97 protein-coding genes and 10 tRNA genes (1 of these 107 cut by a window edge) are annotated in these 114,508 nt (G+C 67.5%); 45 read left to right on the top strand and 62 right to left on the bottom strand.

The window, feature by feature from the left end:
* Positions 1 to 1,616: the 5' portion of a formylglycine-generating enzyme family protein gene (locus VGU65_RS06465; RefSeq protein WP_327473932.1), read on the bottom strand. Its footprint begins 322 nt before the window's first position; 1,616 of the gene's 1,938 nt are visible here — the first part of the coding sequence; its start codon is at positions 1,614 to 1,616; the stop codon falls past the left edge of the window.
* A 113-nt stretch (positions 1,617 to 1,729) separates the two neighbouring features.
* On the opposite strand from VGU65_RS06465, the gene VGU65_RS06460 reads away from it, so the two are divergent.
* Entirely contained in the window at positions 1,730 to 2,848 is a 1,119-nt protein-coding gene (locus tag VGU65_RS06460) for a ribonuclease D (protein ID WP_327473930.1), read from the top strand.
* 97 nt (positions 2,849 to 2,945) lie between these two features.
* Positions 2,946 to 3,021, top strand: a tRNA-Ala gene (locus VGU65_RS06455).
* A gap of 104 nt (positions 3,022 to 3,125) precedes the next feature.
* Here VGU65_RS06455 and VGU65_RS06450 read toward each other — a convergent pair.
* The 3 genes from VGU65_RS06450 to VGU65_RS06440 form a co-directional block, all read right to left on the bottom strand.
* Positions 3,126 to 3,812, bottom strand: coding sequence for a class I SAM-dependent methyltransferase (locus tag VGU65_RS06450; RefSeq protein WP_327473928.1), 687 nt, complete (start codon positions 3,810 to 3,812; stop codon positions 3,126 to 3,128).
* Between the two features lie 199 nt (positions 3,813 to 4,011).
* Complete coding sequence (locus VGU65_RS06445) at positions 4,012 to 4,179, bottom strand: hypothetical protein (RefSeq protein ID WP_327473926.1); 168 nt, start codon at positions 4,177 to 4,179, stop codon at positions 4,012 to 4,014.
* 76 nt (positions 4,180 to 4,255) lie between these two features.
* Complete coding sequence (locus VGU65_RS06440) at positions 4,256 to 5,872, bottom strand: alpha-glucosidase family protein (RefSeq protein ID WP_327473924.1); 1,617 nt, start codon at positions 5,870 to 5,872, stop codon at positions 4,256 to 4,258.
* A 441-nt stretch (positions 5,873 to 6,313) separates the two neighbouring features.
* On the opposite strand from VGU65_RS06440, the gene VGU65_RS06435 reads away from it, so the two are divergent.
* The 9 genes from VGU65_RS06435 (at position 6,314) to VGU65_RS06395 (ending at position 23,707) form a co-directional block, all read left to right on the top strand.
* Complete coding sequence (locus VGU65_RS06435) at positions 6,314 to 9,220, top strand: TonB-dependent receptor (protein ID WP_327473922.1); 2,907 nt, start codon at positions 6,314 to 6,316, stop codon at positions 9,218 to 9,220.
* Positions 9,221 to 9,311: 91 nt separating this feature from the next.
* On the top strand, positions 9,312 to 10,820 hold the full coding sequence (locus VGU65_RS06430; RefSeq protein WP_327473920.1) for a tryptophan halogenase family protein: 1,509 nt from the start codon (positions 9,312 to 9,314) through the stop codon (positions 10,818 to 10,820).
* 32 nt (positions 10,821 to 10,852) lie between these two features.
* Entirely contained in the window at positions 10,853 to 12,391 is a 1,539-nt protein-coding gene (locus VGU65_RS06425; protein WP_327473919.1) for an alpha-amylase family glycosyl hydrolase, read from the top strand.
* A gap of 226 nt (positions 12,392 to 12,617) precedes the next feature.
* Positions 12,618 to 14,945 (top strand): glycoside hydrolase family 31 protein, encoded by a 2,328-nt coding sequence (locus tag VGU65_RS06420; RefSeq protein WP_327473917.1) that lies wholly within the window; start codon positions 12,618 to 12,620, stop codon positions 14,943 to 14,945.
* A 95-nt stretch (positions 14,946 to 15,040) separates the two neighbouring features.
* A complete protein-coding gene (locus VGU65_RS06415; protein ID WP_327473915.1) occupies positions 15,041 to 17,053 on the top strand; it encodes a glycoside hydrolase family 13 protein in 2,013 nt (670 codons plus the stop codon).
* 227 nt (positions 17,054 to 17,280) lie between these two features.
* Positions 17,281 to 19,446, top strand: a complete 2,166-nt coding sequence (locus VGU65_RS06410) for a glucosidase family protein (RefSeq protein WP_327473913.1) — start codon at positions 17,281 to 17,283, stop codon at positions 19,444 to 19,446.
* A gap of 59 nt (positions 19,447 to 19,505) precedes the next feature.
* A complete protein-coding gene (locus tag VGU65_RS06405; protein WP_327473911.1) occupies positions 19,506 to 20,990 on the top strand; it encodes an MFS transporter in 1,485 nt (494 codons plus the stop codon).
* Between the two features lie 34 nt (positions 20,991 to 21,024).
* Entirely contained in the window at positions 21,025 to 22,707 is a 1,683-nt protein-coding gene (locus VGU65_RS06400; protein ID WP_327473909.1) for an alpha-amylase family glycosyl hydrolase, read from the top strand.
* Positions 22,708 to 22,810: 103 nt separating this feature from the next.
* Positions 22,811 to 23,707 carry an alpha/beta hydrolase gene (locus VGU65_RS06395; RefSeq protein ID WP_327473907.1) on the top strand — a complete coding sequence of 299 codons (897 nt, stop codon included), beginning with the start codon at positions 22,811 to 22,813 and terminating at the stop codon, positions 23,705 to 23,707.
* A gap of 52 nt (positions 23,708 to 23,759) precedes the next feature.
* On the opposite strand, the gene VGU65_RS06390 is transcribed toward VGU65_RS06395, so the two are convergent.
* Positions 23,760 to 24,791, bottom strand: a complete 1,032-nt coding sequence (locus VGU65_RS06390; protein WP_327473905.1) for a LacI family DNA-binding transcriptional regulator — start codon at positions 24,789 to 24,791, stop codon at positions 23,760 to 23,762.
* Positions 24,792 to 24,943: 152 nt separating this feature from the next.
* Between VGU65_RS06390 and VGU65_RS06385 the strand changes: the two genes are divergently transcribed.
* Positions 24,944 to 26,371: a sugar porter family MFS transporter gene (locus VGU65_RS06385; protein WP_327473903.1), complete on the top strand. Its 1,428-nt coding sequence runs from the start codon at positions 24,944 to 24,946 to the stop codon at positions 26,369 to 26,371.
* Between the two features lie 48 nt (positions 26,372 to 26,419).
* Here the strand turns inward: VGU65_RS06385 and VGU65_RS06380 are convergent, their stop codons facing one another.
* Together VGU65_RS06380 and glgX are read right to left on the bottom strand one after the other, a co-directional pair.
* Positions 26,420 to 27,655: a serine hydrolase domain-containing protein gene (locus VGU65_RS06380; RefSeq protein ID WP_327473902.1), complete on the bottom strand. Its 1,236-nt coding sequence runs from the start codon at positions 27,653 to 27,655 to the stop codon at positions 26,420 to 26,422.
* A 251-nt stretch (positions 27,656 to 27,906) separates the two neighbouring features.
* A complete protein-coding gene (gene glgX / locus VGU65_RS06375) occupies positions 27,907 to 30,027 on the bottom strand; it encodes a glycogen debranching protein GlgX (RefSeq protein WP_327473900.1) in 2,121 nt (706 codons plus the stop codon).
* Between the two features lie 440 nt (positions 30,028 to 30,467).
* Between glgX and VGU65_RS06370 the strand changes: the two genes are divergently transcribed.
* Both VGU65_RS06370 and VGU65_RS06365 read left to right on the top strand, forming a co-directional pair.
* Positions 30,468 to 31,886, top strand: coding sequence for an RAD55 family ATPase (locus VGU65_RS06370; protein ID WP_327473897.1), 1,419 nt, complete (start codon positions 30,468 to 30,470; stop codon positions 31,884 to 31,886).
* 1 nt (position 31,887) lies between these two features.
* Positions 31,888 to 32,250, top strand: a complete 363-nt coding sequence (locus VGU65_RS06365) for a response regulator transcription factor (RefSeq protein ID WP_327473895.1) — start codon at positions 31,888 to 31,890, stop codon at positions 32,248 to 32,250.
* A gap of 612 nt (positions 32,251 to 32,862) precedes the next feature.
* Here the strand turns inward: VGU65_RS06365 and VGU65_RS06360 are convergent.
* Positions 32,863 to 32,939, bottom strand: a tRNA-Arg gene (locus VGU65_RS06360).
* A 232-nt stretch (positions 32,940 to 33,171) separates the two neighbouring features.
* Between VGU65_RS06360 and amaB the strand changes: the two genes are divergently transcribed.
* From amaB to murB, 5 genes are all read left to right on the top strand, one after another.
* Positions 33,172 to 34,707, top strand: a complete 1,536-nt coding sequence (gene amaB, locus VGU65_RS06355; protein WP_327473894.1) for an L-piperidine-6-carboxylate dehydrogenase — start codon at positions 33,172 to 33,174, stop codon at positions 34,705 to 34,707.
* A gap of 161 nt (positions 34,708 to 34,868) precedes the next feature.
* Positions 34,869 to 35,171 (top strand): DUF4190 domain-containing protein, encoded by a 303-nt coding sequence (locus VGU65_RS06350; RefSeq protein ID WP_327473893.1) that lies wholly within the window; start codon positions 34,869 to 34,871, stop codon positions 35,169 to 35,171.
* A 1-nt stretch (position 35,172) separates the two neighbouring features.
* Positions 35,173 to 35,940, top strand: coding sequence for an SDR family NAD(P)-dependent oxidoreductase (locus tag VGU65_RS06345; protein WP_327473892.1), 768 nt, complete (start codon positions 35,173 to 35,175; stop codon positions 35,938 to 35,940).
* A gap of 3 nt (positions 35,941 to 35,943) precedes the next feature.
* Positions 35,944 to 36,981 (top strand): quinone-dependent dihydroorotate dehydrogenase, encoded by a 1,038-nt coding sequence (locus tag VGU65_RS06340; RefSeq protein ID WP_327473891.1) that lies wholly within the window; start codon positions 35,944 to 35,946, stop codon positions 36,979 to 36,981.
* Positions 36,982 to 36,991: 10 nt separating this feature from the next.
* Entirely contained in the window at positions 36,992 to 38,011 is a 1,020-nt protein-coding gene (gene murB, locus VGU65_RS06335) for a UDP-N-acetylmuramate dehydrogenase (RefSeq protein ID WP_327474106.1), read from the top strand.
* A 78-nt stretch (positions 38,012 to 38,089) separates the two neighbouring features.
* Here the strand turns inward: murB and VGU65_RS06330 are convergent, their stop codons facing one another.
* Together VGU65_RS06330 and VGU65_RS06325 are read right to left on the bottom strand one after the other, a co-directional pair.
* Positions 38,090 to 39,310, bottom strand: coding sequence for an MFS transporter (locus tag VGU65_RS06330; RefSeq protein WP_327473889.1), 1,221 nt, complete (start codon positions 39,308 to 39,310; stop codon positions 38,090 to 38,092).
* Positions 39,311 to 39,422: 112 nt separating this feature from the next.
* Entirely contained in the window at positions 39,423 to 39,851 is a 429-nt protein-coding gene (locus tag VGU65_RS06325) for a hypothetical protein (RefSeq protein ID WP_327473888.1), read from the bottom strand.
* Positions 39,852 to 39,857: 6 nt separating this feature from the next.
* Here VGU65_RS06325 and VGU65_RS06320 point away from each other — a divergent pair, with 6 nt between their 5' ends.
* Positions 39,858 to 42,242 carry a DUF3772 domain-containing protein gene (locus VGU65_RS06320; protein ID WP_327473887.1) on the top strand — a complete coding sequence of 795 codons (2,385 nt, stop codon included), beginning with the start codon at positions 39,858 to 39,860 and terminating at the stop codon, positions 42,240 to 42,242.
* A gap of 56 nt (positions 42,243 to 42,298) precedes the next feature.
* Entirely contained in the window at positions 42,299 to 42,715 is a 417-nt protein-coding gene (locus VGU65_RS06315; RefSeq protein WP_327473886.1) for a VOC family protein, read from the top strand.
* Positions 42,716 to 42,762: 47 nt separating this feature from the next.
* Here the strand turns inward: VGU65_RS06315 and VGU65_RS06310 are convergent, their stop codons facing one another.
* The 5 genes from VGU65_RS06310 to VGU65_RS06290 all read right to left on the bottom strand — a co-directional run bounded on the left by VGU65_RS06310 (position 42,763) and on the right by VGU65_RS06290 (position 48,168).
* Positions 42,763 to 43,173, bottom strand: coding sequence for a VOC family protein (locus VGU65_RS06310; RefSeq protein ID WP_327473885.1), 411 nt, complete (start codon positions 43,171 to 43,173; stop codon positions 42,763 to 42,765).
* A 27-nt stretch (positions 43,174 to 43,200) separates the two neighbouring features.
* On the bottom strand, positions 43,201 to 43,650 hold the full coding sequence (locus VGU65_RS06305) for a helix-turn-helix transcriptional regulator (protein ID WP_327473883.1): 450 nt from the start codon (positions 43,648 to 43,650) through the stop codon (positions 43,201 to 43,203).
* An 85-nt stretch (positions 43,651 to 43,735) separates the two neighbouring features.
* Positions 43,736 to 45,364: an alpha/beta hydrolase gene (locus VGU65_RS06300; protein WP_327473881.1), complete on the bottom strand. Its 1,629-nt coding sequence runs from the start codon at positions 45,362 to 45,364 to the stop codon at positions 43,736 to 43,738.
* Positions 45,365 to 45,413: 49 nt separating this feature from the next.
* Positions 45,414 to 47,096 (bottom strand): serine hydrolase, encoded by a 1,683-nt coding sequence (locus tag VGU65_RS06295; protein ID WP_327473879.1) that lies wholly within the window; start codon positions 47,094 to 47,096, stop codon positions 45,414 to 45,416.
* Positions 47,097 to 47,181: 85 nt separating this feature from the next.
* On the bottom strand, positions 47,182 to 48,168 hold the full coding sequence (locus VGU65_RS06290) for a TolB-like translocation protein (protein WP_327473877.1): 987 nt from the start codon (positions 48,166 to 48,168) through the stop codon (positions 47,182 to 47,184).
* A gap of 127 nt (positions 48,169 to 48,295) precedes the next feature.
* On the opposite strand from VGU65_RS06290, the gene VGU65_RS06285 reads away from it, so the two are divergent.
* The 4 genes from VGU65_RS06285 (at position 48,296) to msrA (ending at position 50,750) form a co-directional block, all read left to right on the top strand.
* Positions 48,296 to 49,123, top strand: coding sequence for a DUF72 domain-containing protein (locus VGU65_RS06285; RefSeq protein ID WP_327473876.1), 828 nt, complete (start codon positions 48,296 to 48,298; stop codon positions 49,121 to 49,123).
* 102 nt (positions 49,124 to 49,225) lie between these two features.
* Positions 49,226 to 49,612: a PRC-barrel domain-containing protein gene (locus VGU65_RS06280; RefSeq protein ID WP_327473875.1), complete on the top strand. Its 387-nt coding sequence runs from the start codon at positions 49,226 to 49,228 to the stop codon at positions 49,610 to 49,612.
* 76 nt (positions 49,613 to 49,688) lie between these two features.
* Positions 49,689 to 49,901: an RNA-binding S4 domain-containing protein gene (locus VGU65_RS06275; protein WP_327474104.1), complete on the top strand. Its 213-nt coding sequence runs from the start codon at positions 49,689 to 49,691 to the stop codon at positions 49,899 to 49,901.
* 144 nt (positions 49,902 to 50,045) lie between these two features.
* Positions 50,046 to 50,750: a peptide-methionine (S)-S-oxide reductase MsrA gene (gene msrA / locus VGU65_RS06270; RefSeq protein WP_327473874.1), complete on the top strand. Its 705-nt coding sequence runs from the start codon at positions 50,046 to 50,048 to the stop codon at positions 50,748 to 50,750.
* Between the two features lie 30 nt (positions 50,751 to 50,780).
* On the opposite strand, the gene VGU65_RS06265 is transcribed toward msrA, so the two are convergent.
* From VGU65_RS06265 to VGU65_RS06255, 3 genes are all read right to left on the bottom strand, one after another.
* A complete protein-coding gene (locus tag VGU65_RS06265; protein ID WP_327473873.1) occupies positions 50,781 to 53,525 on the bottom strand; it encodes a putative bifunctional diguanylate cyclase/phosphodiesterase in 2,745 nt (914 codons plus the stop codon).
* A 65-nt stretch (positions 53,526 to 53,590) separates the two neighbouring features.
* Positions 53,591 to 54,367, bottom strand: a complete 777-nt coding sequence (locus VGU65_RS06260; RefSeq protein WP_327473872.1) for an iron-containing redox enzyme family protein — start codon at positions 54,365 to 54,367, stop codon at positions 53,591 to 53,593.
* Positions 54,368 to 54,552: 185 nt separating this feature from the next.
* Entirely contained in the window at positions 54,553 to 56,091 is a 1,539-nt protein-coding gene (locus VGU65_RS06255; RefSeq protein ID WP_327473871.1) for an MFS transporter, read from the bottom strand.
* A gap of 104 nt (positions 56,092 to 56,195) precedes the next feature.
* Here VGU65_RS06255 and VGU65_RS06250 point away from each other — a divergent pair, with 104 nt between their 5' ends.
* From VGU65_RS06250 to VGU65_RS06240, 3 genes are all read left to right on the top strand, one after another.
* Positions 56,196 to 57,455, top strand: coding sequence for a multidrug effflux MFS transporter (locus VGU65_RS06250; protein ID WP_327473870.1), 1,260 nt, complete (start codon positions 56,196 to 56,198; stop codon positions 57,453 to 57,455).
* 296 nt (positions 57,456 to 57,751) lie between these two features.
* On the top strand, positions 57,752 to 58,882 hold the full coding sequence (locus VGU65_RS06245) for a carboxylate-amine ligase (RefSeq protein WP_327473868.1): 1,131 nt from the start codon (positions 57,752 to 57,754) through the stop codon (positions 58,880 to 58,882).
* On the top strand, positions 58,879 to 60,036 hold the full coding sequence (locus tag VGU65_RS06240; protein ID WP_327473866.1) for a hypothetical protein: 1,158 nt from the start codon (positions 58,879 to 58,881) through the stop codon (positions 60,034 to 60,036). The genes VGU65_RS06245 and VGU65_RS06240 overlap by 4 nt, the downstream gene beginning before the upstream one ends.
* 43 nt (positions 60,037 to 60,079) lie before the next feature.
* Here VGU65_RS06240 and VGU65_RS06235 read toward each other — a convergent pair whose 3' ends face one another.
* A complete protein-coding gene (locus VGU65_RS06235) occupies positions 60,080 to 60,508 on the bottom strand; it encodes a VOC family protein (RefSeq protein WP_327473865.1) in 429 nt (142 codons plus the stop codon).
* A gap of 133 nt (positions 60,509 to 60,641) precedes the next feature.
* A complete protein-coding gene (locus VGU65_RS06230) occupies positions 60,642 to 61,466 on the bottom strand; it encodes an N-acetylmuramoyl-L-alanine amidase (protein WP_414655800.1) in 825 nt (274 codons plus the stop codon).
* Between the two features lie 186 nt (positions 61,467 to 61,652).
* On the opposite strand from VGU65_RS06230, the gene VGU65_RS06225 reads away from it, so the two are divergent.
* From VGU65_RS06225 to VGU65_RS06215, 3 genes are all read left to right on the top strand, one after another.
* Positions 61,653 to 63,869: a penicillin acylase family protein gene (locus VGU65_RS06225; RefSeq protein ID WP_327473863.1), complete on the top strand. Its 2,217-nt coding sequence runs from the start codon at positions 61,653 to 61,655 to the stop codon at positions 63,867 to 63,869.
* A gap of 355 nt (positions 63,870 to 64,224) precedes the next feature.
* Entirely contained in the window at positions 64,225 to 64,884 is a 660-nt protein-coding gene (locus tag VGU65_RS06220) for a DsbA family oxidoreductase (RefSeq protein WP_327473861.1), read from the top strand.
* Positions 64,885 to 65,122: 238 nt separating this feature from the next.
* Positions 65,123 to 65,821, top strand: a complete 699-nt coding sequence (locus tag VGU65_RS06215; RefSeq protein ID WP_327473859.1) for an alpha/beta hydrolase-fold protein — start codon at positions 65,123 to 65,125, stop codon at positions 65,819 to 65,821.
* On the opposite strand, the gene VGU65_RS06210 is transcribed toward VGU65_RS06215, so the two are convergent.
* Both VGU65_RS06210 and VGU65_RS06205 read right to left on the bottom strand, forming a co-directional pair.
* On the bottom strand, positions 65,818 to 66,522 hold the full coding sequence (locus VGU65_RS06210) for a glutathione S-transferase N-terminal domain-containing protein (RefSeq protein ID WP_327473857.1): 705 nt from the start codon (positions 66,520 to 66,522) through the stop codon (positions 65,818 to 65,820). The genes VGU65_RS06215 and VGU65_RS06210 overlap by 4 nt on opposite strands.
* Before the next feature lie 297 nt (positions 66,523 to 66,819).
* Positions 66,820 to 66,981, bottom strand: a complete 162-nt coding sequence (locus tag VGU65_RS06205; RefSeq protein WP_327473855.1) for a hypothetical protein — start codon at positions 66,979 to 66,981, stop codon at positions 66,820 to 66,822.
* 210 nt (positions 66,982 to 67,191) lie between these two features.
* Between VGU65_RS06205 and VGU65_RS06200 the strand changes: the two genes are divergently transcribed.
* On the top strand, positions 67,192 to 67,974 hold the full coding sequence (locus VGU65_RS06200) for an enoyl-ACP reductase FabI (RefSeq protein WP_327473853.1): 783 nt from the start codon (positions 67,192 to 67,194) through the stop codon (positions 67,972 to 67,974).
* A 78-nt stretch (positions 67,975 to 68,052) separates the two neighbouring features.
* On the opposite strand, the gene VGU65_RS06195 is transcribed toward VGU65_RS06200, so the two are convergent.
* The 16 genes from VGU65_RS06195 to rlmE form a co-directional block, all read right to left on the bottom strand.
* The gene (locus tag VGU65_RS06195; protein WP_327473851.1) at positions 68,053 to 69,957 is read right to left on the bottom strand and encodes a SurA N-terminal domain-containing protein; all 1,905 of its coding nucleotides are present in this window, start codon (positions 69,955 to 69,957) and stop codon (positions 68,053 to 68,055) included.
* An 81-nt stretch (positions 69,958 to 70,038) separates the two neighbouring features.
* Positions 70,039 to 70,115 (bottom strand) — tRNA-Asp (locus tag VGU65_RS06190).
* Positions 70,116 to 70,122: 7 nt separating this feature from the next.
* Positions 70,123 to 70,197, bottom strand: a tRNA-Val gene (locus tag VGU65_RS06185).
* A gap of 21 nt (positions 70,198 to 70,218) precedes the next feature.
* The gene (hbs, locus tag VGU65_RS06180; RefSeq protein ID WP_091336270.1) at positions 70,219 to 70,491 is read right to left on the bottom strand and encodes a non-specific DNA-binding protein Hbs; all 273 of its coding nucleotides are present in this window, start codon (positions 70,489 to 70,491) and stop codon (positions 70,219 to 70,221) included.
* 326 nt (positions 70,492 to 70,817) lie between these two features.
* Positions 70,818 to 73,334, bottom strand: a complete 2,517-nt coding sequence (lon, locus tag VGU65_RS06175; protein ID WP_327473846.1) for an endopeptidase La — start codon at positions 73,332 to 73,334, stop codon at positions 70,818 to 70,820.
* Between the two features lie 293 nt (positions 73,335 to 73,627).
* Entirely contained in the window at positions 73,628 to 74,923 is a 1,296-nt protein-coding gene (gene clpX / locus VGU65_RS06170) for an ATP-dependent Clp protease ATP-binding subunit ClpX (protein ID WP_327473844.1), read from the bottom strand.
* A 115-nt stretch (positions 74,924 to 75,038) separates the two neighbouring features.
* Positions 75,039 to 75,668, bottom strand: coding sequence for an ATP-dependent Clp endopeptidase proteolytic subunit ClpP (gene clpP, locus VGU65_RS06165; RefSeq protein WP_245188233.1), 630 nt, complete (start codon positions 75,666 to 75,668; stop codon positions 75,039 to 75,041).
* A gap of 66 nt (positions 75,669 to 75,734) precedes the next feature.
* Positions 75,735 to 77,027 carry a trigger factor gene (gene tig / locus VGU65_RS06160; RefSeq protein ID WP_327473838.1) on the bottom strand — a complete coding sequence of 431 codons (1,293 nt, stop codon included), beginning with the start codon at positions 77,025 to 77,027 and terminating at the stop codon, positions 75,735 to 75,737.
* Between the two features lie 67 nt (positions 77,028 to 77,094).
* A tRNA-Leu gene (locus VGU65_RS06155) sits at positions 77,095 to 77,179 on the bottom strand.
* A 315-nt stretch (positions 77,180 to 77,494) separates the two neighbouring features.
* Positions 77,495 to 77,570 (bottom strand) — tRNA-Lys (locus VGU65_RS06150).
* A gap of 17 nt (positions 77,571 to 77,587) precedes the next feature.
* Positions 77,588 to 77,664, bottom strand: a tRNA-His gene (locus VGU65_RS06145).
* Between the two features lie 18 nt (positions 77,665 to 77,682).
* A tRNA-Arg gene (locus VGU65_RS06140) sits at positions 77,683 to 77,759 on the bottom strand.
* Positions 77,760 to 77,781: 22 nt separating this feature from the next.
* Positions 77,782 to 77,858 (bottom strand) — tRNA-Pro (locus VGU65_RS06135).
* Between the two features lie 166 nt (positions 77,859 to 78,024).
* A tRNA-Arg gene (locus VGU65_RS06130) sits at positions 78,025 to 78,101 on the bottom strand.
* Positions 78,102 to 78,298: 197 nt separating this feature from the next.
* Complete coding sequence (gene ftsH / locus VGU65_RS06125; RefSeq protein WP_327473836.1) at positions 78,299 to 80,242, bottom strand: ATP-dependent zinc metalloprotease FtsH; 1,944 nt, start codon at positions 80,240 to 80,242, stop codon at positions 78,299 to 78,301.
* A complete protein-coding gene (gene rlmE, locus VGU65_RS06120; protein WP_327473834.1) occupies positions 80,239 to 80,889 on the bottom strand; it encodes a 23S rRNA (uridine(2552)-2'-O)-methyltransferase RlmE in 651 nt (216 codons plus the stop codon). Before rlmE ends, ftsH begins: the two co-directional genes overlap by 4 nt.
* Before the next feature lie 81 nt (positions 80,890 to 80,970).
* Between rlmE and yhbY the strand changes: the two genes are divergently transcribed.
* Both yhbY and VGU65_RS06110 read left to right on the top strand, forming a co-directional pair.
* Complete coding sequence (gene yhbY / locus VGU65_RS06115; RefSeq protein ID WP_327473833.1) at positions 80,971 to 81,267, top strand: ribosome assembly RNA-binding protein YhbY; 297 nt, start codon at positions 80,971 to 80,973, stop codon at positions 81,265 to 81,267.
* Complete coding sequence (locus tag VGU65_RS06110; protein ID WP_327473832.1) at positions 81,267 to 81,659, top strand: Mth938-like domain-containing protein; 393 nt, start codon at positions 81,267 to 81,269, stop codon at positions 81,657 to 81,659. Before yhbY ends, VGU65_RS06110 begins: the two co-directional genes overlap by 1 nt.
* Positions 81,660 to 81,674: 15 nt before the next feature.
* Here VGU65_RS06110 and VGU65_RS06105 read toward each other — a convergent pair whose 3' ends face one another.
* From VGU65_RS06105 to surE, 4 genes are all read right to left on the bottom strand, one after another.
* Complete coding sequence (locus tag VGU65_RS06105) at positions 81,675 to 82,556, bottom strand: peptidoglycan DD-metalloendopeptidase family protein (RefSeq protein ID WP_327473831.1); 882 nt, start codon at positions 82,554 to 82,556, stop codon at positions 81,675 to 81,677.
* Positions 82,557 to 82,630: 74 nt separating this feature from the next.
* Positions 82,631 to 83,239 carry a YqaA family protein gene (locus tag VGU65_RS06100; RefSeq protein WP_327473830.1) on the bottom strand — a complete coding sequence of 203 codons (609 nt, stop codon included), beginning with the start codon at positions 83,237 to 83,239 and terminating at the stop codon, positions 82,631 to 82,633.
* Positions 83,240 to 83,272: 33 nt separating this feature from the next.
* On the bottom strand, positions 83,273 to 83,962 hold the full coding sequence (locus tag VGU65_RS06095) for a protein-L-isoaspartate(D-aspartate) O-methyltransferase (RefSeq protein ID WP_327473828.1): 690 nt from the start codon (positions 83,960 to 83,962) through the stop codon (positions 83,273 to 83,275).
* 10 nt (positions 83,963 to 83,972) lie between these two features.
* On the bottom strand, positions 83,973 to 84,752 hold the full coding sequence (surE, locus tag VGU65_RS06090) for a 5'/3'-nucleotidase SurE (RefSeq protein ID WP_327473827.1): 780 nt from the start codon (positions 84,750 to 84,752) through the stop codon (positions 83,973 to 83,975).
* A 145-nt stretch (positions 84,753 to 84,897) separates the two neighbouring features.
* Here surE and VGU65_RS06085 point away from each other — a divergent pair, with 145 nt between their 5' ends.
* Complete coding sequence (locus VGU65_RS06085; RefSeq protein ID WP_327473825.1) at positions 84,898 to 85,449, top strand: Smr/MutS family protein; 552 nt, start codon at positions 84,898 to 84,900, stop codon at positions 85,447 to 85,449.
* Between the two features lie 189 nt (positions 85,450 to 85,638).
* On the opposite strand, the gene truD is transcribed toward VGU65_RS06085, so the two are convergent.
* The 8 genes from truD to pyrG form a co-directional block, all read right to left on the bottom strand.
* Positions 85,639 to 86,646, bottom strand: coding sequence for a tRNA pseudouridine(13) synthase TruD (truD, locus tag VGU65_RS06080; protein ID WP_327473823.1), 1,008 nt, complete (start codon positions 86,644 to 86,646; stop codon positions 85,639 to 85,641).
* Positions 86,647 to 86,671: 25 nt separating this feature from the next.
* Positions 86,672 to 86,881 carry a hypothetical protein gene (locus tag VGU65_RS06075; RefSeq protein ID WP_327473821.1) on the bottom strand — a complete coding sequence of 70 codons (210 nt, stop codon included), beginning with the start codon at positions 86,879 to 86,881 and terminating at the stop codon, positions 86,672 to 86,674.
* A complete protein-coding gene (ispF, locus tag VGU65_RS06070; RefSeq protein ID WP_327473819.1) occupies positions 86,878 to 87,351 on the bottom strand; it encodes a 2-C-methyl-D-erythritol 2,4-cyclodiphosphate synthase in 474 nt (157 codons plus the stop codon). Before ispF ends, VGU65_RS06075 begins: the two co-directional genes overlap by 4 nt.
* A 163-nt stretch (positions 87,352 to 87,514) precedes the next feature.
* Positions 87,515 to 88,204: a 2-C-methyl-D-erythritol 4-phosphate cytidylyltransferase gene (gene ispD / locus VGU65_RS06065; protein WP_327473817.1), complete on the bottom strand. Its 690-nt coding sequence runs from the start codon at positions 88,202 to 88,204 to the stop codon at positions 87,515 to 87,517.
* A 1-nt stretch (position 88,205) separates the two neighbouring features.
* Positions 88,206 to 88,529 (bottom strand): cell division protein FtsB, encoded by a 324-nt coding sequence (gene ftsB / locus VGU65_RS06060; protein WP_327473815.1) that lies wholly within the window; start codon positions 88,527 to 88,529, stop codon positions 88,206 to 88,208.
* 18 nt (positions 88,530 to 88,547) lie between these two features.
* Complete coding sequence (gene eno, locus VGU65_RS06055; RefSeq protein ID WP_327473813.1) at positions 88,548 to 89,861, bottom strand: phosphopyruvate hydratase; 1,314 nt, start codon at positions 89,859 to 89,861, stop codon at positions 88,548 to 88,550.
* Positions 89,862 to 89,908: 47 nt separating this feature from the next.
* The gene (gene kdsA / locus VGU65_RS06050; protein WP_327473811.1) at positions 89,909 to 90,742 is read right to left on the bottom strand and encodes a 3-deoxy-8-phosphooctulonate synthase; all 834 of its coding nucleotides are present in this window, start codon (positions 90,740 to 90,742) and stop codon (positions 89,909 to 89,911) included.
* Positions 90,743 to 90,959: 217 nt separating this feature from the next.
* A complete protein-coding gene (gene pyrG / locus VGU65_RS06045; RefSeq protein ID WP_327473809.1) occupies positions 90,960 to 92,639 on the bottom strand; it encodes a CTP synthase in 1,680 nt (559 codons plus the stop codon).
* A gap of 147 nt (positions 92,640 to 92,786) precedes the next feature.
* Here pyrG and VGU65_RS06040 point away from each other — a divergent pair, with 147 nt between their 5' ends.
* From VGU65_RS06040 to VGU65_RS06025, 4 genes are all read left to right on the top strand, one after another.
* On the top strand, positions 92,787 to 94,586 hold the full coding sequence (locus VGU65_RS06040; protein ID WP_327473807.1) for an aminopeptidase P family protein: 1,800 nt from the start codon (positions 92,787 to 92,789) through the stop codon (positions 94,584 to 94,586).
* Between the two features lie 197 nt (positions 94,587 to 94,783).
* Positions 94,784 to 96,673 (top strand): DNA topoisomerase IV subunit B, encoded by a 1,890-nt coding sequence (gene parE / locus VGU65_RS06035; protein WP_327473806.1) that lies wholly within the window; start codon positions 94,784 to 94,786, stop codon positions 96,671 to 96,673.
* A gap of 4 nt (positions 96,674 to 96,677) precedes the next feature.
* Entirely contained in the window at positions 96,678 to 97,319 is a 642-nt protein-coding gene (locus tag VGU65_RS06030) for a methyltransferase domain-containing protein (protein WP_327473804.1), read from the top strand.
* A 69-nt stretch (positions 97,320 to 97,388) separates the two neighbouring features.
* Positions 97,389 to 97,916, top strand: coding sequence for a 3-hydroxyanthranilate 3,4-dioxygenase (locus tag VGU65_RS06025; RefSeq protein ID WP_327473802.1), 528 nt, complete (start codon positions 97,389 to 97,391; stop codon positions 97,914 to 97,916).
* Positions 97,917 to 97,977: 61 nt separating this feature from the next.
* Here the strand turns inward: VGU65_RS06025 and VGU65_RS06020 are convergent, their stop codons facing one another.
* On the bottom strand, positions 97,978 to 98,529 hold the full coding sequence (locus tag VGU65_RS06020; protein WP_327473800.1) for an NUDIX hydrolase: 552 nt from the start codon (positions 98,527 to 98,529) through the stop codon (positions 97,978 to 97,980).
* 167 nt (positions 98,530 to 98,696) lie between these two features.
* On the opposite strand from VGU65_RS06020, the gene VGU65_RS06015 reads away from it, so the two are divergent.
* Positions 98,697 to 100,181, top strand: a complete 1,485-nt coding sequence (locus VGU65_RS06015) for an amino acid permease (RefSeq protein ID WP_327473798.1) — start codon at positions 98,697 to 98,699, stop codon at positions 100,179 to 100,181.
* Between the two features lie 76 nt (positions 100,182 to 100,257).
* Positions 100,258 to 101,709 carry an amino acid permease gene (locus tag VGU65_RS06010; RefSeq protein ID WP_327473796.1) on the top strand — a complete coding sequence of 484 codons (1,452 nt, stop codon included), beginning with the start codon at positions 100,258 to 100,260 and terminating at the stop codon, positions 101,707 to 101,709.
* Between the two features lie 366 nt (positions 101,710 to 102,075).
* Here VGU65_RS06010 and VGU65_RS06005 read toward each other — a convergent pair whose 3' ends face one another.
* A complete protein-coding gene (locus tag VGU65_RS06005) occupies positions 102,076 to 102,411 on the bottom strand; it encodes a high-potential iron-sulfur protein (RefSeq protein ID WP_327473794.1) in 336 nt (111 codons plus the stop codon).
* A 161-nt stretch (positions 102,412 to 102,572) separates the two neighbouring features.
* Between VGU65_RS06005 and VGU65_RS06000 the strand changes: the two genes are divergently transcribed.
* From VGU65_RS06000 to VGU65_RS05985, 4 genes are all read left to right on the top strand, one after another.
* A complete protein-coding gene (locus VGU65_RS06000) occupies positions 102,573 to 103,217 on the top strand; it encodes a methylthioribulose 1-phosphate dehydratase (RefSeq protein ID WP_327473792.1) in 645 nt (214 codons plus the stop codon).
* A complete protein-coding gene (locus VGU65_RS05995) occupies positions 103,214 to 103,768 on the top strand; it encodes a 1,2-dihydroxy-3-keto-5-methylthiopentene dioxygenase (RefSeq protein WP_327473790.1) in 555 nt (184 codons plus the stop codon). The genes VGU65_RS06000 and VGU65_RS05995 overlap by 4 nt, the downstream gene beginning before the upstream one ends.
* A 111-nt stretch (positions 103,769 to 103,879) precedes the next feature.
* On the top strand, positions 103,880 to 104,566 hold the full coding sequence (gene mtnC / locus VGU65_RS05990) for an acireductone synthase (protein ID WP_327473788.1): 687 nt from the start codon (positions 103,880 to 103,882) through the stop codon (positions 104,564 to 104,566).
* An 8-nt stretch (positions 104,567 to 104,574) separates the two neighbouring features.
* Entirely contained in the window at positions 104,575 to 105,612 is a 1,038-nt protein-coding gene (locus tag VGU65_RS05985; RefSeq protein WP_327473786.1) for a C13 family peptidase, read from the top strand.
* Between the two features lie 3 nt (positions 105,613 to 105,615).
* Here the strand turns inward: VGU65_RS05985 and hisIE are convergent, their stop codons facing one another.
* The 10 genes from hisIE to VGU65_RS05935 all read right to left on the bottom strand — a co-directional run bounded on the left by hisIE (position 105,616) and on the right by VGU65_RS05935 (position 114,339).
* Positions 105,616 to 106,272: a bifunctional phosphoribosyl-AMP cyclohydrolase/phosphoribosyl-ATP diphosphatase HisIE gene (hisIE, locus tag VGU65_RS05980; RefSeq protein WP_327473784.1), complete on the bottom strand. Its 657-nt coding sequence runs from the start codon at positions 106,270 to 106,272 to the stop codon at positions 105,616 to 105,618.
* Positions 106,269 to 107,060: an imidazole glycerol phosphate synthase subunit HisF gene (gene hisF / locus VGU65_RS05975; protein WP_327473782.1), complete on the bottom strand. Its 792-nt coding sequence runs from the start codon at positions 107,058 to 107,060 to the stop codon at positions 106,269 to 106,271. Before hisF ends, hisIE begins: the two co-directional genes overlap by 4 nt.
* On the bottom strand, positions 107,054 to 107,821 hold the full coding sequence (locus tag VGU65_RS05970) for a 1-(5-phosphoribosyl)-5-[(5-phosphoribosylamino)methylideneamino]imidazole-4-carboxamide isomerase (protein WP_327473780.1): 768 nt from the start codon (positions 107,819 to 107,821) through the stop codon (positions 107,054 to 107,056). Before VGU65_RS05970 ends, hisF begins: the two co-directional genes overlap by 7 nt.
* Positions 107,818 to 108,423 carry an imidazole glycerol phosphate synthase subunit HisH gene (hisH, locus tag VGU65_RS05965; protein WP_327473778.1) on the bottom strand — a complete coding sequence of 202 codons (606 nt, stop codon included), beginning with the start codon at positions 108,421 to 108,423 and terminating at the stop codon, positions 107,818 to 107,820. The genes VGU65_RS05970 and hisH overlap by 4 nt, the downstream gene beginning before the upstream one ends.
* A 59-nt stretch (positions 108,424 to 108,482) precedes the next feature.
* Complete coding sequence (gene hisB, locus VGU65_RS05960; protein WP_327473776.1) at positions 108,483 to 109,544, bottom strand: bifunctional histidinol-phosphatase/imidazoleglycerol-phosphate dehydratase HisB; 1,062 nt, start codon at positions 109,542 to 109,544, stop codon at positions 108,483 to 108,485.
* Positions 109,541 to 110,635: a histidinol-phosphate transaminase gene (gene hisC / locus VGU65_RS05955; RefSeq protein ID WP_327473775.1), complete on the bottom strand. Its 1,095-nt coding sequence runs from the start codon at positions 110,633 to 110,635 to the stop codon at positions 109,541 to 109,543. Before hisC ends, hisB begins: the two co-directional genes overlap by 4 nt.
* On the bottom strand, positions 110,632 to 111,957 hold the full coding sequence (gene hisD / locus VGU65_RS05950) for a histidinol dehydrogenase (RefSeq protein WP_327473774.1): 1,326 nt from the start codon (positions 111,955 to 111,957) through the stop codon (positions 110,632 to 110,634). The genes hisC and hisD overlap by 4 nt, the downstream gene beginning before the upstream one ends.
* Positions 111,954 to 112,820: an ATP phosphoribosyltransferase gene (gene hisG, locus VGU65_RS05945; RefSeq protein WP_327474100.1), complete on the bottom strand. Its 867-nt coding sequence runs from the start codon at positions 112,818 to 112,820 to the stop codon at positions 111,954 to 111,956. Before hisG ends, hisD begins: the two co-directional genes overlap by 4 nt.
* Before the next feature lie 26 nt (positions 112,821 to 112,846).
* Positions 112,847 to 113,179 carry a YerC/YecD family TrpR-related protein gene (locus VGU65_RS05940; protein ID WP_327473772.1) on the bottom strand — a complete coding sequence of 111 codons (333 nt, stop codon included), beginning with the start codon at positions 113,177 to 113,179 and terminating at the stop codon, positions 112,847 to 112,849.
* 383 nt (positions 113,180 to 113,562) lie between these two features.
* Positions 113,563 to 114,339 (bottom strand): DUF418 domain-containing protein, encoded by a 777-nt coding sequence (locus VGU65_RS05935; RefSeq protein WP_327473770.1) that lies wholly within the window; start codon positions 114,337 to 114,339, stop codon positions 113,563 to 113,565.
* Positions 114,340 to 114,508 lie beyond the last annotated feature (169 nt).

Below are 114,508 nucleotides of genomic sequence, written 5' to 3'. Positions count from 1 at the left end.
CCGCTGGGCGAGCGGTCACTGCCGCCGGTGAGGTTCTCGACCTTGCGGGTGGGCGCCTGCGAGCCCCACCAGTAGCGGGTCTGGGTGCCGCCACGCAGGGCGTATTCGAATTCGGCCTCGCTCGGCAGGCGGTAACGCTTGCCGGTGCGCTGGCTGAGCCAGTCGGCATAGGCGCCGGCGTCGCGCCAGGAGACATTGACCACCGGCAGGTCGTCCTGCGCCGGATGCCCGGCGTAGTCGTCCTGCCAGGTGGCGCGGGAATCGTCGCGCAGCGCGCCGCTGCGCTCGTCGTACACGCTGGCGCCGCCGAGCTTGACCGAGTCTGGCTGGTAGCCGCTGGCACGCACGAATTCGCGGAACTGGCCCACGGTGACCGCGCTGCGGGCCATGGCGTAGCCCTTGGCGATGGTCACCTGGTGGCGCGGCGTTTCGGCATCGCCATGGTCGCCCTCGGCATCGGCCGCCCCCATCTGGAAGCTGCCGGTGGGAATGACCACCATCGCCGGCGCCTGGCCCGGCAGGTCGACGAAGCGGTCGCGGAACACCTGCCCGGGCTTGTAGCTGGCGTACAGGCGGGCGTTGGTGAGCTGCTGCTGGAATTCGTCGATGCCCTTCAGCCCCGGCTGCAATGCCTGCGCCTGCCCGGCCAACCGCTGCGCCAGGTCGAGGTTGCCGGCGTCCAGCGCCGAACGGGCCTGGGCCAGCAGGCCGCCGGCGCGCTGCTGGCGGATGCCCTCGACGCGGTTGTGCACGTCGGCGAGTTGCTGCGAGCCGGGATGGATCGTGGCCGCTTCGGCGAGCGCCTTGTCGGCGGCGGCGAAATCATTCTGCGCCACGGCCGCCAGCGCCCGGTCCAGCACGGCCCGCTGCACCTGGAAGATGCCCTGCTCGGCCATCGCGTTCGGGGGGTCGAGCACCTGCACCTGGCGGTACAAGTCCAGCGCACTGGCGCCCTGCGGCTGGTCGGCCTTGCCCTGCTGCAGCAGCGCGGCAGCCTGCGCCAGCATCGGCCGGACCTTGGCCAGGGTCTTGAGGTCCTGCTCCAGTTGCGCCACGTCGGCGCTGCTGTTGGGCAGGCCGCGCAGGTCGTCGAGCAGTTCCTGCGCCGAGTCGGCATCGCCCACGGCGATGTCCTGGCCGATCAGCGCCACCATCTGCGCACGTACCTGGTTGAGGCCCTCGGCCGCGGCGCGGCTGTCGGGCTTGTCGTGCAGCGCCTTGGCGTAGAGCTGGGCGGCACCGTCCGTACCGGCCAACCGCCCTGCCTGCAAGGCCTTGCCGGCGCGTGCCAGCAACGCCTGGATCTCGGGCGTATCCGCGCTCAGTTGCTCGGGCAGGTTGGGATTGCCCTTGCTCCTCCGCGCGGCGATCACGGCCGCCGGCGCCAGCGTGAGCGGCGGCCCGGCATCCAGCTCGGAACTCTGCGCAGACTGCGCCGGCTGCCTGCCCGGGGCATTGGCGTAGCCGATCGGGGAAGCCGGCCGCGGCGCCAGTTCCGCCGGGTTGACGTGGAACACCCGCGGAAAGAAATGGTAAACCAGCGCCGCACCGAGCACGATCACGCCAAGTGCGCCACCCATGGCACGCTGACGGCGGACGGTTTCGGTGCTCGGCATGGTGGACTCTTGGATGGGCTGCTATCGTGCGCCGCTCACCATATGGCAGCGCCGATGACAGGGCAATGCGCAACGCGCCGCCCCACCGCGCCAGGTCCGTTCGAGGAAGTTCCATGTCCGTACCCGACGCGGCGTCAGCCGCATGGATCGATCGTCGCGACGCGCTGGAAGCGTGGCTGGACACGCTGCCGGCCGAGGCCGCACTGGGCATGGACACCGAGTTCATGCGGCGCAGCACCTTTTACCCGCAACTGGCGCTGCTGCAGCTGGGCTGGAACGGCCGCTACGCCCTGGTCGACCCGCTGGCCTTCGACATCGGCGACGCGCTGCGTCCACGCCTGGCCAGCGGCCCCACCATCACCGTGATGCACAGCGCCGGCGAGGACCTGGAGGCGCTGGCGCCGCTCCTGCCCGACGGGCCGGGCACGTTGTTCGACACCCAGATCGCCGCGGCCTTCGTCGGCATGGGCCTGGGCCTGAGCTATCGCGCGCTGGTGGCCGAAATGGTGGGAGCGGAGGTGGACAAGGGCGAAACCCGCTCGGACTGGCTGCAGCGTCCCCTCACCGACTCGCAGCGGCTCTATGCGACGCTCGATGTGGTGCATCTGGAACCGTTGCACGCGCAGCTCGTGGCGCGCCTGGCCGAGCGCGGGCGTATCGCCTGGCATGCCGAGGACTGCGAGCGGCTCAAGCGTCGGGCCAACGCGCACCATGGCGATCCGCAGCCCCAGCGCGGCTTCCGCGCCGCCGCCGACTGGCCGCGCGCGCAACAGGCGCTGCTGCGCCGGCTGTTGCTGTGGCGCGATCACAGCGCGCGCACCCTTGACCGTCCGCGCTCGTGGCTGCTTGAGGATGCGCTGGCGCTCAGCCTCGCGCAGAGCCCGCCCTCCAGCCTGGCCGAGCTGGAACGGCGCTGCCGCGGCCAGCGCGCCCTGCGCTCCCCCCAGCGTGCGGATTTGTTCGACCTGCTCGCGTCCGGCCCCGATCCGCAGGAAGTAGCAACCACCGCCGCGATCGCCGCACCCGTGTCCGGCCCGGCCAAAAAGGCGCTGGCCGCGATGAAGGACAGCGTCGACCGCCTCGCCGCCGACCTCGACCTGCCACCAGGCCTGCTGTGCCCTCGCAAGGTGCTGGAGGAGTACGTGAGCACGGGCGAGTGGCCGGAATTTCTCGAGGGTTGGCGGCGCGAGGTACTGCACCAGCGATTGGCGACCCTGCTGCCGGACGGCTGAAACGATCCTGGCAAACCGCGACGTAATTTCCTTGGACTAATGGCAGCCGGCCCCTTGGCGAAGGCAGCGCGACGCTGCTAACATTCGCGGCTCGCGTGGGGCGGTAGCTCAGCTGGGAGAGCGTCGCGTTCGCAATGCGAAGGTCGGGAGTTCGATCCTCCTCCGCTCCACCAAACCTCCAGCATCAAAAGGCCGGTACGTCGCGTACCGGCCTTTTCTTTTTGCTGCCATGCCGGCCCGACCGGCGACACCACGGGCCTCGCCGCATCGACCGCACTTAACGCTGCACTTGGCTGCCGTAAATGTAGAAGTCACAGAACGAGCCGGTCCGGGTGTCGCCGGCATAGGGGTAGCGGTTGGGAACATGGGCCAGCAGGCGCCACTGCGGCCTGTGCTCGTCTATCCAGCGGGAAAACATCCGGTGCCTGACGTGCTGGGCGGCATCGTCCGGTTCGCCATCGTAGTTGGACGAATAGATGACGACGAAGCGCGTCGACGAATCGAAGAGGCGCCGCATGTAGGCGTCAAAGACGTGGTCTTCGACCAGATGGAAGATCACGTCCAAGGACAGGGTCAGCGGAGCGGTTTCGCCTGCATATTCGGAAACCAGCTTGAACCGCTTGGTGGCATCGCCGGAAAACATCTTCCTGCACCGCTCGACGGCCTTCGGACTTACGTCGAACCCGAGGTAGCGCGGATAGTTCGCCAGCCCGAGCTGGTAGCCGTCGCCGCTGCCGTATTCGATGACCGCCTCCACGCCGTTGGAGAGGACGAAACCGTTCACCACCTCCGCCTTGAACTCCGCCAGTCGATTGCGGGAGCCATCACCCGAGGTGCCGCCGGCCTTGTACCGGCTCACCCAATAGTCGGTGGAGCCGGAAAACGGCCTGGCTGGCCTGATGCCCCGCCACAGCCGGGTGGCCACTGGGCCGATGAGCGGCATGCCCTTGATGATCTGCTTCATTGGGTTTCCGACTTGCGTCCGGACGGGAAACGCGACGGTGTCACAACGCCGGCGAATACGGGATCAATGGAGCGAAAAAAAAACTTTGCAAATCATTGAGCTTTTTCTTGCGAGTGACCGAGCCGCGCCGCCGCCACCTCCAAATCGGTCGGCGGACGTGCGCAAACATCGGTCTTGCAAAAAAATAAAGAGGACAACCTCAGCGATGTTCGATGCCTTCTTCGTGCTTGGCATCCCCGTTGGCCTCCTTGGCGTCGCGGGTCTCCTGTGCGTTGCGCTCTTCCTGCAGCCGGTGATCGAGCTTCGCGACGTCCTTGTCGTTGCGGTCACCGGTACCGTGCTTGCGTTGGGCGGGCGGCTTGGGCATGGGGCGGACTCCTTAAGGGAGCCACGACCGTACGACCGGCCGATTCACCAGCGCGTGATGCCGGCGAGCGAAGCCCTCATGCCTGGCGCGCGAACAGCACACCGTGTCCCGGCAGGCGCAGCCGGCCGCCGTCGAAGGCACCCTGGGCGAGGCCGTGTCCGTCGACCGGCCACCACTGTCCATCCAATGAAAGTTCGGCCTGCACTGCATTGCCGTCCAGATTGAAGGCGATCAGCAGCGTCTCGCCGGCGTGGCAACGAAGGAAAGCGAGCACAGGCTCGGGCGTGTCCAAAAAGCGAATGTCGCCCCAGCGCAATGCGGACTGGCCGCGGCGCCACTGCATGATGCGGCGGAAGCCCTGCAGCACCGAGACCGGGTCGGCTTCCTGCCGCGCCACGGCGAGCGTGCGATGCTCGGGTGGCACCGGCAGCCAGGGCACGCTGACGCTGAACCCGCCATGCTCGCCGCCGCTCCACGGCATCGGCGTACGGCAACCGTCGCGGCCCTTGAACTGCGGCCAGAATGCGATGCCGTAAGGATCCTTGAGCGCCTCGTAAGGAACATCGACCTCGGTCAGACCCAGCTCCTCGCCCTGGTAGACGCATACCGAGCCGCGCAGCGAACAGACCAACGCAGTGAACAGGTTGGCCAGCGCCGGCGAGGGCCGTTCGCCGCCCCAGCGGCTGAGCACCCGCTGGACGTCGTGGTTGGAGATCGCCCAGCACGGCCAGCCTTCGCGCATCTGCGCCTCCAGCTGCTCGACCGTGCCGCGGATGTGTGCGGCGCTGAAATCGTCGGTAAGCAATTCGAAGCTGTAGCCCATGTGCAGGCGGCCGGCCTGGGTGTACTCGGCCGTGGTCGCCAGCGAGTCCTCCGAGGAGATCTCGCCAAGCGCCACGGTGCCGGGAAAGCGGTCCAGCAGCGCACGCAATTCGGCGAGGAAGGCCAGATTCTCCGGCTGGGTGTTGTTGTACCAGTGGTACTGGAAGGCGTACGGGTTGTCCGGGCTGAAGCCCCGGCCCGTGCGCTGCGCTTTGGGCTTGGGCGGGTTGTCGCGCAGCTGCGCGTCGTGAAAGCAGAAGTTGATCGCGTCCAGGCGCAGGCCATCGACGCCTCGCTCCAGCCAGAAGCGCACGCAGTCCAGTATCGCCGCGCGGACTTCGGGATGGTGGAAGTTGAGGTCCGGCTGCGAGGCCAGGAAGTTGTGCAGGTAGTACTGCCCTCGCCGCGGTTCCCACTGCCAGGCGCCGCCGCCGAAGATCGACAGCCAGTTGTTGGGAGGGGTGCCGTCCTCCTTCGCATCCGCCCAGACGTACCAGTCGGCCTTGGCGTTGTCGCGGCTCTGCCGGCTTTCCTGGAACCAGGCGTGTTCGATCGAGGTGTGGCTGAGCACCTGGTCGATCATCACGCGCAGCCCCAGGCCATGTGCCTTGGCCAGCAGCCGGTCGAAATCCTCCAGGGTGCCGAACAGCGGGTCGACGTCGCAGTAGTCGGCGATGTCGTAGCCGTAGTCGGCCATCGGCGACCTGAAGAACGGCGAGATCCAGATCGCATCCACACCGAGGCTCGCCACGTAGTCGAGCTTCTCGATGATGCCCGGCAGGTCGCCCACGCCATCGCCGTCGGTATCCAGAAAACTACGCGGATAGATCTGGTAGGTGACGGCGCCGCGCCACCAAGGTGCATCGGTCATTCTTTTTTTTCTCGCAATTTTTTGCGCAGGATGACTGAGATAGGCATCCGGCGGCCAGGGTTGCATGGGAGCTTAAATGTTGGTCGCGCAGGCGGCCTCGACGGTGCATACGTATTCATTCGTGCTGCGCCCGCGTCATGGAAACGCATGCATGCATGCCAGGCGGACTCGCGCACGGGGCGCGACAGGCGCGTGCAGCCTTTGCCACAAAACGCTTGGCGCATGATCGGCGCTGCGCCTTCAGCATCCCGCCGCACCCTTTGCTGCATTGCAAGGGCACCGACCCGCACGACGTTATGAATACGTATGCAGGTCTGCGCTGCATCCAAAACAACGTCCTTATGATCCAGCCACGTCTTGATAACTCGACAAGAGACGTGGCGATCGGGAGTGCGATCGGCCAGGTAACTTGCAAACTCGCGCAGTCTTTTCGGAGGGGAAATGAAACAGCTTGAACGCAACATCCTGGCCACGGCGATCGCCGTAGCCTGCATCGGCCTTTGCTCCACCGCAGCCGCTGCCTCGGCGCCATCCGCGACAGCCAGCCCGGTCCCTGGCGCTTCGGCACAGGATCAGAACCAGGCTCCACAGGACCAGGCCAACGGCACCGACAAGAAGGCGCGGAAGGACAAGACCAAGAACCTGCAGGCAGTCGAGGTAAACGGCTTCCTCAGCAGCATCGAGAACTCCACTGCGCTCAAGCGCAACGCCAGCACCATCGTCGAGGCCGTGTCGGCCGAGCAGGTCGGCAAGCTGCCAGGCGTGAGCATCGCCGATACGCTCGGCCGCCTGCCGGGCCTGGCCGTGCAGACCGTCAGCGGCCGCCCGCAAGTGCTCACCATCCATGGCATGGGCCCGGATTTCTCCACCGCGCTGGTCAACGGCGGCCAGCAGGTTTCCACATCCAACAACCGTGACGTGCAGTTCGACCAGTACCCGTCGAGCTGGTTCGACAACGTGGTGGTGCACCTGAGCCCGGAGGCGTCGCTGATCGGTCAGGGCCTGACCGGCACGGTGGACATGCACACCATCCGTCCGCTTGAGAAGAGCGGTCCGGAGGCCGCGGTGAATGCCCATTACATCTGGAACGACATGTCCCAGCTGTCGAAGGGTCCCGGCGTCAGCGACAAGGGCTACAACCTCAACGGCGTGTGGGTGAACCAGTTCGCCAACCACACCCTCGGCGTCACCCTGGGCGTCGACCTGGAATCCAATCCCTCGCAGGTCGAGCACCAACAGCCGTGGGGCTACCCGAGCGACAGCAACGGCGACGCGGTGATCGGCGGCGTCAAGAACTACGGCATCTCCGACTCGATGAAGCGCCGCGGCGTACTGGCCACCGTGCAGTGGCAGCCGAACGAGCACTACACCGGCACCGTCGACCTCACCTACGACAACTTCAAGGAAGTGCAGCAAGCCAAGGGCATGGAGTTCCCGCTGTGGTGGAGCTCCGCCAAGCTGCAGCCGGGCGAGGTGGCGCAGAACGGCTTCGTGCAGAGTGGCACCTACGGCAACGTCAAGCCGGTCATCCGCAACGACTACAACAGGACCAGCGCCCGGGTCTACAACTTCAACTGGGACAACAAGTTCACCATCAACGAGGACTGGTCCGCCGACCTCGACGGCAACTACTCGCGCGCCACCCGCAACGACCTCAACCTCGAGAGCTACTCGGGCACCGGCTATAACACCACCGGCGCCACCGACACGCTCGGTTTCGTCGAGCGCAATGACGGGCTGTTGTTCGTCAACCCGTCGCTGGACTACACCAAGGGCGTGGTGCTGACCGACCCGCAGGGCTGGGGCGCGGGCAACGGCGTGGTGCAGGCCGGCTTCATCAACGCGCCGCATACCGTGGACTACCTCGCCAACCTGCGCCTGAACGTCGAGCGCAGCTTCTCCAGCGGTCCCTTCTCCACCGTCGACTTCGGCGTTTCGCACAGCAGCCGCTCCAAGACCTACCACATCGACCAGGACTTCCTGACCCTGGGCGGCGGCACCCTGGCCAGCGGCACTGCGGTGCAGACGGCGCCATTCACGGGCAGCACCTGCAACCCACTGGCGTGGATGGGCGTCGCCTCACAGCTCTGCTACAACCCGTTCGATCTGCTCGCCAGCGGCACTCTGCAGTCGGTGCCGACCTTTGGCTCATCGCTTTCGTTGCCGCCGAACTGGAAGGTGCGTGAGAAGACCCTGACCCCGTACGTGCAGTTCAACCTGGACACTTCCCTTGCCGGCGTGAGCCTGCGGGGCAACTTCGGCATGCAGGCTCAGCGCACCTCGCAGCGCGGTATCGGCGAACGCGTGGCGCCCGGCAGCTCGGTCACCGGCGGACAGACCCAGCTGATCCCGGTGACTGCCAGCACCACCTACACCCGCTACCTGCCCAGCGCCAACCTGATCTTCGGCTTCACCGACAACGACGACCTCCGCGTCAGCGCCGCACGCACCCTGGCACGCCCGCGCATGGATCAGATGAACGCCAGCCTCGGGGTGAAGGGCGACGTTACGCACCTGTCCAGCACCGACCCGAACCAGGCCTACTTCAGCGCCTCGGGCGGCAATCCCAAGCTGGCGCCGACGATGGCCGACAACTACAACGTCAGCTACGAGCACTACTTCTCCGGCGGCAACGGCTACCAGTGCAACTCTGCCGACCAGAAGAACTCCGATCTGTGCCGCAGCGGCGGCGGCTACTTCGCGCTGTCGGGCTACTTCATCGAGCTGAGCGACTACATCAACCCGAACGCAGCCTATCTGTACGACTTCGGCTCCTTCCTGCCGTTCGGCCTGACGTCGGCGCAGCTGGCCCAGCTCGGCACCACCAAGGGCATCGTCTCCGGTCCGACCAACGATGGCCACGGCTACGTCAAGGGCGCCCAGGTGACCTTGAACCTGCCGTTCAATCTGGTCACGCCAGTGTTCGACGGCTTCGGCATGATCCTGACCGGCAACCGCACCCGGAGCTCGCTGGTGTACGGCGGCAACGCCACGCCGATCACCGTGCCGGGCCTGTCCAAGTGGGTGGCCAACGGCACGCTGTACTACCAGCACGACGGCTTCGAGGCCCGCATCAGCGACAGCTATCGCTCCAGCTTCCTGGGCGAGGTGTCGGGCATCAGTGCCTCGCGCATCGAGCAGACCATCAAGGGCGGCAGCACCTACGACGCCCAGGTCAGCTACAGCTTCGACAGCGGCAGCCTGAAGGGCCTGACCTTCATCGTGCAGGGCTCCAACCTGTCCAACAAGAAGTTCATCACCTATCAGAACAACGATCCGCGCCAGGTGCTGACCTGGGAAACCTACGGGCGCCGCTACGATATCGGCGTGTCGTACAAGTTCCAGTAAGAAGTAGCCTCCCCGTGCCCCGCCGTGTGTCCTCCGGCGGGGCTTTTTTTTCCATGCCCGCCGCGGCGGCATCCAGCGACAGGAGCGACGCATGAACGACACGCGCATCCGGCACGTCGTGATCGTGGGCGGTGGCACCGCCGGCTGGATGGCGGCGACGTTGCTCGCACGGGCGCTAGGCCCGGGTGTTGCCATACGCCTGGTCGAATCGGCGCAGATCGGCACCGTCGGCGTGGGCGAGGCGACCATTCCGCAGATCCGCCACATCAACCGTTTCCTCGGCATCGACGAGGACGAAATGCTGCGCTTCGTGCACGGCACCTACAAACTCGGCGTGCAGCTCAACGATTTCGGCCGGCTCGGCGATTCGTACCTGCATGCCTTCGGCGACCTCGGCCTGCCGCTGGGGCTGACCCCGTTCCACCACTACTGGCTGCGCAGCCACAGCCGTGCGGACGCGCCGGGGCTTTGGGCCTATTCGCTCAATGCCGCGGCGGCCGACGAGAACCGCTTTGCGCCATTGGAGGCCGTGCCGGACAGTCCGCTAGGCGGCATCCGCTACGCCTACCATTTCGATGCTTCGCGCTACGCCCAGTACCTGCGCGAGCGCATCGCGCCCGGCATGGTGCAGCGCATCGAGGGCAAGGTGGTACAGGTGCGGCTGCGCGACGGCGACGGCTTCATCGAATCACTGCAGCTGGAGGGCGGCGAACGCGTCGAAGGCGATTTCTTCATCGACTGCTCGGGCTTTCGCGGCCTGCTGATCGAGGAGGCGCTCCACACCGGATACGAGAACTGGCAGCACTGGCTGCCCTGTGATCGCGCACTGGCGGTGGCCAGCGCGCCGGGCGACCGGATGCGCCCGTACACCCAGGCCAGCGCGCGCACGGCCGGCTGGCAGTGGCGCATCCCGCTGCGCCATCGCACGGGCAACGGCCACGTCTACTGCAGCCGCTTCGTCAGCGACGACGAAGCTACCGCGCAACTGCTGGCGAACCTGGAGACCGAACCGCTGGGCGATCCGCGGCCGCTGCGCTTTGTCACCGGCATGCGCCGCCTGGCATGGAGCCGCAACTGCCTCGCGCTGGGCCTGGCCGCCGGCTTCATGGAACCGCTCGAATCGACCAGCATCCACCTGGTGCAATCGGGCATCAGCCGCCTGCTGGCGATGTTCCCCGACCGCCAATGCGATCCGCAACTGGTGGACGAGTACAACCGCCAGACCCGCTTCGAGTACGAACGCGTGCGCGATTTCCTGATCCTGCACTACAAGGCCACCGAGCGCACCGACACGCCGTTCTGGCGGCAGTGCGGCGCGATGGAGATCCCGCCCTCGCTGGCGCGCCGCATCGACCTGTTCCGTCGCACCGGCATGGTCTTCCGCGAGTCGGACGAGCTGTTCACCGAGCCCGGCTGGGTGCAGGTGCTGCTGGGGCAGCGTATCGAACCTGCGCGCCACCACCCGCTGGCCGATGCACTGACCGATGAGCAGCTGGACGGTTTCCTCGCCGACATCCGTACGCTGATCGGCCGTGCGAAAAACACCTTGCCGCCACACGAGCAGTTCGTGGCGCGCGCAGCCGGCCGCGTGGCCGCATGAGCACTGGCGTCATGCCTGGCGGAGAACGAGCTGTGATTCGACGCATCGGTTCATTGTTTCTTCTGGCGCTGCTCGTGCTGGGCGGCTCCGCGCCTTCCGCGACCGCCGCATCCGATCCCACGGCAACGACACGTTCCGGCGTCTGGTACGAAATTTTCGTGCGCGCCTGGTACGACACCAACGGCGACGGCATCGGCGATCTCAATGGCGTCACCGCCAGGCTCGACTACCTCAAGTCGCTCGGCGTCGACGGCATCTGGCTGATGCCGATCAACCCCTCGCCCAGTTACCACGGCTACGACATCACCGATTACGAGGCCATCAACCCGCAGTACGGAACGCTGGCCGACTTCGACCGCCTGCTGCGCGAAGCGCACCGGCGCGGCATCGAGGTGATCCTCGATCTGGTGGTCAACCACACCAGCGACCGTCATCCCTGGTTTCTCGCGGCGCGGGAGCCGCATGACCCGCACCACGCCTGGTACAGCTGGGCCACCGCCGGCACCGACCTCCACGCGGCCAGCGCCACCGGCGGCCAAGCCTGGCACGCGCTGGGCGCGCAGCATTATCTGGGCGTCTTCACCGGCGACATGCCGGACCTCGATTTCGATACGCCCGCCGTGCGTACCGCGATCGACGACATCGGCCGTTTCTGGCTGGCCCGGGGCGTGGATGGCTTCCGTCTGGATGCCGCGCGACACATCTATGCCGACTTTCCCGGCCAGGTGGACGATCCGGCGATACTGCAGCGGAATCTCGCATGGTGGAGCAGCTTCCGCTCAGCCATGACCAAGATGCATCCTGGGGCCTACCTGGTCGGCGAGGTGACCCGCGACGATCCCGGGCAGTTGGCTCCCTGGTACGGCTCGCTCGATGCGGTGTTCGACTTTCCGCTGGCCGCGCAACTCATCCGCAGCGCCACCAGCGAACGCAACTACGGCCTGGGCGACCTGCTCGCGCGCACCGCAGCCGCGATCCCGGCCGGCCGCGATGCCCCGTTCCTGTCCAATCACGACCAGGAGCGGGTGATGAGCCAGTTGGGCGGCGACGCGCGGCACATGCGCGTGGCGGCGGCCATGCTGCTCACCCTGCCCGGCCGCACTTTCCTCTATTACGGCGAGGAGCTGGGCATGCGCGGCACCAAGCCCGACCCGGATCTGCGCGAACCGATGCGCTGGCATCGCGATCCGCACGGCACGGGCGAGAGCCGCTGGAAGGCGTTCAGCGCCGGCGATGGCCCGGCCGTTTCGGTCGATGCCGAGCAGGATGATCCGCACTCGCTGCTGGCCTGGTACCGCGCGCTGATCGGCTGGCGGCGCGAATTGCCCGTGCTGCGCGACGGCGTGCTGCACGTCCCCACCATCACCAACCCGCGGCTGGCCGCCTGGGAACTGTCGGACGCCAGCGGCCAGGTGCTGGTCGTACACAACCTTTCGCGCCAGCCGCAGACGCTCACGCTTGGCGATGCCCTGCGCCACTACGGCCGCGTGCGCCTGGCCAGCCTGCCCGGCGTGCGGGTCGCGGCCGGCCAACTGCAGCTGCCGGCCTATGCTTCGGTGATCCTCGAGTGAATTCATCTCGCGTACGGTTGAGTCCGTTTGGACGCCTCGCGTACCGTGCGCCGCACCATCGGAAAAACGCGTCATGCCGCACATGAATACGTATGCAAACGGGTGTCGTACCTCGGCCACAGCGACCTACCATGAGCGCCGCCGTGCCCGGCTCGACGCGCTTTTCACAAAGTTCAAGCTCGCGTCGACCAAGCCGATCACGTGGTTAGTCGTCGGAGTACTGCTGGTGTCACCATCCCCTGCTGCATCGCTTTCCAAGGCCCGGGCGCACGTTGCGCCGGCCAAGTCCGCTTCACCCGCCCCTGCCGCGCCCGGTTTCGACATCCCGCTGGGCGACGACACGTTGCGCGTCGAGCTAGCTGCGCCGGGCGTCCTGCACGTGCAATACCGTGCCGCCGGCCGCACGCCGACGCCGACCATCGTGGTCGATCCGGCCCCGCAGGCCGCGCATGCCCCGGTCGCCGAGATCTCCCGCGATGACGCCGGCGCGCGCCTGCACTCCGCGCAGCTCGACGCGGTATGGGACAAACAGGAGGGGGACCTGCGCATCGGCCTGCCCGGTCAGCAGCCGCTGCTGCGCCAGTTCGCACTGGGCTCGCTGGCGCATGGGCGGCTGAGCCTCATCCACGCCAAGGGCGAGTCGATGTACGGCATCGGCGGCTTCGACGCGGTCGAGCCGGCCACCGCCGGCCTGCTGCGCGACGGTTATCGCACCATCACTGCCGGCGAGCAGGGCCATGCCGGCGCGCCGTTCGTGTGGACCACCGCCGGCTACGGCGTGCTGGTCGACGGCGTCGGTGGGCAGATCGCGCTGGGCGACACGCGCATCGACGCGCGCATGTTCGATGGCGGCCTGGACTACTACGTGTTCCTCGGCGATCCGCACGCGATCTTCGGCGCGCTGGCGCAGGTCAGCGGCCGCAGTCCGCTGTTCCCGAAGTGGGCGATGGGTTTCACCAACAGCCAATGGGGCATCGACCAGAAGGAGCTGCTGGACATCGTCCACGGTTACCGCGAGCGCCACATTCCGCTGGACAACTTCACCCTCGACTTCGACTGGAAGGCCTGGGGCGAGGACGACTACGGCGAGTTCCGCTGGAACGAGCACAAATTCCCGGACGGCGACAGCGGCCGGCTAAAGTCGCTGCTCGACGCCCAGGGCGTGCACCTTACCGGCATCATGAAGCCGCGCATCCATCTCCACACCGTGGAGGGCCGCGAGGCCAGCGAGCACGGCTACTGGCTGGCGCAGAGCGACCCCGCGCCGGACTACTTTTCCGGCAAGCCCGTGCGCGAGATCGACTTCGCCAACCCGTCGGCGCGCGCCTGGTTCTTCAACGCCGCGCTCAAGCATTCCTTTGCCACCGGCATGGTCGGCTGGTGGAACGACGAGGCCGACGACGTCGCCGTCGACCTGCAGCACATGGACATGCAGCGTGCGCTCTACGACGGCCAGCGCGCCATTTCCGACCTGCGCGTGTGGTCGCTCAATCGAAACTTCTACCTGGGCGCGCAGCGCTACGCCTACGGCCTGTGGTCGGGTGACATCCGCACCGGTTTCGCCAGCATGGCCGGCCAGCGCCAGCGCATGCTCAGCGCGATCAACGTCGGAGCCATGCAATGGGGCATGGACGGCGGCGGCTTCAAGGGCGGCACGCCGACGCCCGAGAACTACGCACGCTGGATCCAGTTCGGCGCCTTCACACCGGTGTTCCGTGTACACGGTGAGCTCGGTCAGCACCGCCAGCCCTGGGTCTACGGCCCCGTCGCCGAGAAGGCGGCCACCGATGCGATCCGGCTGCGCCAGTCGCTGATTCCCTACATCTACAGCTACGAGCACAAGCGCCGCGCCACCGGCATCGGACTGGTCCGTCCGCTGCTGTTCGACTGGCCGAACGATCCGAACCTTCGCAACGACTACGACGCCTGGCTGTTCGGCGACAGCCTGCTGGTGGCGCCGGTGGTCGAGCAGGGTCAGACCGTCAAGCCGGTCTACCTGCCCGCGGGTGCATGGATCGACTGGTTCAGCGGCAAGCACTACGCCGGCGAACAGACGATCCAGCACCAGGCCGACGCGAAGGGCTGGAGCGATATTCCGCTGTACGTACGCGAAGGCGCGATCATTCCGCTCGCACCGCCAATGGACTATGTCGGCCAGCACCCGCTTACCGAGCTGGAAGTGGAGCTGTTCCCCGCGTCCCATGCCAGCCGTTTCGACTACTACGACGACGACGGCACCACCTATGGCTACGAACAGGGCGGCTACTTCCTGCAATCCATGCAGCTGCAGGTGCAGGATGACGCCGTCAGCTTCGCCCTCGCCGCCCCGCAGGGCAGCTACAAACCAGCGCTGCGCTCCTGGCTGCTGAAATTCCATGGCCAAGCGGCGCGGTCGGTGAGCAGCAACGGCCGTGCGCTGGAAGGCTTTGCCGGTGTCGAGGCACTGCGCGCTTCGAAGGACGACGGCTGGGCCGTCGGCCAGGACCGCTTCGGTCCCGTCACCTACGTGCGCATCACGGCCGGCATGGCGCAAAACATCACGCTGGGGCGGTAGCCGCCGGGTGAGCCCATGCGGGAGCGGCTCCGCTCCTGCAGGGCTCTTCCACTCGGCGCCGCGCGGCGCAAGGTCTTCATCGGGAGGGAGGTCTCATGCGCAACCATGTACAGAAGGCACGCCGCGGAAAGGTCACTGCCGCAATCCTCGCGGCACTGGCGCTCTACGCCCTGCACTCGCCGGCCCTGCTGGCAGCCACCAACGACAACAACGTGGAGTGGAACGGCCTTTTCCACGACCAGGGCCCGCTGTACGACAACCATGCCGAACCCACCGCCACACAGGCGGTCACGCTCACCCTGCGCACATTCAAGGGCGACATCACCAGCGCCAACATCAAGTATTACGACAACGCCGATGGCTTATTCCACTGGGTGGCTATGAGTTGGTCGGCGAACGACGCCACCGGCAACTTCGACTTCTGGAAGGGCACCATCCCGGCCAGCGCCTCGGAAAAGTACTACCGCTTCCAGATCAACGACGGCACCTCGACGGCTTGGCTCAACGCTGCGGGCATTACCTCCGCCGAACCGTCCTCGGGCGACTTCTTCATCGTCCCGGGCTTCACCACCCCGGCATGGATGAAGAACGGCGTGATGTACCAGATCTTCCCGGACCGCTTCTACAACGGCGACACCACGAACGACGTAACCAACGGCCAGTACACTTACGCCGGCTGCGCCACCGAGAAGCATGCCTGGGGTTCGAGCGTGGTGTCCAACGTAGGCGGCTGCAACAGCGCCGTGTTCTTCGGCGGCGACCTGGCCGGCATCGACCAGAAGCTCGGCTATATCAAGAACACCGTCGGCGCCGACATCATCTACCTCAACCCGATCTTCCTCTCGCCGACCAACCACAAATACGACACCGAGGACTACACCCAGGTCGACCCGGCGTTCGGCAGCAACGCACTGCTGCAGACGCTGGCCGCCGACATCCACGGCACCGCCAACGGACCGAAGGGTTACCTGATCCTCGACGGCGTGTTCAACCATACCGGCGACACCCACGCCTGGTTCGACCGCTACAACTGGTGGACCACGACCGGCGCCTACGAGTCCCAGTCTAGCCCGTGGTACAGCTACTACACGTTCCAGACCTGGCCGGGCACGTACTCCGCCTTCTTCGGCATCTCCAGCATGCCCAAGCTCGACTACGGCGCCAGCGGCTCGGTCGTGCGCAACGCGATCTACGGCAGCAGCAGCTCGGTCGTGCAGACCTACCTTAAGGCCCCCTACGCCATAGACGGCTGGCGCCTTGACGCGGCACAGTACCTCGATGCGGCTGGCAACAACGGCAGCGACGCGACCAATCACCAGATCATGGCCGAACTGCGCAGCGCGGTGAAATCGGTGAACCCCAACGCGGAAATCCTGGGCGAATTCTGGGGCAATGCAGGTCCTTGGACCGACGGCGGCGACCAGTGGGACGGCGCGATGAACTACGACGGCTTCATGCAGCCCGTCTCCGAGTGGATCACCGGCCAGGACTACAACGGCAACACAGCCTCGATCCCGACCAGCCAGTTCGACAGCTGGCTGCACGGCACCCGCGCGAACTACCCGACCAACGTGCAGCAGAGCATGAGCAACGCGCTCGGCAGTCACGACGTCACCCGCTTCGGCCAGCGTGCCGGCGGCGACATCTGGAAGACCTACCTGGCGCTGTTCTTCCAGATGACCTATGTGGGCACGCCGACCATCTACTACGGCGACGAATACGGCATGCAGGGCGGTGCCGACCCGGACAACCGCCGTACCTTCGACTGGACCGTCGGCAGCTCTACCAACAGCGCGGTCGCGCTGACCCAGAAGCTGATCGCGATCCGCAACGCCTACCCCGCGCTGCGCACCGGCTCGTTCCTGACGCTGCTGACCGACGACACGTCCAAGCTCTATGCCTATGGCCGCTTCGATGCCGCCAACCGCATTGCCGTGGTGCTCAACAACGATTCGGTTACGCATTCGGTAAACGTACCCGTATGGCAACTTAGCGTGACCAACGGCAGCCTGCTCACCGACCAGATCTCGGGCACCACCTATACGGTGCAAAATGGCCAGGTGACGCTCAACGTGAACGGACACTACGGCGCGATCCTCGCGCAGTAGCTGTCCGCAGGGCGGTGGACTTGCCCGCGATGCCTTTCGGTCGGCCTGGCGCTCTGGCCGAGCATCACGGGCAAGCCCGCTTCTGCGCCACGGAGAGGGGAGCAACAGCGCCTAATGAATACGTATGCAACCGCTGGTTGCTGCACTGCGACGCTACCTACCATGACGCAGCCCACCGTAGCGCCGCCCAAGGAGCCGCCGGATGATCCAACTGCCCGCCTCGTCTCATGCTTAGCCTGCTGCTGACCGCGGCGATGGTCTCCGGCTCGGCCGTCCCGCCCTGGCGCGATGGCCTGGACTGGCAGGGCGTGCACGTGGGCATGAGCCGCGATGCGCATGGCGCCTGGACGTTGGCCTCGCCGTTCGGCAAGCGCGTGATCCAGCCCCAGCCGCTGCACACCGACACCGCGAGCACTCTGTTCGACGGCCTGTTCGCGATGGCCCAGGACGACCTGGCGCAGGACTCGGTCACCGCCATCCGCGACGACGCCTTCGACCACGGACAGCCGATTCCCTGCCACTGCTTCGAGACCGGCGAGAAGTGGCCCTACGTGTGGACGCGCGACCTGGCCTATGCGATCGACCTGGGGCTGTGGCGCTTCGACGCCGCGCGCTCGCGCAATGGCCTCGAGTTCAAGCTGTCCGACGTGCGCACGCCATCCGCGCCGCAGGGCCTCTACGTGATGCAGGACACCGGTTCGGGCGGCAGCTGGCCAGTCAGCACCGACCGCATCGTGTGGTTCCTCGGCGCAAGGCATCTTCTGGACGACCCCGGCTTTGCAGCCAGGGTGCGCCGGGCGCTGGACGACACGCTGGCACAGGACCGGCAATACGCCTTCGACCCGGCGCTCGGGCTCTACCGTGGCGAGACCTCGTTCCTGGACTGGCGCCAGCAGACCTACCCGGCGTGGACCGCCGACAACGTGCGGTTCATCGCGCAGTCCTTCGCTCTGTCCACTAACGTCCTTCATTACCAGGCGTTGCAACTGGCCGCCGGGCTGGCGGACAAGCGTGGCGACCCGCACGCAGCCGCTTACCGTACGCAGGCAGCGGCGCTGAAGGCGGCGATCAACACGCACTTCTGGCGCGCCGATCGCGGACTCTACATGAGCTACATCGGCGGCGACGGCCTGCCGGTGGAAGCCTACGACCTGCTCGGCACCTCACTGGCGATTACCAGCAGTGTGGCCGATCCCCAGCGCGCCCGCCAGGCGCTGGCCAGCTACCCCACCTGGCCCGCCGGCAGCCCGGTGATCTGGCCCGAACGCGCCGACCAGCCGATCTACCACAACCGCGCGATCTGGCCGTTCGTCAGCGCCTACGCGATGCGGGCGGCACGGGCGGTCAACGATCCGGCGCGCATCGCCCACGAGATCCGCTCGGTCATCCGTGGAGCCGCGCTCGCCGGCTCCGACATGGAGAACTACGAACTGCTGTCCCAGGCCGTCCACGTACAGGACGGCCCGCTGAGCGGCCCGGTGGTCAATTCGCCGCGGCAGCTGTGGTCGGTGGCGGGATTGCTCGACGTGGCGATCGAGGGCGTGTTCGGCATCACCAACGACGGACGGATCGAGCCGAAACTGCCGGTAGTGCTGGTGCCGATGCTGTTCGGCGAGACCGACCACATCGACCTGCAGTTGCATGATCGCCGCATCACACTGCGCCGCCCGGCCTCGCTGGACGGCAACCTGCTAATCGCCGGCACCACGCAGCAGCAAGGCGAACATACCGTGGTGACGCTCAAGGTCGTCACCGTGCCGGAGCCCCCGCTGCGCACCGACGCACCGCTGTACGCGCCAGCCACTCCGGCCGCGCCGACGGTGGATGCCGATGGCAACCATTGGCGCGTGCGAAGCCCGGGCGCGGGCGTGCTCTACGTCAACGGCCGCCGGCATGGGACGATCGAGGGCATCGCGACGCTGGCGCGCACCGCGGCGCTCCAGTGCATTCGCGTGACGCAAGTCGACGACCACGGCATCGAGTCGTTGCCCAGCCCTGAAGTGTGCAAGGGCGACATGGAACAGGTCGCCGGTGTGTGGCCCCGCCAATGGACGGCGCCGGCCAATGGCAGCTATCGCGCCACGCTCGAGTACGCCAACCGGCATGGGCCGATCAACACCGGCATCACTGCCGCGGTGAAGTGGTTGGTGGTCGATTGCGGCGACGGCGCTCCGCAGCGGCGGCCTTTGGTTATGCCGCACAGCGATGGCCACCAGCGTTCCACCTGGGTCGACTTCACCGCGGAGGCAGGCCGGCACTGCAGGTTCAGCCTCCGCGACGGATTCAACATGAGCTACCTGCGGCACAACGCCCACTACACCGGCGGCGCGGGCGGTGAGGCCGGGGCTCTCAACGAGGCGGACGTCGGCGCGCTGCTGATCGCACCCCTTTGAGCGATACCCGCCCTTGGGGGCGCACTCCCGCAGCATCCAACCACCGACGGAAACCCCGGATGAGCAACAAACCCGCCCTGTCCTTCTGGCAGATCTGGAACATGTGCTTCGGCTTTCTTGGCATCCAGTTCGGCTTCGCCCTGCAGAACGCCAACGTCAGCCGCATATTCCAGACCCTGGGCGCGGACGTGGCGGACATCCCAGTCCTGTGGATCGCCGCGCCGCTGACCGGACTGATCGTGCAGCCGATCATCGGCCACCTGTCGGACCACACCTGGAACCGGCTGGGCCGCCGCCGGCCTTACTTTCTGGCCGGTGCGGCGCTGACCACGCTGGCGCTGCTGTGGATGCCCAACGCGCCCGCGCTGTGGGTTGCGGCCGGGCTGCTATGGATCATGGACGCATCGATCAACGTATCGATGGAGCCGTTTCGCGCCTTCGTAGGGGACCAGTTGCCGCCGCGCCAGCGGCCTCTCGGCTACGCCATGCAGAGCTTCTTCATAGGCATCGGAGCGGTGGTCGCCTCCGCCCTGCCCTGGCTGCTGGCCCGGCTTGGCGTCGCCAACGTGGCGCCGAGCGGGGGCGTACCCGATACGGTGAAGTACGCCTTCTACGCCGGCGGCGTGGTGCTTCTGGGTGCCGTACTGTGGACCATCGTCACCAGCCCCGAGTACCCACCGCAGCAGTTGCACGAGCAGGCCGACGAGGCGCCGGCCGAGACGCCGGCGGACGCCTCGCAAGCCTGGCGCCCCGGCGCACTGTTGCTGGCGCTGGGTGTGGCGCTGCTGGTGGCAATCGGCCACTTCGGGCTGCAGAAGGAGCTCTACCTGCTCGCCGGCGGCCTTGTGGTGTTCGGCCTGTTGTTCGCCTGGCTCGCGCTAGCGCGCGGCCACGGGATGGCGCAGCAGGTGATGAGCGACCTCTACGCCATGCCCGCGCCAATGCGCCGCCTGGCATGGGTGCAGTTCTTTTCCTGGTTCGCGCTGTTCGCCATGTGGATCTACACCACCCAGGGAGTGGCACAGAGCTTCTTTGGCAGCACCGACACGGCCAGTGCAGCCTACAACGAGGGCGCCAACTGGGCTGGCGTGCTGTTCGCCGTGTACAACGGAGTTGCGGTACCGGCAGCCGTGCTGGTCCCGTGGATGGTGCGCCGCTGGGGCCTGCGCATCAGCCATCTGGTGAACCTTTTGCTGGGCGGCGCTGGCCTGCTGTCCTTCGTAGTGCTGCGCGACGCGCGCTGGCTGGTCGCCTCGATGGTCGGGGTGGGCTTCGCCTGGGCCTCGATCCTCTCGCTGCCTTACGCGATGCTGTCAGACAACCTGCCCACGGCGAAGATGGGCGTGTACATGGGCATCTTCAATTTCTTCATCGTGATTCCGCAGCTGCTGGCCGCCAGCGTGCTGGGATTGCTGCTTAAGGTCTTCTTCCACGGCCAGCCGATCTGGGCGCTGGCGCTGGGCGGGGCCAGCCTGGTGGTCGCCGGCCTATGCACCCTGCGCGTGCGCGAGCCCGAAGCGGCGCTTGCGCTGCGGATCGCGTAGGCCGCACGCCGAACACCCCTTCCAAGGACACGACATGAAGCTCAAGAGCGGCACAGCCTGCCTGGTATTGGCCCTCGGCCTGGGCACCGCCCTTGCGGACGACGCGCCGCGCGAGTTCTACGGCACGGAAGTGCCGTTCGCCTCCAACGCCATCTACTTCGTGCTGACCGACCGCTTCGTCAACGGCGACCCTTCCAACGACCAGCGCGACCAGGGCGGCGCGCATCGCACCTTCGACATCCCCGTGCCGGGCGCGCCCAAGGGCGAGAGCGCGAACATCGGCTACCTGGGCGGCGATTTCAAGGGCGTGCTGGAGAACGCCGCCTACATCCGCGGGATGGGCTTCGGCGCGGTATGGATCACGCCGATCGTGGACAACCCGGACGAAGCCTTCACCGGCGGCGACCCGGTGCGCTGGGGCTCGAAGTTCACCGACCGCGGCAAGACCGGCTTCCACGGCTACTGGGGCGTCAATTTCTACAAGGTCGATGAGCACCTGCCGAGCAAGGACCTGGACTACGCGCAGTTCACCGCGGGGATGCACGCGGCGGGCCTGAAAGTGGTGCAGGACATCGTGCTCAACCATGGCTCGCCAGCCTTCAGCATGCCGGTGCGCCAGCCGCAGTTCGGGCAGATCTTCGACGGGGCGGGCAAGCTCGTCGCCGACGAGCAGAATCTGCCGCCGTGGCGGCTGGACCCACGCCACAATCCGCTGCACCGCTTCTACCACGCCTATGAGGACCTGGCCCAGCTGTCCAACAACGACGAGTTCAATCCGGCGGTGCTGGACTATTTCACCGGCGCGTACCTCCAATGGATCGGCCAGGGCGCGGACGCCTTCCGCATCGACACCATCAATCACATGTCGACGAGATTCTGGCGCCAGTTCTCCGCACGCATCCGTGCAAAGCACCCCGGCTTCTTCATGTATGGCGAGGCGTTCGACTACAGCCCCGACGACATCGGCCAGTACACATGGAAGAAGAATGGCGGCATCAGCCTGCTCGACTTCCCGCAGCAGCAGGCGATCAAGGTGGTGTTCGAGCACCCGGGCAGCGATTACGGGCAGCTGCTCTCGAAGCTGTATCTAACGAACGGGCCGTACGCCAATCCCTACGAGCTGGTCACCTTCTACGACAATCACGACATGGCACGCATGGACGCCAGCGACGCGGGCTTCATCGACGCCGACAACTGGCTTTTCACCGCGCGCGGCATACCGGCGATCTACTACGGCTCGGAGACCGGCTTCGAACGCGGTCGCGCCGAGCACGAGGGCAACCGCAACTACTACGGCCAGGCACGCATCGAGGCGGCCGGCAAGAGCCCGATCTATCGCCAGCTCAAGCGCATTGCCATCCTGCGAGAACGCACGCCGGCCCTGCAGCGGGGGCTGATGCTCGTCGAGCACATGGCCGGCGACCAGGCGGCGTTCTACCGCGTCTACCAGAAAGATGGCATGCACCAGATCGCGCTGGTGCTGCTCAACAAGGGCGGCCAGCCGGCGCGGTTCCGCGTGGCGAACTACCTGCAACCAGGCCATTGGCAGGCGGCGCTCGGCGGCAAGGCGATCGACGTGGCGGACGGCGGCACGCTGGATGCCAGCGTGGCGCCGCACGACGTGGCCGTCTACCTGCTCGACGCGCCGGCCACCCGCGCCGACCTCGTCGCCGAGCTCACCCGCCTGATGCGCGACAAGAGCCACCCGGATGATTGAGCGTCTCTTCGGGTGGGCTTCAGCCCACCGCCTTCCACCGGGTCATGCATGGCGGATCCAGGCCCGCCCCACGCGGCCCCCTGCCCTCGGGTGGCTTGCCTGCTTGCTGCTGTTTCCTTGCACGCTGCATGCGCAGGTGCAGAAACTCGAACTGGACGCCGCGGCCTTTGCGCCCGAGCGCATCCACGTAACCGTCTACCTGCCGCCGGACTACGCACATTCGTCCGCCCGCTATCCCGTGCTGTACGCCAACGACGGCCAGGATATGCAGGCGGTGGGGCTGCAGGCGACGCTGGCAGACCTTTATGCAGAGCATGCGATCGAGCCGGTCATCGTGGTTGCCGTCGACATGCTGCACGACCGAGCGAGCGGCTACGGGCTGTCCGACCGCAAGCGCGGACAGAGCGTGGTCGGCGGCTCGGTGATCGGCCCGATCGGCCTGAAGGCCGCGGACTATTCGTCCTGGGTGGCCACTTCACTGGTGCCTTATGTCGACGTGCACTACCGCACCCGCGCCGATGCCCGCCAGCGCGCAGTGATGGGCTGGTCGCTCGGCGCACTCAACGCCTTCAACCTGGGCTGGCAGTATCCGGAGGTATTCGGCAAGGTCGGCGCCATGTCGCCGTCGTTCTGGCTGGCAGGCGATCGCAGCGACCCGGCGGCGGTGCAGCGCAGCCGACTGCCGCAGGCGATGGTCGACCGCGGCCCCAAGCGCGACGGTCTGAAGTTCTGGTTCGCCGCGGGCACGGCCGAGGAAACCAATGATCGCGACCATGACGGCGTCATCGACGTGATCGACGACCTCCGCGACCTGGTGGACGGCTACCACGGCGACGGCGTGCAGCAGCGCGGCCTGCGCCAGCTCGGCTACTCCACTGCGGGCGCTGATGCGGACGTGACCGTGTTCCTGCTGCCCGGCGGACGCCACCAGCAGGCCTCGTGGGCGAAGATGCTGCCGGTGTTTCTGCGCTGGGCGTTTCCAGCGGCCGCACGCCCTTAGCTTTCGCGAGCTTCCGTCCCTCGCCCCTGCCTGCTTTTCACGGGGAACCGGGCTATGCGGGCCGCACGCTGGACTGCCGCACCATAAGCTTCACCGGCAGCATCACGCTCTGCGCCGGCTCATCTCGGATCATGCGCAGCAGGTTCTCCACCAGCACCTCGCCCGCGCGGCGGGTGTCCTGCAGCACGGTGGTCAGCGGCGGATTGGCGAAGCTCGCCATCGGGATGTCGTCGAAACCGGCCACCAGCACGTCGGTAGGCACCTTGTAGCCGTGCTCGGCCAGTGCGTGCATGGCGCCGATGGCGATCAGGTCGCTGGCGGCGAATACAGCGTCGAAGGCCGCGCCGCGGGCGATCAGTTCCGACATGGCGTCGTGACCGCACTGCTGCGTGCTCTCGGCATCGACTTGCAGCGACGCATCGGCTGGCAGGCCGGCCTGCGCCAGCGCGTCGGCATAGCCGCGGTAGCGCTCGAAGAATTCCGGATAGTGGCTGGAGGCATCGCCCAGGAAGGCGATCCGCCGGCATCCCTGTTCGATGAAGTGCCGCGCCACCGCCTGCCCGCCGCTGAAGTTGTCGCAGCCGACCGACACGCCCGGCTGGTCGGGCAGCACCGCACCCCAGCGCACGAACCGTGTACCGATCGCCACCAGCTTCTCCAGCCGGTCGAGGTAGGCGAGGTAATCGCCGTAGCCGAGCAGGATGATGCCGTCGGCCTTCTTGCTGTCGGCGTAGTCGGCATGCCAGTCGGTGGAGAACTGCTGGAAGGAAATCAGCAGGTCGTAGCCCTGCTGCGCGCAGGCACGGGTGATCGAACCCAGCATCGAGAGAAAGAACGGGTTGATGTTGGAGCCGTCGGTGGTCGGGTCCTCGAACAGCAGCAGCGCCAACGTGCCCGAATGCTGCAGGCGCAGGTTGGAGGCGTTCTTGTCGACCTTGTAGCGCAGCTGCTCCGCGGCGGCCCGGATGCGCTCGCGGGTCTCCTCGCTGACCAGCGGGCTGCCACGCAGCGCACGCGACACCGTCGCCTGGGACACACCCGCCAGATGGGCGATGTCGATCGACGTCGCTTTGGCCTTGCTCACTTCTGTACAACCTCTGGAACTGCCGGCTCGGGCAACATTACCATCGGCAAGCCGCGCTGTATCGCCGCCTGATGCATACGTATTCAGTCGGACGGCGGCCGCGGCAACAGCCAGACTCGCAGCACTGTCCTCGGGGCTAGGGGGAAGAACGGATGAACACGCGGGAAACGCCAGTCGACCTGGCGCACGAACAACGGGCGACCGCGAGGATCGTCCTGATTGCCGCAGCAGCGGCGCTGGGCGGTTTCCTGTTCGGTTTCGACACGGCCGTCGTCAACGGCGCCGTCGAGGCCGTCCGCGGCGGTTTCGCGTTGGATGCCGGACAGATCGGCATCACGGTGTCCTGCGCGTTGCTCGGTTCGGCGCTGGGCGCCTGGTATGCCGGCCCGCTGGCCGATCGCCTGGGCCGCGTGCGCTCGATGCAGGTGGCCGCCCTGCTGCTGGCGATCAGCGCCATCGGATCGGGGCTGGCGTCAGGCATGTGGCACCTGATCCTGTGGCGGGTGATCGGCGGCACCGGCGTGGGCATGGCTTCGGTGATCGCGCCGACCTACATCGCCGAAGTGTCGCCTGCCCAGGTGCGCGGGCGCCTGGGCTCGATGCAGCAGCTGGCCATCGTGCTGGGCATTTTCGCCGCACTGATGAGCGACGCCTGGCTCGCCAGCACCGCCGGCGGCGCCGCGCAGCCGCTCTGGTTCGGGTTGGCGGCGTGGCGCTGGATGTTCCTGGTGGCGGTGGTCCCGGCGCTGGTCTACGGCGGCCTGGTGCTCGGCGTTCCCGAATCGCCCCGCCACCTGGTCGCCAAGGGCCGGCTGGCCGAGGCGCGCGTGGTGTTGCGCGAAGTGCTGGCGATGCGCAACGAGGCGGCGCTGGATTTCAAGCTGGGGGAGATCGAGCGCAGCCTCAAATCCGAATACCGCCCGAACCTGCGCGATCTGCGCGGCCCGCGCCTGGGCCTCCTGCCGGTGGTCTGGATCGGCATCCTGCTGTCGGTGTTCCAGCAGTTCGTCGGCATCAACGTGATTTTCTATTACTCCTCCGCGTTGTGGCATTCGGTCGGCTTCAGCGAGGCGGACTCCTTTTCCATCACCGTGGTGACCTCGATCGTCAACGTGCTGGTGACGCTGGTGGCGATCGGCTTGGTCGACAGGATCGGCAGGAAGCCGCTGCTGGCGGTCGGTTCGGCCGGCATGACCGTCACGCTGGCGCTGATGGCCTGGTGTTTCTCGCAGGCCACCGGCAGCGGCGCGGCGCTAAGCCTGCCGGCACCATGGAACATGGTCGCGCTGGTCGCGGCCAACGCCTACGTGGTGTTCTTCGGCGTCAGCTGGGGCCCGGTCGTGTGGGTCCTGCTGGGCGAGATGTTCCCCAACCGCATTCGCGCGGTGGCGCTCGCGGTCGCGGCGGCGGCGCAGTGGATCGCCAACTTCCTGATCAGCTACAGCTTCCCGACGCTGGCGGAAATGGGACTGAGCTTCGCCTACGGGCTGTACGCCGCATTCGCGCTGATCTCGCTGCTGTTCGTGGTCTATGCGGTACGCGAGACCAAGGGGATGGAGCTCGAGGACATGACGACCTGAGCCTTGCTGCCTCGCAACGAAAAAGGCCGGCGATGCGCCCTTGGGTGCTCAGCTAGCTTGCTGGTGCCATACCAAGCCGGGCTCCCTGGGGGGCCCGGCTTTTTTTCTCCGTTCCAAGCTGGGAGCTTCGTCGGGCACCCCGAGGCCAACGGGTGTCGTCAGGTGCAGCGGAACATTGGCGTCCTTTTCCGGCGGCGCAGCGCCGTACCATGCCTTAAGGATGGATTCGGCGAAGCGCGAAAGTTCGTCTTCGTCGAGATTGGTATTGTTGAGTAGCACCAGCGTGCGATCGTCATGAACCGCGTGCGCCAGGAGAGCCTTGAATCCGCCCATCGAGCCCATCTCCCAGGCGAGCCTGACCGGCCGTCCGTCCAGATGCTGCTGCAGGACGCGCCCGCCGATCGCATAGTGTTCGTCCGGGTCATGAACTGTCATCAATGCCTTCATGCTGGCTTGCGAGAGCCATGAGGTTTCGTACACGAGGTGAGCCAGACGGGACATATCCGCCGCGGTGCTGTAGATGGTGCCCGTCGGAATGAGATAGGCCGGGATCACATGGACCTCCTCTGGCGCGTCCGCCACCGCTGATGCGTAGGCAACCGCATGATGCGGGGTATCCCTGAAGTCGCCATGGGTGATGCCAGTGTCTGTCAGATGGGCGGGTGCGAGCACGGTCTCTCTGATCAGAGTCTCCAGAGGCTTGCCGGAGGCCTGCTCGAGGATCGCTTGGACCAGCAACCAGTTCGTGTGGGCGTAGTCGAAGCGGGTTCCGGGCCTGGACACCAAAGGTCCCAGCGCATAGCGGTCGACCGCCTGACGCGCGGTCAGCGCTTCCGCTGCTACTTCAGGCCTATTGATGTACTCGGTGGACAAGCGGTCCTTGATGCCACTCATGTTCGAGAGCAACTGCACGAGGTCGACATGATCACCGACTTGGGCCGGATACCCAGGCAAGTCACGGCTTATGGGGGCAGCAAGATCAAGACGTCCTTGATCAGCTAGCCGCAAAGCCGCCAAGGTAGTAAACCACTTGGATATCGACCCCACCTGGAACCGAGTGTCGGTGCTGATCGGGCGCTTTGGATGCCGATCGGCCAGGCCATAGGCCCGCTGGAAAACAATGCCGCCGTGATCGGTAAGCAGGATCTCACCGCTAAATGCGTGGGATTGGACAAAGGTCTCGATCACCTTGCTCAGGGCGGCCGGGGACGCGGTGGCCCCTACGCTGACAGGAAAGGCAAGGGTGGCCAGAGCGGCAAGAGCGAATCGGACGGCATGACGCATGAGGGCTCGCATTTGGCGTGGGAAAGGATGAGCAGTACGTCTAGCACCGGCTTCCGGTAGGCAATGGCAGTGTGCACCGGATAAAAGGATGGGTGGGGAGTCGCCATGTCACCAGCCGGCGCAACGCTCGGTTCGCGAGTTTCCTCAAGGCCGGTTGCGAAGTCGCCCGCTGCATGTTTCCGGCCAAGAGCGGCCATCCGCCATCAGCCTGAATATCTCACGCGAACGGATGGGGAAACTCAGACCTGGAATCAAACCGTGGCCGGCGTCATGACCACGAGCGAGCGCGGCGGGCAGATGAACTGGCTGCCGCCACCTGCCTCTACGCCGGGATCCATCGTGGACGCGGTGGACAACGCCACCACCCAGACGGTGGAGGGATCGGCTTTGGGCAGCGAGAATTCGACACCCTCGGACCAGCCGTTGATGACCAGAAGCATGGTGGCGTCCTCGCCAGGCCGGCTGACACCGGTACGCTGGGCTCGGCCATCCACCAGCGCGGCAATCGAGCGCGCGCCAGGATCAGTCCACTGGGCGCTGTTCGCTTCACTCCCATCCGGCGCGAGCCAGACGATGTCGCGTATGCCCGTTGATTCGTCGAAGCGGCCGTTCAAGAAACGATTGCGGCGTAACAGGGGAAAGCGCCGGCGCAGAGTGGTGAGCTCGCGGACGAACTCCGCCAGGCGGCCTTCGGTGGGATCGCGTTGCCAGTCGATCCACGCGATCTCGCTGTCCTGCCCGTAAGTGTTGTTGTTGCCGTGCTGGGTCTGCGCGCGCTCGTCGCCCGCCAGCATCATCGGCGTGCCCTTGGACAGGAACAGCGTGGCCAGCAGGTTGCGCATCTGTTGCTCGCGAAGATCCTGCACGCCGGGATCGTCCGTCTCGCCTTCCGCGCCACAGTTCCACGAATGGTTGTTGTCCGAACCATCCCGGTTGTCTTCGCCGTTGGCCTGGTTGTGCTTACCGTTGTAGCTGACCAGATCGTTGAGCGTAAACCCGTCGTGCGCGGTAATGAAGTTGACGCTGGCCCAGGGCCGGCGGCCGCGCTTGTCGAAAAGTTCGGCGGACCCGGTCAGGCGCTTGGCGAAGTCGGCCAGCTTGCCCTCGTCGCCCTTCCAGAACGCGCGAACATCGTCACGGAAGCGGTCGTTCCACTCGGCCCAGCCGGGCGGAAAATGCCCAACCTGATAGCCGCCCGGGCCGCAGTCCCACGGTTCGGCGATCATCTTGACGCTGGCAAGCGTAGGGTCCTGAGTTACCGCGTCGAGGATGCCGCCGCGCTGCTCGAAGCCCGTCGGCTCCCGCCCGAGGATGGTCGCCAGGTCGAAGCGGAAGCCATCGACGTGCATCTCTGTCACCCAGTAGCGCAGTGAATCCATCACCAGCTGGATGACCCGGGGACTGCTGACGTTGAGCGTATTTCCGGTGCCGGTGTCGTTGATGTAGTAACGCGGGTTTTCCGCCAGCCTGTAGTACGACACGTTGTCGATGCCGCGCAGCGACAGCGTTGGCCCCAGCTCGCTACCCTCGGCCGTGTGGTTGTAGACCACGTCCAGCAGGATCTCGAGGCCCTTGCCATGGGCGGCCCGCACCAGCTCGCGGAATTCATCTCGATGGTTGCTGGAAAGGTAGCGGCGCTGGACCGCGAAGAACGCGATGGTGTTGTAGCCCCAGTAGTTCCGGCGGCCGGCCTCCAGCAAGTGGCGGTCATCGAGGTAGGCGTGTATGGGCAGCAGCTCGATGCTGGTGACGCCGAGCGAACGGATGTGCTCCAGCACCGCGGGCATCGCCAGCCCGGCGCAGGTGCCACGCAGATCTTCCGGAACCTGCGGATGGCGCATCGTGTAGCCGCGCACGTGCGCCTCCATCACCACCGTTTCGTCCCACGGGACCATCGGCCGTTCGTCGCCGGCCCAATCGTAGTCTTCGCTGACCACCACTGCCTTGGGTACGAACGGCGCGCTGTCGCGCTCGTCGTAGCTGAGGTCCTGGTCCGGATGCCCGACGGTGTATCCGTAGAGTTCGTCGCACCATACCAGTGCGCCGGTCAACTCGCGCGCATAGGGGTCGATCAAGAGCTTGTTCGGGTTGAACCGGTGCCCTTCGGCGGGGATGTAGGGGCCATGTACGCGGTAACCGTACTGCTGGCCAGGCCGCACGTCCGGCACGTAACCGTGCCAGATCTCATCGGTGTATTCGGGCAGATCAACCCGGGTCTCAACGCCGTTGTCGTCGAACAGACACAGTTCGACACGGGTGGCGTTCGCCGAAAACAAGGCGAAGTTGGCGCCGCTGCCATCGTAGAAGGAACCGCGCGGGAACGGCCGGCCCTCCTGGACTTGCAGGACGGTTGCTTTGGCTGGATTGCTCATGGTTTGGCCGCAGTTACTGAGAGCGGAGTGTCGAGCAACGCAGGTGCACGGGGTGTCTGTATGGCCTGCAACCGTCGCAGGCTGCAGAGTGCCCCGACCGCACGCCACGGCGCTGAAGCTCGGCGACCACCAGCCCATGGAGGAGTCCTCGGCTGCCTCACAGCGCGGTGGGCTGCGCTAGCCGCCGCTGCCATCGGCGATATGCAAGTCAGCACCAGACGCGCCCCGCACAAATGTGCGACGGGTATCACACATGACCGATTGCCACGTTTGATCTGCTTGAGCCCCACCACGACCAGGCGGCCCGTCGAAGCGACTGTGCGTCCTCTTAGCTCAGATCCGCCGCCCTGCTTGAGTTTGATCGTGTTCGTCGCTTGCATGTACGGTTGGATGTCCGGATAACGCAAGTCTCTTGATTCGGCTTCAACCTGGAGCGAAAGGTGATTGAAAAATTTTCGACAGGCGTCGAAGGGCTGGATGTCATTACCGACGGCGGCTTCATGCGGGGGTCGGCTTACATTGTTCAGGGTCCTCCCGGCGCCGGCAAAACCATCCTGGCGAACCAGTTCTGCTATGCCCACGCTCGTGCAGGGGGCCGTGCGCTGTACATGACGCTGCTGGCTGAATCCAGTTCGCGGATGCTCAATTACGTCGGCCAGATGAGCTTTTTCGATGGCCAGGCCCTGCCCGGAGCGATGCAGTACGTCAGCGCCTACGGCGTGCTTGAACGGGAGGGACTCCCCGGCCTGCTCAAGCTTGTGCAGCACGAACTGAAGAGGCACCAGGCAACCGCGATGGTGCTGGACGGCACGTTCATCGCGCAGTCGCTGTCGTCCGAGCAAGATTTCCGGGCCTTCATCCACGCACTGCAGGGCGTCGCCGGCATGACCAATGCCGTGTTCGTCATGCTGACGCACCAGAACCGCGATGCAAGTTCGCCGGAACATACGATGGTCGACGGGTGGATCGAACTCTGCAATGAAACCGAGGGGTTCAAGGCTTACCGCACCATCCAGATAAGGAAGCACCGCGGGGCGGCCATCGTCCCCGGCAAACACCAGTTCCACATCACGCAGGAAGGCATAGCCGTATTCCCACGAGTGGAAAGCATCCTGCGCGCCAAGGCTGACGCGTATGCCGAAGTCGAGCCCATTGCGGGGCGAATGTCGATTGGCCAGAAGGAAATCGACCGATTGCTAAGTGGCGGGCTGCCAACCGGCTCTGCCACCCTTATCGTTGGTCCGACGGGTGCCGGCAAAACGACCCTAGGCATGCATTTCCTGTCGCTCTCCAGCGAGCAGGAGCCCGGCTTGGCGATCAGTTTTTACGAGAATCCACGCCACCTTCAGAGGAAGGCCCGTAGCGTCGGACTTGACCTGACTTCCCCGATGGAAGCTGGTCACCTCGAAGTTATATGGCAGCCGCCGGCAGAATTGATCGTCGACGAAATTGCCGATCGGCTTATTCGTGAGGCCGAGAAGCGCAACGTGAAGCGGGTTCTTGTCGAGGGCCTCGCGATCGTGCGCGACAGCTTGGTCAATCCCAACAGGCTGCCCTACCTGGTCAATGCGCTAACCACCCGGCTGACGGCAGCCGGTGCCAGCGTCGTGTACACCACTGAGATCGCCCATCGCGGGTTGGACGAAATCTACCTGCCCGGCGATGAGATCTCGGCGATGGTGAGCAACGTGTTGCTATTGAACGCCGGTCGCCAAGGTGAAGCGCTGCATCGCAAACTTTCAATCGTAAAGCTGCGTGACAGCAACTTCGATCCATGGACTAGGGACTTCCACATTACTTCGAGCGGGATTGTGCTCGGTCCCGACCTCAGGGTCGCCGCACCGCGGAAATCGGAGTGACATGCTTCGCATATTGTTGGTTGAAGACGAGCCCGATATCTCCGCAGTGGCGTCCATCGCACTGGAAGAGGCTGGCTATCATGTGACCGTGGCGTCGGATGGCGCCTGGGGGCTGGAGCTTGCGCTTCAGGAAACCCCGGAACTGATCGTTACCGACTTCATGATGCCCGGCCTGGACGGGTTGACCATGATCGAGCGGATCCGCTCGTGCGGCTATCGCAATCCGATCGTGCTGACCACGGCCATCCCGGAATGTCAGCTGCCCAAGCGACCGGGTTACAATGCCTTTTTGCCGAAGCCGTACCGTCTTTCTTCGCTGGTTGAGGTAATTGAGTCGCTCCGTGTGGCTGATGGCAGGAGCTAATCACTGGCTAAAACCAGGACCAAAGCGAGGCCGAACGTACGTCGAGCGCCATTACTTCGAGGGCGACGTTTGGGATATGGGTGCCAGAAGATCGCTTCTGCCTCTATGTCGAACCTCCTGCCCAGGTCGCGAAAAGCCCGCTCGGCGTCCGGTTATCTACCGGGCGTTTTTTCGTCTGCGTCGCGCTCTGCCTCTGAGCGATCTTGGTCTCGTGTCAAGGTGGCGCCGTTGAACCGACCTCAAGCGGATGTCCTGGCAGGGCCCAAATGAGTTCTGGCCACGTTCGAATGGCATGAGCCGCCGAAACCGCGTGACGGCGGGGCTGGCGGCATTTCGCCTTACTTTTGGCAGAAGCCGCCCAAGCGGTGTGTGCGGGGTTCGTGCTGTCCGGACCCCGCCGTGCCCAAACCGAAGTTTTCCACCACGGTATTGCCCAGCCGCACCGCACTCATTTGCTAAAGCGCGATATCGACCGGTCGGGATGTCGGCGTTCGGAGCCCGTACCCGGGTTCCCGATGTGTTGTTCCGAGAAAAAAGCCGCACCGGGCGTCCCGGTGCGGCCGTCGTCTTCAACACTTTCGCTGAACGCCTGGGCGATGCGCCAGCCTTTTTTGGTGCCCCCGATACGATTCGAACGTACGACCTTCCCCTTAGGAGGGGGACGCTCTATCCAACTGAGCTACGGGGGCAACCTGCGGATTTTGGCATGGATGCGGGGCGGGTGCGATCACCTGGGGATCGCGCTCCGGCCGCCCCATCTGTATCGGGCACCCCGTTTAGGTTTAGGGAGAAGGTGCCCAACAGGCGGATGCGGTAAGCCTTGCCCCCGAACCGTCCGGCCGGGCTACCCGAATGCCCCTGCTAGAATGTCCGTTTGGCAAATAGTCGGGCGCCCCGGCGCCGGTCCCCAAGGAGTCATCCATGTCCCACGAAATCCTCAAGGCGCTAGGCCTTGGCGACTCGCAGTCCGGCACCTACCTCGGCAATGGCGAATGGTCCAAGACCACCGACGCCGGCACGATCAAGCCGCAGAACCCGGCCACGGGCGAAGTGATCGCCAGCGTGCACGCCTCGAGCAAGGCCGACTACGAGACCATAGTCAAGCACGCGCAGGAGGCCTTCAAGGTCTGGCGCACCACGCCGGCGCCCAAGCGCGGCGAAGCCGTGCGCCTGTGCGGCGAGGCGCTGCGCAGGCACAAGGACGCGCTGGGCAGCCTGGTCGCGCTGGAGATGGGCAAGATCAAGCCCGAGGGCGACGGCGAAGTGCAGGAGATGATCGACATCGCGGACTTCGCGGTGGGCCAGAGCCGCATGCTGCACGGCTACACCATGCACTCGGAACGACCCGGCCACCGCATGTACGAGCAGTACCAGCCGCTTGGCCTGGTCGGCATCATCAGCGCGTTCAACTTCCCCGTCGCGGTATGGAGCTGGAACGCGTTCCTGGCGGCGATCTGCGGCGACATCTGCATCTGGAAGCCCTCGCCCAAGACCCCGCTGTCGGCGGTGGCGACCATGCGCATCTGCAACGAGGCGCTGAAGGCCGGCGGCTTCCCCGACATCTTCTTCCTGTTCAACGACGCCAGCACCGAACTCTCGCAGGCTTTCGTGGACGACAAGCGGATCCCGCTGATCAGCTTCACCGGCTCGACCAAGGTCGGCCGCATGGTCGGCGAGCGCGTCGCCCATCGCATGGGCCGCTCGCTGCTTGAGCTGGGCGGCAACAACGCGATCATCCTGGACGAAACCGCCGACCTCAAGCTCGCCATCCCGGGCATCGTGTTCGGCGCCGTCGGCACCGCCGGCCAGCGCTGCACCACGACCCGCCGCCTGTTCGTGCACGAGTCCATCTTCGACGATGTGCTCGATACCCTGATCGGCGCGTACAAGCAGGTCGAGGGCAAGATCGGCGATCCGACCCTCGCCACCACGCTGATGGGCCCGCTCAACAGCCCCGAGGCTGTGCAGGGCTACCTGGCAGCGATCGAGAAGGCCAAGGCCGCCGGCGGCACCGTACGCACGGGCGGCGCGGCGCTGACCGACCGCAAGGGCAACTTCGTGCTGCCGACCATCATCACCGGCGTGAAGAACGCCGACGAGGTGGTGCAGACCGAAACCTTCGCGCCGATCCTCTACGTGATGCCGTTCAAGACGCTGGACGAAGCGATCGAGATGCAGAACGACGTGCCGCAGGGCCTGTCCTCCTCGATCTTCACCAACAACCTGCGCGCGGCCGAGCAGTTCCTGTCCGCGGCCGGTTCGGATTGCGGCATCGCCAACGTCAACATCGGTACCTCCGGCGCCGAGATCGGCGGCGCCTTCGGTGGCGAGAAAGAGACCGGCGGCGGCCGCGAGTCCGGCTCGGATGCGTGGAAGGTTTACATGCGCCGTCAGACCAACACCATCAACTACTCCGACGCGCTGCCGCTGGCGCAGGGCATCAAGTTCACGGTGTAAACATAGCCCCTCTCCCTCCGGCACAGCCGGGGGAGAGGGGTGGCCTTTGGCTTTGCCACTTCGCTTTCCGCTTTCAGAGCAGAATGGATTCCCGCTCCCGCGGGAATGACGCCCTGGCAAGCGAACCTTACCTACGCCAACGCATCGCGAGGACCGCCGTCATGAACGTACCGCCTCCCGCCTATCGCACCACCAGCGCCATGGCCGTGGTGAGCCTGGTCTTCGGCATCGCCGCCTGGTGCATGCTGCCGGTGGTGGGCGCCATCGTGGCGATCGTCTGCGGCCACCTGGCGCGCGGCGAAATCCGCCGCTCGCAGGGCCAGCAGGAAGGCGACGGACTGGCGATCGCGGGCCTCGTGCTCGGCTACGTGCAGCTGGCCTTCGGGATGGTCGTGCTGCTGTTCGCCATCGCCGCCGTCCTGCTGGGTCTGTCGATCGGCTTCGGTTCCTCCCTCTTCCACTGACATGGCAAGCGGCGCGGTCTTCGACCTCCAAGGCTACCGCGTCGTCGTCGCCGGCGGCAGCAAGGGCATCGGGCGCGCGATCGCGCTGGCCTTCGCGCAGGCCGGCGCGGCGGTATCGATCTGCGCGCGCGGCGCGCAGGCGCTGGAGACCACGCGGCAGGAACTGGCCGCTTGGGGCCAAATCGCGCACGCGGCTGCCTGCGACCTTGCCGACGCCGCGGCCATCGCCCGCTACGTCGCCGAGGCCGCGCAGGCACTGGGCGGCCTCGACGTGCTGGTGAACAACGCCAGCGCGTACGGTTTCAGCGACGACGATGCCGGCTGGCTGGCGGGCTTCGAGGTCGACCTGATGGCTGCCGTGCGCGCCTCGCGCGAGGCGCTGCCGTACCTGGCCGCCTCGCCGCACGCGTGCATCCTGCACACAAGTTCCATCGCCGCATTCCACCCACGCCGCCACGGCGCGCCGTATGCCGCGGTGAAGGCGGCGCTCAGCCAGTACACGACCTCGCAGGCGCTGGCGCTGGCTGCGCAGGGCATCCGCGTCAATGCCATCGCGCCCGGCTCCATCGAATTCCCCGACGGCCTGTGGGACCGGCGCCGCCGGGAGGAGCCGGCGCTCTACGAAGCCACGCTGGTGAAAATCCCGTTCGGCCGCTTTGGCGCGCCGGAGGAGATCGCGCACGCGGCGTTGTTCCTCGCTTCGCCCTACGCCGCCTGGATCACCGGCCAGACGCTATGCGTCGACGGCGGCCAAGGCCTCAATGGATAAGCCATGTACGACTACGTCCGCCCGCTGCTGTTCGCGCTCGACGCCGAGACGGCGCACCGGCTCACCCTGTACGCGCTGGGCGTGGCCCATCGCAGCAACCTGGGCCGCTTCGTAGCACAGCCGCCCGCGAATTGTCCGGTCGAGGCCTTCGGCATCCGCTTCCCCAACCCGGTCGGCCTCGCCGCCGGGCTGGACAAGAACGCGACGCACCTGGACGAGCTGGGCGCGCTGGGTTTCGGCTTCGTCGAGGTCGGCACGGTCACGCCCCGTCCGCAGCAGGGCAACCCCAAGCCGCGTATGTTCCGCCTGCCCGCGCACGAGGCGATCATCAACCGGCTGGGCTTCAACAACGAGGGCGTCGATGCGCTGGTGCGCAACGTGGCGACGTCCAGCTACCGCGGCGTGCTCGGCATCAACATCGGCAAGAACAAGGACACCCCCAACGAACGCGCGGTGGACGATTACCTCTTGTGCCTGGAACGCGTCTACGCGCAGGCCAGCTACGTCACGGTGAACATCTCCTCGCCCAATACCCAGGGCCTGCGCGACCTGCAGGAAGAGGAAACGCTGCGTCGCTTCATCGAAACGCTGCGCGAGGCGCAGGAACGGCTGGGCTCGCAGGCCGGCGCGCGCAAGCCGATGCTGCTGAAGATCGCGCCCGACCTGTCGGAAGCGGAACTGGACGGCATCGCCGAAGTGCTGCACAGCAGCGGCATCGACGGCCTGATCTGCACCAACACGACGATCGACCATGCGGCGGTGGCCGCCGATCCGCACGGGAACGAGGTCGGCGGCCTCTCGGGCAAGCCGCTGTTCGCACGTTCCACCGAGGTGTTGCGCGGCATGCGCGCGCGGCTGGGTGCTGCGATGCCGATCATCGGCGTAGGCGGCATCCTCGATGGCAGCGACGCGGCCGAGAAACTCGACGCCGGTGCCGACCTGGTGCAGATCTATTCGGGGATGATCTACCGCGGCCCTCACCTCATCGGCGAATGCGTCGAGGAGATCCGCCGCCAGCGTGGAGCGGCCGATGGTGATTGAGCGGGTCGGCATGGGCGGCTACACGCTGATCGAGAACGCGCCGCTGGGCGCGCGCAACACGCTGCGCGTGGCCGCCCGCGCCCGACTGCTGGCCGAAGTGCGGGATGCCTCCAAGCTGCCCGAGCTGCTCGACTTTCCCGCCGTGCGCGATCGTCCGCTGCTGGTGCTCGGCGAGGGCAGCAATCTGCTGCTCACCGGCGACTTCGACGGCACCGTGGTGGCCATGGCCACCCGCGGCGTGCAGGTCGAGCAGGATGGGGACGTCGCCCGCATCGCGGTGGCCGCGGGCGAGCGCTGGGACGATTTCGTGCGCTGGGCGCTGGGCCAAGGCTACGCCGGACTGGAAAATCTGATCCTGATCCCCGGCACGGTCGGCGCCGCGCCGATCCAGAACATCGGCGCCTACGGCACCGAGGTCGCCGAGTTCATCGAGAGCGTGGAAGCCTGGGACCTACACGAACGCCGGGTGGTTTCGCTCGACAACGCCGCCTGCGCCTTCGCCTACCGCCATTCGCTGTTCAAGCGCGAGCCGGGCCGCTACATCGTCACCGCGGTACGCTTCGCCCTGCCCCGCCAGCGCGAACTGCGCACCGGCTACGCCGGCATCGCCGAGGAACTGGTGCGCATGGGCGTGGACAGGCCTGCCCCGTTCCACGTGGCCGAGGCGGTTGTGCACCTGCGTACCCGCAAGCTGCCCGATCCGGCGGTGATCGGCAATGCCGGCAGCTTCTTCAAGAACCCGATCATCGAGGCGGCAGCAGGTGAATCGCTCAAGCGCCAGCACCCGGAGCTGGTCGCCTGGCCGGGCGGCGACGGCCGCTGGAAGCTCTCGGCCGCCTGGCTGATCGAGGCGTCCGGCTTCAAGGGGTATCGCGAAGGCGACGCAGGCATCTCCAACCGCCACGCGCTGGTGCTGGTCAACCACGGCCATGCCACTGGTTCGCAGCTGTGGGCGCTGGCGCGGCGGGTGATCGCCGGTGTGGAGGCGAAGTTCGGCGTGCGGCTGGAGCCCGAGCCGGTGGTGGTCTGAGGCAAAGTCCCCATCCGTTCCTCGTATCTTCCTGCCGAGCTTCCCCCGTTCCACGGGGGGAATCTCGAGACGCAAGGCTCAGGCTTCGCGCGTCCGCTCCAGCTCCGGCAAAAACACCGTGATCAACCCCATCAGCGGCAGGAACGCGCACAGCCGGTAGACGTACTCGATGCCGTGCGCGTCGGCCAGTTGCCCCAGCACCGCCGCGCCGATGCCGCCCATGCCGAAGGCGAAACCGAAGAACAGCCCCGACACCATGCCGACGCGCCCGGGCAGCAGTTCCTGCGCATAGACCAGGATCGCCGAGAAGGCCGAGGAAAGGATCAGGCCGATCACCACGCTCAGCGCGCCGGTCCAGAACAGGTTCGCGTGCGGCAGCAGCAGCGAGAAAGGCGCCACACCGAGGATCGAGATCCAGATCACCGACTTGCGCCCGATCCGGTCGCCCACCGGGCCGCCGATCAGCGAGCCGGCCGCCACCGCGAACAGGAACACGAACAGGTGCGTCTGCGCGTTCTGCACGGACACGCCGAAATGGTGGATCAGGTAAAAGGTGTAGTAGCTGGAGAGGCTCGCCAGGTAGAAGTACTTGGAGAAGATCAGCAAGCCAAGCACCAGCAGCGACAGCAGCACGCGGTTGCGCGAGAGCACCACCGCCGTATGGTGATGGCGGGCCGTACCGCGGCTCACGTGGTGCGCGCGGTACCAGCGGCTGACGTTGAGCAGCACCGCGATCGCCAGCAGTGCCGCCAGCGAGAACCAGGCCACGCTCCCGCGCCCGTGCGGCGCGATGATCCACGCCGCCAGCAGCGGCCCGATCGAGGCGCCGGTGTTGCCGCCGACCTGGAACAAGGACTGCGCCAGCCCATGCCGCCCACCGGAGGCCATCCGTGCCACCCGAGAGGATTCCGGGTGGAACACCGACGAGCCCGTACCGACCAGCGCCGCAGCCACGAGCAGCAGCGGAAAGGTCGGCGCCACCGCGAGCAGCAGCAGGCCGCACAGGCTGAAACCCATGCCCATGGGCAGCGAATACGGCATCGGCCGCTTGTCGGTCGCCACGCCCACCAGCGGCTGCAGCAACGAGGCGGTGAGCTGGTAGGTCAGCGTGATCAGGCCGACCTGGCCGAAGCTCAGGTCGAAGCCGCTCTTCAGGATCGGATAGATGGCCAGGATCAACGACTGGATCATGTCGTTGAGCAGGTGGGCGAAACTGATGGCGCCGAGCACGGCAAAAGCCGTGCGCGGCGGAGCCGCAGGGGGTGCGGCGGCGGCAAGCGGTTCGGCGCGGGCGTTCATCGGGGAGTGTGAGGTCCAGGGGGAAGCGGCCTGCCGGCCGCGCAGCGCACTCTAGTGCCGGATGGCGGCTCCGTACACCGCCGGAAGGCACACTCCGGAAGCGATCTGTGACTTACCGCTTCGCGCCGCGGTGTTCTTCGGCCGCGCGGTGGGCCCGCAGGCGAGCCATGCGGATGGCCGCCGCCAGGCGGCCGCCGAGACTGCGCGCCTGCTTGGCGCGCTTGGCCTTGCGCGGCTTGGCCTTGCGCGGCTTGACTTCGGCGGCGCGTGCGGCGTGGCACCGGCGTGCCGCGGCCCGCATGGTCGCGAGCATGCTGCAGCGCGCATCACGCTCCGGCTGAGTGCGCACGGCGGCAGCGCGGTGGATGCGGTCGGACGTCTGCATGCGCCCTTGCGCGGACGAGCCGGCAGGCACGGGGCTGGCTTTTGCGACCATGGGATGGCTCTCTTCGGGGTGTTGCGATGCTGGGCAACACAACGTGAAAGGGTGGGCAACGGAGCGGCGGCCGCGATTGACCGCCCGCGGCAGCCACCCGATCATGGCCGGATGCCTATCCTTCGACGCCTCCTGCTATGCCTGATGCTGCTTGGCGCCGGTGCGCTGCATGCCCAGGACGCATCCCCCGCCTCCGCCGCCTCCGCGCCCTCGCCTGCGCAAACGCTGGATCAGTTGCGCGACCAGCTCGACGCGATCAAGAAGGCGCTCGGCGCCAAACCGGACGACCACGCGCTGGCGGACCTGCGCACGAGCGCCTTGGGCGTGCAGGACCAGGCCGACCAGCTTGCCGCCACGCTAACCCCGCAGATGGACAGCCTGAATGCGCGGCTTGCGGTGCTCGGTCCCGCGCCGGCCAAGGGCGCGCCGCCCGAAGCCTCCGAGGTCGCCGCCCAGCGGAAGCAGCTGGACAAGGCCAAGGCCGCCCTCGATGCCCAGATCAAGCAGGCACAACTATTGAGCGAGGACGGCGCGCAGCTGGCGGCACAGGTGGCCGGCGTGCGCCGCGACCAGTTCCAGGCCCAGCTCGCCTCGCGCACGGCCACGCCGCTGAGCAGCGCGTTCTGGGCCGATCCGGCACGCGCCTTTCCGGACGACCTGGCGCGCCTGAAGCGACTGGAGACCCCCCTCGCGGCGGCATGGGCCGATGCGTGGGCGCCGTCGGGCCGCCTGCCGCTGCTGCTTTGCCTGGGCGCGGCGCTGTTGCTGGTCGCCGGTCGCGGGCTGCTGGAGCGCGCGCTGCTTGCGCTCGCGGTGCGCTTCATGCCGGAAAGCCATCTGCGCCGTAGCGCCATGGCGGCGGCCACGGCCCTCGCCACGATGCTGGTGTTCGGATTGGCCGCCCAACTGGTGCGCGTGGGGCTGGACTGGGGCGACACACTCGATCCGGAGCTGGACGAGCTGCCCCGCGCGCTGGTGCGACTGGTGTGTTTCTGCGCGTTCGTCAGCGGGGTCGGCCGCGCGCTGCTCTCGGCGGCCCGTCCCTCGTGGCGGTTGCCGGCGCTGTCCGATGCGGCAGCGGCACGGCTACGCCCGTTCCCCTGGCTGCTCGCGGCGGCGGCGTTGCTGCTGGGCCTGATCGAGCGGATCAACGGCGCCATCGGCGCCAGCCTGCCCGCCACGGTCGCCACGCGTGGCCTGGTCGCGCTGGTGATCAGCGGCCTGATCGGCGCGGCGCTGCTGCGCCTTGGCCAGGCCCGGCGCGCACTGCTGGCCGCCGGCATCGCGCCGGTGCAGCGGCCGCTGTGGGTAGGTCTGCTGGTCGGCGGCGCCGCGCTCGGCGTGACCCTGAGCCTGCTCGCCATCGCGCTCGGCTACATCGCGCTGGCCTTCTACATCGCCACGCGGATGCTGTGGATCGGCGTGCTCGCCTGCGGGGTCTACCTGCTGCTGCACCTGGTGCATGACCTCATCATGGCCCTGCTCCTGCCGGACGGGCGCAGCGGACGGCGCCTGCAGTCCACCTTCGGCCTGGCGCCGCGCATGCTGGAGCAGTCGGCGACGGTGCTCTCGGGAATCAGCCGCGTGCTGATCCTGCTGCCCGCGTTCGCTGCGCTTCTCGCGCCGTTCGGCACCAATCCGCAGGATCTCACCGAACGCATCGGCCAGCTGTTCGGCAACCTCAGCCTGGGCGAGCTGCACATCCATCCGGGCACTGTGTTCGAGGCGCTGGTGGTGTTCGTGCTGGGCCTGGTCGCCGTGCGCGTGGTCAAGCGCTGGCTGGGCGAACAATTGCTGCCCAAGACCACGCTCGAACCGGGCATGCAGAACTCGGTGGTCACCCTGCTCGGCTATGTCGGCGGCGTGGGCGCCTTCGCGCTGGCGCTGGCCGCGCTCAACGTGAGCCTGCAGAGCATCGCCTGGATCGCCAGCGCCCTGTCGGTGGGGATCGGCTTCGGCCTGCAGGCGATCGTGCAGAACTTCATCTCAGGCCTGATCCTGCTGGCCGAGCGGCCGGTCAAGGTGGGCGACTGGGTGAGCCTTTCCGACGTGGAGGGCGACATTCGACGCATCAACGTGCGCGCCACCGAGATCCAGCTGTGGGACCGCTCCACCGTGATCGTGCCCAACTCGCAGCTGATCACGCAGAACGTACGCAACGTGACCCTGGCCAACGCGCAGGGCCGCGTGCAGGTCAAGCTGCCGATGCCGCTGGATACCGATGCCCGGCGGGCCCGGGAGATCATCCTGGAGGCCTTCCGCAGCCACGCCGCCATGCTGGAGACGCCGGCGCCGAACGTGCAGGTCGAACGGATCGACACGCAGGGCGTCCATTTCGTCGGCACCGGCTACGTGCACAGCCCGCGCGAGGTCGGCGGCGTGCGCAGCGACCTGCTGCTGGCGATCCTGGAGCGCCTGCGCAGCGAACGGCTGCCGCTGACCCGCCCGCAGGACATGCGCGTGTATCGCTTGCCCGACACGGGCGAGACCGGCTGAACTCAAGGACACGCCACCGCCAGGTCTCCCTTGCCGCACCAGTGGAGGAGCGCGCCATGAACCCAGGTCCCAGCAGCATCATTCCCTGCCTGCGCTACCGCGACGCCCACGCCATGATCGAGTGGCTTTGCCGCGCCTTCGGCTTCGAGAAGCAGGCGGTCCACGAGGACGAGCAAGGCGCCGTGGCGCATGCCCAGCTCACCTATGGCGGTGGCATGGCGATGCTGGGCAGCGTGCGCGAGGACGGGTTCGGAAGCTTTCCTGGCCAGCCCGACGCCGTGTGCGGGCGCGAGACCCAGTGCGCCTGCGTGATCGTGCGCGACTGCCGCGCCCACTACGAGCGGGCCACGGCGGCCGGCGCGCAGATCGTGGAGGACTACGCCGAAAAGGATTACGCCGGCGCCGGCTACGCCTGCCGCGATCCGGAAGGCCACCTGTGGTGGTTCGGCAGCTACGACCCCTGGGCGTGCTGAGCCGCCGCGACCAGGGATCGGCGATGCGTGCAGCGGTGCCTTCGCGCTCAGCGCACCTCGTTGATGCGGACGTGGTTCCCCGCCGGATCGCGGAAGGCACAATCGCGCACGCCATAGGGCTGGTGGGTGGGCTCCTGGATCACCTCGGCACCGCTGGCCTGCAGCCGTTCGAAGGTGGCGTCCAGGTCGGCACTGGCCAGGATGATCATGGCGTAGGTTCCCTTGGCCATCATCTCGGCGATGGTGCGGCGCTCGTCGTCGTTGAGGCCGGGGGTGGCGCCCGGCGGATGCAGCACGATGGACGTGCCGGGCTGGTTGCGCGGACCGACGGTGATCCAGCGCATCCCGCCGTAGGCCACGTCGTTGCGGACCTCGAAGCCGAGAGTGTCACGGTAGAACGCCAGCGAGGCGTCCGGGTCGTTGTGCGGGAGAAAGCTCGAGTGAATGGTGAGTTCCATGGCAGCCGTGCTCTGTGGTGGGAGCGGTCATGCTAGCTGCGGGCGCTCGGCCGGCGCTTCTCGATTCCTGACCGGTCGGGTGACCTGGCTGGCCACGCACGGGGGCATGCCCGCGACCGCGCGCATTTGCTGGCGGCGATAGGCGCCCGGCGGCATCCCGACCAGTTCGGTGAAGCGCGTGCTGAAGGTGCCCAGCGAGGCGCAGCCGACCGCGAAACAGACCTCGGTGACGTTGAGGTCGCCGCGGCGCAGCAGCGCCATCGCGCGCTCGATGCGGCGGGTCATCAGATAGGCGTAGGGCGACTCGCCATAGGCGAGCCGGAACTGGCGGCTGAGGTGCCCGGCCGACATGTGGACGCCACGGGCGAGCGCCTCGACGTCCAGCGGCCGGGCATACTCGCGGTCGATCCGGTCGCGCACGCGGCGCAATCGCGCGAGGTCGCGCAGGTGTTGTGTCTTGGCAGGGGTGCTGGTCATCGGCGGATGGTTCCACTTCGCGGCGGCCCGCTCAAGGAAGCCTGCATGGCCGCGCGCGATGAAGCGCGCAGTCACCTTTCCGTGCTCAGCGCGCAGCCACGCGGCGCTGCTTCGATTCCGGCCGGGCCAGCGCGTACATCTCCCACGCCATCTGCTTGAGCAGGCCCTGGCGGTCCTTGCCCTGCACGTACAGATCCATGTGCGTGCGGCCAGGCAGGAAACGGAAGTCGGATTTCGCGCCCAGTCCGTCGAGCACCGCCTTGAGCTTGTGCGCGGCGCCGTCCAGGTAGAACGTGTCGGCGGTGCCCACCACCAAGTGGATCTTGCCGTCCAGGTCGGGTTTGAGCTCGGGCCAGTGCTCCTTGAGCCGGCGGGCGATGTCGTAGTGCTCGCTCCAGTAGGCGACCACCGCCGGATCGACGTCGCCGGTGCCGCGGTCGAACATCGGCAACGGGCGGCCGTCTGCGCCGCGCGGCGAGAACACCCAGTCGAACGAGGCCATCTGCCCGCCGTAGGGGCCGAGCACGCGCTCCATCCGGGCAAAGGTCTCGAAGCTGGCGATCACCTTGCCCTTGTCGCGCACCAGCGGGTACGGCGTGCCGTCAGCGCGGTGGTAGACGTTGGCGTGCGGGGCGTACAGGTCGACGCCGGTGAAGTCGTGAAAGTCGCTCGGGTCGGGCGAGGTCGACCAGGTACCGCCGAACACCTTCGGATAGCGCGTCTGCAGCCACAGCGTGGCCCAGCCGCCGGAGGAGTGGCCGGTGAGGAAGCGGCCCGAGGGCCGCGCGTCCATGCGGTACTCGCCTTCCAGCGACGGGATCAGCTCGGTGGTGAGCGCCTGGCCCCACGGGCCGTTGTTCACCGAGTCGGCGAATTCGTGCGTGCCGGTGGCGCTGGACTCGTCCAGCACCACCCAGATCATCGGCGGAAGCTGTTTCTCGGCCATGGCGCCGAACACCATCGCCGCGGTGCCGGCCTGGGTATGCAGGTCGCCGCCGAAGCCGTGCGTCTGGTAGACGGTCGGATACGTGGTGCCGGCGGACGCGTCGTAGCCGGGCGGCAGCACCACCCAGCCGCGCATGTGGATCGGCCGGCCCCAGAAGGCACTGAGCGCAGGGCTGACGAAATCGATCGGACGCACCTGCTCGCGCGCCTGCGCCAGGTGTTTCCTGGTTGTCTCGCTCAGGTAACGCTCGGGAAGATCCCACAGCGCCGGCGTGGGCAACGTCTGGGTGAGGGCCAGCGTGGGTGCAGCGGTGCTGGGCAGATGCACCTCCACCACCGGACTGACCAGGTCGCCTCCGTTGCGCCCGTGGTAGTTGTAGTCGTGCTGGGTATCGAGCACGGCCTGCACGAGGTAATCGCCCGGCGGCAGCTTCGAGAACGCCGACGGAAAGGCCTGCTCGTCGGCGTCCAGGGCCACGCCGCTACCGGGCGCCAGGCGCTCGACCTCGCGCGCGGCAACCGCCGTCTGCTCCGGCGCGAACGGGCTGGCCTCCACCTCGGTCACCTTGCCGTCCCTGGCCGCCGCCCTCGCGGCCTTCGCCTCGGTGGCGAACAGCAACAGACGACCAGCCGCCGGCTGGGCCGCTGAGGCCGGCAGGCTCACCTGGAAGAACTGGTGCGCGACCGGTGTTGCCTCACGCGCGCAGGCGCCGGTAGCCAGCAGCCCGGTGAAAAGCAGCGCAAGCGCGCCGCGGACGGAGTTCAACATGGCAAGCGCTCCTTCATGCGAAGGGGCCGGTCGCCCGGCCCCGTGATGGTCAGTCGTCCGAGCCCTTGGCGCCCTTCTCCACCGGCGCCAGGCGCAGGTCCTGGAAGTCGAAGCTGAAGTCGGTCATCGGCGAGATCGGTTCCATGCGGGCCTCGCGGATGTGGCCGTCCTGGTCCAGCGCGAAGGTGATGAAGGCATCGGCGTTGAGCGTGCGATCGTCCCAGCGCACGGTGAAGCTGTCGTGCTGCCATGGGCTCATCGTGCCGACCAGCTGCGGCGTGTGGCTGAAACGCAGGCGCAGCTTGCCGCCCTCCTGGCTGATGGCGATGTCGCCGTACCACGGGTCGCGGTAGGTGCCCACGTAGCCGGCCAGCGGCAGCGAGGGTTTGCTGGCCTTGGCCCGCGCGGCCTCGTGCTTGGCGAAGCTGTCGTCGGCCTTTGCCTGGGCCTTCTTCACCGCCTTGTCGTAGACGGCGACCCAGTCGGTCTGCTTGTCGGGGGTGAGATAGGCGTCGAGCACCCGGTAGGTGATGGCGTTGAAGGCGGCGCCCGATTCGGCATTGGTCAGCACCACCACGCCGAGCTTGAGCTGCGGCACCAGGGTCAGGCGCGAGACCATGCCCGGCCAGCCGCCGGTGTGCCAGACCAGCTTTTTGCCCTGGTAGTCGGACAGGAACCAGCTCTCGCCGTAGCCGGAGAACTGCGGCGTCAGCGGCGCCAGTTCGGGGATCGGCGGCTTGCCGACTTTGATCGGCGTGAGCACCGACCACATCTCGTGCTGGCTCTGTTCGGAGAACAGCCGCTGCGGCTTGCCGTTCGCGCCGGTGGTCGGCAGCGCGCCGCCGGCCAGCTGCACGTTCATCCACTTGGCCAGGTCGTGCACGCTGGAATAGATGCCGCCCGCGCCCGGGTCGTTGAGCCAGGCCATCGGCGGCACCGGCTTCAAGTCCTTGAAGTCGGCCTTGGCGTGGCCGGTGGCGACGTCCATGCCGGGCTTGAGATACGTCTTGTCGATCAACGACTCGTCCATGCCGACCGGCTTGAAGATGTGCTCGCGCACGTAGTCGGCATAGCTCTGGCCGGAGGCCTGCTCGATCACCAGCGTGGCCACCGCGAACAGGATGTTGTCGTAGGCGTAGCCGCTGCGGAAGCCGTTCTTGATCGGCACCTTGGCCAGCCGCTCGACCACTTCCTTCGTGGTGTAGCTGGTCGGTGGCCAGTACAGCAGGTCGCCGGCGCCCAGCGACAGGCCGCTGCGGTGCGCCAGCAGGTCGCGGATGCGCATCTCGTGCGTCACGTACGCGTCGGACATGCGGAACCACGGCAGATGGTCGACGACGCGGTCGTCCATGTTTAGCTTGCCCTGCTCGGCCAGCTGTTGGAGCGCGGCGGCGGTGAACGCCTTGGTGTTGGAGGCGATCGCGAACAGCGTGCGCGCATCGACCTTGTCGGCCTTGCCCAGCTCGCGCAGGCCGAAGCCCTGCTCCATCACGACCCGGCCATCCTTGACGATGGCCACCGCGATGCCCGGCACGTCGAAGGTCTTGCGCGCGCTGTCGACGTAGGCGCCGAAGTCGGCCAGCTGCGCGGGCAGCATGGGACGCGCGGTGTCGCCGGTGGAGACCGGCGGCGGCAGCGGCCGCTGCGCTGGCGCCTGCGCCAGCACGCCGGTCGCGGCGAACAACAGGGCGCAGGCCGCGGCCAGGCGTGTGGAGAAGACGGGTCGGGTCATTAAAAGGCTCCGCTTAAGGGGACGCTCCACTATCGCGGCAAAGCGGGCTCGGCGCCAGCCGTCCATCTGCCTCGCCCCATCCGCCTCAGCCGCCATGTTGCGCGTGAGCGTCCAGCCACGGCGCCAGCGGAATCGACCACAGATTCTCCAGCCCGTTGTCCCAGGAGGCCATGCGCGCCAGGTCCTGCCGCCCCTGTGCCGCGGTGCGCGGGTAATGCACCGGCACCGCGCGGGTGCTGGAGAAATACAGCGTGCGATGGTCCGCGCCCAGATGCGATCCCCATGGGCCGCCCTTGTTCACTTCGTCGCCCAGGTCGATCGGTGCGCCCCAGTGCCCGCCCTCGCGGAAGGCGATGTAGAGGCGATCTGGCCGGTCCTTGCCGCTGTAGTTGGCGTCGAACACGATGAACGACTCGTCCGGCGCAACCGCGGGATCGAGCTCGTGCGCGGAGGCATCGCCCAGCGGCACCTCGACCGGGGCCTGGTAATGGCCGTCGCGATATTGCGAGCGGAACAGCCGGAAATCGTCGTCCGCGCCCGGTCGCTGGAAATACACGCTGCCGTCGGCCGCCACGCTGGGCGCATAGGTGCGCGTGCTGGCATTGACCGTGTCGGGCAGGCGCACCGGCTCGCCCCAGCCTGCGCCCTTGCGGTCCACCCGCCACAGGTGCCCGCCCGAACCGGGCGCCACCTTGCCGCTGGCGAACACGGCATCCAGCGGCTTGCCGCCCGGGCGGTCCGGACGGTTGGAGGTGAACACGAGGAACGATCCATCCGGCGCCATCGTCGGATCATGGTCCAGCCAGCGGCCGGAAAAGGGGGCGACCGTTGGAATGGACCAGCCACTGGCGGTCCGGTGCGAAACGAGGATGGCCGCGTTCGGCCAGCGGATACGGTCGAAGAACACCGTGCGGCCGTCAGGGGTGAACGCCGCCGAATCCTCCGCCGCGGGACCGGAAATGACCCCGGGCGCGAAGATCGTCGGCTGCACAGCAGGCGTGGCCTGGATGGAAAAAGCGGCGGTGCCCAGGACCAGCAGGGCGACGGTCATGCGGCCGATCACGCGCATCATGGAACCCTCGACTCCGGGGAAATGGCACAGATATGCCAGCGGGCGCCGTGTGGCACGTGCCGCAAGTAACGCTCACGCGCCGTCCGGCGCCGGCGTGCCAAGATCCGTCCTTTCCATGGAGCCGGCCATGTCCAGCAAGCATTCGCCCTCGCCCATCCGCGCCGGCATCGGCGGCTGGACCTTCGCTCCCTGGCGCAACAATTTCTACCCGGCCGGGCTAGTGCAGCGGCGCGAGCTGGAATACGCCAGCCGCCAGCTGCGCGCGATCGAGGTCAACGGCACCTTCTACGGTGCGCAGAAACCGGCCACTTATGCCAAGTGGGCTGCGGAGACGCCGCCCGGTTTCGTGTTTGCGTTGAAGGCGCCGCGCTACGTGGTGGAGAGCAAGCGCCTGGCTGCCGCCGGCAAGGGCATCGAGGCCTTCGTGTCCGGCGGCCTGGAAGCGCTCGGCGAAAGGCTCGGGCCGATCAACTGGCAACTGGGCCCCTCGCGCCCGTTCGACCCCGACGACATCGCGGGCTTTCTCGATGCGCTGCCGCGCGAGCTCAACGGCCAACCGCTGCGCCACGTGCTGGAGGTGCGCCACAAGAGCTTCGCCAGCGAGCGCTACGTCGCGCTCGCACGCGCTCACGGCGTGCCCACCGTCTTCACCGACGCCGCGCAATATCCGTCCTTCGCCGACCTTACCGGCCTCTTCGTCTACGCACGGCTGATGCGCAGCGCCACCGACGAACCGCTCGGCTATCCGCCCGGCGCACTGGACACCTGGGCCGAGCACGCACACGCCTGGGCGCAGGGCAAGGACCCGGCCGAGCTGCCACACGCCAGCGCGCTGCAGCCGGACGGCGCGCCGCGCGAAGTGTTCATCTTCTTCATCAGCGCCGCCAAAGCGCGCAATCCCGCGGCCGCCATGGCTTTGCAGGCGCGCGTCGACCGTGACGAAACGCCGGCCTGAGGCGATGTTTACAGCCGCTTGCCCCGGGCGTCACGGTGCATGAGGCAGGCTGGAAAACGTCGCAGCGACGACGCTTCCTCCACTGCCGCAAGGAGATCCGCCATGACCATCCAATCGACCGGATACAACGCCACCAATGCCAACCGCGCCGGCATGGGCACCGGCCCGGTGCTCGCCTCCAGCACGCTCAATGGCGAGAACGTGCGCAACGCCTCGGGCGAGGACCTGGGCGAAATCAAGGACCTCATGATCGACACCGCCAGCGGCACCATCCAGTACGCCGTGCTTTCCTTTGGCGGCTGGCTCGGCATGGGCGACAAGCTGTTCGCGGTGCCGTGGAATTCCATGCGGCTGGATACCGCCAACCATTGCCTGGTGCTCGATGTCTCCAAGGAACGGCTGAAGGATGCACCGGGGTTCGACAAGGACAATTGGCCGGACTTCGCCGATACCACCTTCACCAACCGCATCAGCAATTACTACCACTGACGCGCGGGCCGCACGGGCGGGCGTCAGGTCGGCACTGCCGATACACTGGCACACCCGCCCGATGCGTCTTTCGCCCATGCGCCAGCTCTCCTTCCAGCTCGACCGCGACCACGTCGAGCTCAACCAGCTGCTGAAACTGGTCGGGCTGTGCGACAGCGGCGGCGCCGGCAAGGCGCTGGTGGCCAGCGGCGAGGTCTACGTCGACGGTCAGCGCGAGCTGCGAAAGACCTGCAAGATCCATGCGGGACAAACGGTACGGCTGGACGACGTCGAGATCCGGGTGGCCTGACCGCGCCCGCGCGGCCACGCCGTTGCTTCGCTGCCTGCAAGGGCGAACGCGGGCGGCCAGGTAACCGGAACGCCGTTCCCGGCGAAATCATTGAACCTCGCGTGCGTTCTGCGCGCTTGGCCCTTGGCTCGCCGGAGATCACCCATGGCTGCTGCTCGATGGTTCTCACTACTTCCCTTGGCCGGCGCGTTGCTGGCCGGCTGCGTCGCCTCGGGCCAGGCCTCGGCCGATGGCAGAGTCAGCCTGCCCGACCCGCGACTTGACCCTGCACCGACCTCGCCGGGCGAGCAGGTGGCGGTGTTCGCCGGCGGTTGTTTCTGGGGCGTGGAAGCGGTGTTCGACCACGTCAGGGGCGTGCGCAAGGCCTGGTCCGGCTATGCCGGCGGCGAAGCGGGCACCGCCACCTACGAACAGGTCAGCGGGGGCGACACCGGACACGCCGAATCGGTCAAGCTGATCTACGACCCGCGGCAGGTCAGCTACGGGCAGTTGCTCAAGGTGTTCTTCTCGGTCGCCCATGACCCCACGCAGCTCGACCGCCAGGGGCCGGACGTGGGCAGCCAGTACCGTTCGGAGGTCTTCTACACCACGGCGCAACAGCAGCGCGTGGCTACGGCCTACATCGCCCAGCTCGGCGCGGCGCACGCGTTCGAGGATCCCATCGTGACCCGCGTCGAGCCGCTCAAGGGTTTCTACGTGGCGGAGGCCTACCACCAGAATTTCGCCGCGCTCCATCCCGACGATGCGTACATCGCCTACAACGATGCGCCCAAGGTGGCCCACCTCAAACAGTGGCTGCCGACGCTCTATCGCCCCCAGCAACAGCAGGTGGACGTGCGGCTGCACTGAGCATCGCGTTCCCCGCGGGCCACGAGAGGATCAGCGCGTCGGCGGCACCAGCCGCAGCTTCGGGCCGCCGGAACGCTGGCCGGGGCGGAGCATGCGCTCGATCTCCGGCACCTCCAATGCGCGGGCGTAGAGGTAGCCCTGGCCCTCGGTGCAGCCGGCGCGCAGCAGGAACTCGTGTTGAGCCTCGGTCTCGATGCCCTCGGCGATGGCGCACAGGCCCAGCCGCTTGGACAGGGCCAGCATGGCCTCGACGATCGCCGCGTCATGCGAGCTGCCCGGCAGGCCATCGATGAAGCTCTTGTCGATCTTGAGGAAGGCGATCGCCGGCAGCTTGAGGTACGACATCGAGGAATAACCGGTGCCGAAGTCGTCGATGGCGACCCCCACGCCAAGCGCGTGCAGCGCGTTCATGGTGCGCTCCATCTCGTCGCCCAGGCGCAAAATGGCCCCTTCGGTGATCTCCAGCAGCAGCCGCTGCGGGGCGACGCGCTCGGCCACCAGGCGGCGGCGCACGTCCTCGACGAAATGCGGCGCGCCATAGGAACCGGCCGAGATGTTCACCGCCACGCGGATCGGCGGCAGGTTCTCCTCGTCCCAGCGGTGCATCTGCCGCGCGACGGCCTGCAGCACCCAATCGTCGACGTGGCGGATCAAGCCCAGCTTCTCGGCCATCGGGATGAACTCGCCGGGGGAGATTTCCCCGCGCGCCGGATGGCGCCAGCGCAGCAGCGCCTCAACCGCAACCACGCGCCCGCTGCGCATGTCCACGCTCGGCTGGTAGACCAGCCGGAATTCGCCTCGCGCCAGGGCCTGGCGCAGCTCGGCGGCAAGCGCGAGTCGCTTGCGCGCATCGGCCTGCATCATCGGCGAGTAGAAGCGGTAGGTGTTGCGCTCCTGCGTCTTGGCCGCGTACATGGCGGCATCGGCGTTGGCGATCAGCGTGACCGGCTCGGCGCCGTCCAGCGGATAGCCGGCGATGCCGATGCTCGCGCTCAATGCCACTTCATACTCGCCCACTTTCATCGGCTCGCCCAGCAATGCCAGCAGGCGCTGCGCAAGTACGCCGGCCTGCTCGCGCGAGACCAGCCTGCCGATCAGCACGGTGAACTCGTCGCCGCCGATGCGGCCCGCCACGTCGTGTTCGCCCAGTCCGCGGGTGATCCGCTCGGCCACGTGCACCAGCAGGCGGTCGCCGATGGCGTGGCTGTAGCTGTCGTTGACGACCTTGAAGGCGTCCAGGTCGATGAACAGTACCGCGACCGCGCCATGCTCACGATCGGCCGCCGCAATGGCCAGCGCGCAGCGGCGCTCGAACTCGGCGCGATTGGCCAGCCCGGTCAGCGGGTCGTGCGTGGCCAAATGCTCCAGTCGCCGCTGGTTGGTCTTGGTGGTGCTGATGTTGGTGAACACCGCCACGTAGTGCTGCACGCGGTCCTGGGCGTCCCGGATTACGCTGATGCTCAGCAATTCCGGATAGACGCTGCCGTCGGCGCGCTGGCTGTGCACTTCGCCCAGCCAGTTGCCGCCGTTGCGCAGGGTGTCCCACACCGAGGGCGGCAGCGGCGAGTGGTCGGGCAGGCAACGCAATTCGTCGAAACGCCGGCCCTGCACCTCCTGCAGCGACAGGCCAGTGATGGCCATGTGCGCGGCGTTGACCGAAACCACGCGCCGTTCGGCGTCGGCGATGATCACGCCTTCGGCGATGCTGCCCAGGGCCTCGGCGGCGATGCGCCGTTCCTGCTCGAGGCTCAGCCGTTCGGAAATGTCGCGGACGATCGCTTGGCGCACCGCGCGCTTACGCCAGCTGACCAGACTGCTCTGCGTCTCGACCGGGCGGGCATCGCCCTCACGGCCACGCAGAAAGCCGTGGGTGACGCCCTCGGCATGGGGTGCCCCGCCTTCGAACAAGGTCGCGAACGGCGTGCCGATGAGTTCGCGCGCGGATCGGCCGATCCATTCGCGAGCCTTGTCGTTGACGTCCAGGATCCGGCCACCCTGCTCGTCCACCATCACGATGGCATCGGGCGCACGGTCGAACAGCAGGCGGTAGCGTTCCTCCGTGCCGCGGATGCCGGCCAGGATGCGGCGGGCCATGCGCAGCCACAACAAGGAGGCCAGGCAGGCGGCGGCGAAGATGGTGCCGAACAGCACCCGCCCCATCCGGCTGGCGCCGCGGGCGATCTCCAACGAGAACACCAGCGCGCGAGGCTCGATGAGGTCGTTCAACGCCCGTATCCGCGCCTGCTGCCGGCCGATTTCGGCCGGGTCCATGGGGCCGCGCGCATGGCCGGCCTGCAGCTGGCCGGCGATCGCGTCGAGTTCGGCTACCTGTGCGTCGGTCGAGCGCCACGCGGCCAGCGCCTGGCGCATGTACGGCGCGGTGGCGAAGTGGTCCAGCATGAAGATCACGCCGAGAACCGCCGCAGGCATCGTGTCGACCCGCTCGAGCGCCGTGGCGACCTCCTCTCGATCGTAGTGGCCGGCGGCAATCGCATCGCGGATCCAGCGGTCGGTGCGCAGGATCTCGTAGTTGCGGCGGAAGCCGGCCAGGTCGGCCGGGTCGCCGCTGGCGGCATAGACCCTCAGATCGATCACCGCCTGCTTCTGAGCTTTGGACCAGATGCTCTCGCCGTTGAGAAAGCCGGCGAGAGCGACCTGGATCTGCAACGCGCCCCAGATGAACACCAGGATCAGCCCGATGACGGCTGCCAACCCATAGGCCAATGGCAGCAAGCGCCGTGGCAGTGAGTGCGGGCTGGGCACGGCAGCAGGCATTGCGTCCCTTGTCCTTTGGCTGACCGATGCAATTCTACGGGGCTACGTTGCACGTTTGGGGCCTATCAAGCAGCCGCCTCGTTCACGGTTCCGTAAACCTGAGCCCGGCCAACGCAGCGGTCCGCCAGGATGCGCATGCCCACGTAGCTGCGCTTGATGCATTCGATGAGGTGATCCACCTCATCGGCAGCCGGCGCGGTTCCCTTGAGGGTACACACGATCTCCAGTGCCTCCCAGGGATGGGTGTCGTCGTAGGCGGCGTGGAGCTGCAGCCAGCGCAGGCTCTGCGCCCGCGTGTGCGCCGGCAGGCTCTGGGCGTAGCTGGCGCTGTCGTAGATCAGCCGCGACCACTCCCCGGTGGCGCCCTCCACCGCGTAGTTGGTCGCGATGATGCCGGCCGCGAGGCTGTCGTGCCGGCTGACCTCCTCGCACCAGTCGGCCAGCGCCTGGGTGCCCTGGGCGCGCTCGCCGTAGAGCACGTCCTCGCGCGCCACCCCGGCGCCCTGCGCCCAGTTGAGCCAATAGTCGGCATGGTTCTGCTCCACGCGGATGTTGCGCACCAGCCAGCGGCGCGCGAGGTTGTCGCCCGGGCTGCGCCCGTACTGTGTCTTGAGCAGGTTGCGCGCCATGTAGGCGGGGAAGCGCTCGATCAACGGCCAGATGCCGACCATGAAGTCGCGCGTGCCCTGACGGTCGAGCCGAAGCTCGCGCATCAGGTCCCACAGCTCGTGCCGGATCACGCCCTGCCGGGTCGCCTCGCAGGCGTCCACCATGTCCTGGGCCCATTGCGGGTAACTGCCCAGTTCGGTCAACGGGCCGGTGCGTTCGAATCGATGGTTCATTGCATTCTCCTCTTTGGGTTCGCTGCGCATCGAACGGGCCCAAGAAGATGCGCCCGCGTCCCCGGCCCGCAGCGCGCCGGAGACATCCATGGTCCAACAGGCTGTCTCATGCGGGGCGAATATGCGCGTGCCTGCCGGCTGCGCCCGGCAGGCTCCCCAGGAGCACCGGTTTCGGGGCGGCGGCCCTAGCCGCGCCGGGTACGTCGCTCGGCGGCAAGTGCGGAGGCCACGTCGCGCGCGTAGGTGCGGCGGCTGCGCACGAGCAGCAGCAGGCCGGCGAGGGCGAGCGGCGCAAGCATCGCAAGAAAGGTATCGCCCAGCCCCGCCGCCCCCGCGCGCGCCGCCGCTGCGGAGGCGCCCGCGGTACCGACGTCACTGGCAAAGCGCGCGGAAACGTAACCGAACAGCGGCGGCGCGATCGCCTCCAGCGCGAAGCGGAAAGTCGCCCGCACGCCCTCGGCGCGTCCCCACAGGGCCGAAGGCATCACGTCCAGCCTCGCCGCATCCACCGCTGGGTTGGCGCCTCCCAGGCCCGCCGCGGCGAGGAAGAAGAACGGCCCGGCCAGCCACAAGGAGCCAAGCCACAGGGCAGGCAGGAAGGCGGCCGCCGCAGTCAGGTACGCGGTCGCCGCCACCAGCACACGCCCGGTTAGCCGGCCGCGGTCGATCAGCCGGTCGCCCAGCCGTCCGGCCAGTAGCACGCCGCCGATGGCGCCCAGACCGAGCAGCACCGCCAGGCTGCTCGCCCCTGTCTGGCCCAGGGCGAAGCGCCCGCGCAGGTACACGATGGCGAAGGTACGCAGGCCGGTGAAGTAGAAATAACCGAGCGCCGAGGCGGCGATCAGCGTGCGGTAGGTAGGCACCGCCAGCACGTAGCGCACCGCATGCCACAACGAGGCGCTGGCCGGGTTCATGCTCATCAGGGCGTGGCGTGGGCGCACCCCGCGCCAGCGGATGACCCGGCGAAGCGCTCCACTGCCGGTCGGCTCGTCCGTTCCTCCCCGTCCGCGCTCATCCTCTGAAGGCAGCCGGCGTGCGCCCACCGGGATACGGCTCTGTCCTCCCCGCGCCGGCTCCGGCAGGGAGCGCCACAGCACCAGCGCAAGCGCGATCCCCAACGCCGCGAGCACCCAGAACGAGGCGCGCCAGGACAACCAGGCCGCCACGTTGCCGCAGACCAGGAAGCCCAGCGCCACCCCTGCCAGCTCGCCCGCCAGCACGTAGCCGAAGATCCGGCCGCGCTCACCCGGCCGGAAGAAGTCGCCGGTCAACGAAGTCACCGCCGGGGAGGCCACCGCGGCAACCACGCCCAGCGCCAGCCGGCTGAGCAGCAGCATCAGGTAGGAATCCGCCACGCCGCTCACCAGCATGGTCATCGACCAGGCCACCAGCGCAATGGCCAGCAGGCGCACGCGCGGCACGCGGTCGACCAGCGCGCCGAATGGCAAGGTCGTCACCGCGGCCACCGCGGTCGAAGCGGTCACCAGCCAGCCGATCTGGAGGTTGCCCACGCGAAGCCCCGCTTCGATCTGGGTGGCCACGGCGCCGACGGTCGCCTTGTCCGCCGAGTCCAGCGCCAACACGCAGGCCAGCAGCGCGATCACCTTCAGCCGCGCCGGACCGCCGGCCAGTTTCTCCAGCGGGCGCTCGATGTTCCGGCGCAGCCGGCGACGCCACCAGCCCATCCGGGCAGCCGCGTGGGCATCGGTGTGCGGGGAGTCCATGGCGGGTCCTGTGCATGGCGGTCGGCATGGTGCCGCCGCGCGCCTCACGAAACATTCTCGGGCGACCGTCAATCGTGGCGACCCAGCCTGCGCGAGGCCGCCGCATGTCTTTCCTGCGAGCCGATTCCGGCACCTGCGCTGCCAACAGCGCGTCAAGGACGCTGGCTACGCGCGCGCGCGCGCCGCAGCCGGCGTTGGCGCTGTTGGTCTTCATGATGGCGCTGGCACCCTTCGGCGATACCGAGTACACGCCGGCCATGCCGGCCATCGCGCACTCGCTGCAGGCCGACTACGGCACCGTGCAGCTGACGATGACCTTCTACCTGGCCGGCTCGGCAGTCAGCCAGCTCGGCTACGGGCCGCTGGCCGACCGCTACGGGCGGCGCCCGGTCATGCTCGGCGGCACCGCTCTGCTCATCGCCGGCTTCCTGCTTGCACTGGTGAGCTTTGGGATCTGGCCGTTGCTCGGCAGCCGGCTGGTGCAGGGCCTGGGTGCCAGTGCCGGCGGCGTGGTGGCGGACGCCGCAGTGCGCGACGCCTTTCCCGCCGACCGGCGCCAGCGCATCTATGCCAAGTTGAACGCCGCCTTCGCGCTGGCGCCTGCGATCGGCCCGGTCGCAGGCGCCTACCTGGCGCGGGAACTGGACTGGCGCGCGAACTTCGCGGTGCTTGCCGCGCTGGCTGCCCTGCTGTGGTACGCGGTGTGGCGCTGGCTGCCGGAAACCCACCTGCACCCGGACCGCCGGGCGACCCGGCCACGCCACCTCTGGCGCACCTGGCGGCGCATCCTGGGCACCCCGCGCTTCCTGCTGTTCACGTTGCTGGGCGGTTGCGCGGTCGGCGTGGTCTATACCGCATTGATCGGCGCGCCGGACCTGGTGATCAACCTGCTGGGAGAAGGCAGCGGCGCGTTCGCGATCGTCGCCGCCTCGATCCTGGTGGCCTTCGTCGCCGGGGCCTGGCTCTGCGTGATGCTGACGCGGCGGGTCGCTCACGGCCTGATCGTAGCTGGTGGCCTGGCCCTGCTCCTCGCCGGCTCGCTCGTCCTGCTGGCGGTAGCGCTGCGGCTGGGCGCGCACGGCAGCCTGGCCATGTTCCTGCTGCCGATCTGCGTGTGCTTCTGCGGCGTGGGGTTGCTCCTGCCCGTGACTACGGCCAGGGCGATGGCGCCGTTTCGCCGCACCGCCGGCAACGCCGCCTCACTGCTCGGCTTCGTGCGGATGGGCGTGGCCGCGCTGGGCACGGTGGCGATGAGCCTGTTGCACCGCGGCTCGGTGCTGGACATCCCGCTAGTGTTCCTGGCCCTGACCGGCGCGGCGGTGCTGGCGTTCGCCTTCTACCTGGTGCGTGAGCGGTCCGGCTGAGCCGCTCAGGCGTGCCGGGGTACTGACGCGGCGCCCTCCGCCCCTCCTCCAACAGCCGTGTGCGCAAGCGCCCAGGTCCGCGTGACCGCCGTGGTCGGCAAGAAGCTCCTGGTGCGAGAGCAACGCCGCCCTCGTCCGGCCGACACAGGGGTGCCTGCACAGGCAGATGCGCCGCGCCGCGGCGCATCCGTACCAGGCCAAGGCACACGGCACCAGCACGGGCGACGCGGAAGCAACCGTCCGGCGGCAAGGCAACGGTGGTCTGATCTGCACTCCACGAACGCAAGGGGGTTGCCATGATCACGCTGGGTATCGAAGAAGAAGTGCAAGTGGTCGACGAGCACGGCCGGCTCGTCACGCATGACCTGGGCTCCGGCCTGGCCGAATACGCCACGCCGGAGGGCCTGCTCGACAAGGAGATCCACCGCTGCGTCATCGAACTGAAGACCCGCGTCTGCCGCGATGTCGACGAACTCGTGGACGCATTGCGCGCGGTACGCGCGGTGGCGCGACGCAAGGCGGCGGCGCAGGGACAGCGCATCCTGATCGCCGGCCTCCACCCGACCGCACGATGGCAGCAGCAGCCGATGCACGAGGGGCCGGATTATCCGCATTACCAACGGCTGATCACCGAATATCAGGACGTGGCGCGCGCCGCCTTCAGCTTCGGCATGCATCTGCACCTGGGCTTTTCCGACGGCGCGCCGCGCATGGCGATCATGAACCGCCTGCGCCACGTATTGCCGGAGGTGCTGGCGTTGTCGGCCAGCTCGCCGTTCCTCGAGGGCCGCGACACAGGCCTGCATTCCTGGCGACACAGCCTGCTCGATCGCTACCCGCGCATGGGCACGCCCGACGTCTGGACCAGCGAGCGGCATTACCAGGCCCACGTCGAACGCCTGCGCCGGGTCGGCTGCATCCATCCCGAGCAGGGCCTGTGGCAGGACCTGCGCCTGCACCACCGCTACGGCACGCTGGAGGTGCGCATCATGGATGCCCACCCGCACCTGGAGCGCATCGGGTTGATCGCCACCCTGCTCAGGTGGGAGGCGCAGACGCTGGAGCAGGAGCTGCGCGAGGGCCGCCAGGGACTGGTATGGGAGCGCGCCTGCATCGACGAGAACAAGTGGCGCGCCCGCCGCTACGGACTGGCCGCGCAATGGATCGAATGGGATCGCGACGAGGTCTGCAGCACCGCGGCGCACTTCGAGCGCTGGTGGCGGCGCCTGGCGCGATGCGCCACCAGCCACGCCGAAAGCGCGCACTGGGAACGCCGCCTGGCCAACGCCCTGGACGAGGGCAGCTACGCCGATGCGCTACGCGCGCGGGCGACCCGCGATGCGGACTGGACCGCCACGCTGCGGTGGATGGTCGACCAGGCTGAAGACGAGCTGCCTGCACTCGCGCATGCGGAGGGCTGGGCATGAACATGCAGCCATCCATCCGTCTGGACGTCCTGGGCGCCGACCGGCTCGCGCTCGCTTTGGCCGCAGTCGATGCGCCGCACCTGCCGCTCTCGATGATGTCGGACCACTACGCCATCGGCAACGCGGCCCTGCGCCAGGCGCTCAAGGAAAAGATCGCACGGCTGGTACGTGCGCTCGGCCCGCATCTGCATCCCTCGCGCGCAGGCTGGTCCGGCGCGCGCGCGGACGTGCTGGCGCTGGACCTGGCCTTCGTCGAGCATCCGCGACAGCCCTTCGAGCTGGCCTGGGTGGAGATCCAGGCGTTCACCTCGATGCTGCCGACATTCCATACCCTGCACCTGGCGCAACGCCGCCTGCACGGGTTGGCGCTCCATTGGCTGCCGCACGATGCCCTGCCACCCGGCGCCGGCTGGGTCGAGCACATGCGCCACTGGGTGGCGCCGCGGGCGGACACGGTGCTGATCGAGGACCAGCCGCGCCGCCGCGCGACCTGGCCGGACCTGGACGCCGCGCGGCACTGGTGGCAGGTCGACGTGCACGACTGGCGCGACCTGGTGCCGATGCAGGGCGAGCTTTGCTGCCCGGTCAGCCGGCGCCGCTACGGCCACGTCTGGAACCGCCTGATCCTGGACGACCTGGACGCCCTCGACCGCCGCCGCGCCGAATCGGTGCTGCGTGCCGCTGACAGGGTCGGCTGGCACAGCCATCCGGCCTGGTACGAGGGCATCCACAAGGGCACCTTGGCCAGCCTGCCTCTGGCACCCCACGAGGCCTGCCATTGGATCGAGGAAAGCCCGCTGCGCGCGGGCGGCTATGCCGATGCGGGCCGCTGGGTGGCCAAGTCGGTCGGCGGCCATTCCGGCAGCGGTTTGCTGCTGGCACCCACGCCGGAGGACCTGGAGGCCTTGCCGACTCCGCGCCGGTGGATCGTGCAGAACCGCTTCCGCCAGCTGCCCATCGGCCAGCATCCGGTCACCGGGCAGCCGCTGTTCGGCGAACTGCGCTGCATGCTCGGCCTGCGTGACGGGCAGCCGCCGTGGGTGATGGCATGGATACTCAGGCTTTCCAACAACGGTATCGCCACGCTGACGGGACGAGACACGCGTCCGGGCGAAGGGATGACGCTGTTGTACTTCGAGGAGACGAACGATTGACGGCGGCTGGAGCCCTCCGGTCGGGGGAGGGCTCGTGCCACGCTCAACCCTGGCCTTGCGTTCCCGCGACCACCATCCACGACACGCCGAAACGATCGGCCACCATGCCGAAGCTTGAGGCGAAGAAGCTCGGGCCCAGCGGTTGCTGCACCTGGCCACCTTCGGCCAGCGCATCGAACAGCTGCCGCGCCTGTGCATCATCGTCGGCGGTGACGGAAAGTGACACGCCCTTGAACTCCGGGTGTCCAGCCGCAAAGCCGTCCGAAGCCATCACCTGCGTCTGGCCGATCTGCAGGCAGGCGTGCATGACCTTGTCCGCCGGCGGCGGGGTCCCCCCCGGGCAGCCGGCGTCGCCCGCGGGCGCATCGCTGTAGTGCATGAGCATCACCACCTGCGCACCGAGCGCCTGGCGATAGAACGCGACTGCCTCTTCGCAGCGGCCGTCGAAGAACAGATAAGGCTGAACCTGCATGGGAATGACCTCGTCATGTGGGGAAGGCGGAGCCTCGCGGGCTTCCACGATCATGACGAACGGGACGTCGGCGGATCGACAGCCGCGCCGATGCTTTGCAACGGCCAGGCCGCCTGTCCGCGAGCAACCGGCCTCAGGGACGCGGTTGCGCTTGCGTGCCGGCGCCGGCCCGGCCTACCGCCGGGTTCGCCGGCGTGCCGGTCAGCTGGCAGACCAGCGCATACAGCATGCGCAGGTCCTGCACGTCCAGCGTGTCGCCTTCCATGCCGCGGAAATGGTGGTGGAAGGAGCGCACCGCGGCGGCGCGGTCGTCCAGCGGATAGCCGACCAGCGCCAGCGCCATCCACGGGTCGAAGCCGGGCGGCGGGTCGACCAGCGGCCCGCGCGGCCACAGACCGTAGCCGGCGTCGGCCAGGCGCTGCCAGGGGAACAGCGGGCCGGGATCGTCCTTGCGGCCGGGCGCGAGGTCCTCGTGTCCGATGATCTGCGTGGGCGGGATATGCAGGCGCGTGGTGAGGTCGGCCAGGAGCCGCAGCAGGCTGTCGATCTGCGCCCGCGCGAACGGCGAGTGGCCGTCGTTGTCCAGCTCGATGCCGATCGAGGCGGAATTGAGGTCGGTGATCGTGCCCCAGCGCCCGGGACCGGCCTGCCAGGCGCGATCGCTGTCGGCCACCAGCTGGTAGATGGCCCCGTCGCTTCCTACCAGGTAATGCGCGCTCACCGGACCGCCACTGTTGGCAGTGCGCAGGGTATCGAGGCTCTCCTGCACCGAATGCTGGTCGGTGAAGTGGATCACGATGGCCACCGGCCGGCGTTGATCGTAGTTGGGCGATGGCACCCAGCGAGCGATCGGATTGCGTACCGGGCCGCATGCGGTCAATCCGGCGAAGGCCAGCGCCAGCAGAAGAAGTCGACCCGTGCGGTGGGCAGCCGCACGCTGGAGGCGGAACGGGAACACGGCGACCCCTCGCGGTGGAAAGCGTCGAACCTGCCGCAGCCGCGGGGGTGCGTCAAGGGCGGATGGTCGTGCATGCGCCACGCGCCCGCGTGCACGGCTTCGACTATGGCCCGGCGCCACGCCTGCTATGGTTGCCCGCGATGCCGGGCGCCGTAGCGCCAGCCAACTCGAAGGGGAGCCAACACGATGCCTGCCACCTCTTTCCGCCGTGCACTGCCGATCGCCACGCTGCTTGCTTTTGGCCTGCTGGGCACGGTCCAGGCGGCCACCCCGGAGCAGGCGCGCTGGAAGCAGGAGGCGCAGGCCGTGACGATCACCCGCGACGACTTCGGTATAGCCCACGTACACGGCAAGACCGACGCCGACGCCGTGTTCGGCATGGTCTACGCGCAGGCCGAGGACGACTTCAACCGGGTCGAGACCAACTATCTCAATTCGCTGGGCCGGCTGGCCGAGACCGAGGGCGAAAAGGCGATCTGGTCGGACCTGCGCCAGCAGTTGTTCATCGATCCGGCGCAGCTGAAGAAGCTCTACGCGCAGAGCCCCTCGTGGCTGAAATCGCTGTTGGACGCCTGGGCCGACGGCCTCAACTACTACCTGGCCACGCACCCGGACGTGCACCCGCGCGTGATCACCCGCTTCGAGCCGTGGATGGCCTTGAGTTTTACCGAAGGCAGCATCGGCGGCGACATCGAGCGGGTTTCGCTCGAGCAGCTGCAGGCCTTCTACGGCAAGCCGGGCGACGCGGTGGCGCCGGTGGCGATGGCCCAGGCGCACCCGAGCTGGGTGGAGCCGACCGGCTCCAACGGCATCGCGATCGCGCCCAAGCTCACTGCCGACGGCCACGCGCTGCTGCTGATCAATCCGCACACCTCGTTCTTCTTCCGCTCCGAACTGCAGATGACCTCCGACGCCGGGCTGGATGCCTACGGCGCGGTCACCTGGGGCCAGTTCTTCGTCTACCAGGGCTTCAACCACCACATCGGCTGGATGCACACCTCCACTGGCGCCGACGTGGTGGACGAGTTCGCCGAGACCATCGAGCGCAAGGACGGCAAGCCCTACTACCGCTATGGCAAGGAACTGCGGCCGGTGACCGAGCGGCAGATCACCATCGACTACCGCGCCGCGGACGGCTTGATGGCCAAACGCAGCTTCACTGCCTACTTCACCCACCACGGCCCGATCGTACGCGAGATTCATGACAGCCCGCGCCAACCCAAGTGGGTCGCCGTCGCGCTGATGAACAAGCCGATCCCGGCGCTGGAGCAGAGCTGGCTGCGCACCAAGGCGAGCGACTACGCCAGCTACATGAAAGTGGCCGAGCTGAAGGCGAACTCCTCCAACAACACGCTGTTCGCCGACGACAAGGGCGAGATCGCCTACCTGCACCCGCAGTTCATCCCCAAGCGCGACGATCGCTTCGACTACACCAAGCCTGTCGACGGTTCCGACCCGGCCACCGACTGGCAGGGCCTGACACCGCTGGACCAGGCGCCCCACGTGCTCAACCCCGCCAACGGCTGGGTCTACAACACCAACAACTGGCCCTACTCCGCCGCCGGCAAGGACAGCCCGAAGAAGGCCGACTATCCTCGCTACATGGACACCTTCGGCGAGAACCCGCGCGGGCTGCACGCCATCCGCGTGCTCACCGGCAAGAAGGACTTCACCCGCGCATCGCTGATCGACGCGGCGTTCGACTCCTACCTGCCGGCCTTCGCGCGGCAGATCCCGATCCTGGCGGCGGACTACGACGCGCTGGCCGCGAACGATCCGCTGAAAACGAAGCTCGCCGGCCCCATCGCCATGCTGCGCCACTGGGATTACCGCTGGGGCATCGCCTCGATGCCGACCTCGCTTGCGGTGTTCTGGGGCGACACGCTTTGGGACGAGGTGAGCAAGGCGGATACCGCCGAAGGCCTGTCGATCTACGACGCCATGGCCGAGAAGGCCGGCTCGAAGGCGCGCCTGCATGCACTGGTCGAAGCCGTCGACCGATTGGAAAAAGACTTCGGCCACTGGGGCGTGCCATGGGGCGAGATCAACCGCTTCCAGCGCATCAACGGGGACCTGGTGCAGCCTTTCGACGACGGCAAGCCGAGCATCCCGGTGCCCTTCACCTCCTCGCGCTGGGGCTCGCTGGCCTCCTTCGGCGCGCACCGCTGGCCCGGCACCAAGCGCTACTACGGCACCAGCGGCAACAGCTTCGTGGCTGTGGTCGAATTCGGGCCCAAGGTGAGCGCGCGTGCGATCACCGCCGGGGGCGAAAGCGGCCATCCGGACTCGCCGCACTTCAACGACGAGGCCGAGCGCTACACCACCGGCAACCTGCGCGAGGTGTATTTCTGGCCCGAGCAGTTGCAGGGACATACCGAGAAGGTCTACCACCCCGGCCAGTGATTCCTCGCTGGCCCGCAGGAGCGAGCCGCTCCTGCGGGTGCTCCCCGCCAACGCAGGCCGGCCGTCCCTTCCGCAGCCTCGACGCGCATCGCTGGGGCATAGCGCACGCGCCCTTACGCGACTCAGCACTGATGTCCTGGACGCGTTCGGCCGCGGGCCTGGGCCTGTACTGGCGCGCCCAGGCAGGCAACCGCGACGACTAGCAGGGCGGGCGGACGAACCGGAACGCGATGCTTCCGCCGACATGGCGCAGCGAGCAGCTCTATCCGCACCTTGCCACGGCCATTGCCCTGCACGATTGAGATGCCGGCCGCCGCCTCCATCATGTGGCAATGACCCCGGCTCAGGAGTGCCCATGAACGCGCCCGCCGCGCTCCGCATCGATTTCGTCTCCGACGTGTCCTGCCCCTGGTGCGCGATCGGACTGGCCGCGCTGGAGCAGGCGCTCGACCGCCTGGGCGGCACCGTGCAGGCGAAGATCCACCTGCAGCCGTTCGAGCTCAATCCGCAGCTGTCCAATGCGGGCGAGGATGCGACCGAGCATCTCATGCACAAATACGGCATCGACATGGACCAAGTCGCGGCCAATCGCGCGGTGATCCGCGAGCGGGCAGCGGCACTGGGCTTTGCCTTCAACATGGGCGTGGGCAGCCGCATCTACAACACGTTCGACGCACACCGGCTGCTGCACTGGGCGGAACTGCAAGACCGCCACCTGGCGCTGAAGAAGGCGCTGCTGCGTGCGTATTTCACCGACGGCGAGGACGTGGCGTCGCACGAGGTGCTGGCGCGGCTGGCAGGCGAAGCGGGACTCGACCACGTCGAGGCTCGACGTGTGTTGGAAAGCGGCGTCTATGCCGAGGAGGTACGCGCGCAGGAAGCATTCTTCCAGCAGCGCGGCATCCGCTCCGTGCCTGCAACGATCGTCAATGGCACGCACCTGATCCCCGGCGGGCAGCCTCCGGAGGTGTTCGAGCAGGCTCTGCGGGAGATCGCTGCGGCGACGCCAGCCTGAGACCCCACCCAGGACGGGCGGTCGAGGCAGCCATCCGGTGGCCGGGCCTGTGGGCTCGGCGACGCTGAGTGCGGCGTCTTCATGCCGGCAGGCGCACAATCGCGCCGACTCCACTCCGGCCCCATGCATGCGCCTGCGACCGTCCGCCCTGCTCCACTCGCTCGCCGCCCTGCTGCTGGCGGCGTGCAGCACGGGAGGCGACGTCACGAGGCCGGTCCCCACACGGTTCGTTGCGTCCGTGCAACCGGCCCACCGGCTGGTGGTGATGCTTCCCGGGCGTGGCGATGACATGGATTCGCTGGTCCGCCGCGATGTCGCACAGATGATCCGCAACCAGTGGCCCGACGCCGACGTCGTGCTCACCGGCCTCACCATGCCCTTCTACCGGCAGGGGCTCGCGGTACAGCGCCTGCACGACGAGATCCTCCTGCCGGCCCATGCGCGACGCTACGATCAGGTCTGGCTGGCGGGCATCTCGCTCGGCGGCCTGGGGGCGCTGATGTACGACCGGGCATATCCGGGCCAGATCGATGGCCTGCTGCTGATCTCGCCCTACCTGGGTGACAGGCCGCTCTATCGCGAGATCCAGGCCGCCGGCGGCCTCGGCCGCTGGCAACCGGGGCCCGAACGGACGCTTACGCCCGAAAACTACCAGCGCGAACTATGGCGCTACATCCAGCGCTGGTCCGATCGTCCGTCACGCACCCGATCGGTGTGGCTGGCCTACGGCGACAAGGAACGCTTCCGTGACCGCATCGGCCTGCTGGCTGCACAGCTGCCACCTGGCCATGTATCGCGGCTGCCCGGCCATCACAACTGGACGCTGTGGAAGCCCGCGTTGAGCATGCTGCTGGAGCGCGCCGGAACCGCACAGCCGGCGGTGCCGCAGCCAGCATCGCCAGCCGTGCGCAACGGCGCAGCCCCGCCGGACCGCTAGCCGCGTCCCGGGACCTGCAAGCCACGTTGCACGGCCGGCCGCGCCAGTCCGCGTTCCAGCCACACCGGCACGTTGATGAGTTCGTCGAAATGGACCAGGTCGCGCGCCCCGTAGAAATCCACCAGGTTGCGCACCCAGCCCAAGGTGGCGATGTCGGCGATGCTGTAATCCTCGCCCATCAGCCAGGGCCGTTCGTCCAGCCGCGCCTCCAGCACGCCGAGCAGGCGGCGGGATTCGTCCACGTACCGCCTGAGCGGGCGCTTGTCTTCGTATTCGCGGCCGCCGAATTTGTGGAAGAAGCCCACCTGGCCGAATATCGGGCCGATCGATGCCATCTGGAAGAACAGCCACTGGATGGTCTCCCAGCGCAGCGCCGGAGCGGTCGAGAGGAACATCCCGCTCTTTTCGGCGAGGTAGAGCAGGATGGCGCCGGATTCGAACATTCCGATGGGTTCGCCACCCGGACCGTCCGGGTCGATGATGGCGGGGATCTTGCCGTTGGGGTTGAGCGAAAGGAACTCGGCCGTCTTGTTCTCGTCGCGCATGATGTCGACCAGGTGCGGCTCGTACGGCAACCCGGTTTCCTCCAGCATGATCGACACCTTCACTCCATTGGGGGTGTTGAGCGAATAGAGCTGGATACGTTCCGGATGCCGGGCCGGCCAGCGCGCGGTGATCGGGAAGGCGGACAGGTCAGGCACGTCGGGCTCCTTGGGCCAGGTATCCCGGCGGACATTGGGGCTGGCCCACGCCTTCGCAACGGCCACGGCGTTCGACAGACGTACCGGACGACCGGCAGTAGGTCTTCCCTCGCGGGCTGGGCAACCGCGCACGTCGCCAGCGACCACCCTATATTGCTCCGAGCCGGATGGCGGGCTCTGATGCCGGTCAATCGGAGTGCCGGGCAGCACCCTTGGGGTCATGGCACCTGCACGCGCCGCCCCCGCCTCTCCATGCAGCAGCGCGACGAATGCGCCTTGAAGATGTTGAGGCCAAGACTAGCCGCGGCGGGCGGTCACGCCCCGAACGGCAGCGCATCGGACGTCCAGCTCGAACAGGCCGTGCGGATGCGGATGGAATACCTCGACGATCGCCAGCACGAGCGGCGCGGCGGCGGCCAGGGCGATGGCGGCCAACGGCCGCTGGCTGGCGATATGCATACGCTTCGCGGGCCGAGCCAGGCACCAGGCGGAATATAGGCAAGCTACCTGGCGTCAGGTCTATGCCACGCGGCCGATCCGGCACGGCAGGTCTTCGTCACGGCAGCGTTCGCTCGGGCTTCCTACGCAAGGCTTGGGGGCAAGGGTGGTGTGCCTGCTAAAATCCCCCGGCTGCGCCATCAGGCGCGCCATCAACCTTTTGGAGGACGCATGGGATTCCTGCACGGCAAGCGTGCCCTGATCGTCGGCATCGCCAGCCAGCGCTCGATCGCCTGGGGCATTGCCAACGCGATGCATCGTGAGGGCGCGCAACTGGCCTTCACCTATCAGAACGAGCGGCTGAAGGACCGCGTCGACGAGGCAGCCAATGCGTTCGGCTCCAACATCGTGCTGCCCTGCGACGTGGCCGAGGACGGCCAGATCGAGCAGATGTACGCCGAGCTCGGCAAGCACTGGGACGGCTTCGACATCCTGGTGCACTCGGTGGGCTTCGCCCCGCGCGAGGCGCTGCAGGGCCAGTACCTGGACAACCTCACGCGCGAGAACTTCGCCATCGCGCACGACATCTCCAGCTACAGCCTGGCGGCGCTGGCCAAGGCGGGCCGTCCGATGATGGCCGGCCGCGGCGGCTCCATCCTCACCCTCACTTACCTCGGCGCCGAGCGCGCGCTCAACAACTACAACGTGATGGGCCTGGCCAAGGCCAGCCTGGAAGCGAACGTGCGCTACCTGGCCTTCAACCTGGGGCCCGAGGGCACGCGCGTGAACGCCATCTCGGCGGGCCCGATCAAGACCCTGGCGGCCGCCGGCATCGCTAACTTCCGCAAGATGCTCGACCACGTGGACGAGAACGCGCCGCTGCGCCGCAGCGTCACCATCGACGAGGTCGGCAACGTCGGCGCCTTCCTGTGCTCGGACTTGGCTTCGGGCATCACCGGCGAGATCACTTACGTGGACGCGGGCTACAACATCTTGGGCATGACAGGCATCTGAGCCGGCCCATCCGGGAAAAAAAAGGCGGCCGCTCGGCCGCCTTTTTTTTCTGCGCTAGACCGGTGAGCTCCCTGCAAACTACATCCGGTCCCTGGCGATCTTGATCTCGGTCTTCGCCCTCAGCGCTTCGATGAAACCCTGGGTGACGACGCTGCCATACGCCGCGACCATGCTCTGGCGAAGCATCTTGCGCTGGTCGGCAGTCACCTTCGAGAGGTCGCCGTCCTGCACCTTGTCCACCGCGAGCAGCGCATAGGCGCCCTCGGGCAGCGCCACCGCGGCGAACTGCGGCTTGCCGTCCTGCGGGTGCGGCAGCAGGAAGGCCTCGTCGCGCAGTTGCTCAGGCAGCCCTTCCTGCACGCGCACGGCCTCTGGCACGCTTTGCACGGCGGCACCGGCCGACGCCGCCACCGTGTCCATCGGTTCGCCCTTGCGCAAGCGTGCAAGCAGATCGTCCGCCCGCTTGCCGGCGGCGGCGGCGACGCGCTGGTCCAGGATGTCCTTCTTGATCGCGTCCTGTACTTCGGCCAGCGGACGCACCGCCGCGGGCACGTGCTTGCCGACGTGGATCACCACCGAGTGGTCGTTGCCCAGGTCGATCAGGCTGGAGTTGTTGCCCTGCACGAGCACGTCATCGGAAAACGCGGCCTTGACCACCTTGGGGTCGGCTGCGATGCCCTTGCCGCCATCGCGCGTGAACAATCCCGAATCCTTGACCTGAAGACCCAGGGCCTGCGCCGCCGGCTCCAGCGAGGAGGGGTTCTGGTAGCTCTTGTCGGCCAGCTTGCCGGCGATGTCGTTGTACTTGCGCTCGCGCTCGGCGGCGAGCGCCTCCTGCTCGAGTTGGCCCCGCACTTCCTCGAAGGGCTTGGCCTGGCCGCTGCGGACGTCGCGGAGCCACAGGATGTGGTAGCCCTCGTCGGACAGCACCGGCTTGGAAATCTGGCCTTTCTGCAGCGTGAACAAGGCGTCGTCGAAGGCCTTGTTGGTCACGCCCTTTTCCAGCCAGCCCAGGTCGCCACCCTGGCGGCGGGAGCCCAGGTCCGCCGAATCCTGCTCGGCCAGCTTGGCGAAGTTCTGCGGAGTGGCCTCGGCGGCGATCTTCTGGGCCTTGGCCAGGGCAGCCTTCTGCTGCTCCGGCGTGGCGTTCTTCGGCACGTCGACCAGGATGTGGGAAACAAGCCGCTGCTCGGGCTGCACGAAGCGCTGCTTCTCGTCCTCGTAGCGCTTGTGCAGGTCTTCGTCGCTGGGCGCGGCGTCTGGCTTGAGGTCGGCTGCATTGACCTCTACGTACTGAATGGCGACCTGCTCGGGCGCCATGAACTCACCCTGGTGCTGCTTGTAGTAGGCCTGGATCTGCGCGTCGGTGACCGCGCTGTCGGTCAGTGCCGGGCGCGGCAGCATCACGTAGCGCAGATCGCGCCGCTGCATGCGCAGCTTCAGGAAGCGATCGATTTCCCCATCGGTGACGATCGTGCTGGCCGACAGCGCATCAGGCAAGAGACGGATCGCCAATGAGGAGCGGATCTCGTCCTCGAACATCGCAGGCGTCTTGCGCTCGCCGGCTAGCACGGCACGGTAGGTCGCCGGATCGAACTGGCCGTTCACCTGGAACGCAGGGATCGAGGCGATCGCCTCGCGCAGCGCGCCGTCGGACACGCGCATGCCCAGGTCGCTGTTGGCCTTGAGCAGCAACTGCTGGTCGACCATTGCATCGAGCACGCGTTCCTTCATCGCCGGCTGTTCGTACACGCTCGGATCGAACTGGTCGCCCATCTGCGCACTGCCCTGTTGACGCAGTTCGTTCAGACGGTTCTGGAAATCCTGCTGGCTGATCTCCTGCTTGCCGACCTTGGCCACGAAAGTCTCGGTGCGGGAAGTGAAGTAGCCCTCGATGCCGAAGAAGGACATGGCGAACACCGCCACGCCCAGCACGACGATGGACGGCCAGCCGTGCATCTTGTCTCTCAACGACTGCAGCATATGTGGATTCCCGCTTGTTCCCGCTTTGCAAGAGGCAAAGCATAAATGACAAGGGCGCCACGCGGGCGCCCTTGGAACTACTGGCGGAGTGGACGGGACTCGAACCCGCGACCTCCGGCGTGACAGGCCAGCATTCTAACCGACTGAACTACCACTCCGCGATTCTGGTGGGTGCTGTAGGGATCGAACCTACGACCCTCGCCTTGTAAGGGCGACGCTCTACCGCTGAGCTAAGCACCCGAAACCGAGCGAACTAGCCGCTCAGTTTAGGGCATCCTTGAGCGTCTTGCCAGCCTTGAACGCCGGCACCTTGGAAGCCTTGATCTTGATCGTCTCGTTGGTGCGCGGGTTGCGACCGGTACGAGCCGCGCGCTTGCGCACGGTGAAGGTGCCAAAGCCGACGACCGAGACGTCGTCGCCCTTCTTCAGGGCCTTCTGCACGGTCTCGAAGAAGGCTTCGATGGCGCGGCCGGCATCGGCCTTGGTCAGCTCGGCCTTTTCGGCGATGGCATTGATCAGATCGGTTTTATTCATTGAGACACTCCCTTAAACGGTTTGCTGCCCGCGTGATCGGTCTGGGACGAGAGGACTGTCATTAATCGGTATGACCGAACCCCCCGCAACCCCGCATCGCTACGCCATGTGCACGGCGCTTTGACTGCGGTGCCGTCTTTATACCAGCGCGTCACGGCCGTCCGCAATACAAGCAATACCAAGGGTTCCGGCGGTTTGGGGCCAACTGCAATCACTTGCAAACCGCCGCCATAACCGCTACGGCGCAGGCCCTTGGACGCATGCCTGGGTGAACGTGACCAGGCCGCCCGGAGCGGGCGGCCTGGTAGAGAAAAATCCCTTGCGTATCAGTGCGCGCGGGTGCGGTTCTCAGCCGTTTCCTCGGCTACCGGCTCGACCGGCGCATGTTCCTCGGTGGCCGTCTCGACCGCAGGCTTGGCCGGGCGCAACGGGTGTTCCAACGCAATGTCGAGCACCTCGTCGATCCAGCGCACCGCGTGGATGTCCAGCGAAGAGGTGACGTTGGCGGGGATGTCGGCCAGGTCCTTCTTGTTCTCTTCGGGGATGATCACGGTGGTGATGCCGCCGCGGTGTGCCGCGAGCAGCTTCTCCTTGAGGCCGCCGATGGGCAGCACGCGACCACGCAACGTGATCTCGCCGGTCATTGCCACTTCCGAACGCACCGGCACCTTGGTCAGCACCGACACCAGCGCCGTGCACATGGCGATGCCCGCACTCGGACCATCCTTGGGGGTGGCGCCTTCTGGCACGTGGATGTGCACGTCGAGGTTCTGGTAGAAGTCGGGATCGATGCCCAGCTGGTCCGCACGTGCGCGCACGACCGACATGGCGGCCTGGATCGACTCCTTCATGACGTCGCCGAGCTGGCCGGTGTGCACCAGCCGTCCCTTGCCCTGCACCACCGAGGCCTCGATGCTGAGCAGGTCGCCTCCGACTGAAGTCCACGCCAGCCCGGTCACGAGTCCGACCTCGTTCTCCTGCTCCTTGCGACCAAAGTCGAAACGGCGCACGCCCAGGTAGTGCTCGATATTTTCCGTGGTGACGGTGACCTGCGTGGCCGCCGTCTTCTTCTTCGCCTTGACGGTCGCCTTGGCGACGGCCTTTGCCGCGGGCTTGGCCTTGGCCTGCTTGACCTGGCCCAGCGTGATCTCCTTGACGACCTTGCGGCAGATCTTGGCGATCTCGCGCTCGAGGTTGCGCACGCCCGATTCACGCGTGTAGTAGCGAACTATGTCGCGCACCGCCTCCGGGTCGATGCTCAGTTCTTCCAGCTTGAGGCCATTGGCCTTCAGCTGCTTGGGCAGAAGGTAGCGCTGCGCGATCGCCAGCTTTTCGTCCTCGGTGTAGCCGGGTACGCGGATCACTTCCATGCGGTCGAGCAATGGACCGGGGATATTGAGCGAATTGGCGGTGGCGATCCACATCACCTCGGAAAGATCGAGGTCGACTTCGAGGTAGTGGTCGTTGAAGGTATGGTTCTGTTCAGGGTCGAGCACCTCCAGCAGAGCCGAAGACGGATCGCCGCGGAAATCCATCGACATCTTGTCGATCTCGTCGAGTACGAACAGCGGATTGCGCGTGCCGACCTTGTTGAGGTTCTGCACGATGCGGCCGGGCATGGAACCGATATAGGTGCGCCGGTGGCCGCGAATCTCCGCTTCGTCACGCACGCCGCCCAGGCTCATGCGGACGAACTTGCGGTTGGTCGCCTTGGCGATCGACTGGCCGAGCGAGGTCTTGCCCACACCGGGTGGTCCGACCAGGCACAGGATCGGGCCCTTCATGGTGTTCACGCGCTGCTGCACTGCGAGGTATTCGAGGATGCGGTCCTTGACCCTCTCCAGGCCGAAGTGGTCGGCATCGAGCACCTGCTGGGCCATGGCCAGGTCCTTGCGCACCTTGGTCTTGGACTTCCATGGCACGCCGATCAGCCAGTCGAGGTAGTTGCGCACGACGGTGGCCTCTGCGGACATCGGCGACATCTGCTTGAGCTTGGAAAACTCCTGCTTGGCCTTGGCCAGCACCGGCTTGGGCATGCCGGCGTTGTCGATCTTCTTTTGCAGCTCCTCGATCTCGTTGGCGCCGTCCTCGCCTTCGCCCAGCTCCTTCTGGATCGCCTTCATCTGCTCGTTGAGATAGTACTCGCGCTGGCTCTTTTCCATCTGCGACTTGACGCGGCCGCGGATGCGCTTCTCTACCTGCTGCAGATCCATCTCACCGTCGACGAGGCCGATCAGCAACTCGAGGCGCTGGCCGACGTCCGCCGTCTCCAGCACCTTCTGCTTGTCGGCCATGCGCACGGACAGGTGTGCCGCGATCGAATCGGCAAGACGCGACGGGTCATCGATACCTGAAAGCGTCGCGAGCACTTCCGGCGGAAGCTTGCGGCTCTGCTTGACCAGCTGCTCGAACAGCGAGACGAGCGTGCGCGAGATCACGTCCAGCTCCCGTTCCTTCGCGCTGTAGATCGGCTCGATCACGCGCGAACGGGCCGTCAGCATGCCGCCCTCGTTGCGGTACTCCTCGATGGACACGCGCGCCTGCCCCTCGACCAGCACCTTGACGGTGCCGTCGGGCAGCTTGAGAAGCTGCAGCACGCCAGCCAGGGTGCCGACTTCGTGCAGGTCGGCCGCCGCGGGATCATCGATATCGGGGCTCTTCTGCGCCACCAGCAGGATCTGCCGCTCGCCCTCCATTGCATGCTCGAGGGCACGCATCGACTTGTCGCGCCCGACGAACAGCGGGATGACCATGTGGGGGTAGACCACCACGTCGCGCAACGGCAGCACGGGCAGTGCGTCCAGCGTGGCGCCGGTGGTGGAAACGGAGGCGTGTTTGGCCATCGAAAAAGGTCCCCGATGATTTGTAAGGTTTACCCCGACACTGAGCCAGGGCTTTCAGTAGGTCAAGTGGAGCCGACTTGCGCCGCCCTCAAGTCGAGCGTGACTCGTCGAGCGGCTCGGTCGGTAGCCTGCAGGTTTCAAGCCAAGGCCGGTAAAAGCGCATCGGACGGTAGCGCGGTGCGGCCCTGCCTCTTGGCGGCTCCATCGGAAGCTGGCGCCTGCCTGCTTGCGCCAAAAAGCAAACGGCCCCGGCAATTGCCGAGGCCGCTGTTTTTTGACGCACCGCGTACCGGTCAGGCAGCGCCACCGCCCTCGCCTGCGACACGTTGCTGCTGCAGGTTTCCGCGGTAGATCAGGTAGGGCTCGGCCTGGCCTTCGATCACAGCGTCGTCGACCACCACCTTGCTGACGTGCTCCAACGAAGGCAGTTCATACATAGTGTCCAGCAGCACCTGCTCCAGGATGGTGCGCAGGCCGCGTGCACCGGTCTTGCGCTTGAGCGCCTTCTTGGCGATCGCCTGCAGCGCTTCCGGGCGGAACTCCAGCTCCACGCCCTCCATTTCGAACAGGCGCTTGAACTGCTTGGTAACGGCGTTCTTCGGCTCGGTGAGGATCTTCACCAACGCCGGCTCGTCGAGTTCGTCCAGCGTCGCCACGACGGGCAACCGGCCCACGAACTCCGGAATCAGGCCGAACTTGACCAGGTCCGACGGTTCGACCTCGGACAGTACCTTGCCCAGATTCTCGGTGCGCTCCTTGGAGCGGACCTCGGCCGAGAAGCCGATGCCGGTGGTCTCCGAGCGCTGCTGGATGACCTTCTCCAGGCCCGCGAAGGCGCCGCCGCAGATGAACAGGATGTTTTTGGTGTCCACCTGCAGGAATTCCTGCTGCGGATGCTTGCGCCCGCCCTGCGGTGGCACGGAGGCCAGCGTGCCCTCGATCAGCTTGAGCAGCGCCTGCTGCACGCCCTCGCCCGACACGTCACGCGTGATCGACGGGTTCTCGCTCTTGCGCGAGATCTTGTCGATCTCGTCGATGTAGACGATACCCGACTGCGCCTTGTCGACATCGTAGTCGCACTTCTGCAGGAGCTTCTGGATGATGTTCTCGACATCTTCGCCCACGTAACCCGCTTCGGTGAGCGTGGTGGCATCAGCGATGGTGAATGGCACGTTGAGCAGGCGGGCCAGCGTCTCGGCCAGCAACGTCTTGCCGGACCCGGTCGGACCGATCAGGAGAATGTTGGATTTGCCGAGCTCGACCTCATCGCTCTTCTGGCGCGACTCCATGCGCTTGTAGTGGTTGTACACGGCCACCGCCAGCGCCTTCTTGGCACGGGTCTGACCGACCACGTACTGGTCGAGGGTTTCCATGATCTCGCGGGGCTTGGGCAGATGGCTGCGCCCGGAAGCGGCCTTCTCTTCCAGTTCCTCGCGGATGATGTCGTTGCAAAGTTCTACGCACTCGTCGCAGATGAACACGGAAGGACCCGCGATCAGCTTGCGCACTTCATGCTGGCTCTTGCCGCAGAAGGAGCAGTAGAGAATCTTGCCGCTGTCGTTGGAACGGCCCTGCCGCTCGTCGCTCATATCAGGTCCTGCTGTGTTTCGGTTGCGCCGTCAGAATAGCACAGGGCTCCGCGCCTGCTTGGGCCTGCGCGGAGCGTGCGTTCTGGCGAATTGGATGGGCCTGGACCAGACCAGGTCAGGCCGATTTGACCGTTTCGACGCCGCGACGGTCGAGGACTTGGTCGATCAGGCCATAGTCCCGGGCCTCGATCGGATTCATGAAGCGGTCGCGCTCCATGTCGCGCTCGATCTTCTCCAGCGGCTGGCCGGTATGGTCGACGTATAGCTGGTTCAGGCGCTGGCGGATGTAGAGGATCTCGCGTGCCTGGATCTCGATGTCGGTAGCCTGGCCCTGCGCACCCCCGGAAGGCTGGTGGATCATGATACGCGAGTTGGGCAGCGAGAAGCGCTTGCCCTTGGCGCCTGCCATCAACAGCAGCGAGCCGGCGCTACACGCCTGGCCGATGCACATGGTGCTGACGTCGGGCTTGATGAATTGCATGGTGTCGTAGATCGCCAGGCCCGCGGTGACCGCACCGCCGGGGCTGTTGATGTACAGATGGATGTCCTTGTCGGGGTTTTCCGACTCCAGGAACAGCATCTGCGCGATCAGCACGTTGGCGACCTGGTCGTTGACCTCGCCCACCAGGAAGATCACCCGCTCCTTCAGCAGGCGCGAGTAGATGTCGTAGGAACGCTCGCCGCGAGCGGTCTGCTCGACGACGATCGGCACCAGGTTGAGGTTCTGGATCGGGGCCATGGCCATGCGTGCTTGTTCTCCGGATGAGGCCCGCCGTCAGGCGGGCCTGATGATGGTGCCTGGCAGTGTCGCTCAGGCGCCGGCCGGGCGCATCACCTCGTCGAAAGCCAGGTGTTGTTCGGTGGTCTTGGCGTGCTCGGCCACCCACTCCGCCACCTGGTCTTCCATTACGCGGTTCTGCAGCCCAGACATCAATTGGGGGTCGGCGTTGTAGAGTTCAACGACCTTCTCCGGCTCCTCGTAGGTCGAGGCGATGGCGGCCAACTGCTCGGCGACGCGCTTGCGGTCGATCTTGAGTTCCTGCTTGCGGGCGATCTCGCCCATAAGCAGGCCCGCGATCACCCGCTTGCGGGCCATCGGCGCAGCCGCTTCGACGAGCTGCGGCGGCGGCTGCTGGCCACGCGGCACGCTGCCGGCGGCGAGGTTGCGCGCCTCGGCCTGCACCATCATGTTGGGCACTTCCAGTTCGGGATGCGCATTGGCCAGCTTCTCGGCGACCTCGCCCTTGAGACGACCCATAAGGGTCGCCTTGAGCTCCCGCTCGAGGTTGGCGCGCACTTCCTTGCGGAAGGTTTCCAGGTTGCCGTCGGCGATGCCGAACAGCTTGGCGAACTCCTCGTTCACCTCAGGCAGCTGCGGCGCCTGCACCTTGACGATCTTGAAACTGACCTGGGCGGTCTTGCCGGCCAGCTGCGGGTTGCCGAAGTCCTCCGGGAAGCTGATCTCGCTGTCGAACTCGTCGCCGGCGGTGCGGCCGGCGAGCGTCTCGTCCAGCGCCTTGAACAGCGTGCCCGAGCCGAGCACGCTGCCGGCGCGCTCCAGGCCCTCGGCCGGGAAGCGGTACTCGCCGGCGGTGGCGGCATATTCGAACATGACGAAATCGCCCTCGGCCGAGGCGCGCTCGACCGGGTCGAAGCTGCGGCGCTGCAGGCGCAGGGTTTCGATCATCTTCTCGATATCGGCATCGGTCACCTCGGCGGTAGGACGGGTGATCTCCAACGACGCCACGTCGATGTCGGGGAACTCCGGCATCACCTCGAAGGTGGCGGTGTAGGCGATTTCACCATTCTCCGGCTTGCCGGTGGTGTCGATCGAAGGGTTGGCGACAGGGCGCAGGTTCTCTTTCTCGAACGCCTCGCGCAGGGTGGCGCCGATCAGGTCGGAGAGCACTTCGCCGCGCACCTGGGAGCCGAAGCGCTGCTGGATCACGACAGCCGGCACCTTGCCAGGGCGAAAGCCCTTGAGGCGCACCGTACGGCCCATCTCGGCGATGCGCGCGCTGACCTGCGACTCGAATCGCTCCGCCGGGAACCGCACCGTAAGCTTGCGCTCGAGCTTGCCGACGTTCTCAACCGAAAACTGCATGACGACTCCTGGTAACTCTCGTGGTGGCCGGCGCGAGCGCCTGCCTTTGCAAAAAAACGAAGAGGGATGGTGCGAAAGGCGGGACTCGAACCCGCACGGTGTGAACCGCTGGAACCTAAATCCAGTGCGTCTACCAGTTCCGCCACTTTCGCGTCTGACCCGCCAAGCTGACGCGTCGGATTCCAAATGGAATTCGGCCAGCGCCCGCCCGCTAAGTCGATGATTCCCTTGTGCCAAAGCGGCACATTTTACGGTTGCGCGACGGGGCAACACAAGCAGGCCCTTGGATGAAGTCGCTCAACCGTTAGCGCAACGTTTGCCCCGCCCCTCCCAGGGCGGGAAACCGGCCGATCGAGAACATCCAGGGGCTGGCGGCAGATCTTCCTGCTCCAGCCTGGCTCTCTCTTCAGGATGTGAGCGCGGCCGAAAGAAAACAGGCGCCCGGTTTCCCGAGCGCCTGTCTGTATTGGTGGGCCGTGTAGGATTCGAACCTACGACCAATTGATTAAGAGTCAACTGCTCTACCAGCTGAGCTAACGGCCCGTTTTTCTTGTTTTGAATGGGGTGGACGATGGGATTCGAACCCACGACAACCGGAATCACAATCCGGTACTCTAACCAGCTGAGCTACGCCCACCATAAAACAGTGTGAAGCTGGCGCGCCCGACAGGAATCGAACCTGCAACCGTCGGCTTAGAAGGCCGATGCTCTATCCGGTTGAGCTACAGGCGCATGTCCGAAGCATAACGCCTGCTGGTCGGGGCAGAGGGATTCGAACCCCCGACATCCAGCTCCCAAAGCTGGCGCTCTACCAGACTGAGCTATACCCCGTAGCAAACCTGTAGGACGCTTATCGCGTACCGAAGCCCTCGAATGCTACGGGCGACGCTTCACCTCGTCAATCCGTATCCAGCGCACCGGTTTCCTTTCCGGCCCCATCGACGCTTCGGCGCAGACGGACAAGTCATGGTGCGAACAACATGCCTTGCGGTGTAAATGGCGCGCCCGGAGAGATTCGAACTCCCGACCACCAAGTTCGTAGCCTGGTACTCTATCCAACTGAGCTACGGGCGCGCGGTGAAACTGGTTTGCCTGACGACTCCTCACCGAGGTGAGGGCGCCGAAGCAAGAAGCGGAATTATTCAGAACGGACGCGATGGCGTCAACACCTTTTTCAAAATTTCTTCGCTTTCCTCATCCGCGAAGATCCGTGGCGTCCCTGGCAACTTGGCGTTTGGACGTCCAAACGGAACAGCACGCCAGTGCCCTGGTCAGCCGTGCGGCTGCGTGGCAGGGTCGCCCAGCTTGGTCGAACCGGCATCCCCACGCGGCGGCAGATTCGGTGGCACGGAGCCGCCGGAAGTCGGCTTGGACCAGTCGGCAGGTTCGCCCGGCTGGCGACCGGCCATGATGTCGTCGATCTGGCGCGCATCGATGGTTTCGTACTGCAGCAACGCATCGGCCATCACGTGCAGCTTGTCGAGGTTGGCGGTCAACAGTTGCTTGCTGCGCGCGTAGGCCCGGTCGAGGATGTCGCGCACCACCTCGTCGATGCGACGGGCCGTCTCGTTGGAGACGTTCTTGTGCTGGGTCACCGAACGGCCGAGGAAGACCTCGTCCTCGTCTTCGCCGTAGGTGACCGGTCCCAGTTCGTCGGACAGGCCCCACTTGGTGACCATGTTGCGTGCCATCTTGGTGGCGCGCTCGATGTCGTTGGACGCGCCCGTGGTGACTTTGTCCGCACCGAAGATCAGCTCCTCCGCCACGCGGCCACCGTAGAGCGAACACAGTTGCGACTGGATCGCCACGCGGTTGATCGAGTACTTGTCGGCCTCGGGCAGGTACATGGTCACGCCCAGCGCGCGGCCGCGCGGGATGATGGTGACCTTGTAGACCGGATCGTGCTCCGGCACCAGGCGGCCGATGATGGCGTGGCCGGCCTCGTGGTAGGCGGTCAGGCGCTTCTCGTCCTCGCTCATGGCCATCGAGCGGCGCTCGGTGCCCATCAGGATCTTGTCGCGCGCCTTGTCCAGGTGGCTCATGCGCACCTCGCGCGCGTTCTCGCGCGCGGCGAACAGCGCCGCTTCGTTGACCAGGTTGGCCAGGTCCGCACCTGAGAAACCAGGCGTACCGCGCGCGATGACCATCGAGTTGACGTCACTTGCGGTCGGCACCTTGCGCAGGTGCACCTTGAGGATCTGTTCCCTGCCCTTCACGTCGGGCAGGCCGACCACCACCTGGCGGTCGAAACGGCCCGGACGCAGCAGCGCGGGATCGAGCACGTCGGGGCGGTTGGTCGCCGCGATCACGATGATGCCTTCGGTGCCCTCGAAGCCGTCCATCTCCACCAGCAACTGGTTGAGCGTCTGCTCGCGCTCGTCGTGGCCGCCGCCCAGGCCCGCGCCGCGATGGCGGCCGACCGCGTCGATCTCGTCGATGAAGATGATGCACGGCGCGTGCTTCTTGGCCTGCTCGAACATGTCGCGCACGCGGCTGGCACCCACGCCCACGAACATCTCCACGAAGTCCGAGCCGGAGATCGAGAAGAACGGCACCTTGGCCTCGCCGGCAATGGCTTTGGCCAGCAGCGTCTTGCCGGTGCCGGGCGGGCCGACCATCAGCACGCCGCGCGGAATCTTGCCGCCCAGCTTCTGGAACTTGCCCGGGTCACGCAGGAACTCGACCAGTTCGCCCACTTCCTCCTTGGCCTCGTCGCAGCCGGCGACGTCGGTGAAGTTGACCTTGACCTGGTCCTCGCCCTGCAGCTTGGCGCGCGAGCGGCCGAAGCTCATCGCCCCGCGCCCGCCCGCACCCGCCTGCATCTGACGCATGAACCAGATGAACACGCCCACGATCAGAATGATCGGCAGCCAGTTGACCAGCAGGCCCAGCAGCGAGAAACCGTTGTTGGACGGCTCCTGGGTCACCACCACGTTCTTGTCCTGCATCTGCTTGACGATGCCGTTGGTGGAGAAGCCCAGCACCGGCGCCACCGTGCGGAACGCGCTGCCGTCCTTCAGCTTGCCGCTGATGGTGGCCGGATTGTCCGCGCTGATCGTGGCGCTGGCGACGTTGCCGCTGTCCACGCTCTGCACGAAGCTCGAGTACGGCAGGTCGGAGGAAGAACCGCCGTGCGGGTTGAAGCTCTGGAACACCGTCAGCAGGACTACCGCGATGATGAGCCACAGCAACAGGTTTTTCGCCATTTCGTTCATGCGCGGTTCTCGTCCGTTTGCTTGCCGCCGGGTTTCCGGCCCGTGGCGAGCGCATACACCTCCCGCGAACGCGCGCGGGAGGCCTTGGGTTTACGCATGGTTACGCGCTCGAACTGCGCGCGCAAGTTGCGCAGGTAGTCGTCGAAGCCGGCCCCCTGAAAGAGCTTGATCAGGAACGCCCCTCCCGGCTTGAGCCAGTGCCGGGAAAAATCCAGGGCCAGCTCGGCCAGGTCCATGGCGCGGATCTGGTCGGCCAGAGCCACTCCACTCATATTGGGGGCCATGTCCGACAGTACAAGATCGACGGGTTGACCACCCAGGCGCTCTTCCAGTTGGTGCAACACCGCCTCCTCCCGGAAATCGCCCTCGATGAAATCGACACCCGCGATGCCCTGCATCGGCAGGATGTCCAGGGCGACCACCATGCCGCTGTCGCCCAGCCGCTGGCGCACCAGCTGCGACCAGCCACCGGGCGCCGCGCCCAGATCCACCACGCGCATGCCCGGCTTGAGCAGCCGGTCGCGCTCGATCAGCTCCTCCAGCTTGAACACGGCGCGCGAGCGCAGCCCTTCGGCTTGGGCCTTCTTTACGTAGACGTCGTCGAAATGCTCCCGAAGCCAGCGGGAACTGCTCTTGCTGCGGGACATGCGGCGGGGCCACCGATGGGGACAGACGGCCGCATGATACCCTTTACGGCTCCCTGACCGCGAATCGTGGACCCTTACCGCATGCCGATCTCCCCTTCCCAGCGCCGCTACCTGCGCAGTCTCGCCCACGACCTGCACCCGGTGATCCTGCTGGGCGCCAAGGGCGCGACGCCGGCCGTGCTCAAGGAGCTGGACCTGGCGCTCAGTCACCACGAGCTGGTCAAGGTGAAGCTCTCCGGCGGCGACAAGGAAGAACGCGAGGCGCAGATCGCCTACCTGGCCGAAGGCAGCGGCGCGGAAAACGTGCAGCAGATCGGCCATACGGTGACCTTGTTCCGCCGCAACGAGGACGAGCCCAAGCTCGCCTTGCCGCGCTGATGGACCTTTCGCTCGAACGCCCCGAGGGCTACCTGTTCATCCGTCGCGTGGGCGACGCGGCGATCACCGTGGTCGATCGGGAATTGTCGGCGAGCTTCCTGCTGGCGCCGGACCGGCTGGTCGAGAACTGGCCGGTCGCGGAAGTGGCCGCCCTCGACGAAGGTGCCGTCGAGACCGTACTGGCGCTGCAGCCGGAAGTGGTGCTGCTCGGCACCGGCAGCCGCCAACGCTTTCCCGCCGCTGCGTTCATGGCCGGCTTCCTGCGACGAGGCATCGGCGTCGAAGTGATGGACAACGCCGCCGCCGCGCGCACCTACGACCTGCTCGCCGGCGAGGGGCGTCGCGTGGTGGGCGCCTTCATCCTGCCGCGGTCGCACGCCGCAGCCGGCTGACACCGTTCCTCGGGGTCAGCGCGCCGGCAGGAACTCCAGCGGATCCACGGGATTGCCGTCACGCCGGATCTGGAACTGCAGCTCGTCGCGCGAGGCCCCGGTCGCGCCCATCTCGGCGATCAGCTGGCCTGCGGTCACCCGCTGGCCCTCCTTCACCAGACGCTTGCGATTGTGGCCATAGGCCGACAGGAAACTGTCGTTGTGCTTGATGATGATCAGCTCGCCGTAGCCGACCAGCCCATTGCCGCTGTAGACCACCACGCCATCGGCGGCGGCGCGCACCGGATCGCCGGCCTTGCCGCCGAGCTCGATGCCCGGGATCGCGTCGCCGCTCTGGAAGCGCTTGATAAGCGGGCCATCGGCCGGCCAGCGCCAGGCCACGCCACCGGTGTTCCGGGTCGCGCCCTTGGGTGAAGTCTCCGCGGCGCTAACCGACCGGGGAGGCACCGGCGCAGCGGCCGTGGTCGCCGGCGGTGTCGCGCTGGACGACTTGGCAGCTTCGGCCAGGGGCACCGACGCGCGAGGATGTACCTGGGGCGGCACCTGTTCGAAGACCGGCGCCGCAGGATGGCGACCAGCCGTCGCGACGGGCCGCGACGCGGCAGCCGCCCTGCCGCCGGAGGCCGACAGCCGCAGCGTCTGGCCGGGCCAGATCGTGTACGGGGCAGCGATGCGGTTCCACGCAGCCAGGTCGCGGAAGTCCACGCCATGGCGAAAGGCGATCGAATACAGCGTGTCGCCCCGCGCCACGCGATAGCTGCCCGATGCATGGACGGGCGCCGGCGCGGATGTCCGCGGTTCGACGTCGCCGCCGCTCGGCTGGACGATCACCGCACGCCGCGTTGCGCCGCAGGCACTCAAGAGCAGCACGGCCAGCAAGGCCGCGGAAGGACGCATCCATTTCATCATGCCGCCCAGCATACCCAGCCGACACGGCAATTTCACGGGAACGGCCGGCGCCGCGATGCCGCTCAATGCAGCCAGATCCACCATGCGAGCAGCAGCGCCAGCACGACGATCGCCGCCCAGCCGATGCGCTCGATGTGCTTGTGCAGCACCCGCTCGGCGCGCTCGCCGAACAGGCGGATCAACAGCGCGAGCAGCCACACGCGCTTGCCGCGCCCGACCGCCATGCAGGCCAGGAAAGGGATCACCGGCACGCCGACGATGCCCGACGCCCATGTCACGAACTTCATCGGCACCACCGGCTGCAGCGCGGCCAGCGCAAGCACCAGGAGGAGGCCGAGCCAATGCTCGTTCATCTGCGCACGCAGGCTGGCCACGCCCTGTTCGATCGGCCCGAGCAGGTGCAGCGAGGCAAGCAGCGGCTGCAGGGCCTGGAACGCCCAGTGGCCCAGCGCATAACCGACCAGCGAGCCCAGCAGCGAGAACAGCAGGCTGACGTTGGCGTAGAAGAATGCCTTTTGCCGCTTGCCGAGCATCATCGGCGCCAGCATCACCTCCGGCATGACCGGAAAGATGAAGGCCTCGACGAAGCTCAAGCCGCAGAGGTAGTAGACCGCCCGCGGATCGCGCGCCCATGTAAGTGCACGCGAGTAAAGCGTTCCGAACAGCCGCATCTCAAGAGTTTCCTTCTCGCGGGAGGCGGGGCATCAGCCGATGCCGCCGAGCAGGGGGACGAAGCTGACGGCGCCCAGCTCTTCCTGGACGAAGTCGCCCTGGCCGTCGCCGCGGATGCGCAGCAGCATCTGGCTGCTGGGCGAACCCACCGGCGCCACCAGCACGCCGGTGGGGGAGAGCTGCTCCAGTACCAGGCTGGGAATCGCGTCGCCGGCCGCGGTGAGGATGATCGCGTCGAACGGCGCCTCGTCCGGCCAGCCCAGCTTGCCGTCGTCGTGGCGCGAGCGCACGTTGGCGAGGCCCAATTGGCGGAAGCGCCGTCGCGCCTGGCGCAACAGCTCCTCGATGCGCTCGACGGTGAACACCTGGCCGACCAGCGCGGCCAGCACCACCGCCTGATAACCCGATCCGGTGCCGATCTCCAACACCTTCTGCGGCAGGCCGCCGTTGAAATGATCCAGCAGCGCCTCGGTCATGCGCGCCACCACCCAGGGCTGGGAGATAGTCTGGCCGTGGCCGATCGGCAGCGCGGTGTTCTCGTAGGCGCGCGAGTGCAGCGCCTGGTCGATAAAGTGGTGGCGCGGCGTATTGCGGATCACCTCGATCACGCGCGGGTCGCGGATCCCGCTTTCCTTGAGCGTGGCGGCCAGGCGGTCGCGTGCGCGCTGCGAGGTCATCCCCTCGCCCTTGAATGCCGACGGCGGCAGCGGATGGATGTTCATCGTCATCCCGTCAGGCCGCCTTCTCGTCCATCGCCTCGCTCATCGCCTGCATCCAGCCGCTGATCTTCTCCAGCGCCTGGTAACGGGTGAGGTCGACGTGGATCGGCGTCACCGACACGTAGCCGCGGCGCACCGCGTCGAAGTCGGTGCCTGGGCCATCGTCCTCGGCGCCGCCGGCCGGGCCGATCCACCAGATCGGCTTGCCGCGCGGGTCGGTCTGCGCGATGCATGGCGCCGAGCGGTGGCGCTTGCCCAGGCGAGTCACTTCGAAGCCGCGGATCTCGTGCCAGGGCCGGTCAGGCACGTTGACGTTGAGGATGGTGTCGGCCGGCAGTGGATCGACCAGCAGCCGCTTCATCAAAAGCAGCACCGCCTGCGCGGCCGAGGCGTAGTGCTCACCCTTGTGGTCGCGGCTGACCAGCGATACCGCGATTGCCGGCAGGCCCAGGAAGCGCCCCTCCATCGCCGCCGACACCGTACCGGAATAGATCACGTCGTCGCCGAGGTTGGACGAATTGTTGATGCCCGACACGACGATGTCCGGCTCCTCTTCGAGCAGGCCGGCGAGCGCCAGGTGCACGCAGTCGGTCGGGGTGCCGGCGACGCGGTAGCGGCCGTCGTCCATCCTCAGTGCGCGAATGGGTGCGTCCAGGGTGAGCGAATTGCTGGCGCCGGAACGGTCGCGGTCGGGCGCCACCACCGTCACCTGCCCCACCGCCGCCAGACATTCGGCCAACACGCGGATGCCGGGGGCATCCACGCCGTCATCGTTGCTTACCAGGACTCGCATGGGATTCCGTCAAGAGTGCACGAGCGCGCACTGCAAAGAGGCCGCGCTCCGATCCTTGCGAGTCTACCGGAGCGGCCCACTCGTTTCACGGCCGCCCCATGACGCGCACGGGAACCTCCACCAGGCCCCTTGCTAGCATGGCTTCATGAAGAAGCGCCGCACCCCCATCGAGCTCGACGAGGACGACATCCGCCTGTTCCGCGACGCCATCGGCCCGGTGCGCGAGCTTCACGCCGACGCGCCACCGACGCCCGCGCCGCGCCCCGAGCCGCGCGCGCACATGCTCGAAGCGGACGAGGCGGCCGTGCCCGGCGAACTGCTGGAGCTCGCCTTCGATCCGGCGCTGATGGAAATCGGCGAGGAGCTGAGCTATCTGCGCGACGGCTACCCGCCCCGCCTGCTGCGCCAGCTCAAGCGCGGCCAGTTCAGCATCCAGGACGAGCTGGACCTGCACCACATGAACGCCGCCGCCGCGCAATCGAGCATCGCCAGTTTCCTGGCCGAGGCCCGCCAGCACGGCCTGCGCTGCGTGCGCATCGTGCACGGCAAGGGCCTGCGCTCCAAGGCCGCCGGCCCGGTCCTGAAGGTGCTCACCGACCGCATGCTGCGCCGTCGCGACGACGTGATCGCCTACGCCTCGGCGCGCCCGGCGCAGGGCGGCACCGGGGCGGTAGTGGTCCTGCTCAGGAACGCGTGACGCCGGTCGGTACGCGTATGCCGGCACGGGCGCGCAGCCTTAGCTTCCGCCGCGTCGACTCAGCCGCGTTCGTTGCGAACGGCAAGTCGAACATCATGAAGAAGTCCGCGGTGACCGCTTGTGGGCTTGCGGGGACGACCGGCCTGGCCATCGACCACGATGGAAACGCCCGTACTCGCCGGCAAAGCCTCAGGCCTGCGCCAGCTCCCGCGCCACGACGGTGGCGTAGGCGCCGGCCGGCAGTTCGAACGCAAGCTCCAGCACGTCCTCGGCCAGCCAGCGCCAGGAGAGGTTGCGGGGCAGCAGTCGCAGGGGGCGGCGTTCCTGGTCCATCCGGGCTGCAGCCAGGCCTTCGGCCAGGTCGATGTCGCGTGCGGCCACTTCCCGTTCCAGCGCGCCGGCCTCGCCGGTGGTGGGCGGCTCGCCCTGTCCCCACAGGGGGCCGGAAGGGTGGATGTCGCCACGCACCAGGCGATCTGCCAAGGTGGCATCGAATGTTTCGGAGCCGAACCAGGAGCGCGAGCCAGCCAGCGACCAGATCTCACCCTCCAGCGGCGTATCCCAAGCGCCCTGCTCCACCCGCGCGGCGAGCACGCCGTTGAAGATGTGCGAGCGGGCCGCCGACAGCAGGAAGGATCGCTTGTCGCGGTCGACGCGCCGGCCGCCGAACATGGCCCGCGCCTGCGCCACGTTGCCGCCCTCGCGGCCGAAGCGCTGCTCACCGAAATAGTTGGGCACGCCGCGCGCGGCGATGGCGGCGAGCACCCGCTCGGCGGCGGCACGGTCGCCCTGCGCTTCCCGCAGCACCAGCACGAAGCGGTTGCCCCGCAACGCGCCACGCTTGAGCTTGCGACCGTGTCGGGTGGCGGCGAGCACCTTCACTTCCGCGTGGGGGAAGGCCGACCAGTCCGGATCCGGCTTGCCGGCCAGCTGTACGCTGAAGGCCTGGCGGGTGACGGCATGGCGGTCCTTCAGGCCGGCATAGCCCACGGCCACGGGCGGCACTCCGGCGAAGCGCGCCAGCTCGCGAGCCACCCAGTCGGTGTTGGCACCACGCTTTTCGACCCACAGCAACGCGTGCTCTCCCGCGCCGTCGGCGTCGTAGCCGAGGATTTCCTCGACCAGGAAGTCCTCCGGCGCGGCGCGAAGACGGGCGGTGAGCGGAGGAGTGCCGTGGGCGTAGGGAAGTTCATGCATGGCGGAGAGTCTGTTTCTGTGGACGTCATTCCCGCGGAAGCGGAAATTCACGAATCGGGAAGGCGATGCCCGCGAAGGCGGCCACGGCAGCTCGCATCATCGCCGCGGACGTCACCAGGCCAAGTGCCACGGTTTGGCGCGCGCGCGTGACTTCTTCGGCAAGCCGCTGCAGCAGCGCAGTGGCGGCCTCCATTTGCTCGTGCAGCCGGTGCACGCCGCGAGCCTCGTCGCTCACGCGCGTTCCAGCAGGACGCAGGCCTGTGCAGCGATGCCTTCGCCACGGCCGGTGAAGCCGAGCTTCTCGGTCGTGGTGGCCTTGATGCTGATGCGGCCGACCTCGCAGGCGAGGTCCTCGGCCAGGTTCGCGCGCATCGCCTCGGCGTGCGGGCCGACTTTCGGCGCCTCGCAGACGACCGTGACGTCGGCGTTGCCCAGCGTGTAGCTGTGCTGCGCCATCAAAATCGCCGCGTGACGCAGGAACTGGCGGCTGTCGGCGCCGCGCCAGCGCTCGTTCGAGGGCGGGAAGTGCCGGCCGATGTCGCCTAGCGCCAGCGCGCCGAAGATGGCGTCGCACAGCGCATGGATCACCACGTCGCCGTCCGAGTGGGCGACCACGCCGCGATGGTGCGGGACACGCACGCCGCCGAGCACGACGAAATCGCCCTCGCCGAATGCGTGTACGTCGAAACCCTGGCCTATGCGCATATGTGCCGCCTGATCATCCAACCCAGCTGACGTCATTCCCGCGAGGCGCTCTTCAACAACGAAGTGCGGGTCAAGCGGGAACCCATCTTGCTCTGTCCGAAAGTCAAAATGGATCCTCGCTCTCGCGGAACGACGAACGAAAACAAGCGCCCGCTCCGGTCCGCTACTTCGTCCTCGACAGCAGGAACTCCGCCAACGCGAAGTCCGCCGCCGTGGTCACCTTGATATTGTCCTCCGCGCCCTCCACCAGCAACGGCGCGAACCCCGCCCGCTCCATTGCCATGGCCTCGTCGCTGACCGCCACGCCCTCGCGGGCGGCCGCCCCGAGCGCAGCCGCAAGCTGCCCGCGCCGGAACATCTGGGGCGTGAAGGCGCGCCAGCGCTGCTCGCGCGGCTCGGTGAGGGTGCTGCGGCCGTGCGCATCGGCGCGCTTCAGGGTGTCGCGCAACGGCGCCCCGAGCAGGCCGCCGTCGCCGGCGATCGCGGCATCGATCAGCCGATCGATGTCGCCCGAGCGCACGCAGGGACGTGCGGCGTCATGCACCAGCACGAAATCGCCCTGACCCACGCCGGACGGCAAGGCACGCAGGCCAGCCAGCACCGAATCGGCCCGCTCGCCGCCGCCCACCGCGGTGAGCACCGGCTTGCCGCCCAACGTGCCGATGCCCGGCCAGCGGCCGTCATCCGCCGCCAGCGCCACCAGCAGGCCGGCGATGCGCGGATGCGCCGCCAGCCGCTCCAGCGTGTGCAGGATCAAGGGACGCCCGGCCAGAGGCAGGTACTGCTTGGGGCAATCGCCGCCGACCCGGGTGCCGCGCCCGGCGGCCGGCACCACGCACCAGAGAGCGGCCACGTCAGTGCCCGCCGCCGTTGCCCGGCGCTGGCGCACTCGCGGCGCCGGCCGGCTGCTCGACCACCTGGTAGAACGTCTCGCCCGGCTTGATCAGGCCCAGCTCCGCACGGGCGCGCGCCTCGACCGCCTGCTCCCCGTGCTTGAGGTCGCTGACGTCGGCTGCCAGCGCCTGGTTGCGCTGGACCAGCCGATCGTTCTCGCCGCCCTGTTTTTGCACGGCGGTACGCAATGCCTGCACTTCGTGCATGCCGCCGCTGCCGGTCCACAGCTTCAGCTGCAGGCCGATCAGGATCACGAGGAGGATCAGGGCGATCCAGCGCAGCATGGGCTAAGCGGACTCCGGTCAGCCCGGCAGGCGGGCGAGGTTGGGGAACGCGTCGCGGCCGGCGTAGCGGGCGGCGCTGCCCAGCTGCTCCTCGATGCGCAGCAGCTGGTTGTACTTGGCCACGCGGTCGGTACGGCAGAGCGAGCCGGTCTTGATCTGGGTCGCGGTCGTCGCCACCGCGATATCGGAAATCGTGGTGTCCTCGGTCTCGCCCGAGCGGTGCGACACGACCGCCGCGTACTTGGCCGCATCGGCCATGGCGATGGCCTCCAGCGTCTGGGACAGCGTGCCGATCTGGTTGACCTTGATCAGAATCGCGTTGGCGATGTGCTTCTCGATGCCCTCGCGGAAGATCGACGGGTTGGTGACGAACAGGTCGTCGCCCACCAGTTGCACCTCCTTGCCGATCCTGTCGGTGAGCAGCTTCCAGCCGTCCCAGTCGCCCTCGGCCATGCCGTCCTCGATGGTGACGATCGGGTACTGCTTGGCCCAGCCGGCCAGCAGGTCGACGAACTGCTCCGGCGCGTACGCCTTGCCCTCGCCCTCCAGGTCGTACTTGCCGTTCTTGAAGAACTCGGAGCTGGCCACGTCCAGGCCCAGCAGGATCTCGCTGCCGACCTTGTAGCCGGCCTTGCCGACCGCCTCCAGGATGGTGTCCAGCGCCTCGATGTTGGAGCGCAGGTTGGGCGCGAAGCCGCCCTCGTCGCCCACGGCGGTGTTCAGGCCCTTGCCCTTGAGCACGCTCTTGAGCGCATGGAAGATCTCAGCGCCGGCGCGCAGCGCCTCGGCGAAGCTCGGCACGCCCACCGGCAGGATCATGAATTCCTGCACGTCGACGTTGTTGTCGGCATGCGCGCCGCCATTGACGATGTTCATCATCGGCACCGGCAGGCTGCCGGGCTTGCCGCCATTCTTGTTAAAGCCAGAGAGGTACTTCCACAGCGGCTCGCGGCGCGAGGCGGCCACCGCGTGCGCCGCGGCCATGGACACGCCGAGCAGCGCGTTGGCGCCGAGCTTGCCCTTGTTCGCGGTGCCGTCCAGCGCGATCAGCTTGCCGTCCAGGCCTTTCTGGTCGGCCGCGTCGAAACCCTTCAGCGCATCGGCGATGGCGCCATTGACGTTGGCCACCGCGCGGGTCACGCCCTTGCCGCCGTAGCGCGACTTGTCGCCGTCGCGCAGTTCCACCGCCTCGCGCGAGCCGGTCGAGGCGCCGCTGGGCACCGCGGCCCGGCCGAATGCGCCATCGGCCAGGGTGACTTCGGCTTCCAGCGTTGGATTGCCGCGCGAGTCGAGGATCTCGCGGGCGTGGATGCGGGTGATCGTCGTGGTCATGGTGGTCCGTTTGTCCAGAGTGGCGTCAATGTCGTTCGCAGGCAGGCCTACAGCGTCTGTTCGAGGAAGCCGTGGCGCTTGGTCGCGGCGTCCAGTTCCATCAGGGTTTCCAGCAGCGCCTCCATCTTGCCCAGCGGCCACGCGTTGGGGCCGTCGGAGAGCGCCTTGCTCGGATCCGGGTGCGTTTCGGCGAACAGGCCGGCCACGCCCACCGCCACCGCTGCACGCGCAAGCACCGGCACGAACTCGCGCTGGCCGCCGGAACTGGCGCCCTGCCCGCCGGGCAGCTGCACCGAATGGGTCGCGTCGAACACCACCGGGCAGCCGGTCTCGCGCATCACGCTCAGGGAGCGCATGTCCGATACCAGGTTGTTGTAGCCGAAGCTCGCGCCGCGCTCGCACACCATGATGGCGTCGTTGCCCACGTCCCTGGCCTTGGCCACCACGTGCTTCATGTCCCACGGCGCCAGGAACTGGCCCTTCTTGATGTTCACCGGCTTGCCGGCGCGCGCCACGTTCTGGATGAAGTCCGTCTGGCGGCACAGGAAGGCCGGCGTCTGCAGCACGTCGACCACGGCAGCCACCTCGTCCATCGGCGTGTACTCGTGCACGTCGGTGAGCACCGGCACGCCGATCTGGCGCTTGACCTCGCCGAGAATGCGCAGGCCTTGTTCCAGGCCCGGGCCGCGGAAGCTCTGGCCGGAAGAACGGTTGGCCTTGTCGAAGCTGGACTTGAAGATGAAATTGACGCCCAGCCGGCCGGTGATTTCCTTCAGCTTGCCCGCGACGTCCAACTGCAGCTGCTCGGATTCGACCACGCAGGGGCCGGCAATCAGGAACAGGGGCTGGTCGAGGCCGATTTCGAAACCGCAGAGCTTCATAGTATTTCCTGCCGATGCCCGCCCGTGGGCGAGTTGCCAAACCTTTTCGGATGCGTCGTTCCCGCCAGGCGCTCTTCGACGGCCGATGGCCTGGTCAGGCGGGAATCGAATTTGTTCCTGGCTGTCCGTCGAACGTGGATTCCCGTTTCCGCGGGAATGACGCCATGTTCCATCGGACGCATCAAGGATATGGCGCAGGTCGCCTTGAGGCAGGCCATCAGGCCCGCGCCTGCGCCTGCGCCCCTGCCAGCCTTTCCCCCTCGCGCACCGCCTTGTACTCGCGCGCTGCCTGCACGAAACCGATGAACAGCGGATGCCCGTCGCGCGGCGTGGAAGTGAATTCGGGGTGCGCCTGGCAGCCCAGGAACCATGGGTGCTTCTGCCGCGGCAGCTCGACGATTTCCACCAGCAGGTCATCCATCGATTTGCCCGAGACCACCAGGCCCAGATCCTCGAAATCCTGCCGGTAGCGGTTGTTGAACTCGTAGCGGTGGCGATGGCGCTCGCGCACCACCTCCTGGCCGTAGGTCTCGCGCGCGAGCGTGCCGGTCTTCAGGCGCGCCTCCTGCGAGCCCAGGCGCATGGTGCCGCCCAGGTCCGAGTGCTCGCTGCGCTGCTCGATCTCGCCGGCTGCGGTGGTCCACTCGGTGATCAGAGCGATCACGGGATTGGCGGTGTTGCGCTCGTTCTCGCTGGAATCGGCGTCCTTCAGACCCGCCACGTTGCGAGCGAAGTCGACCACCGCCGCATGCATGCCGTAGCAGATGCCGAAGTACGGCACGCCGCTTTCGCGCGCGTACTTGGCCGCCAGCACCTTGCCCTCGAAACCGCGCTTGCCGAAACCGCCCGGCACCAGAATCGCATCGGCCCGGCCCAGCACGGCCTGCGCGCCCTTGGATTCGACTTCCTCCGAATCGACCCAGTCCAGGTTGACCCGGGTCTGCTGCTTGATGCCGCCGTGGCGCAGCGCCTCGCCGAGCGACTTGTAGGCGTCCTTGTGTTCCACGTATTTGCCGACGATCGCGATGGTGACCTCGTCCCTGGGATGCTCCACCGCCTCCACGGTGCGCCGCCAGCTCGACAGGTCCGCCGGCTTGGCGTCCAGCCCCAGGCGCCGGACCACGATGTCGTCCAGGCCCTGGCTGTGCAGCCACAGCGGGGTCTTGTAGATCACGTCCACGTCGATCGCGCTGATGACGGCGTTCTCCGGCACGTTGGTGAACAGCGCGATCTTGCGTCGCTCGCTTTCCGGCAGCGCCTCCTCGCAGCGGCACAGCAGGATGTCCGGCTGGATGCCGATCGAGCGCAGTTCCTTCACCGAATGCTGGGTCGGCTTGGTCTTGATCTCGCCGGCGGCCTTGATGAACGGCACCAGGGTCAGGTGCATGAACAGGCACTTCTCCGGCCCGTGCTCGATGCGCAGCTGGCGGATCGCTTCCAGGAACGGCAGCGACTCGATGTCGCCCACGGTGCCGCCGATCTCCACCAGCGCCACGTCGAAGCCGCGGGTGGCCTCGTGCACGCAGTGCTTGATCTCGTCGGTGATGTGCGGGATCACCTGCACGGTGGCGCCCAGGTAGTCGCCGCGGCGCTCCTTGCGGATCACGGACTCATAGATCTTTCCGGTGGTTATCGAGTTCTTGCCGGTCAACCTGGTGTGGACGAAGCGCTCGTAGTGGCCCAGGTCCAGATCGGTCTCGGCACCGTCGTCGGTGACATAGACCTCGCCGTGCTGGAAGGGACTCATGGTGCCCGGATCCACATTGATGTAGGGATCGAGCTTCATCATGGTGACCGAGAGCCCGCGCGCCTCGAGGATGGACGCAAGCGACGCCGCCGCGATGCCCTTGCCGAGTGAGGACACCACACCGCCGGTGACGAAAATCAGGGGGGTCATGGAATGCAGCCGTGCTGGAAATCGGCATTTTAGCGACTGACGGGCTCCGCGGCGAGACATTCCGGCCGAACGGTTCACCCTCGCCCCTCACGCACCTCCGGCGGTCGGGAAGCGGAGGGAAACACCATGCGCTGCTAGCATGGACGGATGACCACCCCCATTCCCTCCCGCCTGGCCGCGTTGCGCCAGGCCATGCAGCGCCATGGCGTCGCCGCCTGCCTGGTCCCGACCGCCGACCCGCACCTGTCCGAATACCTGCCCGCCCACTGGGCCGCCCGCGAGTGGCTGTCCGGCTTCACCGGCTCGGCCGGCACGCTGGTCGTCACCGCGACCGACGCCGACCTGTGGACCGACTCGCGCTACTTCTCCCAGGCCGAACAGCAGCTGGCCGGCAGCGGCGCCACGCTAAAGAAGCAGAGGGTTTCGCACGCGCCCGAGCACCTGCAGTGGCTGCAGCAGCACCTCGGGGAAGGCGACGTATTGGCGGTGGCGGGCGACAGCCTCTCGCTCGCCGCGCTCCGGCAGATCGAACGCCTGCTGGGCGAAATCGGCGCACGCGTGCGCACCGACCTGGACCTGCCCGGCGAGGTATGGACCGATCGCCCCGCCTTGCCCAGGTCACCGGTGTTCGAGCATGCGGCCGGCTATCCCGGCGCCACCCGCGCGGAAAAGCTCGAGCGCCTGCGCGCCGGCCTGCGCCGCCAGCAAGCCACGCACTACCTGGTCTCCAGCCTGGACGACATCGCCTGGCTGACCAACCTGCGCGGCAGCGACGTGGAGTGCAACCCGGTGTTCCTCGCCCACCTGCTGGTCGAGACGGACGGGCCCGCCACTTTGTTCGTCGACCGCGGCAAGCTCAGCGACGCGCTGGTCGTCGGCCTGAAGGCCGATGACATGCGCATCGCCGACTACGCCACCGTCACCGATGCGCTGGGCGAACTGGGCAAGGGTGCTCGACTGCTGATCGATCCGGCACGCATGGTCTGCGCGGTGGCCGATGCCATCGGCGCGGATGCCGCGCGCGTGGAGGCCGCCAACCCGTCCACCGCCTTAAAGGCCCGCAAGACCGAATCCGAACTCGAGCACATCCGCGAAGCCATGCGCCGCGACGGGACCGCGCTGGTGCGCGCCTTCCGCCGCCTCGAAGAGCGCCTGGCCGCCGGCATGAGCCAGACCGAACTGGACGTCGACACCCTGCTGCACGAGGAACGCTCGGCCCAACCCGGCTTCGTCGGCGAGAGCTTCGCCACCATCGCCGGTTACCAGGCCAACGGCGCCCTGCCGCACTACCGCGCCACGCCCGAGGCGCACAGCACGCTGCAGCGCAAGGGTCTGCTGCTCATCGACTCGGGCGGGCAGTACCTCGGCGGCACCACCGACATCACCCGCGTGCTGGCGCTGGGCGAGACCACCGCCGAGCAGCGCCGCGACGCCACGCTGGTGATGAAAGGCCTCATCGCGCTTTCGCGCGCGCGCTTCCCCAAGGGCGCCAGCGGCCCGCAACTGGATGCGCTGGCACGCGCGCCGCTGTGGGCCAGCGGGCTGGACTACGGCCACGGCACCGGCCATGGCGTGGGTTACTTCCTCAACGTCCACGAAGGCCCGCATTCGATCCGCCCGCCGGTGGTCAACGGCGCGCTGGTGCCGCTGGAGCCGGGCATGATCACGTCGATCGAGCCGGGCCTGTACAAGCCGGCGCGCCACGGCATCCGCCACGAGAACCTGGCCGTGGTGGTGGCCGCGGACCAGACCGAGTTCGGCGAGTTCTACGCCTTCGAGACGCTGACCTTGTGCCCGTTCGACCGCCGCGCGCTGGAGCCGGGCCTGCTCAATCCGGAGGAGCGCGCCTGGCTGGACGACTACCACGCGACCGTGCGCGCGGCGCTGGCGCCCTTGCTGGAGGATGCGGACCTGGCGTGGCTGGAGCGGCATTGCGCGCCGCTCTGAGGCGCCCTGTTCCGCGCCCCCCGGCTCGCCCGGCCTCATTCCCGCGAACCCACTTTGACTTAGGGCAAGGGCACATGGATTGCGGCTTTCGCGGGAATGACGACCGGCCAGGGTGTGGTCATCGGCTCTTTCGTGCTTGACCGCCCCGCCCGCCTCTCGCCATCCTGCAACGCTCCGTTCCCTGATCGACCCCGCGCATGAGCAGTCGCTACAACGCCGCCGACATCGAAGTCCTCTCCGGCCTCGATCCCGTCAAACGCCGCCCCGGCATGTACACCGACACCTCGCGCCCGAACCACCTGGCGCAGGAGGTGATCGACAACTCGGTGGACGAGGCGCTGGCCGGCCACGCGAAAGCCATCGAGGTGATCCTGCACGCCGACGGTTCGGTCGAAGTCAGCGACGATGGCCGCGGCATGCCGGTCGATATCCACCCGGAAGAAGGCGTGCCGGGCGTGGAGCTGATCCTCACGCGACTGCATGCGGGCGGCAAGTTCAGCGGCAAGAACTACAGCTTCTCCGGCGGCCTGCATGGCGTGGGCGTGTCAGTGGTCAACGCGCTGTCGCAGCGCGTGGAAGTGACCATCCGTCGTGACGGCAGCGAATACCGCATGGCCTTCGAGCACGGCGACCGCGTCAGCGAGCTGGAGGTGATCGGCTCGGTGCCGAAGAAGAAGACCGGCACCACCGTGCGCTTCTGGGCCGATCCCAAATACTTCGACTCGCCCAAGATCTCGGTGCCCAAGCTCAAGCACCTGCTGCGCGCCAAGGCCGTGCTGTGCGCGGGCCTGAGCGTGAAGCTGATCGACCTGGCCAGCGGCGAAACCAGCGAGTGGTACTACGAGGACGGCCTGCGCGATTACCTGCGCGGCGAGCTCGACGGCGCCGAGGCGATCCCGGCCGATCTGTTCGTGCACCACGTGGCCCGCGACATCGAAGGCCTGGACGTGGCCCTCACCTGGCTGCCCGAGGGCGAGCTGGTGCAGGAGAGCTACGTCAACCTGATCCCTACCGCGCAGGGCGGCACCCACGTCAACGGCCTGCGCTCGGGCCTGACCAACGCGATCCGCGAGTTCTGCGACATCCGCAACCTGTTGCCGCGCGGCGTGAAGCTCGCGCCCGAGGACGTGTGGGAGCGCCTGGCCTTCGTGCTCTCGGCCAAGCTGCAGGACCCGCAGTTCGCCGGCCAGACCAAGGAGCGGCTCTCCTCGCGCAACGCCGCGGCCCTGGTCGAGAGCGTGGTGCACGACGCCTTCAGCCTCTGGCTCAACCAGCACGTGGACCTGGGCGAACGCATCGCCCAGCTCGCCATCGAGCGCGCCAGCGCACGCCTGAAGGCGGCCAAGCAGGTGGTGCGCAAGAAGATCACCCAGGGCCCCGCCCTGCCCGGCAAGCTGGCCGACTGCACCGCCACCGACCTCACCCGTACCGAGCTTTTCCTGGTCGAGGGCGACTCCGCCGGCGGCAGCGCAAAGCAGGCGCGCGACAAGGAGTTTCAGGCCATCCTTCCGCTACGCGGCAAGATCCTCAACACCTGGGAAGTGGAGTCCACTTCGGTGCTCGCTTCCGAGGAAGTGCACAACCTTGCCGTGGCGATCGGCTGCGATCCGGGCAAGGACGATCTCTCCGGCCTGCGCTACGGCAAGGTCATCATCCTGGCCGACGCCGATTCCGACGGGCTGCACATCGCCACCCTGCTTTCGGCTCTGTTCCTGCGCCACTTCCCCTCGCTGGTGCGCGAGGGCCACGTGTTCGTGGCGATGCCGCCGCTGTTCCGCGTGGACGTGGGCAAGCAGGTGTTCTACTGCCTGGACGAGGCCGAGAAGCAGTCCATGCTGCAGAAGATCGAGCGGGAGAAGATGAAGGGCGCCGTCTCGGTTACCCGCTTCAAGGGCCTGGGCGAGATGAACCCGGGGCAGCTGCGCGAGTCGACCATCCATCCTGACACGCGGCGCCTGGTGCAGCTCACCGTCGAGGACAGCGAAGGCACCGCCAAGCTGATGGACATGCTGCTGGCCAAGAAGCGCGCCGGCGACCGCAAGAGCTGGCTCGAAGAGAAGGGCGACCTGGCGACGCTGGAGGTCTGAGCGCATGGAAGCCGCCGACCGCCACCTCGACCTGGGTTGCGGCAAGTTCCCGCGCAACCCCTATGGCCGCTCGCGCCTGTGCGGGATCGACGTGCGGCCCGCGCCTGCCGAGGCCGCGTTCGAGTACCGCGTGGCCAACCTGGTGATGGAACCGATCCCGTACGCCGAGGGCAGCTTCGCCTCCGTCTCGGCCTACGATTTTATCGAACACGTACCGCGCGTCCTGCCCACCGGCGATGGCCGGGGCACGACGTTCCCCTTCGTGCGGCTGATGGACGAGGTGTGGCGGGTACTGGTGCCGGGCGGACGCTTTTATGCGCTGACTCCGGCCTGGCCGCACCCGGATGCGTTCACCGACCCCACCCACGTCAACATCATCACCGACCGCACCCACACCTATTTCTGCGGCGACAAGCCGATGGCGCGCATGTACGGCTTTACCGGGCGCTTTCGGGTGCTGCGGGTCGACTGGGTGGACATCGTCGACGCCTACAGTGCTGTGCCGGGATCTTCGGAGAACCGCAGGCCCCACGGCCCGCTCAAGCGTTTCGCGCGCGGCGTGCGCCGGTTTTCACGGCACTTGCGCGGCAAGTCGGAGCGCTCCCGGGTCTACCTGCGCTGGGAACTGGAAGCGGTGAAAGATTGAGGCCGAGCCTACGTTTCCCTGCGTACGTCGTGGCGCTATCTTGGTAGCTCCTCTCGCGAGCGCACCTGCATGGCCCTGGCCCCTCCGCTGAACCTGCAACGCTGGATCGACGAGCACCGCCACCTGCTCAAACCGCCGGTAGGCAATAAGTGCATCGTGGACGGCGACTTCATCGTGATGATCGTGGGTGGGCCCAACGCCCGCACCGACTACCACTTCGACGAAGGCCCCGAGTTTTTCTACCAGCTCGAGGGCGAGATGGTGCTCAAGGTGCAGGACGAAGGCGTCGCACGCGACATTCCCATTCGCGCCGGCGAGCTGTTCTACCTGCCCGCGCGGGTGCCGCACTCGCCCCAGCGCATGGCCGGTTCGGTCGGACTGGTGATCGAGCGGCGGCGCCTGGCCGGCGAACAGGATGGGCTGCTGTGGTTCTGCGAGCGGTGCAACCACAAGCTGTACGAGGAATATTTCACCCTCGACAGCATCGAGCGGGATTTCCCGCCGGTGTTCGAACGCTTCTACCGCTCGCGCAAGGCCCGCACCTGCGATATCTGCGGGCACCTCAACCCGGCTCCCGAGCGCTACGAGCAGGCTTGATTCGCCTGTGCAAGCGTCCTTGCGTAGACCAGGCCGCGACGCCACCGGCTCGACGGCCTCCCTACCATTTGCGGGCCAGCCAGCGCCGCGCCATGCGACGCAGCGACTCGTCCGCCCGGGGATCCTGCGCCACGGCACGGATCGGCCGCCAGGCCAGTTCGAGCGATTCGTCGCTCACCACGAACGCTTCGCTGCCAGTGGCGCGTACCACGTAGCGCACGTCGTAGTGCAGGTGTGCCGGCTCGGCGCCGCGGGTGGGTATGCGGTGGCAGTCCAGGTCGAATATCGCCGGGTCGACGGCCAGGTCGCGAAGCCCTGACTCCTCTTCGGCTTCGCGCAAGGCGACGCGCACCAGGTCGCGATCGCCATCGGCGTGGCCTCCCAATTGCAGCCAGCGCTCCAGTTTGCGGTGATGGGTGAGCAGCACGCGCTCGCCGTCGGCGCTGACCAGCCAGGCCGAACCGGTGAAATGACCTGCAGCGTGGCTGCGTTCGAACACGTTCGGATCGCTGGCGAGAAACGTTAGGAACCGGTCGGCCACGCCGTGCTGCGCACCCGCGTGGGCATGAAGGCGCAATGCTTGTGCAAGGTCGTCGGCGAGCGGAAAGAGCATGGCGATACGAAGGCTGGAACGGGCAGTGATTCTACGCAGCGGCGGCGTGCCGTGTGGCGCTTGTACCCCTAGTCATGCTCGGCTAAGGTTGCCCGTCACGTCGGCTCGACGCGTTGCGAACGCCAGGGTCGGGGGAGCACGCCGCCTGTCCTACGGGGAAACCATCCATGCTTTTCAAGCGCGTCAAGCCGCTCGACCAGATTCTCGCCACCGCCGAAAAGAAATCCCTCGTCCGCCAGCTCGGCCCGTTCCAGCTCACCATGCTGGGCATCGGCGCAATCATCGGCACCGGCATCTTCGTGCTGACCGCCGAAGCGGGCCAGAAGGCCGGCCCCGGCATGATGATCTCCTTCATCATCGCGGCCGTGGTCTGCGGCCTGGCCGCCCTGGCCTACGCGGAGCTCGCCTCCATGGTGCCGGTCGCCGGATCGGCCTACACCTACACCTACGGCGTGATGGGCGAAGGGCTCGCCTGGGTCGTCGGCTGGGCGCTGGTGCTGGAGTACACCATCGCCGCCAGCACCGTATGCGTGGGCTGGGCCGGCTACTTCAACGGCCTGCTGGCAAGCCGCGGCCTAGGGCTGCCGATGTTCCTGCGAGCGGGCCCGCTGGACGGCGGCGGCTTCAACCTGTTCGCCTGCCTGATCGGCCTGGTCATCACCTGGCTGCTGGTGGTGGGCACCAGCAAGTCGGCGAAGGTCAACGCCGTGCTCGTGCTGGTCAAGGTCATCGCGCTCACCGTGTTCATCGTCATCGCGCTGCCGCGCGTGCAGGACGCCAACTTCCAGCCCTTCACCCCCAACGGCTGGGGTAGCCCGATGGGCGGCATCGGCGTGCTGGGCGCCGCGGCCTCGATCTTCTTCGCCTACGTGGGCTTCGACGCGATTTCCACAGCGGCGGAGGAAACCAAGAATCCCAACCGCAACATCCCGATCGGCCTGCTGGGCGCACTCGGCGTGTGCACGGTCTACTACCTGCTGGTCAGCTACGGCGCGATCGGCGCCGTCGGCGCGCAGCCGGTGGTCGCCCCGGACGGTTCGGCGATCCAGCCGGGCACGCCGGCGATGGCCGCCGCGTGCCAAGCCTCGCAGGCGCTGGTCTGCAGCAAGGAAGCCCTGGCCCATGCGGTACGCCTGCTCGACCACCCGTGGTGGGGCAACTTCATCGGCGCCGCGGCCAGCCTCGCGCTGCCCTCGGTCATCCTGACGATGACCTACGGCCAGACCCGCATCTTCTTCACCATGGCCCGCGACGGCCTGCTGCCCAGCTCGCTGGCCAAGATCCACCCGCGCTACCACACCCCGCACGTGATCACGCTGATCACCGGCGGCTTCGTGTCGCTGTTCGGCGCGCTGTTCCCGGTGGGCGCACTGGCGGACGTGACCAATTCGGGCACGCTGTTCGCGTTCATGATGGTGGCGCTGGGCGTGCTCATCCTGCGCGTCAAGCAGCCCCAGCGGCCGCGTTCGTTTCGCACCCCGTTCGCCTGGGTCGTCTGCCCGCTCGCGGTCTTCGGCTGCCTGCTGCTGTTCCTGAACCTGTCGAAGGTCACCATGTACGTGTTCTTTGGCTGGGCGGCGGTCGGCCTGGTGGTCTATTACCTCTACGGCTATCGCAAGAGCCACCTTGCCAACGGTACCGAACCGGCCTGACGCCTTGCGTCGCGCACCCTAAGTGAAACCCTGCCGGCACGGTGAGAACCGTGCCGGCTTCATGTCCGGAACGTCCATGCTGAAGCAGTTGCTTGCCTGCAAGACCGATTTTTCCAGCGCCGACGATGCCCATGGCCCGACCCTGCGCCGCACGCTCGGCCCCTGGGGACTGACGGCACTGGGCATCGGCGCGGTCATCGGCGGCGGCATCTTCGTGATCACCGGCCAGGCGGCGGCCGAGCATGCCGGTCCCGCGGTGATCCTGGCCTTCGTCATCGCCGCCATCTGTTGCAGCTTCACGGCGCTGTGCTATGCCGAGTTCGCCACGCTGATCCCGATGTCGGGCAGCTCCTATTCCTACGCCTATGCGACCCTCGGCGAGTTGGTGGCCTGGTTCATCGGCTGGAACATGGTGCTCGAGTACGGCGTGTCGGCCTCGGCCGTGGCGGTGAGCTGGACCGGCTACTTCGTGAGCCTGCTCGACCACATCGGCATCCACCTGCCGCCGGCCCTCACCAATGCGCCGCTGGCATACCAGAGCGGCCACCTGGTCGCGACCGGTGCGCTGTTCAACCTGCCGGCCGTGGCGATCGTGCTGGCGTTGACCTGGCTTTGCTATGTCGGCATCCGCGAGTCCAGCGGCGCCAACGTGGCCATGGTGCTGCTCAAGGTCGGCCTGATCGTGGTGGTGATTGTGGCCGGCTGGAAGTACGTGAATCCCGAGCTCTGGCACCCGTTCATCCCCGCCAACGAAGGGCCGGAAAAATACGGCTGGTCCGGCATCATGCGTGCGTCGACCCTGGTGTTCTTCGCCTACATCGGCTTCGAGGCGACCTCCACCGCAGCCCAGGAAGCGAAGAACCCGCAACGCGACCTACCCATCGCGACGCTTGCATCGCTGGCCATCTGCACCGTGCTCTACGTCGGCATGGCGGCGGTGATCACCGGCCTGCTGCCCTTCAACCTGCTCGGCACGGCCGAGCCGGTGGTCACGGCGGTCAAGGCCCATGCGGAACTGGAATGGCTGCGCTGGCTGGTCGAGATCGGCGCGTTGATCGGGCTGTCTTCGGTGGTGCTGGTGATGATCATCGCGCAGCCGCGCATCTTCATGATCATGGGCCGCGACGGCCTGCTGCCGCCGGTGTTCGCGCGGATCCACCCCCGCTATCGCACGCCGCACATCAACACCGTCATCACCGGCCTGGGCATCGCCGCGCTGGCCGCCGTATTCCCGCTCGACATCTTGGGCGACCTGGTTTCGATGGGCACGCTGATCGCGTTCGTCGCCGTGTGCGCCGGCGTGCTGATCCTGCGACGGACCCAGCCCGAGCTGCCGCGCACCTTCCGCGTGCCCTGGGCACCGCTGACCTGCGTGCTCGGCGTGCTGAGCTGCCTGGCGCTGCTGTACTGGGAGAACTGGTACCAGTGGCTGATGCTGGGCATCTGGACCGTGATCGGCCTGGCCATCTACTTCGGCTACGGCCGGCGGCACAGCCAGCTGCGCAATCCAGGAATCGGCAGGCCCTGAGCGTTGACCGAAGTTCGCAGGCGAACGCGGGAGTTCGGTTATTTAACAAAAAACTTGCGAAACCGAGATTGTCGAATTCCGGCCAAGTTTTATTGCTAAACCGTTGATTCCAATAAGCTTAACGGAAGTTTTAAGAGAAAAATCCGGTCGCCGATCGCCCCAACCGCTCGCTGCGGAGTATCATTCGAAGTCCGAGGGTTGATCACTTGGCAGTGGGCCCCGGATCGCCGCCCGGCGCGTCAGGCGGGTCAGCTCCTCAGCCTGACGCGTCTGGGCAGCACTTTTGGAACCGGCCTTCCGGCCCTCTCTCCCCCCGCACACCACACCTCGGCGCGCACGCTGCGCGCCGACGCGATGCGTGAGTCCTTAGGCCTTCTTGGGCGTATGCGACACGCACCAGCCCTTGGCGTTCACCGACTTGCCGGGGAACAACTGGCAGGGGCCGTAGCCGGCCGTGCCGGTGCCGGAATAGAACTGGCAATTGGCGCAGACATCGCCGGCCTTGTGCTTCGGATTCTTCGACTTGCTGGCGTCCTCGACGTAGTCGAGCGCCTTGGCCGTCGGGTCGGATTCGGCCACGTGCGGCAGGTCCGCCGCGCGCGCGAAGCGCGGCAAACTCCCTGCCACTGCTGCGGCCGCTGCGGTACCGGCCGCCACCTTGAGGAAACGCCTGCGCGACTGGAGATCTTTCTCTTGCGACATGGATGAACCTCCGTTGTTTCGCCGCCGCGAACGCGACAGCCCTGGCCGATGGTACGCTCGCGGCGTCAATGAAACCTGACTTGCGAGAACGACTCGCATTTGCCGCGGGAAGCACGAAACCGCGTGCTATAGTCGCCCACCGTTTGGACGTCCAAATCCCCATGCAGGAACTTCCCTCCTCCGTCGATCCGGCCCGCTTCGCCCTGTGCGCGGACGCCATCGCCGACGCCGCGCGCGAACTGTCCGCGCTGGGCTGGACACCGGCCACCAGCAGCAATTTCTCGATGCGCATCGATGACGAGCTTGCCGCGGTCACCATCTCCGGTCGCGACAAGGGCAAGCTCGGGCGCGAGGACATCATGCTGGTGGACATGGCCGGGCACCCGGTCGGCACCCGCGCCCGCCCCAGCGCCGAAACCGAATTGCATACCCAGCTCTACCGCCGCATGCCGGCTGCCCAGGCCGTACTGCACACGCATTCGCGCACGCAGAGCGTGGCCTCGCGGCTGTTCGCCCGCGCCGGGCGCGTCGTGCTGGAAGGCTGGGAACTGCAGAAGGCGATCACCGGCTACACCACGCACGAGAGCGTGCTCGAGATCCCGGTGTTCCCCAACACCCAGCACATGCCCGAGCTCGTCGCCCAGGTCGACGCCTGGCTCGACGCCGGCAAGCCGCTGCACGCCTACCTGATCGACGGCCACGGCATCTATGCCTGGGGCGCCGACATGGCGCAGGCACGTCGTCACCTCGAAGCGCTCGAATTCCTGCTCGGTTGCGAGCTCGACCTCAGGAGACTGTCCGCATGAGCCGCCTGCGCATCTACGACGAAACCCATCCGGACCAACCCGTGGGCGTGTATACCCGGCTGGAAGACATCGCCCGCGAGCTCGGCGACGCCGGCGTCCGCTTCGAGCAATGGGAGGCAGGCGCCCCCATTGCCCCCGGCGCCAGCCAGGAGGACGTCATCGCCGCCTACCGTGCCGACATCGACCGGCTGATGCGCGAGGAGGGCTACCAGTCCGTCGACGTGATCAGCCTCGCGCCCGATCACCCGGACCGCGCGGCGCTGCGGCGGAAATTCCTGAGCGAGCACACCCACAGCGAGGACGAGGTGCGCTTCTTCGTCGCCGGCAGCGGCCAGTTCACCCTGCACCTGCGCGGCAGGGTCTACGACGTGCTGTGCGAAGCGGGCGACCTGATCGGCGTGCCGGACGGCACGCCCCATTGGTTCGACATGAGCGAGTCCCCCTATTTCGTCGCCATCCGCCTTTTCACCAACAAGGAAGGCTGGGTCGCCAACTTCACCGGTACGGACATCGCCGAGCGCTTCCCGCGGATGGAACCCTCGGCGCGCTGAGGGGGCTGGACAAGGAAGCCGCTGCTGCAATAAGAGCTTGAAGTCCGCCGATCCACGCGCGCCCGCCGGCGCTGCGGCTATGCTGGCGCTTCCCCAACGCACATGACGCCCATGACCACCATCCGCGCCATCGTCACCGACATCGAAGGCACCACCAGCTCGATCAGCTTCGTCAAGGACGTGCTGTTCCCCTATGCGCGCAAGCGCCTGCCCGCGTTCGTCGAAACGCATGCGGACCGGCCCGAAGTGCAGCACTGGCTGCACGAGGCGGCCAAGGAAGCGGGCATCATCGAGGCCACCCGCCAGGAGATCATCGAGCTGCTGCTGGGCTGGATCGACCAGGACCGCAAGTCCACCGCGCTCAAGGCGCTGCAGGGCATGGTCTGGCGGGAGGGCTATGAGGCCGGCGAATACCAGGCGCACGTCTATCCGGAGGTCGCCGCCCGGCTGCACGACTGGCGTGCCGACGGTTTGCGCCTGTACGTCTACTCCTCCGGCTCGGTGCCCGCGCAGCGGCTGTTCTTCCGCTACAGCGAAGCGGGCGACCTGACGCCGCTGTTCGCCGGCTACTTCGACACCGAAACCGGCCCCAAGCGCGAAACCGCTTCGTACGCCAGGATTGCCGAAGCAGTGGGCGAACGGCCGGAACATATCCTGTTCCTTTCCGACATCGTCGAGGAGCTGGACGCCGCGCGGGCGGCAGGCCTGCAGACCGGATGGCTGGTGCGCCCGCCACAGGCGATGCCCGCGCAGCCGCGACATCCCGTGCATGCCGGCTTCGACACGATCCGGATCTGACGACCGCGATGCGTACCGCACTGATTGCCCTGCTCGCCTTCGCCGCCGGCATCGTGGTGATGCTCCTGGTGCGGGACCGGCTGCAGCCAGCCGCCGTGCCTGGTGCGCAGGCGTCGGTGGTGCAACCGGTCGCTCCAGCGAGCGCTCTGCCACCGCCGGACGATGCCGAAGCCGAAGCTGCGCCCGGCGGCGACAACTGGCCCGAACAGGCCCCCACGCCCGAGCAGGTGATCTACGCGCAATCGCAGCGGCTGGACCAGGCCCTCGCACGACTGGGGCCGCGTGTACCCGGCAAGCCGAACCTTTACCTGGTGGCCTTTGCCGGCGACGGCGGCGAGGACGTGTTCCGCAACGAGGCCGAGTACGCTGCGCGGCTGTTCACCCGCCGCTTCGGCCCCAGCGCCCACGCGCTGGTGCTGGAGAACAATCCCGATACGCTCGCCACCCGCCCGCTCGCCACCTGGAGCAACCTGGAGCACGCGCTGGATGGCCTGGCCCGGGCGATGGATCCGCAACAGGACATCCTGCTGCTCTACCTCACCAGCCACGGCAGCGAGGACCACAACCTGCTGGTGGACATGGACCCGCTGCCACTGGACCAGATCGGTGCGGACGACCTGGGTTCCATCCTCAAGACGCGGCCGTTCAAGTGGAAGGTCGTGGTGGTCAATGCCTGCTATTCGGGCGGGTTCGTGCCCTCGCTGCATGGCGCCGGCACCCTGGTGATCACCGCGGCGCGCAGTGATCGCAGCTCGTTCGGCTGCGGCAACGATTCGGCCGCCACCTACTTCGGCCGCGCATGGCTGATCGACGCGCTCAACCACACGAGCGATTTCATTGCCGCCTTCAGACAGGCCTCCGGCGAAGTCGCGACATGGGAGCGGCAGGACCGCCTGCTCGCCTCGGAACCCCAGATCGACATCGGCGCGGGCATCGCAGGCCAGCTTTCGAAATGGCAGGCCGGCATCCGGCCCGGTCCGGCGGTGCCCTTCGAGCCGGGCACGGCGGCCATCGCCCTGCAGAACAAGGCGGCGGCCGTGCGGTAACGGCTACGGTGCCTGGGCAGCACCGGCAGGCGCGGCGCCCTGCGCATCAGGCGGATGGCGCTCGGCCAACACACGCGCCACCTGTTCCCAGCCCAGGCCGCGCGAGCGCAGCAGCACGATCAGGTGATAGACCAGATCCGCCGCCTCCCCGAGCAGCGCGGCATCATCCTGGGCGACGGCTGCCAGCGCGGTTTCCACGCCTTCCTCGCCCACCTTCTGCGCCATCCGGCGCACACCGCTTTCCAGCAACTGCGTGGTGTAGCTTCCGGCCGGGCGCTCCCGGGCGCGCCGCGCGACCAGCGCATCGAGCTCGGCCAGGAAACCACCCGGCGGCCGCACCGTATCGCCGAAGCAGCTGCGCGTGCCCCGGTGGCAGGTCGGGCCTGCAGGCTCGGCGAGCACCAGCAGCGTGTCGGCATCGCAATCGACGTGCAGCGCCTTGAGCCTGAGCACGTTCCCCGAGCTTTCGCCCTTGGTCCACAGGCGCCGCTTGCTGCGGCTGTGGAAGGTGACGCATCCGCTGGCGCGGGTCGCCGCGAGTGCATCGGCATCCATGTAGCCGAGCATCAACACCTCGCCGGTGAGCCAGTGCTGCACGATCGCCGGCACCAGGCCATCGCCCTTGGCAAAATCCACGTTCGCTTCGCCGCCCAGATTCATGCCGCCTCCACCGCGGACGGGATGCGCACCGCCACACCTTGCCCTGCCAGCCACTGCTTGAGCGCCGGCACCTCCATGGCCCCCGTGTGGAACACGCTCGCCGCCAGCGCCCCGTCCACATCGGCCTCGACGAAGACGTCGCGGAAATGCTCGCGCGCACCGGCGCCGCCGGAGGCGACCAGGGGTACTTCGCACAGCGCGCGTGCCTGCGTCAGTTGCGCGATGTCGTAGCCCTGGCGCACACCGTCGCTGCCCATGCAGTTGAGCACGATCTCCCCTGAACCCAGGCGCTGCGCTTCGACGATCCAGTCCAGCGTGCGCCTTGCCAGCGCCTGCGTGCGCGAGGGATCGCCGGTGTACTGACGCACGCGCCACTCCCCGTCGGCATCGCGGAGCGAGTCGATGCCCACGACCACGCATTGCACGCCGAAGGCTTCCGCCAGCTCGCCGATCAATGCCGGCCGTTGCAGTGCCGGCGAGTTGATCGAGACCTTGTCGGCCCCGGCATGGAGCACGGCGCGCGCCTCCTCCACGCTGCGGATGCCGCCGGCCACGCAGAACGGAATGTCGATCACCCGCGCCACCCGCTCGACCCAGCCGCGGTCGACCGTGCGCCCTTCCGGGCTGGCGGTGATGTCGTAGAACACCAATTCGTCGGCCCCTGCGTCGCGGTATCGCAACGCCAGCTCGACGATGCCGCCGACCACCGCGTGGTCGCGGAAACGCACGCCCTTGACCACCTGGCCATCGCGTACGTCCAGACAGGGGATGATGCGGCGGCTCAGCATCCGGCTTCCTCCCCCGCTTGCACGAACGGACCTTGAAGCGCCAACGCCTCGCGCAGCGTGAAGCGGCCCTCCAGCAGACCTCGCCCGAGGATCACTCCATGCGCGCCGGCAGCCTTTGCGGCGCGAATGTCGTCCACCGAACGCACACCACCGGACGCCTGCACGGTCAGCGTGGGCGCGATGACCGCAAGGTGGCGGTAGAGCGCCAGGTTGAAGCCGGCCAGCATGCCGTCGCGGTCGATGTCGGTGCACAGCAGGTGGCGGGCGCCGTGCGCCGCATACCAGGGCGCCAGATCGTCGAGCGTGCGCGTTTCCGGCTGCGTCCAGCCGGCGCTGGGCAAGGTCCAGCGGTCCTCGACCCAGCGCGTATCCAGCGCGATGGTGAAGCGCTCGCCGCCATGGCGTTCCAGCCAGCCCGCCACACGCACCGGCTCGCGGATCGCCACGCTGCCCAGCACCACGCGCCGCACCCCGGCATCGAACAGTCGGTGCACGTCGCCGATGCCGCGCACGCCGCCGCCCGCCTGCACGTTCAGGCCGGTGCGCGCGATGGCCTCGATGACCGCGAGGTTGGCAAGGCCGCCGGCCTTGGCGCCGTCCAGGTCGACCAGGTGCAGCCATCGCGCCCCGTCCGCCGCATAGGTCTCGGCGAGCGCCAGCGGATCGTTGGCGTAGGTGGTCTGGCGCGCGTAGTCGCCCTGGGCCAGGCGCACGACCCGGCCGGCGCGCAGGTCAATGGCGGGGATGATGTCGATGTTCATAGCGCGAGGAAGTTGTGCAGCAGGCGGGCGCCCACCGCAGCCGAGCGTTCCGGATGGAACTGCATGCCGAAGAAGTTGCCCTGCGCGATGACGGCCGAGAACGGCTGGCCGTGATCGGCCGAGGCCAGGGTGTAGTCGCCCACCGGCACCGCATAGCCGTGCACGAAGTAGGCCTGCGCGTCGGGGGCGATGCCCGCGAGCAAGGGATGCGTCCCGAGCGCACGCAGCCGGTTCCAGCCCATGTGCGGAACACGCAATCCCGGCCCGGACGTCATCCGCCGCACGGGAGCGGCAATCAAACCCAGGCAGTCCACGTCGCCCTCGTCCGAATGGCTGCATAGCAATTGCATCCCCAGGCAGACGCCGAGCACCGGCTGCCTCAGTCCGCGCAACAGCTCCACCAGGCCCAGTTCGCGCAGCCGCGCCATGGCCGGGCCCGCGGCGCCGACACCGGGCAGGATTACCTTGCCCGCGCTGCGGATGGCGTCCGGATCGGCGGTGAGCGGCGCGTCCACGCCCAAGCGCTGCAGCGCATAACGGACCGAGCCGATGTTGGTGCCGCCGGCGTCGACCAGCACGACCGAAGATGCGCGGTGGCACACGTTATCCCCGCTACCACGCCTTCCCGGCGACAGTGCGGGAAAAGCGGTTGCCGCGGACATCACAGCGCCCCCTTGGTGCTGGGCAGCTCGCTGCCCTCGCGCCGCAGTGCCTGGCGCAATGCGCGGGCGACCACCTTGAAGCAGGCTTCGACCATGTGGTGGGCATTCTCGCCGCGCACCGACAGGTGCAGATTGGCGCCCAGGGTTTCGCACAGCGACCGGAAGAAATGCGGCACCAGCTCGGTAGGCAGACCACCGACGTGTTCGCGCGGGAAGCGGCCCTCGAACACGAAGCACGGCCGCCCCGACAGATCCAGCGCGGCGCTGGCCAGGGACTCGTCCATCGGCAAGGTGAAGCCGTAGCGGCCGATGCCGCGCTTGTCGCCCAGCGCCTGGCGCAGGGCCTGCCCGAGCGCGAGCGCGCAGTCCTCCACGGTGTGGTGCTCGTCCACCCCGATGTCGCCTTCGCAGCCGAGCGTCAGCGCGAAGCCGCCGTGCTTGCCCAGCTGGTCGAGCATGTGGTCGAAGAAACCCAGCCCCGTCCGTACCCGCGATTCGGCCGAACAATCGAGATCCACGGCCACCTCGATCGAGGTCTCGCGCGTGCGCCGAGCCACCGTGCCCAGGCGCGGCGTATCGAGCAGCCGATGCGCGACGCCGGCCCAATCCAGTCCAGTCCCCAGGCGGAAGCCGCGCACGCCCAGGTTGGCGGCCAGCTGCAGGTCGCTTTCGCGGTCGCCGACCACCGCCGAGGCGGCTCGGCTCCAGCCGTCGTCGGCCAGGTAATGGCGCAACAGACCCACGCCTGGCTTGCGCGTGTTCAGGCCTTCGTGGGCGAAGCTGCGGTCGACCAGCACCTCGCCGAACACGATGCCCTGCGAGGCGAGGATGCGCAGCAGCAGATCCTGCGGTCCGCGGAAGGCTTCCTCGGGAAAACTCGGCGTGCCCAGCCCATCTTGATTGGTGACCATCACCAGCTCGTAACCGGCCGCCATGCAGCGCTGCAGCGCGCCGATCACGCCGGGCACCAGGTCGAGCTTGTCGTAGCTGTCGATCTGCTCGTCCGGCGGCTCGACGATCAGGCAACCGTCCCGGTCGACGAATAGGATCTTGCGGCTCATGCGGGCGCATCCTTGGAAAGCCGCGGCCCTCCCGTCACAGGCTCGGCTAGCACGGCGAGTACCCGGTCGTTCTGCGCCGGCGTGCCCATGGTGATGCGCAAGGCATCGTGCAGTCCCGCGTAACGGCGTACGTCGCGCACCACGATGCCCGCGCCGAGCAGGCGGCGGAATGCGCCGTCGGCATCGTCGAAGCGCACGGCCAGGAAATTCGCCTGCGACGGCAGCACGGCGCGCACGCCGGGCAGGCCGCGCAGCGCTCCGGCCATGCGCGAGCGCTCGACGCGGACGGTATCGATACGCGCACGCGCCGCCGCCTGCCCCGCCGCCGACAAGGCCCGCAACGCCGCCGCGAGGCAGGGCCGCGGTACCGGATACGGCGGCAGGATGCGCCGCAACAGCGCCACCACGGCAGGATCGGCAAGCAGGCAACCGATGCGCGCCCCGGCCAGGGCCCAGGCCTTCGACAGCGTGCGCAGCACGACCAGGTGTTCGTAGCGGTCGAGCAGCGTCGCCGCGCTGACTCCGTCGGCAAACTCCGCGTAGGCCTCGTCCACCACCAGCAGCGCACGCCCGGCCAGCTGCCGGGCCAGACGCTCCACCTGCTCCAGCGCCACGCCGGCGCCGGACGGGTTGTTCGGCGCACAGACGAAAACCAGCTTCACCGTGGGGGTGAGCGCCGCCAGGACCGCATCGACGTCCAGCGCAAAGCCGTCAGCCAGCGGCACCTCGACCACCGCCGCGTGCTGGATGCGCGCGCACACCGCGTACATGCCGAACGTCGGCGGCTGCACCAGGATCGCATCCTGGCCGGCACGGCAGAAGGCGCGTACCAGCAGGTCGATCGCCTCGTCGCTTCCGCGACCGACCAGCACCTGCCCGGCGCGCACGCCGTAGAGCGCAGCCAGCTGTTCGAGCAGAGCCGCCGGTTGCGGATCGGGATAGCGGTGGCAATCCAGCTCCTCGTCGCCGAACGGCGCCCAGGGCGACTCGTTGGCGTTGAGCAGCACGTCACCGCCGGCCGCCTCCATGCGCGCGGAGGAATACGGCACCAGCGCGCGGATCTCCGCGCGGGCGAGTTCGATCACGCTCATGCGACCGGCACCTTTGCATCCATCGGCTGCAGCGCGGCCAGGCGCAGGGTCACCGCCCGGCGGTGCGCCTCCAGTTGCTCGGCCGCGGCGAGCGTGGCCGTGCAAGGGCCGATCGCCTGCAGCCCGGCGGGGGTCAGTTGCTGCACGCTGATCTGCTTCTGGAAGCTCGCCACCGACAGGCCGCTGTAGCTGCGCGCGTAACCGTAGGTCGGCAGCACATGGTTGCTGCCGCTGGAGTAGTCGCCCACGGATTCGGGCGTCCACGCACCCAGGAACACCGAGCCGGCGCTCTGCACGTGGTCGAGCCAGGCGCGCGGCTCGGCGACCTGGAGGATCAGGTGCTCGGGCGCGTAGCGGTTGCTCACCGCCAGCGCCTCGTCCAGCGAACCCACCTCGATCAGCCGGCTGTGCGAAAGCGCTTCGCGTGCGATGGCGGCGCGGGGCAAGGCCGCACACTGCCGTTCGATCTCGCTCGCCACCACATCCAGCAGCACGGCCGACGGGCTGACCAGCAACACCTGCGAATCCGGCCCATGCTCGGCCTGCGACAGCAGGTCGGCCGCCACGAAATCCGGCCGGGCCTGCGCATCGGCGATCACCAGCACTTCCGACGGGCCGGCCGGCATGTCGATCGCCGCGCCCTGCGGATCGATCGACACCTGCAGCTTCGCCTCGGTCGCCCAGGCATTGCCGGGGCCGAACAGCTTGTCGCAACGGGGCACGCTGGCGGTGCCGTAGGCCATGGCGGCGATCGCCTGCGCGCCGCCGAGCTTGAACACCCGGTGGGCGCCGACCACGCGCGCGGCGTAGAGCACCGCCGGATCGCAGCGGCCGTCCGCCCGCGCCGGCGAGCACAGCACGATCTGCGGGCAGCCCGCGATGCGCGCAGGCACGCCCAGCATCAGCGCGGTCGAGGGCAGCGGCGCGCTGCCGGCGGGCACATACAAGCCGACCCGGCCGATCGGCCGCTGCACGCGCTCCACCCGCACGCCGGGCGCGGTATCGACCGCCACCGGCCCGGGAGCGGCGGCGCGGTGGAACGTCTCGATGCGCGCCGCCGCCTCGCGGATAGCCGCCTTCAGCGCCGGGTCGAGCGCGGCCTGCGCCTCGTCGATCTCGGCCGCCGTCACCTCCAGGCTTTCCAGCTGGACACGGTCGTAGGCATTGGTGAAGCGGAAGAGCGCATCGTCACCGTGCGTCCGCACGGCGGCGAGGATCCGCTGCACGCCCTCGCGCAGATCGTCCGCGCGCACCTGCTCCGGACGCGCGAGTGCGTCGGCGCGGCCGCGCTCGTCCAGGCCGTTCCAGTCCAGCCGCCTCATGCCAGCATCCTCTCCACCGGCAACACGAACATCTCGCGCGCGCCGGCCTTCTTGATCTCTTCCAGTTGGCGCCAGCCCACCTCGCCGGCGCACAGCGCCTGCAGCAACACCTGGTCCGGCTGGCCGGCCAGCGGCAGCAGGGTCGGCTGCGGCCCGCCCGGCAAGAGGCGGGTGATCGCCTCCAGCGAGCCACGCGCCGCCTGCAACAACAGCAGGCGTGATTCGCGCGCCTGGATCACGCCGTCGATGCGCTTGAGCAGCAGTTCGACCAGGTCGCCGCGCTCGTCCGCCGGCAACACCTGCGGCCCGACCAGCAGCGCCTCGCTCTGCAGCACCACGTCCGTTTCGCGCAACTGGTTGGCCGCCAGCGTGCCACCGCTCTGCACCAGGTCGCAGATGGCGTCGGCCGTGCCCAGCCGGGGCGCGATCTCCACCGAACCGGCCAGCGTCACCACGCCCGCGTCGACGCCGCGCTCGCGCAGCCACTGGCCGAGCAGGCCCGGATAGGACGTGGCGATGCGCCGCCCGGCCAGGTCGGCCGGACCGGCATAGTCCAGCTCTTGCGGCACCGCCAGCGACAGCCGGCAGCGGCCGAAGCCCAGCGAGCGCCATTCGGCCAGCGTGAGCTGGTCATCGCCCCCGCAGGTGAGCTGGTATTCGTTGAGCACGTTGCGCCCGACTATTCCTAAATCGCACACGCCCTGCGCGATCAGCCCGGGGATGTCGTCGTCGCGCACCAGCAGAAGGTCCACCGGCTCGCCCTCGCCGAAGCAGAACAGCTTGTCGCGGCTCTGCCGGAAGGTGAACCCGCAGCGCGTAAGCAGATCCTGAGCGGGCTCGGTGAGCCGGCCGGACTTCTGCATGGCGATGCGCAAGCGGTCGCGCGGCCTCACGGCGACACCCTCGCGAGTTTGCGCTTGCGCGCCGCGCGCGCTGCCGCCGCGAGGTAGCCGCCGTTGCCCTGGTTGAGGAAGCGCGCGACCCGACCGATGGTGGTGATGCTTACCCCCGTGCGCTCGTGGATCTCCCGGTAAGGCAGCTCCTCCTGCAGGTACGGCACCACGCGCCAGCGGTCCACCAGCGCCTCCAGCTCCGCCGGCGTGCACAGGTCGTGCAGGAACGCCTGCATCTCGTCCACGTCGCGCAGCGCCAGCAGCGCCTCGCATAGGCTGCGCTCCACCGACTCGTTCGGGGTTTCGGGGTCGATCGTTCGTCGCTTCATAACGTACTAATGCGCTAATACGAAGGTGCGAAGGTACAGCAGCGTTTGCGAACACGCAACTGCGCGAAGCCTTGGAACGATTCGGGAGATACCTTACTTGGGCAGTTGCGGCTGGCCGGTGCCTGCTGCGGTAGGCGCAGGCGTGGGCGCCAAGAGCGGTAGGCGCCCCGACCATCGGTGCACCCGACTTCTGCTGTCGGCTTGCGCCTAGGCTGCCGTCGGATCGTTGCCTGGCTCGCGGGGCAACAGGCGACCGTGCAAGACAAAGCCTCGTGCGGATCAGGCAGTGGCCGCCCAAGGCTAAGTCCGCTACCGGCCAGACGCAGACACCCGCGCATCTCCGGTCAGCTAACGCTATATGCCCAGGCCGCAGCTCCGCTTTTTTACCGCCCGTGCTGCGCTAACGCGATCATCGGCTGGCGCACCCCGTACATCAGCGTGCGCCACAGCCACTCGATGGGGCCGAACCGGTATCGATGCAGCCAGACGATACTTAGAGCTATCTGGAACGTGTAGACAATGATACCGAGGCCCAGGACCTCTGCAGCGCCTAGCCTGCCGAAGTAACCCAGTTCATAGCCGAAAAAGATCCCAGTGAAGGTCACGGATTGGAGCAAGTAATTGGTAAACGCCATGCGACCAAGCGGTGCGAAGGCTTGAAGCACCCGCTTGGCAGCGGTGAGTTCGACCAACGCGATGACCGCTGCGCCATAGCCCAAACCCATGAAGATGCCTGAGGCGTTCGCAAGGCACGACCACTCCACCGGGGTCAAAGCCCAAGGGTTATTGGCCTGCAGCCACTCAGGTGCGCCCGTGAGCATCCCCGCTATCAGTCCGAAGCTCGCGACAGCTAGTAGGAAACCTCGGTGCCGATGCGGATCCCTCAGAACACCGCCACGCCACGCCAGCATACCCACCAGGAACAGCCCCAAGGTGCGTGGAAATACGTACTCGTGCAGCGGCAGGATGTAGGGGAGCTCATCCCAGCTGAAACGGACGATTTTTCCGTACGTGCCTGTTGCATAAACACGGTTGGCCTCAAGCACGTGATGGTTCAACCAGGCGGCAGACGGCCAGGAAATCGGTAGCGACAGGGCCGGCATGACGACGTAGAGTGCGAGTAGCCCTGCGGCGGTGAACGCTGTGCTCTGGACGGACATAGACAGAAACGGCAGTGCCACAAGTCCAGCTAGGTGTGATCTCTCAGTAGGTTGTTCACCCGGGGCGATCCCGGGATTCTGGAGGTGCGACCCAACCAGCACACCAGGAGCCCCGGATGAACCTGCATAAACATGCCCGTCTTACGCCCCGAGGTCGAGCCCTGCTCGT

It is taken from the genome of Frateuria sp. (assembly GCF_035943815.1).
Taxonomy (GTDB): domain Bacteria; phylum Pseudomonadota; class Gammaproteobacteria; order Xanthomonadales; family Rhodanobacteraceae; genus Frateuria_A.
This window is presented reverse-complemented; position numbering and strand designations above follow the sequence as displayed.

Coding starts and splice junctions, on each gene's coding strand:
- VGU65_RS06315 (WP_327473886.1), top strand. CDS start 42,299: ATGAACCCAGGTCCCAGCAGCATCATTCCCTGCCTGCGCTACCGCGAC.
- VGU65_RS06245 (WP_327473868.1), top strand. CDS start 57,752: ATGATCACGCTGGGTATCGAAGAAGAAGTGCAAGTGGTCGACGAGCAC.
- VGU65_RS06400 (WP_327473909.1), top strand. CDS start 21,025: ATGAAGCTCAAGAGCGGCACAGCCTGCCTGGTATTGGCCCTCGGCCTG.
- VGU65_RS05970 (WP_327473780.1), bottom strand. CDS start 107,821: ATGAACATCGACATCATCCCCGCCATTGACCTGCGCGCCGGCCGGGTC.
- VGU65_RS06105 (WP_327473831.1), bottom strand. CDS start 82,556: ATGCGTCCTTCCGCGGCCTTGCTGGCCGTGCTGCTCTTGAGTGCCTGC.
- VGU65_RS06020 (WP_327473800.1), bottom strand. CDS start 98,529: ATGCTCTTTCCGCTCGCCGACGACCTTGCACAAGCATTGCGCCTTCAT.
- VGU65_RS06345 (WP_327473892.1), top strand. CDS start 35,173: ATGGCAAGCGGCGCGGTCTTCGACCTCCAAGGCTACCGCGTCGTCGTC.
- VGU65_RS06415 (WP_327473915.1), top strand. CDS start 15,041: ATGCGCAACCATGTACAGAAGGCACGCCGCGGAAAGGTCACTGCCGCA.
- murB (WP_327474106.1), top strand. CDS start 36,992: ATGGGCGGCTACACGCTGATCGAGAACGCGCCGCTGGGCGCGCGCAAC.
- VGU65_RS06450 (WP_327473928.1), bottom strand. CDS start 3,812: ATGAAGCAGATCATCAAGGGCATGCCGCTCATCGGCCCAGTGGCCACC.
- VGU65_RS06275 (WP_327474104.1), top strand. CDS start 49,689: ATGCGCCAGCTCTCCTTCCAGCTCGACCGCGACCACGTCGAGCTCAAC.
- tig (WP_327473838.1), bottom strand. CDS start 77,027: ATGCAGTTTTCGGTTGAGAACGTCGGCAAGCTCGAGCGCAAGCTTACG.
- VGU65_RS06460 (WP_327473930.1), top strand. CDS start 1,730: ATGTCCGTACCCGACGCGGCGTCAGCCGCATGGATCGATCGTCGCGAC.
- VGU65_RS06405 (WP_327473911.1), top strand. CDS start 19,506: ATGAGCAACAAACCCGCCCTGTCCTTCTGGCAGATCTGGAACATGTGC.
- VGU65_RS06300 (WP_327473881.1), bottom strand. CDS start 45,364: ATGTTGAACTCCGTCCGCGGCGCGCTTGCGCTGCTTTTCACCGGGCTG.
- msrA (WP_327473874.1), top strand. CDS start 50,046: ATGGCTGCTGCTCGATGGTTCTCACTACTTCCCTTGGCCGGCGCGTTG.
- glgX (WP_327473900.1), bottom strand. CDS start 30,027: ATGAGCAATCCAGCCAAAGCAACCGTCCTGCAAGTCCAGGAGGGCCGG.
- VGU65_RS06240 (WP_327473866.1), top strand. CDS start 58,879: ATGAACATGCAGCCATCCATCCGTCTGGACGTCCTGGGCGCCGACCGG.
- VGU65_RS06040 (WP_327473807.1), top strand. CDS start 92,787: ATGACCACCCCCATTCCCTCCCGCCTGGCCGCGTTGCGCCAGGCCATG.
- VGU65_RS06325 (WP_327473888.1), bottom strand. CDS start 39,851: ATGATCGGGTGGCTGCCGCGGGCGGTCAATCGCGGCCGCCGCTCCGTT.
- VGU65_RS06015 (WP_327473798.1), top strand. CDS start 98,697: ATGCTTTTCAAGCGCGTCAAGCCGCTCGACCAGATTCTCGCCACCGCC.
- VGU65_RS06200 (WP_327473853.1), top strand. CDS start 67,192: ATGGGATTCCTGCACGGCAAGCGTGCCCTGATCGTCGGCATCGCCAGC.
- kdsA (WP_327473811.1), bottom strand. CDS start 90,742: ATGAAGCTCTGCGGTTTCGAAATCGGCCTCGACCAGCCCCTGTTCCTG.
- rlmE (WP_327473834.1), bottom strand. CDS start 80,889: ATGTCCCGCAGCAAGAGCAGTTCCCGCTGGCTTCGGGAGCATTTCGAC.
- eno (WP_327473813.1), bottom strand. CDS start 89,861: ATGACCACGACGATCACCCGCATCCACGCCCGCGAGATCCTCGACTCG.
- hisB (WP_327473776.1), bottom strand. CDS start 109,544: ATGAGCCGCAAGATCCTATTCGTCGACCGGGACGGTTGCCTGATCGTC.
- VGU65_RS06100 (WP_327473830.1), bottom strand. CDS start 83,239: ATGCGGCTGTTCGGAACGCTTTACTCGCGTGCACTTACATGGGCGCGC.
- VGU65_RS06000 (WP_327473792.1), top strand. CDS start 102,573: ATGCAGGAACTTCCCTCCTCCGTCGATCCGGCCCGCTTCGCCCTGTGC.
- VGU65_RS06220 (WP_327473861.1), top strand. CDS start 64,225: ATGAACGCGCCCGCCGCGCTCCGCATCGATTTCGTCTCCGACGTGTCC.
- lon (WP_327473846.1), bottom strand. CDS start 73,334: ATGGCCAAACACGCCTCCGTTTCCACCACCGGCGCCACGCTGGACGCA.
- VGU65_RS06295 (WP_327473879.1), bottom strand. CDS start 47,096: ATGACCCGACCCGTCTTCTCCACACGCCTGGCCGCGGCCTGCGCCCTG.
- hisD (WP_327473774.1), bottom strand. CDS start 111,957: ATGAGGCGGCTGGACTGGAACGGCCTGGACGAGCGCGGCCGCGCCGAC.
- VGU65_RS06440 (WP_327473924.1), bottom strand. CDS start 5,872: ATGACCGATGCACCTTGGTGGCGCGGCGCCGTCACCTACCAGATCTAT.
- VGU65_RS06445 (WP_327473926.1), bottom strand. CDS start 4,179: ATGCCCAAGCCGCCCGCCCAACGCAAGCACGGTACCGGTGACCGCAAC.
- VGU65_RS06025 (WP_327473802.1), top strand. CDS start 97,389: ATGGCCCTGGCCCCTCCGCTGAACCTGCAACGCTGGATCGACGAGCAC.
- VGU65_RS06005 (WP_327473794.1), bottom strand. CDS start 102,411: ATGTCGCAAGAGAAAGATCTCCAGTCGCGCAGGCGTTTCCTCAAGGTG.
- VGU65_RS06030 (WP_327473804.1), top strand. CDS start 96,678: ATGGAAGCCGCCGACCGCCACCTCGACCTGGGTTGCGGCAAGTTCCCG.
- VGU65_RS06225 (WP_327473863.1), top strand. CDS start 61,653: ATGCCTGCCACCTCTTTCCGCCGTGCACTGCCGATCGCCACGCTGCTT.
- parE (WP_327473806.1), top strand. CDS start 94,784: ATGAGCAGTCGCTACAACGCCGCCGACATCGAAGTCCTCTCCGGCCTC.
- yhbY (WP_327473833.1), top strand. CDS start 80,971: ATGCCGATCTCCCCTTCCCAGCGCCGCTACCTGCGCAGTCTCGCCCAC.
- VGU65_RS06255 (WP_327473871.1), bottom strand. CDS start 56,091: ATGGACTCCCCGCACACCGATGCCCACGCGGCTGCCCGGATGGGCTGG.
- VGU65_RS05940 (WP_327473772.1), bottom strand. CDS start 113,179: ATGAAGCGACGAACGATCGACCCCGAAACCCCGAACGAGTCGGTGGAG.
- clpX (WP_327473844.1), bottom strand. CDS start 74,923: ATGAGCGACGAGCGGCAGGGCCGTTCCAACGACAGCGGCAAGATTCTC.
- VGU65_RS05985 (WP_327473786.1), top strand. CDS start 104,575: ATGCGTACCGCACTGATTGCCCTGCTCGCCTTCGCCGCCGGCATCGTG.
- VGU65_RS06350 (WP_327473893.1), top strand. CDS start 34,869: ATGAACGTACCGCCTCCCGCCTATCGCACCACCAGCGCCATGGCCGTG.
- VGU65_RS06235 (WP_327473865.1), bottom strand. CDS start 60,508: ATGCAGGTTCAGCCTTATCTGTTCTTCGACGGCCGCTGCGAAGAGGCA.
- hisIE (WP_327473784.1), bottom strand. CDS start 106,272: ATGAATCTGGGCGGCGAAGCGAACGTGGATTTTGCCAAGGGCGATGGC.
- VGU65_RS06010 (WP_327473796.1), top strand. CDS start 100,258: ATGCTGAAGCAGTTGCTTGCCTGCAAGACCGATTTTTCCAGCGCCGAC.
- VGU65_RS06285 (WP_327473876.1), top strand. CDS start 48,296: ATGTCCAGCAAGCATTCGCCCTCGCCCATCCGCGCCGGCATCGGCGGC.
- hisC (WP_327473775.1), bottom strand. CDS start 110,635: ATGAGCGTGATCGAACTCGCCCGCGCGGAGATCCGCGCGCTGGTGCCG.
- VGU65_RS06250 (WP_327473870.1), top strand. CDS start 56,196: ATGTCTTTCCTGCGAGCCGATTCCGGCACCTGCGCTGCCAACAGCGCG.
- mtnC (WP_327473788.1), top strand. CDS start 103,880: ATGACCACCATCCGCGCCATCGTCACCGACATCGAAGGCACCACCAGC.
- clpP (WP_245188233.1), bottom strand. CDS start 75,668: ATGGCCATGGCCCCGATCCAGAACCTCAACCTGGTGCCGATCGTCGTC.
- VGU65_RS06110 (WP_327473832.1), top strand. CDS start 81,267: ATGGACCTTTCGCTCGAACGCCCCGAGGGCTACCTGTTCATCCGTCGC.
- truD (WP_327473823.1), bottom strand. CDS start 86,646: ATGCATGAACTTCCCTACGCCCACGGCACTCCTCCGCTCACCGCCCGT.
- VGU65_RS06365 (WP_327473895.1), top strand. CDS start 31,888: ATGCTTCGCATATTGTTGGTTGAAGACGAGCCCGATATCTCCGCAGTG.
- VGU65_RS06085 (WP_327473825.1), top strand. CDS start 84,898: ATGAAGAAGCGCCGCACCCCCATCGAGCTCGACGAGGACGACATCCGC.
- VGU65_RS06430 (WP_327473920.1), top strand. CDS start 9,312: ATGAACGACACGCGCATCCGGCACGTCGTGATCGTGGGCGGTGGCACC.
- hbs (WP_091336270.1), bottom strand. CDS start 70,491: ATGAATAAAACCGATCTGATCAATGCCATCGCCGAAAAGGCCGAGCTG.
- VGU65_RS06410 (WP_327473913.1), top strand. CDS start 17,281: ATGCTTAGCCTGCTGCTGACCGCGGCGATGGTCTCCGGCTCGGCCGTC.
- VGU65_RS06195 (WP_327473851.1), bottom strand. CDS start 69,957: ATGCTGCAGTCGTTGAGAGACAAGATGCACGGCTGGCCGTCCATCGTC.
- VGU65_RS06265 (WP_327473873.1), bottom strand. CDS start 53,525: ATGCCTGCTGCCGTGCCCAGCCCGCACTCACTGCCACGGCGCTTGCTG.
- hisF (WP_327473782.1), bottom strand. CDS start 107,060: ATGCTGAGCCGCCGCATCATCCCCTGTCTGGACGTACGCGATGGCCAG.
- VGU65_RS06435 (WP_327473922.1), top strand. CDS start 6,314: ATGAAACAGCTTGAACGCAACATCCTGGCCACGGCGATCGCCGTAGCC.
- VGU65_RS06380 (WP_327473902.1), bottom strand. CDS start 27,655: ATGCGTCATGCCGTCCGATTCGCTCTTGCCGCTCTGGCCACCCTTGCC.
- VGU65_RS06280 (WP_327473875.1), top strand. CDS start 49,226: ATGACCATCCAATCGACCGGATACAACGCCACCAATGCCAACCGCGCC.
- ftsB (WP_327473815.1), bottom strand. CDS start 88,529: ATGCTGCGCTGGATCGCCCTGATCCTCCTCGTGATCCTGATCGGCCTG.
- VGU65_RS06385 (WP_327473903.1), top strand. CDS start 24,944: ATGAACACGCGGGAAACGCCAGTCGACCTGGCGCACGAACAACGGGCG.
- ftsH (WP_327473836.1), bottom strand. CDS start 80,242: ATGAACGAAATGGCGAAAAACCTGTTGCTGTGGCTCATCATCGCGGTA.
- VGU65_RS05995 (WP_327473790.1), top strand. CDS start 103,214: ATGAGCCGCCTGCGCATCTACGACGAAACCCATCCGGACCAACCCGTG.
- surE (WP_327473827.1), bottom strand. CDS start 84,752: ATGCGAGTCCTGGTAAGCAACGATGACGGCGTGGATGCCCCCGGCATC.
- VGU65_RS06095 (WP_327473828.1), bottom strand. CDS start 83,962: ATGAACATCCATCCGCTGCCGCCGTCGGCATTCAAGGGCGAGGGGATG.
- pyrG (WP_327473809.1), bottom strand. CDS start 92,639: ATGACCCCCCTGATTTTCGTCACCGGCGGTGTGGTGTCCTCACTCGGC.
- VGU65_RS06330 (WP_327473889.1), bottom strand. CDS start 39,310: ATGAACGCCCGCGCCGAACCGCTTGCCGCCGCCGCACCCCCTGCGGCT.
- VGU65_RS06205 (WP_327473855.1), bottom strand. CDS start 66,981: ATGCATATCGCCAGCCAGCGGCCGTTGGCCGCCATCGCCCTGGCCGCC.
- amaB (WP_327473894.1), top strand. CDS start 33,172: ATGTCCCACGAAATCCTCAAGGCGCTAGGCCTTGGCGACTCGCAGTCC.
- VGU65_RS05935 (WP_327473770.1), bottom strand. CDS start 114,339: ATGTCCGTCCAGAGCACAGCGTTCACCGCCGCAGGGCTACTCGCACTC.
- VGU65_RS06260 (WP_327473872.1), bottom strand. CDS start 54,367: ATGAACCATCGATTCGAACGCACCGGCCCGTTGACCGAACTGGGCAGT.
- VGU65_RS06290 (WP_327473877.1), bottom strand. CDS start 48,168: ATGATGCGCGTGATCGGCCGCATGACCGTCGCCCTGCTGGTCCTGGGC.
- hisG (WP_327474100.1), bottom strand. CDS start 112,820: ATGCAGAAGTCCGGCCGGCTCACCGAGCCCGCTCAGGATCTGCTTACG.
- VGU65_RS06340 (WP_327473891.1), top strand. CDS start 35,944: ATGTACGACTACGTCCGCCCGCTGCTGTTCGCGCTCGACGCCGAGACG.
- VGU65_RS06305 (WP_327473883.1), bottom strand. CDS start 43,650: ATGACCAGCACCCCTGCCAAGACACAACACCTGCGCGACCTCGCGCGA.
- VGU65_RS06320 (WP_327473887.1), top strand. CDS start 39,858: ATGCCTATCCTTCGACGCCTCCTGCTATGCCTGATGCTGCTTGGCGCC.
- ispF (WP_327473819.1), bottom strand. CDS start 87,351: ATGCGCATAGGCCAGGGTTTCGACGTACACGCATTCGGCGAGGGCGAT.
- VGU65_RS06310 (WP_327473885.1), bottom strand. CDS start 43,173: ATGGAACTCACCATTCACTCGAGCTTTCTCCCGCACAACGACCCGGAC.